The following is a 112,525-nucleotide window of genomic DNA, read 5'->3' as shown; positions in this document are numbered from 1 at the left end:
GATCACCCGGTCGACGCCGGAGAAGTCGCTGATCCGCCCGCTGCACAGCACGGGTGGCCGCAACGCGCACGGCAAGATCACCACCCGGCACAAGGGTGGCGGTCACAAGCGCGCGTACCGGCTGATCGACTTCCGCCGCAACGACAAGGACGGCGTGCCCGCCAAGGTCGCTCACATCGAGTACGACCCGAACCGCACCGCCCGCATCGCGCTGCTGCACTACGCCGACGGCGAGAAGCGCTACATCATCGCGCCGAACAAGCTCAAGCAGGGCGACCCGATTGAGAACGGCCCCCGCGCCGACATCAAGCCGGGCAACAACCTGCCGATGCGCAACATCCCGGTCGGCACCACGATCCACGCGATCGAGCTCCGCCCCGGTGGCGGCGCGAAGATCGCCCGGTCCGCCGGTGCCAGCGTACAGCTCGTGGCGAAGGACGGCCCCTACGCGCAGCTGCGCATGCCGTCCGGCGAGATCCGCAACGTCGACGTGCGCTGCCGCGCCACCGTCGGCGAGGTGGGCAACGCCGAGCACTCCAACATCAACTGGGGCAAGGCCGGTCGCATGCGCTGGAAGGGCAAGCGCCCGACCGTCCGCGGTGTCGCGATGAACCCGGTCGACCACCCGCACGGTGGTGGTGAGGGTAAGACCTCCGGTGGTCGCCACCCGGTGAACCCCAACGGCAAGCCCGAGGGGCGCACGCGCCGCCGCAAGGCTTCCGACAAGTTGATCGTCCGCCGCCGCCGCGCCGGCAAGAAGCGCTGAGCAGGGAGGTAGAAGAAGATGCCACGTAGCCTGAAGAAGGGCCCGTTCGTGGACGACCACCTGCTCAAGAAGGTGGACGCACTCAACGAGTCCGGCAAGAAGACCGTGATCAAGACCTGGTCGCGCCGCTCGACCATCATCCCGGACATGCTGGGTCACACCATCGCTGTCCACGACGGCCGCAAGCACGTCCCGGTCTTCGTCAACGAGTCGATGGTGGGGCACAAGCTGGGCGAGTTCGCCCCGACCCGCACCTTCAAGGGTCACATCAAGGACGACCGCAAGGCCCGCCGCCGCTAGGCGTGAACTACCAGAGCAGAGAAGAAAGCTAAGGGGAAGCAGCGATGAACGCCCGAAACGAAGCTCCGGCGCAGGAGGAATACCCCAGCGCCGTTGCTCGGGCTCGCTACGTCCGCGACACGCCCATGAAGGTGCGTCGCGTCGTCGAGCTCATCAGGGGACGTAGCGCCAGCGATGCCCTGGCCGTGCTCCAGTTCGCGCCATTTGCGGCTTCCGAGCCGGTCGCGAAGGTGCTCGCCAGTGCCATTGCCAACGCAGAGAACAACCTCAGCCTCGACCCGGACACCCTCTGGATCAAGACGGTGTTCGTGGACGAGGGGCCGACGCTGAAGCGTTTCCGGCCGCGGGCCCAGGGCCGCGCGTACCGGATCCGCAAGCGCACGAGCCACATCACGGTCGAGGTCGAGTCCCGGCCGAAGCCTGCCGTCAGGGCCAAGAAGGGTGGTGCCCGCTAATGGGGCAGAAGATCAACCCACACGGCTTCCGGCTCGGGATCACCACCGACTGGCGCTCCCGCTGGTACGCCGACAAGCAGTACGCCGAGTACGTGGCGGAGGACGTCAAGATCCGCCGCCTGCTGTCCAAGGGCATGGAGCGCGCAGGCATCTCCCGCGTGGAGATCGAGCGCACCCGTGACCGCGTGCGGGTGGACATCCACACCGCGCGCCCGGGCATCGTCATCGGCCGCCGCGGCGCCGAGGCCGACCGCATCCGCGGTGAGCTGGAGAAGCTCACCAAGAAGCAGGTGCAGCTCAACATCCTCGAGGTCAAGAACCCCGAGTCGGACGCCCAGCTCGTCGCCCAGGTGACCGCTGAGCAGCTCTCCAACCGCGTGTCCTTCCGGCGCGCGATGCGCAAGGCCATCCAGTCGGCCATGCGCTCGCCGCAGGTCAAGGGCATCCGCGTGCAGTGCGGTGGCCGCCTCGGCGGCGCCGAGATGTCCCGCTCCGAGCACTACCGCGAGGGCCGGGTCCCGCTGCACACGCTGCGCGCCGACATCGACTACGGCTTCTTCGAGGCCCGCACCACCTTCGGCCGCATCGGCGTCAAGGTGTGGATCTACAAGGGTGAGATCGTCGGCGGTCGCCGCGAGGCCGACACCTCCCGCCCGTCCACCCCGGACAACCGCCGCGAGCCGCGGCGCGAGCGCCCCAACCGCGCTCGCCGCTCTGGTGCCCAGGGCACCACCGCAACGAGCACCGAGGCGGGCCGCGCGGCCGCCGAGGCGCCGACCAAGTCCGAGGCCCCGGCCGAGGGCGCTTCCAACGGGGAGGGCTGACCAGTGCTCATCCCGCGCAGGGTCAAGCACCGCAAGCAGCACCACCCGAGCCGGTCCGGTGCTGCCAAGGGCGGCACGAAGGTCACCTTCGGCGAGTTCGGCATCCAGGCGATCGAGCCCGCTTACGTGACCAACAGGCAGATCGAGTCCGCTCGTATCGCCATCAACCGGCACATCCGCCGTGGCGGCAAGGTCTGGATCAACATCTTCCCGGACCGCCCGCTCACCAAGAAGCCCGCCGAGACCCGCATGGGTTCCGGCAAGGGCTCGCCGGAGTACTGGGTGGCCAACGTCAAGCCGGGTCGCGTCGTCTTCGAGATGAGCTTCCCGAACGAGCAGATCGCGCGCGAGGCACTGCGCCGTGCGATCCACAAGCTCCCGATGAAGTGCCGCATCGTCACGCGTGAGGGTGGTGACTTCTGATGGCGGCTGGTATCACCGCGGCGGACGTGCGCGAGCTCAACGACGTGGATCTCGTGCAGCGGCTGCGCGAGGCGAAGGAAGAGCTGTTCAACCTGCGCTTCCAGATGGCGACTGGTCAGCTCGACAACAACCGCAGGTTGCGCACCGTCAAGCACGACATCGCCCGTATCTACACCGTCATGCGCGAGCGCGAGCTCGGGCTTTCGGTGTCCCCGGACGCGTCGAGTGAGGGTGCGGCATGAGTGAGAACACTGTGAACGAGACCGCTGAGGTTTCCACCGAGGTTCGCAACAACCGCAAGGTGCGCGAGGGCCTGGTCGTCTCGGACAAGATGGACAAGACCGTTGTGGTCGCCCTCGAGGACCGCAAGAAGCACCCGCGGTACTCCAAGGTCATCCGCTTCACCACCAAGGTGAAGGCGCACGACGAGGAGAACACCGCGGGCGTGGGCGACCGCGTCCTGCTGATGGAGACCCGGCCGCTGTCCGCGACCAAGCGCTGGCGCCTGGTCGAGGTCCTCGAGAAGGCCAAGTAGTCAGCACAGCAACACCCCTGTTTCTCATAGACAGCTAGGCCGAGCCCGTCAGGTCGGAAATCTGGCGGGCCAAGAATGGTCAGGAGTACCAAGTGATCCAGCAGGAGTCGCGGCTCCGCGTCGCCGACAACACCGGTGCGAAGGAAATCCTTTGCATCCGTGTTCTCGGTGGCTCGGGACGCCGCTACGCCGGCATTGGCGACATCATCGTCGCCACCGTCAAGGACGCGATCCCCGGTGCCGGTGTGAAGAAGGGCGATGTGGTCAAGGCCGTCATCGTCCGCACCGTCAAGGAGCGTCGCCGTCCGGACGGTTCCTACATCCGGTTCGACGAGAACGCCGCCGTCCTCATCAAGAACGAGGGTGAGCCGCGTGGCACGCGCATCTTCGGCCCGGTGGGCCGCGAACTGCGCGACAAGAAGTTCATGAAGATCATCTCGCTGGCGCCGGAGGTGCTCTGACATGGCCAAGCTCAAGGTCAAGAAGGGCGACACCGTCCTGGTGATCGCTGGCAAGGACAAGGGTGCGCGGGGCAAGGTCATCCAGGCCTACCCCGACACCAACAAGGTCCTGGTCGAGGGCGTCAACCGGATCAAGAAGCACACGCGGGTCTCGCAGAACCAGCGTGGCGCTCAGTCCGGCGGCATCGTGACCCAGGAGGCCCCGATCCACATCAGCAACGTGCAGCTGGTGCACGACGGCAAGGCCGTCCGCGTCGGTTACAAGATCGACGACGAGGGCAACAAGGTCCGCGTCGCTCGGGGCAAGAGCGGCAACGGGAAGGAGATCTGATCATGACTACCACTGAGAAGATCATCCCCCGGCTCAAGACGCGCTACCGCGAGGAGATCGCGACCGCGCTGAAGGAGCAGTACGACTACGCCAACGTCATGCAGATCCCGGGCGTGGTGAAGGTCGTCGTCAACATGGGCGTCGGTGACGCCGCGCGTGAGGGCAAGCTCATCGAGGGCGCCATCCGCGACCTGGCCACCATCACCGGCCAGAAGCCCGAGGTCCGCAAGGCCCGCAAGTCCATCGCGCAGTTCAAGCTGCGCGAGGGCATGCCGATCGGTGCGCGCGTCACGCTGCGCGGCGACCGCATGTGGGAGTTCCTGGACCGCCTGCTGACGATCGCGCTGCCCCGCATCCGCGACTTCCGCGGCCTGTCGCCCAAGCAGTTCGACGGCAACGGCAACTACACCTTCGGTCTCAACGAGCAGTCGATGTTCCACGAGATCGACCCCGATTCCATCGACCGCCCCCGCGGCATGGACATCACCATCGTGACCACCGCGACCAACGACGACGAGGGCCGGGCGCTGCTCAAGCACCTGGGCTTCCCGTTCAAGGAGAACTGAAGCCATGGCGAAGAAGGCTCTGGTTGTCAAGGCCGCTCGCAAGCCCAAGTTCGCGGTGCGCGCTTACACCCGTTGCAACCGCTGCGGCCGCCCGCACTCCGTGTTCCGCAAGTTCGGCCTGTGCCGGATCTGCCTGCGCCAGATGGCGCACCGGGGCGAGCTGCCCGGCGTGAGCAAGTCCAGCTGGTAGTCAGGTCAGCGGGCCCGCTCGTCTTCCGGAGACGAGTGGGCCCCTGGGCCGCCACCTGCTTTTCCTCCCAGTTCGCCGCAGGCCCGAGTGGGAACCACGGCGAGAAAGGTTGACAGGTCACCATGACGATGACCGACCCGATCGCAGACTTCTTGACCCGTCTGCGCAACGCAAACTCGGCGTACCACGACGAGGTCGTGCTGCCACACAGCAAGCTCAAGGCGCACATCGCCGAGATCCTCCAGCGCGAGGGCTACATCGCGGGCTTCCGGGACGAGGAGGGCGAGAAGGGCAAGAACCTCGTCGTCGTCCTCAAGTACGGCCCGAACCGCGAGCGCAGCATCGCCGGTCTCCGTCGGGTGTCCAAGCCCGGTCTCCGGGTGTACGCGAAGTCGACCAACCTGCCGAAGGTCCTCGGCGGCCTGGGCGTGGCGATCATCTCCACGTCCGGTGGCCTGCTGACCGACCGCCAGGCGGGCAAGCAAGGCGTGGGCGGCGAAGTCCTCGCCTACGTCTGGTAAGGGAGGGGTAAGCAGCTATGTCCCGCATCGGAAAGCTCCCGATCCCTGTTCCCGCCGGGGTCGACATCACCATCGACGGCCAGGACCTGAGCGTCAAGGGCCCCAAGGGCACCCTCTCGCTGACGGTGTCCGAGCCGATCGTCGTCGAGCGCGGCGAGGACGGGATCCTCGAGGTCAAGCGGCCGGACGACGAGCGTCAGAACCGCGCTCTGCACGGTCTGACCCGCTCGCTGGTCAACAACATCGTCCTGGGTGTCACCCAGGGCTTCGAGAAGAAGCTCGAGATCCACGGCGTCGGCTACCGCGTCCAGGCCAAGGGCTCGGACCTGGAGTTCTCGCTGGGCTTCAGCCACCCGGTGAAGGTCACCGCCCCGCAGGGCATCACCTTCGCGGTCGAGAGCCCGACCAAGTTCTCGGTCTCGGGCATCGACAAGCAGCAGGTCGGTGAGGTCGCCGCCAACATCCGCAAGCTGCGCAAGCCCGACCCGTACAAGGGCAAGGGCGTGCGGTACGCGGACGAGAAGATCCGCCGCAAGGTCGGAAAGACGGGTAAGTGATCATGAGCGAAGCGACTGTCACCAAGCGCAAGCCGGTGGGCAAGGACATCTCGACCTCCCGCCGCATCGCCAAGACCCGCAGGCACTTCCGGCTCCGCAAGAGGATCAGCGGAGACACGCAGCGCCCCCGCCTGGTCGTGCACCGGTCCGCCCGGCACATCACCGCGCAGCTGATCGACGACCTGGCCGGTCACACCCTGGCCTCGGCGTCGTCCCTCGAGGCCGACGTCCGCGCGATCGATGGCGACAAGAAGGCCCGCGCGGCCAAGGTCGGCGAGCTGCTCGCCGCCAGGGCCAAGGACAAGGGCGTCGCCAAGGTCGTGTTCGACCGCGGCGGCAACAAGTACACCGGCCGGATCGCGTCGCTGGCCGACTCGGCCCGCGAGGCGGGGCTGGAGTTCTGATGACGTACAACGATGGAAGGAACGCCTGATGCCGGGACGTACACGGCAGTTCGGCGGCCAGGGCGGCCCCGGCGGCGGTCAGCAGGGCGGCAACGAGCGCGGCGAGCGCCGTGGCGGCCGTGACCGGCGGGACGGCGGCCGCGGCCAGGCCCAGGAGAAGACCCCGCACCTCGAGCGCGTCGTCGCGATCAACCGCGTCGCCAAGGTCGTGAAGGGTGGTCGGCGCTTCAGCTTCACCGCGCTGGTCGTCGTCGGCGACGGCGACGGCATGGTGGGCGTCGGCTACGGCAAGGCCAAGGAGGTGCCCGCCGCGATCGCGAAGGGCGTGGAGGAGGCGAAGAAGAACTTCGTCCGCATCCCGCGCATCGGCGGCACCATCCCGCACCCGATCCAGGGTGAGAAGGCGGCGGGCGTCGTGCTGCTGCGCCCGGCGTCGGCCGGTACCGGCGTCATCGCCGGTGGCCCGGTGCGCGCCGTGCTGGAGTGCGCAGGCATCCAGGACGTGCTGTCCAAGTCCCTGGGCTCGGACAACGCGATCAACATCGTGCACGCCACGATGGCCGCGCTCAAGGGTCTGCAGCGTCCGGAGGAGGTGGCCGCCCGCCGCGGCCTGCCGATCGAGGACGTCGCCCCCGCTGGCATGCTGCGCGCCCGCGCGGCCGCCGCAGCCGGAACGGGGGCCTGACCATGGCACAGCTCAAGGTCACGCAGGTCAAGAGCGTCATCGGCACCAAGCGCAACCACCGTGAGTCGCTGCGCACCCTGGGCCTGCGGAAGATCCGCCAGTCCACCGTGCGTGACGACACCCCCGAGGTGCGCGGCCTGATCCACACCGTCCGCCACCTCGTGCAGGTCGAGGAGGTCTGACACATGGCTATCAAGGTCCACCACCTGCGCCCGGCACCCGGCGCCAAGACCGAGAAGACCCGAGTGGGTCGCGGTGAGGGCTCCAAGGGCAAGACCGCCGGTCGCGGCACCAAGGGCACCAAGGCGCGCAAGAACGTCCCCGCGCGCTTCGAGGGCGGGCAGATGCCCATCCAGATGCGGCTCCCGAAGCTCAAGGGCTTCAAGAACCGCTTCCGCGTCGAGTACCAGGTCGTGAACGTCGGCGACATCGCCACCTCGTTCCCCGACGGCGGCACGGTCGGCATCGCCGACCTCATCGCCGCGGGCCTGGTCCGCAAGAACCAGCTCGTCAAGGTCCTCGGCAACGGCGACCTCAACGGCGTCAAGCTGGACATCACCGCGGACAAGTTCTCCGGCTCCGCCTCGGAGAAGCTGTCGGCGGCGGGTGGCACCGCCACCCTCACCAGCGGCTGACAACGCTGATCAAGACCAGCGAGGCCCGGGAGCGCACGCTCCCGGGCCTCGCTGCCGTTTCACGTGACGGCGCTCTGGGCCGGTGGACAGGACGGGCAGGCCTTCTGACGTCCACAGTGGCTCTGTCCGGAGCGCGGTGCCCAGTTCTGCCTGGCCCGGCCCGCCGGTTCGCGCCCCCGTGCGGTCAACTTCTTGATCACGATCGGCTGATATCCCGGCAGCCCGGTGGGTGCGTCGACGGTGTCGGCAGCGGCAGACCGGGGTTGCCCAGCGTCACGCCGCTGTACCCGATCGCGTCCATGGCCTCGGTCATCGGGTGCTGCTCGCGGGTCTTGATGCTCGTCTCGACCTCGGCGTAGCGGCACGCCAGCGAAATTTGCGTTCCTTTGCCCCATTTCTCCCCAGGGGCTCTGGCGGCGTGCCCCCCAATGGAGCAACGCCCACTCACGCCGAGTGCTCGCGCCCCGTGTTCGCTACCGGCGAGTACCTGGGGGGTGCTGTTGGGGTTCGCAGTCCTGTTACAGTCGGCAGCACGCTGCGGGAGCCCTGTCCCCCGGAGCGTTCCTCGCCTGCCGCGATGGCGGGTGGGGACACGTGTACACGCCGGCATCCCTTGCCGGGACAAGCCGTTCGCCTGCGGTGAGCTGCAGGCGACGCCGAGGAGGTTCCTGCGGTGCTCAGCGCCTTCCGCTCGGCTCTCGCGACGCCGGACCTGCGCCGCAAGATCCTTTTCACCCTGATGATCATCGCGGTCTACCGGGTCGGTGCGGCGGTCCCGTCGCCGGGTGTGTCCTACCCGAACGTGCGCCGGTGCATCGAGAACGTCGACAACCAGGGCGTCGTCTCGCTGCTGAACCTGTTCAGCGGCGGCGCGTTGCTGCAGTTGTCCGTTTTCGCGCTCGGGATCATGCCCTACATCACCGCGAGCATCATCATCCAGCTCCTCACCGTGGTCATCCCGCGGTTCGAGCAGTTGAAGAAGGAAGGCCAGTCGGGTCAGGCCAAGCTGACCCAGTTCACGCGGTACCTCACGATCGCGCTCGCGGTCCTGCAGGCCACCGGCATCGTGGCGATGGCCGACCGCGGCCAGTTGTTCACCAACTGCCCGGACGAGATCATCCCGAACAGCAGCGTCTTCACGCTGATCGTCATCGTGATCACGATGACCGCGGGCACCGCTGTGATCATGTGGTTCGGCGAGCTGATCACCGAGCGCGGCATCGGCAACGGCATGTCGCTGCTGATGTTCATCAACATCGCCGCCCGCATCCCCACCGAGGGCGCCCTGATCCTGGAGAAGGGCCCGATCACCTTCGCGGTCGTCTGCGTGTTCGCGCTGCTGATCATCGCCAGCGTCGTGTTCGTCGAGCAGGGCCAGCGCCGCATCCCGGTGCAGTACGCCAAGCGCATGATCGGTCGCCGCATGTACGGCGGGACCTCGACCTACCTGCCGCTCAAGGTCAACCAGGCAGGCGTCATCCCGGTCATCTTCGCCTCGTCGCTGCTGTTCCTGCCCGACCTGATCTCCCGCCTCGCGGGCGGCGAGGGCACGCCGTGGGGCAACTTCATCGCGAACTACGTCGTGCGCCAGTCCAGCCCGGTGCACATCGCGCTCTACTTCGCGCTGATCATCTTCTTCACGTACTTCTACATCACCATCACGTTCAACGTGAACGAGCGCGCTGACGAGATGAAGAAGTTCGGCGGCTTCATCCCGGGCATCCGCCCCGGGCGCCCCACTTCGGAATACCTGAGCTTCGTCCTGAGCCGGATCACCCTGCCCGGCTCGATCTACCTCGGCACGATCGCGGTGCTGCCGAACTTCTTCCTCGACCTGACCGGCGGGCAGGGGAACAACCAGAACTTCCCCTTCGGCGGCACCGCCGTGCTCATCATGGTCGGCGTGGGCCTGGACACCGTGAAGCAGATCGAGAGCCAGCTCATGCAGCGTAACTACGAAGGGTTCCTGAAGTGACTCGTGTTGTTCTCGTGGGCCCGCCCGGCGCGGGCAAGGGCACCCAGGCCAAGGCCCTCAGCGCGGAGCTCGGCGTTCCGCACATCTCGACCGGGGACCTGTTCCGGGCGCACATCGCGAACAACACCGAACTCGGCCGGCAGGTCAAGGCGATCATCGACAGCGGCGGCCTGGTCCCCGACGAGGTGACCAACGAGATGGTCCGCGTCCGGCTCGCCGAGGCCGACGCCCAGGGCGGCTTCCTGCTCGACGGCTTCCCGCGCAACACCGGCCAGGCCGACTTCCTGCGCGCGGTCCTCGACGCGGCCGCGCTGACGGCCGTCGTCGAGTTCAAGATCGACGAGGACGTGGTGGTCGGGCGGATGCTCGGTCGCGGCCGGGCGGACGACAGCGAGGACGTCATCCGCCACCGGCTGGAGGTCTACCGCAAGGAGACCGCCCCGCTGCTCGACTACTACACGGCGCTGCTGATCAGCATCGACGCGGTCGGCGACGTCGACGAGGTCACCCAGCGCGTGCTCTCGGCGCTGCGCGGGCGGGCATGAGCCGTGGCTTCTCCGGCCTGCGCGCGGCCATCGCGACCTGGAAGTCGCGCATGATCGAGATCAAGTCGCCGGGTGAGCTCGAGGCGATGCGCGCGGCCGGGATCGTGGTCGCGCGGGCGCTGGGCAACGTCCAGGCCGCGGTGAAGGCCGGGGTCAGCACCGCCGAACTCGACGAGATCGCCGAGCAGACCATCCGCGACGCCGGGGCCGTGCCGTCCTTCAAGGGCTACCACGGCTTCCCGGCCAGCATCTGCACCTCGGTCAACGAGCAGATCGTGCACGGCATCCCGGCCGCCACCCAGGTGCTGGCCGACGGCGACATCGTCTCCGTCGACTGCGGCGCCATCCTCGAGGACTGGCACGGCGACTCGGCGATGACCTTCGCCGTCGGCGAGTTCTCCGCCGCCGACGCCGACCTGTCCGCGGCCACCAAGGCCTCGATGGAGGCGGGCATCGCCGCCACCGTGGCCGGGGCGAAGCTCTACGACGTCTCGCACGCCATCGAGACCGCGACGCGAACCGCCGCGAAGGCGCACGGCCGCTCCTACGGCATCGTCCGCGAGTACGGCGGCCACGGCATCGGCTCCTCGATGCACATGGACCCGTTCCTGCCGAACTACGGCAAGCCCGGCCGCGGCCCCCGGCTGCGCCCCGGCATGGCCATCGCCATCGAGCCCATGCTGACCCTCGGCACCGAGGAGACCCTGGAGCTCGAGGACGGCTGGACCGTGGTGACCACTGACGGCTCCCGCGCCTCGCACTGGGAGCACACCGTCGCCATCACCGAGGACGGTCCCTGGGTTCTCACGGCGCCCGAAGGCTCCTGACCTGCGCGTTCACCACTGTCGGGTGAATGATTGACGCAGAAGTAGGCCCCGATTTCTCTCCCTCACCGCCGGTGCGTACACTTGACCGGTGGCGCGGCTAGTGTGCGCCAATTCCGTCGTGTGCTCAGGTCGGTGCAGTTCCTGCTGCCGTGCCCCGCGCAGGCGGAGCACGACAAGCAACAACGCACGGTCCGAAGTCACGCACAAACAACGTCACGAAACGCGGAGGACATGGGCAAGAAGGACGGGGCCATCGAGGTCGAAGGCCGCGTGGTCGAGCCACTCCCCAACGCGATGTTCCGCGTCGAGTTGGAGAACGGCCACAAGGTCCTGGCACACATCAGCGGCAAGATGCGGCAGCACTACATCCGCATCCTGCCGGAGGACCGGGTAGTCGTGGAGCTCTCGCCCTACGACCTGTCCCGCGGCCGCATCGTCTACCGCTACAAGTGACGAACTCCCCGGTCAGCACGACCGGGGATGCCACGGCCGAGAGCTGGAGAAAGCAGACGTGAAGGTCAACCCGAGCGTCAAGAAGATCTGCGACAAGTGCAAGGTGATCCGCCGTCACGGCCGGGTCATGGTGATCTGCGAGAACCTGCGCCACAAGCAGCGCCAGGGCTGATCGCCCGCTCGTCGCGGACTTCGTTGCCGCGAGAAGAGGGCCTCCCCCTACCTGCCGGGTCAGTCGGACCCGGTGCACGCCCGGACCCCAGGCCGGGTCCCGGACCTTGAGTCGGTCCGGGGTGGAGGGGGAGCAAACCCGGGGACTAGTACAAGAGGAGACAACGCCGAATGGCACGACTCGCAGGCGTGGACCTCCCCCGCGAAAAGCGGATGGAGATCGCGCTCACCTACATCTTCGGGATCGGCCGGACCCGCTCCAAGGAGCTGCTGGCCGCGACGAACATCGACCCGGACCTGCGCGCCAAGGACCTCAGCGATGAGGAACTGGTCAAGCTCCGGGAGTACATGGACCAGAACTGGAAGGTCGAGGGTGACCTCCGCCGCGAGGTCCAGGCCGACATCCGTCGCAAGATCGAGATCGGCTGCTACGAGGGCCTGCGGTGGCGTCGCGGTCTGCCGGTGCGCGGTCAGCGCACCAAGACCAACGCCCGTACTCGCAAGGGCCCGAAGAAGACCGTCGCGGGCAAGAAGAAGGCCGGCAAGAAGTGAGCCTCGGCCGTCAGTCCGTCGGGACCATGGCGCCTCAGCGCCGCGGTCGCCGGTCCTTCATGGCGTACACCGTCGCGCCCAAGTGCGCCCGTCCCAAGGCGCTGCGCGAGCTGTACAAGGACGCCGGATCCATCATCCGGGACGCCGGTCCTGAGTTCACCACTTCGCGGCCCGAGTAGGAGATACCCGAAGACATGCCCCCCAAGTCGCGCACCGGCGCCGGAGCCAAGAAGGTCCGGCGCAAGGAAAAGAAGAACGTCGCCTTCGGGCACGCTCACATCAAGAGCACGTTCAACAACACGATCGTCTCCATCACCGACCCGACCGGCGCCGTGATCGCCTGGGCGTCCTCGGGTCACGTCGGCTTCAAGGGATCGCGCAAGTCGACCCCGTTCGCCGCGCAGATGGCCGCCGAGAGCGCTGCCCGCAAGGCCGCCGAGCACGGCATGAAGAAGGTCGACGTCTTCGTCAAGGGCCCGGGCTCCGGTCGCGAGACCGCGATCCGCTCGCTGTCCGCGGCGGGTCTCGAGGTCGGCATCATCCAGGACGTGACCCCGCAGCCCCACAACGGCTGCCGCCCGCCCAAGCGGCGCCGGGTCTGAGGAACGGGGAGGAGTAAGAAAAAATGGCACGTTACACCGGCCCCGCCACGCGCATCTCGCGTCGGCTCAAGGTTGACCTCGTCGGCGGCGACCAGGCCTTCGAGCGCCGCCCTTACCCGCCCGGCCAGCACGGCCGCGGTCGGGTCAAGGAGAGCGAGTACCTGCTTCAGCTCCAGGAGAAGCAGAAGGCCCGCTACAGCTACGGCATCCTCGAGAAGCAGTTCCGCAAGTACTACGAGGAAGCGACCCGTCGCAAGGGCAAGACCGGCGACGTCCTGCTGCAGATCCTCGAGTCGCGCCTGGACAACGTGGTCTACCGCGCGGGCCTCGCCCGCACGCGCCGCCAGGCCCGCCAGTTGGTCTCGCACGGTCACTTCATCGTGAACGGCAAGAAGGTCAACATCCCGTCGTACCAGGTGTCCAAGTTCGACATCATCGACGTCAAGCCCAAGTCGCTGCCGACGCTGCCGTTCGTGGTGGCCAAGGAGTCCTTCGGCGACCGCCCGGTCCCGGGCTGGCTGCAGGTGGTCCCGTCGAACCTGCGCGTCCTCGTGCACCAGCTGCCCGAGCGCGCGCAGATCGACATCCCGGTCCAGGAACAGCTCATCGTCGAGTACTACTCGAAGTGACGACTGGGGGCGGCGGCGCAGGAGCCGCCGCCCCGCTGTCGCGCCCCGGTCCAGCACCGGTCAGCGCGTCGGCATCCCGATCACGCCGGGCGTCAAATAGCGGGCGCCCAAGGGAAGGAAGAACCAAGAAGTGCTCATCTCACAGCGTCCCACCCTGGCCGAAGAGCCGGTCGTCGAGACCCGCTCCCGCTTCGTCATCGAGCCGCTCGAGCCCGGCTTCGGCTACACGCTGGGCAACTCGCTGCGGCGCACGCTGCTGTCCTCGATCCCCGGCGCCTCGGTCACCAGCATCCGCATCGACGGCGTGCTGCACGAGTTCACCACCGTGCCGGGGGTCAAGGAGGACGTCACCGACATCATCCTCAACCTCAAGGAGCTCGTGGTCTCCTCGGAGGAGGACGAGCCGGTGACGATGTACCTGCGCAAGCAGGGCCCCGGTGAGGTCACCGCAGGCGACATCGTGCCCCCTGCGGGCGTCACCGTGCACAACCCCGACCTGCACATCGCCACCCTGAACGGCAAGGGCAAGCTGGAGATCGAGCTCGTGGTCGAGCGCGGTCGCGGCTACGTCCCGGCCGTGCAGAACAAGCAGGCGGGCGCGGAGATCGGCCGCATCCCGGTCGACTCCATCTACTCGCCCGTGCTCAAGGTGACGTACAAGGTCGAGGCGACCCGCGTCGAGCAGCGCACCGACTTCGACAAGCTCATCCTCGACGTCGAGACCAAGCCGTCGATCACCCCGCGCGACGCGGTGGCCTCGGCTGGCAAGACGCTGGTCGAGCTGTTCGGGCTGGCCCGCGAGCTCAACGTGGACGCCGAGGGCATCGAGATCGGCCCCTCGCCGCAGGAGGCGGACACCATCGCCGCCTACGCGATGCCGATCGAGGACCTCGACCTCACCGTGCGCTCCTACAACTGCCTCAAGCGCGAGGGCATCCACACCGTGGGTGAGCTGGTGTCGCGCAGCGAGGCGGACCTGCTGGACATCCGCAACTTCGGCGCCAAGTCCATCGACGAGGTCAAGATGAAGCTCGTCGGCCTGGGCCTCGCGCTCAAGGACAGCCCGCCCGGGTTCGACCCGACCGCCGCCGCCGCGGATTACACGACGGACACGTGGTCGGACGGCGCGGAGACCGGCACCGACGACGGCCAGGACTACGCAGAGACCGAGCAGCTCTAGTCCGCCAGGACGTCTGAGCAGCGGATTTCCCCAAGGAGCAAGCAATGCCCACCCCCACGAAGGGCGCCCGCTTCGGCGGCAGCCCCGCGCACGAACGGCTGCTGCTGGCCAACCTGGCCACGGCGCTGTTCCAGCACGGGCGGATCACCACCACCGAGGCCAAGGCCAAGCGGCTGCGTCCCTACGCGGAGCGGCTGATCACCAAGGCCAAGGTCGGTGACCTGCACAACCGCCGCGAGATCATGAAGGTGATCCGCGACAAGGACGTCGTGCAGCGCCTGATCATCGAGCTCGGCCCGTTCTACGCCGACCGCAAGGGCGGCTACACCCGGATCACCAAGACGATGCCGCGCAAGGGCGACAACGCCCCCATGGCCGTCATCGAGCTGATCCAGGAGAAGACGGTCACGGCTGAGGCGGAGGCCGCTCGCGGCACCAAGTTCGCCAAGGACGAGCCGAAGACCGAGGCGACCCCGGCGGCGGACACCACCGCCGAGGAGACCTCCGTCGACTCCCCGGAGGCTGTGGAGTCTTCGGAGGCTGTGGAGTCCTCGGACGCCAAGGCTGACGACGCCAAGGTCGACGGCGCCGCTCCCGAGGCCCCGGCCGACGAGGCCAAGGACAAGTAGTCCTGGCCGCCCAGAACCACGCGAACGAGCCCGCCGCCCCCGCTGGGGACGGCGGGCTCGTCCGTGTGCGCCTCGACATCGCCTACGACGGCACGGACTTCTCCGGCTGGGCCCGCCAGCCGCAGCGCCGCACGGTCTGCGGGGTCATCGAGGACACGCTGTCGCTCGTGCTGCGCCGCGACGTCCGCTTGACCGTGGCGGGCCGCACCGACGCCGGGGTGCACGCCACCGGCCAGGTGGCCCACCTCGACCTCCCGGCCGAGGTCGACCTGCCCCCCCTGGTGTCCCGGCTTGCCCGCGCCCTGCCCGCCGACGTCCGGGTGTCCTCGGCACGGGTCGTGCCACCCGAGTTCGACGCCCGGTTCGCCGCACTGCGCCGCCACTACCTCTACCGGGTCTGCGACGCCCAGGAGAGCGCCGACCCACTGCGCCGCAACCACGTGGTCACCTGGCCCCGCCCGCTGGCCCTGGACGCCCTCAACGCCGCCTCGTCCCTGCTGCTGGGCGAGCACGACTTCGTCGCCTTCTGCAAGCGCCGCGAGGGCGCCACGACCATCCGCGAACTCCAGCGCCTGGACTGGACCCGCGCACCCGACGGCGTCCTGGAGGCCAGGGTGAGCGCCGACGCCTTCTGCCACTCCATGGTCCGCAGCCTCGTCGGCGCGCTGCTGGCCGTGGGGGAGGGCCGCAAGCCCGTCGACTGGCCCGCGAGCATGCTGACGGCCACCGAACGCCCCAGCCACGTCACTGTGGCCCCCGCGCACGGCCTGGCACTGATCGGTGTGGACTACCCCGCCGACGCCGACCTGGCCCGCCGCGCCGCGATCACGCGGCGAGTACGCACACTGTGACCGGGTCACTCGTTCGATGATGGAGAGTCACCCGTCCGCTGGTTATGTCGAGGCACCCCCGACCGCCAGGCTCTAGCGGTGCTCAGCCTGCGCCTCACCGGCATCGCCGACCTCGAGCCGCTCGGAGACGCCCTCGACCGCCTGCTCCCAGTCCAGGCGGCGCTCGCGGTGCACAAGGCCACCGTCAACGCCGTCATCCTCGGGGGAGCACCGGTCGAGGTGACGCTGTCGGAAGTGGACGGCTGGGTGGACATCCGGGTGCAAGGCACAGGAGCGGGCACAGCCCCCCACCCCTCCCCGGCACGACACGCCAAGCCCGCCGGACGCGGCCTGCTGCTCATCCGCCAGATCCCCGACCCGGAAAAACACACCGACACAACGAAGACGGTGGTCTCCTTCCGCATCCCCACCAACCACAAAACCGCCGAGCTCCTCTAACACCCCGCCCAAAGACCGGTCAGCCCTGGGCCTCGACCCAGTCCTGGCCGCCTGTCCCTTGGAGCTACACACTCCGCGGCTCCAAGGGACAGGCCCTATCTCACCCCACAGGGCCCCAGGGCACGCTCAATCACCCCGACGAACCGGCCCCAGAATCTGCTGCTCCTTAGCCGTGGTCACCAACCGCAGCGGCTTCCAGAGATTGCGCCCCAACGCCACCACCTGATCGTCAGCCAACGAGGTCAACTGCTGCACCATCGGCGGCGGCAGCCGCCAAATGCGTGCCGCCAACTGCGCCTGCCCCACCGGAAGCCGCTGCAACAGCACCAGATCCGCGGCATTGGCCGTGGCCCCGGCCTGCGGGTGCATGTAGGGCAGCACGTACACCGTCGTCTGCCACGGCGTCCGCGGCGGGAACAGCTCCTGCGGCGTCGGCCCACCGTCGTGCACCACCAGCAGCGGAGCGTCCTCAGACGGCCGCGGCAGCTCCACCGGGCTCAGCCTGCGGATCTGCACGAGCTGCTGGCCCTCGCCCGCCGCCTTCTGCAACATCTGCCACGCGCCCGGCCGCCCGGTGGCCACGACCACCCACGCGCCGACCGCCATCGCCCGCAGCGCCACCTGCCGCGCCAGGTACAGCCCGCCGACCAGCACGATCCTGGTCGCCGACGGCCGCAGCGCGGAGATCGTCAACGGCTCGCCCTGCATCCCGGAGCCCAGCACCATGCCGCCGCGGTCGCCCGAGGGGCTCACCGCGTCCAGCATGTCCGGGGTCACCAGGAACTCCGGGGCGATGCTCGCCGCGCTGCCCGTGGTGTCCAGCAGCCTGCTCGACCCGCTCATGCCCGTCCTCCCAGCGGAAGCGTCGCCGCCAACCCGGCCACCTGCAGGCCGCGCAGCGGGGTGAGGGTGATCCCGATTCGGTTCGAGATGCTGGTCAACCGGTCGTCGGCGAGCGCGAGCTCGTCGGGGTTGCGGGCGCTGACCCGCACCAGCCCGCGCAGGCCGACCTGGCCCTCGTCGGAGCCGGGGGAGATCGACATCGCCACCGTCGCCGACAGCGCGCGCACGCCCAGCAGCGCGTTGAGGCTCGTGGCCTGCTTGCCCTGCGGCCAGCCGGTGATGGCGTAGCTGGCGTGGCCGATGCCCGCCGCGGTCACCCCGGTCCACCGCTCGCGCAGGCTCACCTGGGTCTTGGAGCCCGCGACCCCGGTCAGCTCGGCCGAGGAGATCCCGGCGCGCAGCAGCTCGTCCGGGTCCAGCGGCCGGGTGGGCACCCCGCGCGACTCCAGCGCGTTGCGCACGCGCGACAGCGCGCCGATCAGCGCCCGGTGCGCGCCGACGACGCCGCCGCCGCGCTCGCGGACCGCGGCGGGGCAGCGGCGGGGGTCGAGCCGGACCGCGACCCAGGTCGTGCGCCGGGCGGCCGCGGGCAGCGGGCCGAGCACCTCCAGGTACGAGCCGAGGGCGGGGGAGTTCGGCGGCAGCGCCACGCTGCCCGGGTAGCAGTGCCAGATGACCTGGATGGCGTCGAGCACCACGCCCCGGTCCTCCAGGCAGGGCGCCAGCGCGCCCAGCGGCAGGCTCGGGGTCTGCCCGACCGCGCTCACCAGCGCCGGGGCCGGGTCGACCAGCAGGACCGCGGTCCAGGTGCCCTCGTGCCAGGCCAGGCCGACCGGCTTGCGCTCGTGGTCCTGGCTGTGCGCGACGACGAGGTCCGGCACCGCCAGCCGCAGCAGCGCCACCCTGGCGTCGTCCGGCCCGGTCACCGACGGGCCGTCGTCGGCGGCGAGCTGCTCCTCCATCGTCGCGGTGTTCTCGGTGAGCTTCGTCTGCCGCGCGTGCGAGCGGAACGTGTAGCGCGTGGTCAGCCCGATCCACTGGGTGAACCAGCGCCCGCGCCACCGCAGGAACGCCAGCACCAGCGCCACGACCACCACGCCGATGGCGACGTAGACCAGGTCGAGGTCGACCGCCAGCAGCACGAGCCCGATCGCGACGCCGACCTCGAGCACCACCAGGTTCAGCACCGGCAGCGAGCCCAGGCTCGCCCCGCGCGTGCGCCTGCGCGCCGAGACCCGCGCCTTCGGGGCCTCGGGCGTCCCGCCCGGGCGCCCGCCGTCGCCGGACGGCCCGCCGGGGCCCCCAGGACCGTTCGGCCCCTTGCCACCGGGCCCACCGGGCCCACCAGGGCCGCTCGGCCCACCGGGTCCACCGGGCCCGCCAGGGCTGCTCGGCCCACCGGGTCCACCGGGCCCGCCAGGGCCGCTCGGCCCACCAGGCCCGCCGGGTCCGGGACCGGGCCTGCCGGGGCCACCGGGTCCTGGCGGACCACCGGGCCTGCCGCTGGGCCCACCCGGACCACCCGGGCCCGCGGGACCGACAGGTCTGCCCGGCCCGCCGGGTCCGCCCGGCCGCTGCGGTGGTCCAGGTGGGGTCCTGCCGTGTCCCGGCGGAGTGGTCGCCACGGTCATCCGATCGGTCTCTTCCCCTCGCGAAGCTTGCTGGCCTGCGCGAACCCGGGGTTTGTCCACAGGTTGGCGCAAGAGCCGCGTACGGCCGAGGCCATGGGTCTATCCTGCGGAACGGTACCGCGACGGGGAGAGCAGCAGGCCGAGAATGCCATCAACACCAACGACGAAGTCTCAGGTCCAGGCATACCGCTTCGTGCTGCGCCGAATGCAGTCGGCACTGGTGCGCAAGGACGCGGTGATGCTCCACGACCCGATGCGCACCCACTCCAGGGCGACGATCGTGGGCGCCTGCCTGGCGGCGATCGCGTGCATCGGCTTCCTGGTCTGGGGGCTGCTGTCGCCCTCGGGCAAGCTGCCGGACCAGGACAGCATCATTATCGGCAAGCCATCGGGTGCGGTCTACGTCTACTGGAAGGACACGCCCCAGGGTGAGGTGCTCGTCCCGACGTTCAACCTCGCCTCGGCGCGGCTGCTGATGCTCGCCCGCTCCAGCGGCGGCCAGAGCGGTCCCGGCAGCAACACCGACGCGGGCGGCGCCACCACCGCGGTCCAGGGCACGGAGATCGTCGACGACAGCAAGCTCGTCGGCGTCCCCCGCGACCGGCTGACCGGCATCCAGGACGGCCCGCAGTTCCTCCCCGGGGGCGAGGGCGAGCGGATCGGCGCGAACTGGGCGGTGTGCGACACCTACAAGCTCGACCCGTCGCTGAACAACCCGGCCTCGGAGAACGAGATCGAGACGACCGTCCTCGGCGGCGTCCCCGACCTCGGCCGCGAGCTGGCGCGCAACGAGGGGCTGCTGGTCACCGAGCCGGAGTCGAAGAAGACCTACCTCGTCTACCGCACCCCGACCACGGCCAACCTGCCCAACGCCAACACGGTCCGGGCCGAGGTCGACATGACCAACGGCAGCACCAAGTCGGCGTTGAAGATCGACGGCGACGGCCTGAGCCGCCAGATCACCCCCGGCCTGCTCAACGCCATCCCCGCTGTCTCCCCGCTCGCCGCGCCTGACATCCCGAACCGGGGAAAGTCCGTCGAGAACGGCTTCGTCGTGGGCGACGTCGTGGAGGTCCAGCGCGCGGGGACGGGCTACGACTACTTCGCGATCCTCGACGGCGGCGCCCAGCAGGTGAAGCGCAGCACCGCCGACCTGATCCGCTGGGCGGGCGGCAAGCAGGCCGAGATCGAGCGCATCCCGCCGGAGCAGCTCCCCGCCAACCGCAACCTCGACGTCATCGACGACAGCAGCTTCCCCGAGGACCTGGTCGAGGTGCTCACCCCGGAGAACCTCCCGGTCGCCTGCCTGGGCTGGGGCCTGGTCGGCTCGGGTGAGACCGCCGACCAGCAGACCAAGGTGCACGTGGGCACCACGCTGCCGATGCCGCCGAAGGAGGAGGGCAAGCCCGCGCCGCGACCGGTCAAGATCAGCACCACCGGCTCGTCCGGCGTCCGCATCGAGTCCTTCGTGATGCCCGCGGGCAAGGCGGCCGTCGTGCGCGGCTCGACCAATCCGCAGAACTTCCAAACGGGTCCGATCTACCTGGTCTCCGACCGCGGGGTGAAGTACGGCGTCCAGGACGCCCGCACCGCCGCCACACTCGGTCTGGCCAACCAGTTGCCCGCTCCGGACGCGATCATGCAGTTGCTGCCCAACGGCGCCCAGCTCAACACCAGCGACGTCCTGCAGACCTACGACTCGGTGCCGGTCGAGCCGGGCGAGTTCCCGTCGCCGAGCGGGGCCAACGCCGCCCCGGGTGGCGGGGGCTGATCGGCGGTCCCGGGAACCGGCCGATCCCGACTACCGTCACACCGGTGACGACGCCCGTGTGAGCGAGGAGGTGCGGCCGGTGGCCACGATCAGGGTCGACCCGGCCTGGGTCGGTCAGTACGCGTCCAACGTGCACGACGCGGCCGAGGTCCTGGCCGAGGGCGGCCAGGTCATGCGGACCGCGCCGCTGACGGCGGACTCCTTCGGCAGCCTCGGCAAGACCGTTCGCGTGTCCGAGTCGTACCTGCGCGCGGCCGAGGTGCTGCGCGCCCAGTTGACCCGCGGCGTCGAGGCGTTGCAGTCGGCGGCGACCGGCCTGGACGGGGTCGCGAAGCAGTACCAGAGCTCCGACGACGACGGCGTCGCCTCCATCAACCGCAGCGGCCAGGCCTGAGAGGGGCGACCATGCGCACGCGAGAGCCCGCCGACGGCGAGGCGGGCCTGTCCCGCATCAGCGGCTCCCTCGACGGCTGGCCGACCGGGGGGATCGCCTCCGCGCTCGACGGCGACGCGACCGCCCTGGCCCGCGTCGACGCCCGCCCCGCGGTCGCGGACCCGTTGGCCGCCGCCGAACGGGCGGTCGCCGAGCTGGCCGCGGCCGTCAACGGCGTGCCCGTGCCGAGCCCGCGGCCGAGCCAGGCCCAGGGCGGTCCGGACGGCGCGCAGATCCAGTCGCGCATCTCGGCCCACCTGGACCTGCTCAGCAAGCTCGCCGCCGAGCTGGGCATCCCCGACCCGGTGCAGGAGTACTTCTCCCCGGTCGTCGGCCGGTGGAGCGACCTGCACGCCGAGGCCGACCGCTGGCGCTCGGTCGGCGCGGTCGCCGAGGTCGTCACGCAGTACCTCACCCAGCCCCTCGGCGGCCTCGACGCCGCCTGGCAGGGCGCGGACGCCGAGTCGTTCATCGAGTACATGAACCGGATCGGCCTCGCGGGCCACGACATGGCCGACGCCATGATCACCATGGGCGAGGTCCTCGACGTCACCGCGGACGGCCTGCGCCGGATCGTCGACGAGTTGGCCACGGTGATGGTGGAGATGGCCGAGGTCGCCGCGCAGGCCATGTCCGGCGCCGTGCAGGGGGAGGAGCGCACCCGCCAGTACCTCGAGCAGATGCGCCGCCCCACCCGCGAGCTGTTCGAGGCCACCCGCCAGGTCCTCGACGCCTTCGTCCGCATGTGCGAGGGCGTCGACGGCTCCCAGGTCTTCGACAAGATCACCATGGCGCACGCCTTCCCCGAGGACAACTGGTCGTTGTCCGCTCCCGAGGTCTCCGGCGTCGCCGTCCCGGGGGGTTCCGGGGCCGACCTCGACACCGGTGTCTCGCCTGCGGCCTTGGACTCCCCCGGTGGTGGCGCGGGTGCGGGTGGCGGCGGTTTCGGTGGCGGTGGCGCCGGCCTTGGTGGCAGCGCGGGGTCGGGCGCGGCGGCAGCGCCCATGAGCACCGGGGCCACCACCGGCGTGGGCGAAGCGCCGCCCACCAAGGGCGGTGGCTTGCCGACAGGCGGCGCCGCGCCTGCCGCCGCCGCTGGTGGCGCGGGTGGGCGGGGGATGATGGGTGGGATGCCCATGGGCGGGATGATGGGCGGGGCCCAGGGGGCGGGCGGCAACGAGCACAAGGCTCGTACGAAGGTCTCCGGCAACCCGGAGGACATCTTCGGCAAGCCCGCCAAGGCCAGCCCTTCAGTGATCGGTGACGACTGAAGCAGGCCAGGTGGGGCTCGGGGGTGTTCTCGCCACCCCCCGGCGCTTCAGACCGCTTCGCTTCCACGCCGGTTGCGCCGCACCGTGTGCACGACGAACAACGTCAACAGCAACAGCACCACAGCCCCGGCCGACCCGATGATCGCCACCTGCGTGGGCGCCCAGTTCTTGTTGTTCGGCGGCGGCAGCACGGCCTTCACGTTCAGGTTCTCGTCCGCCTTGATGCCCAGTTCGCTCGGGATCGTCGCCGTCAGCGCGGCCATCGGGTTGATCATCCCGTAGCCGATCCGGTTGTCCCGGCCGCCGGGGGCGGCGGGGTGCAGGGCGGTGCTGGTGATGCGGTCCACGACCGCCCTGGCGTCGAGTCCTTTGTGGTAGGACCGGATCAGCGCCGCCAGGCCCGCCACGTACGGGGCGGCGAAGCTGGTGCCCTGGATCTGCTGGGCCTGCTGCTGGCCGGGGAGGAACTGCTGGTTCACCAGCCCGTTCGGGTCGGTGGGGTCCAGCGAGATGATCTCGGTGCCGGGGGCGGCGACGGTCACCCAGGGGCCGGGGATGGAGAACTCGGCCGGGTCGCCGTTGTCCCTGACGGCGGCCACCGAGATGACGTACTCCGAGAACCAGGGGGGCATGACCAGGTGGGACGGGCGCTCGGGGTTGCCGGTGTTGACCCCGGCCGAGCAGTCCTCGCCGTTGTTGCCCGCCGAGGCGACCAGCACCACGTCCTTCTGCTCGAAGGCGTAGCGCAGTGCCGACTGCAGGTTCTTCTCCGCGGGCCTGATCGGCCCGCCCGTGACCGGCCTGCAGTTGTCGACCGACATGTTGATGACCTTGGCGCCCTGCTCGGCGGCTGAGACGACCGCTTGGGCGAGGGTGTCCAGGGTGCCCGCGGGCTCCTCCTGCGTCTGGCCGTTCGGCTGTTGCCGCTGCCCGCTGTAGTTCGCGCTGGACTGGCGGATCGACAGGATCTCCGCGCCGGGGGCGATGCCGATGAACCCGATCCCGCTGTCCTTGGGCGGGTTGGCCGCGATGATGCCCGCGACCTCGGTGCCGTGGCCGTCGCAGTCGAGCATCCCGTTGCGCTCGTCGGTCCTGACGAAGTCGCCGCCGCCGCGGGCGTTGAGCCAGTTGTGCGGGTTGACGCCGGTGTCGATCACGCCGACCAGCACGCCCTCGCCGCGGCTGAAGGTGTGCAGCTCGTCGAACTGCATCTCCAGTTGGCCCCACGGCTTGTTCTTGAGGTCCGTCTGCTTGCCCGGGGCGGCGGTGATGCAGGCGACCTTGCGCTCGTAGGGGATGTCCGGCGCGGTGCCGGTGGGCACCGGGTAGTTCGGCTCCAGCGGCGGCGGTGTGGCCATCGAGTCCGGCTCCTGCTCGCCCGACGGCGTGGGCTGCGACTGCGCCGCGGCCGGGGCCGGGGGCAGGGAGACCGCGATGAGCGCGGCGGCGACCACCGCCCCGAACCGCCTGCCGCGCATCAGAGGTTCACCTGCCGCAGGCTGGTGTAGAGCTCCATCACCGCCAGGGCCAGTGGCAGGACCACGGCGATGCACACCGCCTCGATGATCTCCACGGTGCGCCGCAGCGGCGGGGAGAAGCGCTGTTCGGGGAAGACCACGCCGAGCACCAGCGCCGCCGCCGCCAGCAGCACCAGCGAGCCGAACACCCACAGCAGCCGGTCGAAGGTGTCCGCGCCCATCAGCCAGCCGATGGCGATGCCCACCGCCGACAGCATGCCGGTGGCCAGCAGGGCGATCGCCTGGCTGCCGTTGGCGTAGGTGCGGCCGCGCAGCAGCAGCACCAGCGTGGCCACCACGCCGAGGATGACGCCCCACACCGTCGGGGAGCCCGCGCTGACGATCGCGCCGGTGGCCGCGGCGGCGCCGCAGCCGATGATCATGCCGGTCATGTACTCGTGTGCCAGACCCGCGCGCCGCTCGATGGAGCGGTAGTCCGGGAAGCCGGTGTCCTCCTTGAGGTCCTCGGCCGAGCCCGGCACGTTCGGCAGCGGCAGCCGCGCGAGCTGGATGGTCAGCCGGGGCAGCACCGACAGCGCGGCCAGCGCGACCGCCACGGTGCCCGCGGCGATGCCCGCCGCCGGGTGGTCCACCAGGGTCGCCACGGTGAAGGCCACCACGCCCAGCAGCGCGGCCGACCCGGCCGCCACGAACGTGGTCACCCCCGCGCCGATCAGCATGATCGACGCCGAGGACACGATCAGCACCAGCGCGCTGGCCAGCAGCAGGCTGGGCCTGCCCAGCTCGCCCGGCACGATGTGCAGCCCGCTGACGAAGGCCATCGGCAGCCCGCCAGCCGCGGCGATCAGCACGCCGGTGGTCCGCGCCTGGTAGCTGCGCGCCAGCACCGCGCCCAGCACGACGAACACGATCGCCGCCGCACCGCCGGTGATCGCGGGCGGCAGGTTGCCGCCGCCGCCCAGCGGGCCCGACAGCAGCACGGTGACCGCGGCGAGCACCAGTGTCAGCGTGCCCGCGATGTGGCCGATCCGGTTGGCCGTCTCCTTGGTCCACGGCCGGTAGCTGTCCGGCGACGACTCCGCGATGGCGTCCACCACGTCGTCGAACAGCGGGTCCGGCGGGTTCTCGGCGCGCTTGCGCAGTTGCAGCATGTCGCCGTCGACGACGCCGAGCGAACCCAGCGTGCGCGCCGGGTCCAGCGGCGAGCCGCCGAGCTTGGCCAGGCACCAGCCGCCGTGGCGGGCCCCGCCGTCGGCGCTGACCTCCTTGGCCATCTCCAGCAGCATCGGCAGCAGGTCGGCCACCGAGACGTCCGCCGGGAGGGCCACGTCGATGCGCGTCCTCGGTGCCACCACCGTCACCCGGCTGAACACGGTCGTGCCGCTCGCCACCGCCTGCCCCCTCAGTTGTCCACAGGTAACGCCGGACCGACCTCGGGCCGGCGCGCTTCGGTCCTAGTATGGCCGCACCGGTGCCGCCGAGTCCGGCGGTCCGGATAAGTCGCCGAGCACGGGGGTGGGGCGCATGCCGACACGAGCGGTCTACCGCTTGCTGGGGGTCTTCGCCGTCCTGGCCTCGATCGGGCTCGCGGTGTACCTGTCCTGGGTCACGCGCTCGCCCGGGGCCGCGCTGCCCGCCCTGGTGTACCTGGCCGCCACCGCCGTGCTGGTGTGGAGCCCGAGCGGCCACGCCCTGCCGGACCGGGTCGCCCTCGGCCTGGTCCTGGTCTCGGGCGCGGTCACGGCCATGCTCGTGCTGTCGCTGTCCGGTGATCGCGGCCTGGCCCCGCTGGCGTTCGGGACCGTGTTCCTGCTCGCCGCCGCCGCGCTGCTGGTCGGGTCCGGGGTGACGGCGGGCGGCCTGCCCCGGGTGCAGGCGGTGCTGCCGGTGGTGGCGGTGGCCCTGGCGGGCGTGGTCGCGGTGTGGCGGCTGGTCGCCGAGTCCGGCGACCCGTCCGCGTTGTGGCACGGCTGCCTGCTCCTGCTGGCGGCGGTGGTGTTCTTGGCAGGCCGCCACGCGGCGGGGCCGGGGCGCTTCGCCGTCGGCGCCGCCGTGTGCGCGCTGTCGGTGGCCGTCGTGTACTTCCTCGCGGTGTCCGCGGGCGGGGCCGTGCCCGTGGCGCTGGGCGCGGTGTTCGTCGCGGCGCTGGTCGGGTCGCTCCCGGCCGCCCGTTCCGCCGAACCGGTCGGATCGCCGACCGCGGAGCGGTAGCGTCAACTCCCTAGCAGCAAATCGAGTCGAAGAGGTGTCCGTCCGGTGAGCACGCTGCAGTTCAAGCGTTCGCCCCGCCTAGCCGCGCCGCGGCAGCCCGGCGGCGAGGTCCACCTCGAACCGCCACCCGAGGTACCGCGCGTCATCCCCGGCAGCGTCCTGCTCAAGATGCTCCCGGTGGTCATGATCGTCGCCTCGGTCGGAATGATGATCTTCATGTTCACCACGACCAGGAGCCCCATGTCGCTGATGTTCGGCGGCATGTTCCTGCTGTCGACCGTGGGCATGATGGCGGGCGGCATGGGTGGCCGGGGCGGTGGCCAGAAGAAGGCCGAGATGAACGAGGACCGCAAGGACTACCTGCGCTACCTCGGCCAGATGCGCGACCGCGCCCGCGAGGCCTCGCTGGACCAGCGCGCGTCCCTGGAGTGGACCCACCCCGACCCGCAGGCGCTGTGGTCGATCGCCACCAGCCGCCGGATGTGGGAGCGCCGCCAGGCCGACCCCGACTTCTGCCACCTGCGCGCCGGTCGCGGCTCGCAGCGGCTGGCCACCCGGCTCGTCCCGCCGCAGACCGGCCCGGTCGACGAGCTGGAGCCGATCGCCACGCTGGCGCTGCGCCGGTTCGTCCGCGCGCACTCGATCGTGCCCGAGCTGCCGATCCAGGTCGCCGTCCGCGGGTTCGCCGCCGTGGGCATCACCGGGGACAAGGACCAGGCCCGCGGCCTGGCCCGCGCGCTCATCGCCCAGTTGGTCACCTTCCACACCCCCGACGACGTGCTGGTCGCCGTGGTCACCTCCGGCAAGGCCAAGGCCGAGTGGGAGTGGGCCAAGTGGCTGCCGCACAGCCAGCACCCCACGCTGCTCGACGGCATCGGGCAGCTCCGGATGATGGCCGGGTCGCTGCACCAGATCGAGGAGTGGCTCGACGAGGAGCTGCGCGACCGGCCGCGGTTCACCCGCAACGCCCCGCCGCAGCCCGACCAGCCGCACGTCGTGGTGGTCATCGATGACGGCGAGATCACCCGCGAGGAACAGATCCTGCTGGAAGAGGGTCTGGTCGGGGTCACCCTGCTCGACCTGTCGGAGTCGCTGGGCAACCTCACCGCCCGCCGCGGCCTGCGGCTGGTCGTCGAGGGCGACCGGCTCGGCGCGCGCAGCGCGTCCGGTGTGGAGTGGTTCGCCTCCCCGGACACGCTGTCGGTCGCCGAGGCCGAGGCGCTGGCGCGCAAGCTCGCGCCGTACCGGGTGGGCGCCGCGGCGGCCGACTCCGGCGACGAGGAGCCGCTGCTGTCCAACCCGACGCTGCTGGAGCTGCTGGGCATCCCCGGCGACCCGATGACCTTCGACGTGCAGCAGGCGTGGCGGCCCCGGCCGGTGCGTGACCGCTACCGGGTCCCGTTCGGCGTCGGCGAGTTCGGCCAGGCCGTCGAGCTCGACATCAAGGAAGCGGCCATGGAGGGCATGGGCCCGCACGGCCTGTGCATCGGCGCGACCGGCTCCGGCAAGTCGGAGTTCCTGCGCACCCTGGTGCTGGGGATGCTGGCCACGCACTCGTCGACGACGCTGAACTTCATCCTCGTCGACTTCAAGGGTGGCGCGACCTTCCTCGGCCTCGACAGCGCCCCGCACGTCGCCGCGACGATCACCAACCTGCAGGGCGACCTGACCCTGGTCGACCGCATGAAGGACGCGCTGGCCGGTGAGATGAACCGGCGCCAGGAGGCGCTCAAGAACGGCGGCAACTTCAAGAACGTGTGGGAGTACGAGAAGGCCCGCGAGAACGGCGCCGACCTCGACCCGCTGCCCGCGCTGTTCATCGTCGTCGACGAGTTCTCCGAGCTGCTCTCGGCCAAGCCGGACTTCATCGACCTGTTCGTCGCGATCGGGCGGCTGGGCCGGTCGCTGCAGATGCACATGCTGCTCGCCTCGCAGCGCCTGGAGGAGGGCAAGCTGCGCGGCCTGGACTCGCACCTGTCCTACCGCATCGGCCTCAAGACCTTCTCCGCCGCGGAGTCCCGGGCGGCCATCGGCGTGCCGGACGCGTTCGAGCTGCCCTCGATCCCCGGCTCGGGCTACCTCAAGTTCGACACCTCGACCATGCACCGGTTCAAGGCCGCCTACGTCTCCGGGCCCTACCGCCCGGCGGGCATGCAGGCCGCGGGGCCGGTGGCCGCGGTCAGCGGCGACCGGCGGGCGAAGCTGTTCGTCCCGGACTACGTCGAGATCCCCAAGGAGCCGGAGAAGCCGGTCGCGGCGATCGCCGAGCCGAAGAAGCCCGACCAGCCCACCGAGGCCTCCGAGCTCGACGTGATCGTGCAGCGGCTGATCGGGCAGGGCCCGATGGCGCACGAGGTGTGGCTGCCGCCGCTGGACTACCCCGACACCCTCGACACGATGCTGCCGCCGCTGCAGACCACCGAGGACCGGGGCCTGTCCTCGGTCGGGTTCTTCGGCGCCGGGCGGCTGCAGGTGCCGCTGGGCATCGTCGACAAGCCCTACGAGCAGCGCCGGGACCTGCTCTGGGCCGACTTCTCCGGTGCGGCGGGCCACGGCGCGGTCGTCGGCGGGCCGCAGTCGGGCAAGTCGATGCTGCTGCGCACGCTGGTCATGTCGATGGCGCTGACGCACACCCCCGAGGAGGTCCAGTTCTACTGCCTCGACCTCGGTGGCGGCACGATGGGCCCGATGGAGAAGCTGCCGCACGTCGGCGGTGTCGCGGGCCGCATCGACCCGGACAAGGCGCGCCGGATGGTCGCCGAGGTCTCCGGGCTCGTCGCCGAGCGCGAGCAGCGCTTCCGCGACCTGGGCATCGACTCGATGACCGACTTCCGCGCCCGCAAGCGGCAGGGCGGCTTGCGCGAGGACCCGTTCGGCGACGTGTTCCTGCTCGTCGACGGCTGGTTGAACTTCCGCCAGGAGTTCGAGTCGCTGGAGATGCAGGTCGTCAACCTGGCCGCGCAGGGCCTGTCCTTCGGCATCCACGTGGTGGTGGCGGCCAACCGGTGGGCCGAGATCCGCCCCGCGCTCAAGGACCTGCTCGGCACCCGGTTCGAGCTGCGCCTCGGCGACCCCAGCGAGTCCGATGTGGACCGCCGGGTGGCGGTCAACGTCCCGTCCGGGCGCCCCGGCCGCGGCCTGACCCGCGACAAGCTGCACTTCCTCACCGGCCTGCCGCGCATCGACGGTGCCAACGTCGACAAGGCCGACCGGGTGGAGACGGTGGCCGCGGGCGTGCAGGACGCGGTGGCCAAGATCAACGCGGGCTGGCGCGGCAGGCACGCGCCCAAGGTCCGGCTGCTGCCCGAGGTGCTGCCCTACGAGGACCTCATCGCCCAGGACACCCGCAAGGACAGCAAGCTCATCCCGATCGGCGTCGACGAGAACGACCTGGCCCCGGTCTACCTCGACTTCGAGGCCGAGCCGCACTTCCTGGCGTTCTCCGACGGCGAGTCCGGCAAGACCAACCTGCTGCGCACGATCGTGCGCGGCATCACCGAGCGCTACACGCCCAAGGAAGCCCTGATCATCCTGGTGGACTACCGCCGGACGATGCTCGGCTTCATCGACAGCGGCCACCTGCTCAGCTACGCGGTCTCGTCCAACCAGCTCGGCGACATGATCAAGGACGTCAAGGGGTCGATGACCAAGCGGCTGCCCGGCCCCGACGTCACCCAGGACGAGCTCCGCAACCGCTCCTGGTGGAAGGGCCCGGAGCTGTTCCTCATCGTCGACGACTACGACCTCGTCGCCCCGCAGGGCAACAACCCGCTGCAACCGCTGGCCGAGTTCCTGCCGCAGGCCAAGGACGTCGGCCTGCACGTGGTCGCCGTCCGCCGCACCGGCGGCGCCAGCCGGGCCATGTTCGACCCGGTCCTGGGCAAGCTCCGCGAGATCGCCACCCCCGGCATCGTCGGCTCGGGCAGCCGGGACGAGGGCGCCCTGCTCGGCACGGTCAAGCCCAGCGCGCTGCCGCCGGGCCGAGGCACCCTGGTCAGCCGCAAGACGGGCCAGTCCCTCATGCACATCGCCTGGATCCCGCCGGACTGACCGGCCGGTCCGACCACCCCCGCTGCCCGCCGCTCCCCGCGGCGGGCAGCGGCGTTCCCAGCCCACCCACGGGACCCGCCCGGGCCACCGCCCCCCTCGACGCCGCTGCCGGGGGCCGGTCCGCAGCTTCCCCACGACCGGTGACTGCCGCTCGACGCGGCGCGACCTCGCCCCACCACCGACACGCGCTTGGCTCACGTCACCCGCCCCGGAGATCCTGGACGCCGGCCTGGTGCAAGCGCTGGCCCGCACGCGCGGCCGGTGCCGAGCCCCGCCACCGGGCCAAACGCCCGCTTGCTCGGCGTGGATCGTGTTGGTCCCGCAACGCTCCGGCGGATCGCCCTGCCGTGGGCTGGCCCGCAGCTTCCCCACGGCCGCGGCCAGCGCCCGACCGTGACCGCTGATCCGCCCCGACGACCCCGGGTGGCGGACTGGTTCAGGTGTTGGCCCGCACGCGCGGCAGGGCGGGTTCGCGGCCGAGCCCCACCGCCGGGCTGGGCGGGATCGCGCCAGTCCTCGCTTCCACACGACCGCGTCAAACCCCCGACCGGTGACCGTTGATCCACTCCACCGCTCGCGCCTGGCGCGCACTTGGTTCGCGTCATCCGCCCCGACGACCCCGGGTGGCGGACTGGTTCAGGTGTTGGCCGCACGCGCGGCAAGGCGGGTTCGCGGCCGAGCCTCACCGCCGGGCTGGGCGGGATCGCGCCAGTCCTCGCTTCCACACGACCGCGTCAAACCCCCGACCGCTGATCCGCCCCACCGCCCGGCTGTCCCAGGTGGCGGACGGGTTCGCGTGCTGGCCCACGCGCGCGGCGGGTTCGCGACCTATGCCGGGTGCACCACCGAGGCCGGGCGTGCGCCCGGCCCCGGTGTGGATCGCGTTCCAGTGGTTCGGGCGGTCGGCCTGCAGTGGCTTCCTGCCGCTCGTCGGGCGTGGAAAACACCCGGGTGCGCCACGTCTGAGCTGGGACGGGCTTGCCCGCGGCACGTAGGGTGACCTCCGGAGCCGAGTCGGAGGGTGGGCCGTGGGGCTGCGCGTTGCGGTGGACTTCGGGACCTCGAGCACCTGCGTCGCGATCGCCGTCGACGGCAGGGAGCCGCAGGTCGTGGTGATCGACGGCCAGCCCCTGCTGCGGTCGGCCGTCTACGTGGGCGCTGACGGCACGCTGTTCGTCGGGCAGGAGGCCGAGCGGCAGGCGGCGCTCGACCCTTCGCGCTACGAGCCGCACCCCAAACGGCGCGTCGACGAGGGCGAGCTGCTGCTCGGTGACACCGTGCTGCCGGTCCGGGCGGTGTTCCGGGCCGTGCTCAGCCGGGCGGTGCGGGAGGCGCGGCGGGTCGCGGGCGGGGCGCCGGTCGACCAGCTCGTGCTCACCCACCCCGCCGACTGGGGCGCCGTGCGGACCGCTGTCCTGGCCGAGTCCGCCGCGGGGCTGGGCCAGCGGCTGGTGCTGGTGCCCGAGCCGGTGGCCGCCGCGGTGTTCCACGCCGCCCGGTTCCCGGGGGCGCCGCAACAGGCCCTGGCCGTGCTCGACGTCGGCGGCGGAACGGTGGACGTGAGCATCGTGGCCCCGGCCGGGACCGGGTTCACCGTGCTCGCCGCCAAGGGTGACCCGTCGTTCGGCGGGGCCGACGTCGACCAGTCGCTGATGGACCACATCGGCTCCCGGACCGGGCGCCCCGAGGACTGGCGCGAGCTGGTCGAGGGGCGCGACCTGGCCGAGCGCAGGCGGCGGCGGGTGCTGCGCCAGGACGTGCGCGACGCCAAGGAGACGCTGTCCCGCCACCCCTACACCGACGTGCCGCTGCCCTCGCCGTTCCCCGACGCGCACGTCACCCGCGACGACCTCGAGGCCCTCATCGCCGCCCCGGTCGGCCGCGCGGCCGACCTCGTGGTCGCGGCGCTGGCCGAGGCCGGGCTGGCGGCCACCGACCTCACCGGGCTGTTCCTCGTCGGCGGCGCGAGCCGCATCCCGATGGTGGCCAGGGTCGCCGCCGAGCGCACCGGCGTCGTCCCGGTGACCCTCGACCAACCCGAGACCGTCGTCGCCAGGGGAGCCCTGCTGGCCACCCAGACCCCCGCCCAGCCCCCCACCCAACCCCGCTTCCCCGTCCCGCCCCGAGACCACCCGCGCGGCTCCACCACCCCCTGGCCCACCGCGCCCCCCGGCCGACCCCCCACCCCCGGACCAAGATCATCCGGCCCTGGGGACCCCCGATTTCAACGTTACCCAGGGGCACTGACAAACCAGGCCGACCGAGACGGGGTTGTCCACAGGCGAGCTGACCACCCACAGGCCGACCACCCGCGGGTCCAGCGCCGCTCCCGCACCGGGCCGCTGGTCGCGGGTGGGGCCGTCCTGCTCGCCGCCGCGGTCGTCGTCGGCCTGGTGGTCGTGCTGGGGCGCGGGGGACCGGCGGACCCCGGTCGGGTGATCGCCCAGTACGAGTACCGCTTCGCCCTGCCCGCGGGCTGGACCCAGACCGGCGGCGACCCCGCTCTGCTGCGCACCGAGATCAAGCCCCAGGACGCCCTCGACGGCGAGGACCGGATCCTGGTTGAGGAGAAGCGGCTCAGCTTCGACAGCGGCGCCGACCGGGCCAGGGCGGTGGAGAAGCTGCGCGGCGACTACGAGGCCGCCGAGGGCGCGCTGACCGACTTCGCCGACTCCGGGGCGTTCGCGGGCAAGTCGGTTGTGCGCTACCGCGAACGGCTGGGCGCCTCGGGCGCTACCGTCGACTGGTACGTCCTGTTCGAGGGCAGCACCCAGGTCAGCGTCGGTTGCCAGCACACCGACCCCGGCCGCGACCTGGTCCAGGGCGCCTGCGCGGAGGTGGTCCGGTCGCTGGTCGTCACCGGCTGACCGGACCAGGAGGAGGGGTGGCGATGAGCGCGCCGAACGAGGGGTTCGCCGAGGCGGCCGCCCGGTTCCGGGCCGATGTGTCGGCAGCGGTGACCCGGGCCAGCCGAGCCTCGGCCGAGGCCAGGGACCAGGTGGCGAAGTTCCGCGCGGAGAACAGCGCGCTGGCCGCCCGCGCTCGCGACGGTCAGCTCAAGGTCGGTGCCGACCAGGTCACCGACCCGGCCGCGCGCGAGCGGGCCGCCCAGTGGCGCCGCGATCGCGGCCTGCCCGTCGACGAGTACCCGCCGGCCGCCGCCCTCGTCGCGGCCCCGGCCCCACCGCCGCCCGCGCCGCCGGAGGACGACGAGGAGGAGCGCGAGACCGTCGTCATCGAGCGCGACGAGCCGCGCCCGCAGCCCGCCCCCGAGCCCCCCGCCGCGGAGTCCGCGGAGCCCGAGCCGACCCCGGCCCGGCGCGGCGAGGACGACGACGACTACTTCGCCGACCAGCAGATCCTGCTCGAGGGCGGCTGATTCCCGCGCCGCGTCGCGAACGCACACGGCGACTTCGCAACCGCGAAGTCGCCGTTGTCGACACCGGCTGCCCGCACCGGCTCTGACCTGCTGGTTCCCGACCGTGGCGTTTACGGGAGCAACTGCTTGCGGGTAAGTCGCACAAGGACGGAACCGAACCTGGCAGGGTCATCGTCGTAAGCGGCGTACGAACGAAGAACGCGTACGACCCACTACCAACCAGGGGGTTCTCCCAATGTCCGGTTACGGAATCACGCCCGAAGAGATGGCCAAGGCCGCCCTCGACGTCGACAAGGTCAACGAGGAGTCGCAGGCCGCGCTGAAGACCCTCGGCAGCAACCTCGACCCGCTGCGCGACAACTGGAAGGGCCAGGCCTCCACCGCGTTCAACACCCTGATGGTGCGCTACAACGAGGACGCCAAGAAGCTGCACGACGCGCTGCAGGCGATCTCGGAGCAGCTCAAGGAGTCGAACACCGCGTACGTGCGCCAGGAGGAGGAGTCCTCCTCCTCGATGTCCACCATCGCGAACGCCCTGGGTGGCTGAGTCCAGCTCTCGCTGGCACCGCGCGGCCCGCGCTTCGGCGGGCGGCTGATTTCACTGCTTGAGACCTGACAGACTTAAGACTTAGGGAGAACTCCATGTCCGGCGACATGATCAAGGTCAATTTCGCGGAGGTCGCCAACGCCTCCAACGCCCTGTCCTCCACCTCCTCGCAGCTCGAGGGCCTGCTGGGCGACCTCAAGTCGCGCCTGGCCCCGCTGGCGGCCGGCTACACCGGTTCCGCGTCCGAGGCGTGGAACGCCAAGCAGGCCCAGTGGGACCGCGCCTACGACGAGCTCAAGCAGGTCCTGAGCAGCATCGCCGTCGCGGTGCAGCAGGCGGGCGAGAACTACGAGGCGACCGAGAAGGCCAACGCCAACCGCTGGTCGTGACGCGTGCCGCCTCGTGCGGCGACAGAGCATGAACCCCCCGAACGGGGCCCCGGCGCACCGGGGCCCCGTTCGGGATTTCGGGGGTTGTGGTCCAACTCACCCGAAAGCGTTTGCCGGAGTGCTCCGGAGGGGGCGGTTTTGACCCCCTCAAACCCACCCGGTATCTTCTTACGTTGTTGTGCGGCGCGGGGCGTGAAGCTCGACTGGTCGAATGCGAGTCGAGTGGCGTTGCGCGCCCCTGGTTGGACCAGAACTGTCCAGGGGTGAGGCCCGCACAGGCACCCACACGCATGTTGACGATGAGGTAGACCCGTGCCCACGTACAGCCCTAAGCCTGGCGAGATCGAGCGCGCCTGGCACGTGATCGATGCCGAGGACGTGGTGCTCGGCCGTCTCGCCACCCACGTCGCGACTTTGCTCCGCGGCAAGCACAAGCCGACCTTCGCCCCGCACATGGACAGTGGCGACTTCGTCGTCATCGTCAACGCGGAGAAGGTCGTGCTGACCGGCAACAAGCGGGACCAGGCGTTCGCCTACCGCCACAGCGGTTACCCCGGCGGCCTGCGCAAGCGGTCGTTCGGCGAGCTGCTCGACACCCGCCCCGACCGGCTTCTCGAGAAGGTCGTCAAGGGCATGCTCCCCAAGAACAAGCTCGGCCGCGCGCAGGGCAAGAAGCTCAAGGTCTACGCAGGCCCGGAGCACCCGCACGCCGCCCAGCAGCCCAAGCCGTTCGAGATTGCGAAGGTCGCCAAGTGAGCGAGGACGCCGTGACCACCCCCGAGACCGACGAGGCCACGGCCGCCGTCGAGGTCGACGAGACCCCCGCCGCTGAGGTGCCCGCGGAGGCCGACGCCACCGCGGAGACCGACGCCCCGGCTGAGGCCGAGGCTGACGCCCCGGTCGAGGCGGCTGACGCCCCGGTCGAGTACGACACCGCCGAGGGCGATGTCGACGGTGCTGTCGACGGCGACGTCGAGGCCGCTCCGGCGCTGCCCCGCCTCGGCGCCGAGACCGCGCAGACCGTCGGCCGCCGCAAGCAGGCCATCGTCCGGGTGCGCATCACCCCGGGCAGCGGCCAGTTCACGCTGAACGGCAAGTCGCTCGAGGAGTACTTCCCGAACAAGGTGCACCAGCAGCTCATCCGCGAGCCTCTGGTGATCACCGAGAAGCCGGAGTCGTTCGACATCCGCGCGAACCTGCACGGCGGCGGCATCACCGGCCAGGCCGGTGCGCTGCGCCTGGCGATCGCCCGCGCGCTGATCGAGCTGGACATCGAGGACCGCCCGGTCCTGAAGAAGGCAGGCTTCCTGACCCGTGACCCGCGGGCCAAGGAGCGCAAGAAGTACGGCCTGAAGAAGGCCCGCAAGGCGCCTCAGTACAGCAAGCGCTGACCTGGAGCACGACCCGGAGGGAGCGGTGGGTGTCAACCTGCCGCTCCCTTCGGCGTCTCCTCAACCCCCTTCTACTCGCCCCCAGTCCCCACCGCAGCGGAGGATGCACCCCATGGCACGCCTGTTCGGCACCGACGGAATCCGGGGGCTGGCGAACCGCGAGCTGACCCCCGAGCTCGCGCTGTCGGTCGCCGCCGCCGCTGCCGCCGTGCTGGCCCCGGAGGACGGCGCGCACCGCCCGGTCGCCGTGGTCGGCCGCGATCCGCGCGCCAGCGGCGAGATGCTGCAATCGGCCGTGTGCGCCGGGCTGGCCGCCGCGGGCGCCGACGTCCTGCAGGTCGGCGTGCTGCCCACGCCGGGCGTGGCGTACCTGGTCGGCGCGCTCAACGCCGACCTGGGCGTGATGATCTCGGCCTCGCACAACCCGATGCCCGACAACGGCATCAAGATCTTCGCTGCGGGCGGGCACAAGCTCGACGACGCGGTCGAGGACGCCATCGAAGCGGCCATCGCCGCCCCGGCGCCGCGGCCCACCGGGGCCGGGGTCGGCCGCGTCTACGACATCACCGACGCCCACGACCGCTACGTCGCGCACCTGCTGGCGTCCATCCCCAACCGGCTCGACGGCCTCAAGGTCGTCGTCGACTGCGCCAACGGCGCCGCCTGGGCCGCCGCCCCGCAGGCCTACCGCGAGGCGGGCGCCGAGGTCATCGCCATCAACGCGCTGCCGGACGGCGAGAACATCAACGACGGCTGCGGCTCCACCCACCTCGAGCCGCTGCGCGCCGCCGTCCTGGCCGAGGGCGCCGACCTGGGCATCGCCCACGACGGCGACGCCGACCGCTGCCTGGCCGTCGACGCCGCGGGCGAGGTCATCGACGGCGACCAGATCATGGCCGTGCTGGCGCTGGCCCTGCGCGAGTCCGGCGAACTGGTCGACGACACCCTGGTCATCACCGTCATGAGCAACCTCGGCCTGCACATCGCCATGCGCGAGGCAGGCGTCAAGCTCCGCAGCACCGCCGTGGGCGACCGCTACGTCCTCGAGGAACTGCGCGGCGCGGGCCTGGCCCTGGGCGGCGAGCAGTCCGGCCACGTCGTCCTCCCCGCCTACGCCACCACCGGCGACGGCCTCCTCACCGCCATGCGCCTGATGGCCCGCATCGCCGCCACCGGCAAACCCATCGCCGACCTCGCGGCCGTCATGCGCAAACTCCCCCAGGTCCTGATCAACGTCAAGGTCGCCGACAAGGCCACCGTCGCCGCCTCCCCCGTCGTCGGCGCCGCCGTCACCGAGGTGGAGACCGAACTGGGCGCCACCGGCCGCGTCCTGCTCCGCCCCTCCGGCACCGAACAGCTCGTCCGCGTCATGGTCGAGGCCCAGACCCAGGCCATCGCCCAGTCCTGCGCCGACCGCCTGGCAGCGGTCGTCTCCGCCGCGAGCTGAGCCCAAAGCGACACCCGATCAGGTTAGGGTCGAGGCGTGTCCCTGGGTATCACCGAGATCATCATCGTCCTCGTCCTCGTCGGCGTGCCGGTCCTCGTCGCTGTACTCCTGTCGCGAAGGGGCAAAACCCCGCCACCGGGCCAACAGCACTGGCCGCAGGACCAGTACCCGCAGCAGGGCCAGTACCCGCCTGGCCAGCAGCCGCCGGGTTAGCCTGAACGGGGCTTCGCCTGCGCAAATAGGCCGTTCGGCGGTGGCGCCGTGGTGCGGCTCGGTAGGTTCGGTCCTACTGGGGCGCCCGCGGGGGCCGAGTTTGATCAGGGGGTAAGGGGGAACCATGGCCATCGACGAGACGATGGAGATGGACCACGAGGCCGTGACGGCGATCGGCCGGGATGTCGCCGATCTCGCGGTCTCATTGCAGGAAGTGCAGCGCTACGCGACCGGCGACGGGCTGGCGCAGGAGCACTTCGGGGGCACACCAGACGGCGCCGCGGCGTTCCAGGCGTTCAACGGCGTCGTGCAGCGCCTCGCCGCCTCGGTGGGCAAGGCCCAGCAGTTCTGCGCCGAGGCCGCGCAGCGGATCACTGACTCCGCCAAGTCCACCGACGCGACCGATGTGGACAACGCCTGGGGCGTCACCAAGTCGGGCGGTGCCTGATGACCGGACGCTTCAGCCACGAGATCCAGGACGCGCTCACCACGCCCGCCGACGTGCGGGCCGAGCACCACTCCGAGGCCGTCCTGACCAAGGGCCTCGACTCCTTCACCAAGATGATGGGCCCGGAGAACCTCGGTTTCCTCTACGACAAGTGGCGCAACCACCCGGCCGCCCGGCCCTCGGACAAGTCCAGGTGGCACAGTCAGCCGGTCTACGGCCAGGGCCACCAGGAGAAGACCGAGCCAGGTGGCGGCCTCTACCAGCTCAGGATCATCAACTGGGGCATGCTGGAGGGCGCCAAGGGGCGCTTGGACAATCTGGTCAAGGCCGCTGGCGGCCTCGACGGCTCGGCGGGCGCGGTCGTCGGCAAGCTCCAGGGGGCGTGGACCAGCGGCGCGGGCGACCTCGCCGTCGGCAAGTTCAATGAGCTGCGCTCCGCCTCTCAGGAATACGCCACCCAGCTCAGCCAACTGCGCGACCACATGGCGGGCGCCAGCCAGGCCACCCTGGACGTCGTCCAGAAGCTGGCCAGTTTCCCGTCGCAGAGCGACGTCGGCGGCAAGCCGCTGGTCGACCGCTACACCTCGCTGGGTGGCGGTGAGGGCGGCGGCGCGGAGGTTCGTGGCGACCTCAGCCGCTACATAGATGAGATGGAAATAGCTCTTCGTAATGGTCGACTGACGAACTACTGGCCGTTCGACCATGAAGTCATCCCCGACGGCAGGCACTACGGAGAGGGCCAAACAGTTTCGGTTACCACTGACTCGCTTCGTAAGCCGGGCGAGGTCTACCTCATCGATGGCAACAACCGGTGGGCCAACGAGATCTGCAATGAGCTGGACCAGTTCTGCGAGTGCTACTTCCTCACCATCGGCAACTTCCGCCGCCGGATCGAGGAGGCCGTCAAGTCGGTCACCGAGGCGTGGGACACGCTCAACTCCGCGGCGATGACCATGTCCGCCGACCCGTTCGGCAAGCTCAGCCTGTCCGGCGCGTCCGAGCCCGCGCAGGACGGCGGTGGCGAGAAGAAGCCGGACAGCCGCGGTGGTGGTCGTGACACCGGCGGCCCGACCACCGGGACCGGAGGCGGCGACCAGGCGATGCCCAAGCCGCCCCCCACCCCGGAACCGCCGAAGATGCCCGAGACGCCCGAGCCCCCGGAGATGCCGGAGCCGCCGGAGGCTGCCACCGACCCCGCGGCCGAGCTGGACGGGCTCACCGGTGAGCCCGGTCAGGGCAAGCCCGAGACGGTCACCATCACCGAGGGCGACCGCGAGATCTCCGTGTCCAGCCCGGACGGGCAGGGGCACGTCAAGGTCACCGTGGACGACGGGACCGGCCAGCCCAAGACCTATGACCTGGACTTCGGCACGGCCACCCCCGAGGGGCAGCAGCCCGGCGGGTTCGGCCCGGACGGTAAGCCGATCGACCCGCTCACCGGGGGCGCGCAGACACCCGCGGAGCAGGTCGTGGCGGGTCCGGACGGCAAGGCCGTGATCCAGGACGGCGACACGACGATCACCGCGGAGCGGTCCCCGGACACGCCGGACACCATCAAGGTGACCGTCGACGACGGCACCGGCGCCCCGCAGAGCTACACGATGGACTTCGGCCAGGAGAGCACCGGCCAGCCCGACGCCACGGCTCAGCCCGACGCCACAGCTCAGCAGGCGACGCCCGGCAGCGGCCAGGAGCAAACCCCCACCCGCCGTCCGGAGGCCCAGCCCGCGGCCGCGCAGTGGTCCGGGCCCGAGCAAGGGCAGCAGGCCCAGCCCGCCACGGCCCAGTGGTCCGGTCAGGGAGAGCCCCAGGTCGCCGCCCAGCAGACCTCCGACGAGTACGGCAGCACCCGCCCCTCGAGCGTCTCGACGCCCTTCGACGGCGCGAACGGCCAGGCAGGCGGCTTCCTGCCCGATGACCAGGCGGGCGGGCAGAGCGGCGGCTCCGAGTCTCAGGGCGCCGACCGGGACTCCGGTGACGTGCGCGCTGCGGGGGCCGGTGAAGCCAGGATCGCCACCGCGGGCGGAGCCGCGTCCGCGGACGCGGACGGTCCTGCGGGCAGTGGCATGGGTGGCGGGATGATGGGTGGAATGGGCGGCGCCGGTGGCGGTGGCGGTGGCGGCGAATCTGAGCGCTCCCCGTCCGTGTGGCGCACGGTCGGCAACCTGTTCGACGACGACGACGATGACGTCGTGCTGCGGGCGGGCGACTCGATCGGCGGGGGTCGGTGACCATGACCGAGCCGGACCGTCTCATCCTGGCGCGCTACCAGGACATCTCCGACCGGCACAGCGCCGCCGTGGCCGACATCGGCGAGGAGTTCGCCGCCGAGTTGGCCAGGCAGGACGCTTTGGCGGCCGAGCGCGCGCAGGAGGCCGAGGAGGCCCGCCCCGCCGCCGACGCGGCCAAGGCAGCCACCGCGGCGCCTCACCAGCCGGAGGAGGAGCAGAAGCCCGCCTGGGAGCCCCGCCCCGAGCGGCAGACGCTGATGACCTTCGACGGCGACGAACTGCGCGAGCAGGCGCCGTCGAGCCCCGCGCCCAGCACCACCCCGATCCCGGTGCAGCAGCACCCGTTCCCGCCGCCTGCGCCCGAGCCGCCCCGGCCGGTCGCCCCCGCGCGTTACCTGTCCTTCGGTGGCGAGGACGAGGAGGTCGCCCCGCCCCCGCCCCCGCCCCCGCCCGTGCCAGAGCCGCCCAAACCCCCGCGGCGGGTTGTCCGGGCCGAACAGTCTGGTCCGGACGAGCCGGATGACGATGACCTGTCCGGGCATAGCTGGTTGCGGAGGTGACCGGCTGACGGTCCACACAAGACGCCCCGTTCCGGTCGCGCCGGGCGGGGCGTTTTGCGTCCGTTAAGCATCTTGGGCGGAGCGGAACCCCGGCGCGCCCCCCGGTCGTCGTAGTGCCAGACGCAAGCGGTGACGGAACGGGGCGATCGACGTGGCTGACGGGTACACCACCGGGGGTGAGCTGGCTGGGATCGCCGGGCGCATCAAGGGCCGGGTCGAGCCGATCGGGCAGCAGGCGGACCGGCTCGACGACGGGCAGGTGGCGCCGGGGGACTTCGGGCGCGTGTTCGGTGACCGGGGCAGCGCCTACGCCGAGGCGCTGCGGGGGCGGCTGGTGGCCGGGGTGCGCGCGTACGCCACCGCGACCAGCACCTACGCGGACCGGCTGACCGACACCCACCGCGACTACACCGCCAGCGAGCAGACCAACAGCTCCAACGTGCAGAAAGCGTGGCAGTGATGTCCGAGCGCACCACCTGGGCAGAGCTGAAGCCCATCCTCGACGACCCGTCCGTCTCCGACGACGACAAGGCCCGCCTGCTGCGCGCCTTCGCCGACGTGCACGGCTCCCACGTGTTCAAGGACGACCTGTTCACCCAGCGCGACCCGGAGTTCTGGGACAACGCGGGCGAGATCGCCGCGTACGCCGAGCGCTACGGGGTCAAGGACGAGGTCTTCGACAGCGCGACCCGCACCTTCGTGCCGGACTTCCTGCGCGACCAGGCCCAGGGCACCCTCGACCAGTACCTCGCCCGGTCGCAGTGGGACCAGGCCGTCGACCAGGCGGGGGAGGACCTGGAGGAGGCGTCCGGGCGCACCGTCGAGGCCGGGGGCGCGGGGGTCGGCACGTCCGACGAGCTGCTCGAGCCCGGCTCGCGCGGTCTGGCGTTCTTCCTGCACTTCAGCCCGCCGTACCGGTCGTGGCGGGGGTCCGCGCCGGACCAGCGCACCGAGATCGAGACCGTCTACGACGAGCTCAAGGGCATCAACTTCGGCAAGTTCCGCACCGACGCCGCGACCATGGGCGACGTGCACAACCAGCTCACCGAGGTCACCCTCGACCTGAGCACCGACTCCGGCGACCTGCGCGGGGTCTGGCAGGGCGAGGCCGCCGACGTCGCGGACGCCTACGGCAGGCAGTTCCTCGGGCACGGCCGGGAGGTCGCCGACACCCCGTCCGCCGCGTCGACGCTGATCAGCGAGACCGTCGCGCACGTGGAGACGGCGGTGTCGCAGCGGGCGCAGACCGTGCTCGACCTCTACGCCGACACGGTTGACGGGCTGATCCCGCAGGACATCGAGCGGGTCATCCGGGCGGCCAGGCAGGAGGCCGACCGCGACGACCTCGAGGGGATGCGCGACTGGCCGCCGTTCGGGGGGATGAACCCGTTCCTGTTCTCCAGCTTCGGCTGGCTGTTCTGGGGCGACCAGGTCAAGGAGATCATGGCCGCGGGTGCCCGCAAGTGGCTCGACGGCACGTTCGTGGCGCTGTTCGACGCCAAGAAGCAGGCGTTCGACCAGATCTGCGCGTCGACGAAGGAGACGGTCTCCGAGGGGTGGGCCGCCATCGTCGACGGGCTCAACGCGGTCGAGCCGGACCCGTTCGCCGACCTGGCGGACGGCATCCAGGCCCCGGCCGATCAGCAGGAGGGCGGCCCGTCGGCCACCGGTCCGGGCGAGGTGACCCAGCCCTCCGGCACGGGCAGCCCGGGGACCGGCGGCGGGAGCGGCGGCGGGGGCATGCCGGGGGGCATGCCCGGCGGGAGCTCCGGTGGATCGCCGGGGGGATCGCCCGGCGGTGTCCCGCCGACGCCGTCCGCCGAGGAGCTGCAACAGCTCTTGCAGCCTGCCGACGAGGGCAAGCCGGGCGAGGGCGCGGACGCCATCGAGGGGCTGACCCCGGACGGGCTGCTCACCGGTGGCGGTGACGAGGTCACCATCACCGACGGCGACACCTCGTACACGGTCACCGAACCCGACGCGAACGGCCGCGCCACGCTCACCGTGGACACCGGCGACGGCGAGCCCAAGACCTACCAGCTCGACTTCGGCCCCGGCGCGGCGTCCCCGGACACCGGCTTCGGCCCGATCGGCGCCGACCGCCGGGGCGCGGACGGCGTCCTGACCCCGGGCCCGGACGGCGCGATCAAGGTCTCCGACACCCTCTCGGCCACGCTCACCGACGAGGGCAAGATCGTCCTGACCGACACGACCGACGGCGCCGACAAGTCCTACACGGTCGACTTCGCCGAGTCGGACCGCCCTGAGTTCGGCTCGCCGATGGCGCTTTCCGGCTCGTTCAGCGGTGACACGCTCGCTGGTGGCGGTGGGGGCGGCAGCGGCTCCGGTGGCGGCAGTTTCGGTGGCGGTGGCTACGCGGGCGGTGGAGGCGGTGCTGCCGCGGCGGCCGCTCCGCTGACGCCGGGCGCGGTGGTCGGTTCGAGCCCGGCCGAGGTCCTGTCGTCCGGTGGTGGCGGCGGCGGTGCAGCGGCTCCCGCCGCAGCAGCCACGAGCGGCGGCGGAGGCAGCGGCGGCGCGGGCGTGGGCGGCGGCATGCCGATGATGGGCGGCATGGGCGGCGGCGGTGGGAACAGCGGCGGCCAGGACCGCGAGGGCAACCGCTACCTGCTCGGCTCCGACCTGTTCGACGACGACGCCGAGCGGCACGCGCGCATCAAGAACATGCTCGACCCGGAGTCGGCCAAGTGAACCCGGCCTTCCAAGCGGCCAGGGACCGCATCGCCACCGCGGCCGCGCGCGGCCGGGGCGCCTTCCGATCGATCGAACAGGACCTGGCCGCAGCCAGGTCCGCCGCCGCCGCGAACACCAAGGCGGCCGGTGAGCAGGCGAGCGCCGCGGGCGCGGCCATCGACCGGGCCGAGAAGGAGCGGGCCGAGCGGTACGCCGAGGAGCGGGCCCGCAAGGCCGAGCGGGCCGAGGCCCGGAAGAACGAGTCGAGCGGCGAGAAGCCGGAGAAGAGCGAGAAGCCGGAACGCGTGGTGCCGCCTCGGCCGCAGGCCAGGTCCTACGTGATGGACCTGGGACCGGAAGAGGACTGAGCCACCTGCTCCGCCTGCCGCGGTTGTCCGGGCGGGCGGGCCGTCTTCAAGATCATCTGCCCTTGGGGACCCCCGATTTCAACGCTACTCGGCGGGTCTGACAGAAGCGGCTCGTCGAGGGTGGGTTGTCCACAGGGGGCGGGACGGGTCAGGCGTGTTCGGGGACCTCGGTGTTGTCGAAGGTCACGTCGGCTGACTTGAGGGGGAGATCGAGGACGGGCTCGTAGTCCCGCTGGTCTGCCAGGTGGACCAGGAAGAAGGCGGTGAGCAGGGCGCGCGCTGTCTTCTGCGTCGCGCTCTCGGACTTGCCCGCCACGAGCAGGCCGCTCCAGTGCCTGCCCTCGGCGAAGCCGAGGTGGCTGGCCTTGGGCAGGGTGCGCACCCGGGCGGGGCCTGCCCAGTTCTCCGCGATGAGCTCGGCGTTGGCCACCGGTGGGGCGACGGAGTCGCGGCCCGCGGCCAGGTGGAGGCTGGGGGCGGTGCACTGCCGGGCCGCGTCGGTGGCGAAGGGCCGTGTCTGGCTGGCGGCGAGGGTGGCGACGGCGTTGACGCGGGGGTCGGCGGCGGTGGCCAGGACGGCGCTGCCCGCGCCGGTGGAGTGGCCTGCCAGGCCCAGCTTGCCCGGGTCCACCGAGACCTCGCCGTCGCCCAGGCGGACGCCGGTGCAGACGTCCAGGGCGGTGCGCAGGTCCGCGGCCAGCAGGCGGTGCGAGCCCAGGGGGCCGACGTGGGTGCCGGGGGCGGCCGCGACGACGCCCCAGGACGCCAGGTGGCGCAGCAGGCGGCGGTAGCGGGTCGGCGGTTGCAGCCAGCCGTGGCCGAACGCGACCGCGGGGAGGCTGAGGCCCGAGGCGGGGGTGTACACCACTCCGGGCATGCCCACGAGCGCCAGGTCACCGCGCAGGACCCGGTGCGGGCCGGGGCGGGACAGCTCGTCGAACAGGTGCTTGGCCTTGCGTGCCATGCGCGCAGCCTATCCGGGACCGCGCACGCGGGCCGGCTACCCTGGTCCGGTGTGCGGAATCGTGGGATACGTCGGGCATCGGCCCGCCTTGGACGTGGTGCTCGACGGCCTGCGCAGGCTCGAGTACCGAGGGTACGACTCGGCCGGTGTCGCCGTCCTCGACGGCGGCGGGCTGGCGGTGGAGCGCAAGGCCGGGCGGCTGGCCAACCTCGAGGCCCGGCTGGACGAGGTGGGCCGCGACGGCTTCGCCGGGACCAGCGGCATGGGCCACACCCGGTGGGCCACGCACGGCGCCCCGATCGACCGGAACTCGCACCCGCACCGGGACACGGCCGAGCGGCTCGCGGTGGTGCACAACGGCATCATCGAGAACTTCGCCGCGCTGCGCGCCGAGCTGGAGGCGGCCGGGGTCGAGCTGACCTCCGACACCGACACCGAGACCGTCGCGCACCTGGTCGGCCAGGCCTACGCCGCCGGGGAGACCGCCGGTGACCTGCCCGCCAGCCTGCGCGCGGTGTGCAGGCGGCTCGAAGGCGCGTTCACGCTGGTCGTGACGCACGCCGACGAGCCGGACCAGGTGGTCGCCGCGCGCCGGTCCTCGCCGCTGGTGGTGGGCCTGGGCGAGGGCGAGACCTTCGTCGCCTCGGACGTCTCGGCGTTCATCGAGCACACCCGCGAGGCCGTCGAGCTGGGCCAGGACCAGGTCGTGGTGATCACCCGCGAGGGCTACACCGTCACCGACTTCGACGGCGAGCCCGCCGAGGTCAAGCCGTTCACCGTCGACTGGGACCTGTCGGCCGCCGAGAAGGGCGGCCACGAGTACTTCATGCTCAAGGAGATCGAGGAGCAGCCCACGGCGCTGGCGGACACGCTGCGCGGGCACTTCGCCGACGGCCGGATCACCCTCGACGAGCAGCGCCTGTCCGACCAGGAGCTGCGCGACATCGACAAGGTCTTCGTCGTGGCCTGCGGCTCGGCCTACCACTCCGGCCTGGTCGCCAAGTACGCCATCGAGCACTGGACCCGGCTGCCCGTCGAGGTCGAGCTGGCCAGCGAGTTCCGCTACCGGGACCCGGTGCTCGACCGCGCGACGCTGGTCGTGGCGATCTCCCAGTCCGGCGAGACCGCCGACACCCTGGAGGCCGTGCGGCACGCCCGCGGGCAGAAGGCGCGCGTGCTGGCCGTCTGCAACACCAACGGCGCGCAGATCCCGCGCGAGTCCGACGCGGTGCTCTACACCCACGCCGGTCCGGAGATCGGGGTCGCCTCCACCAAGGCGTTCCTGGCCCAGGTCGCGGCGAACTACCTGGTCGGCTTGGCCCTGGCGCAGGCGCGCGGCACCAAGTACCCCGACGAGGTCGCCCGCGAGTTCCACGCGCTGGCCGCGATGCCCGACGCCGTGCGGACCGTGCTGGAGAGGACCGAGCAGATCAAGGCGCTGGGCCGCGAGCTCTCCGACGCCAAGGCGGTGCTGTTCCTCGGCCGCCACGTGGGCTACCCGGTGGCGCTGGAGGGCGCGCTCAAGCTCAAGGAGTTGGCCTACATGCACGCCGAGGGCTTCGCCGCGGGCGAGCTCAAGCACGGCCCGATCGCGCTGATCGAGGAGGGCCTGCCGGTCGTGGTGGTCATGCCGTCGCCGAAGGGGCGGGCGGTGCTGCACTCCAAGCTGGTGTCCAACATCTCCGAGATCCAGGCCCGCGGCGCGCGCACCATCGTCATCGCCGAGGAGGGCGACGAGACCGTGCGCCCGTTCGCCGACGAGCTGATCGAGGTGCCCGCCGTCCCGACGCTGCTGCAACCGCTGGTCTCGACCGTGCCGCTGCAGATCCTGGCCGCCGAGATCGCCCGGTCCCGCGGCTACGACGTGGACAAGCCGCGCAACCTGGCCAAGTCCGTGACGGTGGAGTAGCCGATGCGGCGAGCCTGGACGACCGACCGGATCCGCGCGGCCGAGGAGCGCGTCCTCGCCCGCACCCCGGACGGCGCGCTGATGCGCCGCGCCGCCTGGGGGCTGGCCAGGCAAGCGCTTGCCATGCTGCGCGCGCGGACGGGGGGCACCGCGGGCCGCCGCGTGCTGCTGCTGGTCGGCGCGGGCAACAACGGCGGCGACGCGCTGTGGGCCGGGGCGTTCCTGCGCCGCCGGTCGGTCGCGGTGAGCGCGCTGCTGCTCGACCCGGAGCGCGCGCACGCCGAGGGCCTGGCCGCCCTGCGCGCGGCGGGCGGGCGGGTCGTCGCCGACGTCGTCCCGGCCGACCTGGCGATCGACGGGATCGTGGGCCTGTCGGCGCGCGGGTCGCTGCGGCCGGACGCGGCGGCGGTGCTCGAGCGGGTGACCGCGCCGGTCCTGGCCGTCGACCTGCCCAGCGGCGTCGACCCGGACACCGGCGCGGTCGACGGCCCGGCCGTCACCGCCGCGGCGACGGTCACCTTCGGCGGCTACAAGCCGGTGCACTTCCTGGCCGCGGGCCGCTGCGGCGACACGACCCTGGTCGACCTCGGCCTGGAGCTGTCGGACCCGGACGTCGAGGTGCTCGACCGGGCCGAGGTGGGCGCGCTGTGGCCGCTGCCGGGACCGGCGGACGACAAGTACACCCAGGGCGTCGTCGGCGTCACCGCGGGCTCGTCGACCTACCCGGGGGCCGCAGTGCTGGCGACGGGCTCGGCGGTGCGGGCCACCTCGGGCATGGTCCGCTACGCCGGGTCGGCCGCCGAGGAGGTCAACCGGCGCTACCCCGAGGTGGTCGTCACCGGCTCGGTCACCGACGCGGGCCGGGTGCAGGCGTGGGTCGCCGGGCCGGGCATGGGCACCAACACCGCCGCCCGCGACGTCCTCGCGCACGTGCTGGAGGCGGGCGTGCCGACGGCGGTCGACGCCGACGGGATCACCCTGCTGGCCAAGCACCCCGAGCTGTGGGACGCCCGCGACCCGGCGGCCCCGGTGCTGCTCACCCCGCACGACCGCGAGTTCGCCCGGATCGCCGAGCCGCACGGCATCGAACTGGGGTCCGACCGGGTCGCCGCGGCGAAGGCGCTGGCCGCCCGGCTCGACGTGACCGTGCTGCTCAAGGGCAGCACGACGGTCGTCGCCGGTCCGGACGGGCGGGTGCTGGTCAACCCGGCGCGCAGCCACTGGCTGGCCACGGCGGGCAGCGGCGACGTCCTGTCCGGTCTGGTCGGCGCGCTGCTCGCGGCGGGCACCGACCCGGTGCTCGCGGGCGGGGCGGCGGCGCACGTGCACGTCCTGGCCGCGCGGCTCGCGGCCCGCGGCGCGCCGGTCTCGGCGTCGCTGGTCGTGGACTCGGTGCGCGACGCCGTGCGGACCGTGGTGGGCGGATGACCTTCCCATGAGCCGTCCTGCCGACCAGGCTGTCCGCGCCGAGGTGGTGGTCGACCTCGACCGCCTGCGGCACAACGTCCGGCTGCTCGCCGACCGGGCGGGCGAGGCGGAGACGATGGCCGTGGTCAAGGCCGACGCCTACGGCCACGGCGCGGTCCCGGTCGCGCGCGCCGCGTTGGAGGCCGGGGCGACCTGGCTCGGCGCGTGCTCGCTCGATGAGGCACTTGCCTTGCGGGAGGCGGGGATCACCGCGCCTGTCCTGTCCTGGTTGGACACCCCGGACACCGATCTGCGGCGCGGGGTCGAGGCCGGGATCGACCTCGGTGTGTCCAGTGTGGAGCAGTTGCGCGGGCTCACCGGGGCCCGGCTGCACCTCAAGGTCGACACCGGGCTCAACCGCAACGGCTGCCCGCCGGACCGCTGGGCCGAGCTGGTCTCGGCGGCGATCGCCTCCGGCAACGAGGTGCACGCGATCTGGTCGCACCTGGCCCGCGCGGACGAGCCCGGCCACCCCTCGGTCGACGAGCAGGCCAAGCGGTTCGCCGAGGCCCACCTGCTGTGCCTGGCCGCCGGGCTGAGCCCGCGCAGGCACCTGGCCAACTCCGCGGCCACGCTCACCCGGCCGGACCTGCACTTCGACCTGGTCCGCGTCGGCATCGCCATGTACGGGCTCAACCCCGTGCCGCAGCAGGCCGAGGACCTGCGGCCGGTGATGTCGTTCCGGTCCAGCGTCGTGCTGCGCAAGGACATCCGGGCGGGCGAGTCGGTGTCCTACGGGCACACCTGGACCGCCGAGGGAGACACGGGCCTGGCGCTGGTGCCGGTCGGGTACGCCGACGGGGTGCCCCGGCTGCTGTCCGGGCGGATGGCGGTCGGCATCGGCGGGAAGCGCTACCCGGTGCGCGGGCGGGTCTGCATGGACCAGCTCGTCGTCGACACCCTCGGCGACGACGTGCCGCTGGGCGCGGAGGTCGTGCTGTTCGGGCCGGGCGGGCCCACCGCGACCGAGTGGGCCGACACCATCGGCACCATCGACTACGAGATCGTCACCGGGATGCGCCGCCCGCGCGTCCGGCGCCGGTACGCCGGGTGAACCGGGCGGGCTGGGCCGGGCTGATCGGCGCGGGTGTCGGCGTGGTCGTCGCCGGTGGGGTGCTGGCCGTGCGGGCCGCGCGCGGGCGGCCCGGCGCCGACGAGCGGTTCGCCGAGGAGGCGTTCGGCGCGCTGCCGCCGTCGCGGGAGAGCAGCGTCTGCGCCGACGACGGGGTGGCCATCTCCGTTGAGGAGGTCGACCCGGAGGACGGCGGCGAGCCCGCGCTGACGGTCGTGCTCGTGCACGGGTTCGCGCTCAGCCGCGCCTGCTGGCACTTCCAGCGCCGCGACCTGGCCGCGCTCACCGGTCCCCGGGTGCGCCAGGTGCTCTACGACCAGCGCAGCCACGGCCGGTCCGGCCGGTCGAGCACCAGGTCGAGCACCATCGAGCAGCTCGCCGCCGACCTGTCGGAGGTGCTGCGCGCGGTCGTGCCGGAGGGGCCGGTCGTGCTGGTCGGGCACTCGATGGGCGGCATGACGATCATGGCGCTGGCCGAGCGGGAGCCGGACCTGTTCGCCGACCGGGTGCGCGGCGTCGCGCTCATCGGCACCTCGGCGGGCGAGATCGGCAAGTCCGGCCTGCCCCGGCCGCTGCTGTCGAAGTACAACCCGACGGCCAGGGTGCTCGGCGGGGTCGCCGACTGGCAGCCCGGCCTGGTCGAGCTGGTCCGGGCCGCGGGCGGGCACGTGACCAGGCGGGCCGTGCGCACCCTGGGCTTCGGCAGCCGCGACGTCAGCCCGCAGGTCGTCGACTTCCTGGTGTCCATGCTCGACGTCACCCCGGTCCGGGTGCTGGCCGACTTCATCGACACCCTGGGCAGCCACAACCGCTACGCCGCCCTCGCGGGCCTCAAGCACTGCCGGGTCCTGGTGCTCAGCGGCGACGAGGACCGGCTCACCCCGTTCGCGCACGCCGAGCGGATCGCCCTGGAGCTACCGGACGCGGTGCTGGTCCGGGCGCGCGGGGCCGGGCACATGGTCATGCTGGAACAACCCGACCTGGTCACCGGGGCCGTCGCGGAGCTGGTCCGCGACTGCGCCGGGGCGGCCGGGCGCACGAGGAGGTGGGAGCGTGGCTGAGCTGGTCCTCCCGACCACGCAGGACACCGAGGCGTTCGGCCGGTCCCTCGGCGCGGTGCTGCGCGCGGGCGACCTGGTGCTGCTGTCCGGACCGCTGGGCGCGGGCAAGACCGCGCTGACCCGGGGCATCGCCGCCGGCCTCGGCGTGCGCGGACGCGTGAGCAGCCCGACCTTCGTCATCGCCCGCCAACACCCCGCGGGCGAGCGCGGCGTCCCCCTCGTGCACGTCGACGCCTACCGCCTCGGCGGCGACCTCGCCGAACTAGACGACCTGGACCTGGACAGCGAGCTGGAGACCTCGGCCGTCGTCGTCGAATGGGGCGAGGGCACCGCCGACCGCCTCAGCGACGACTACCTCCTGGTCCGCCTCACCCGCCACCCCGACGACACCCGGACCGCCGCGCTCCACCCGCACGGCAACTGGGTCGACCGCGCTGTCCCGGTGTCCTAGGCTCGCCACATGCGAGCGGTGATCTTCGACTGGGGCGGCACCCTCACCCCGTGGATGACCATGGACCACCTGGCCGCCTGGCGCGCCTACGCCGACGTGGTGTTCCCCGACAACCCCGAGCGCGCGGCCGCCCTGGCCGCCGCCGCCCTGGCCGCCGAGGACGACTGCTGGCTGCGGGTCCGCGTCGAACACCGCTCCTTCACCCTCACCGACGTCCTCGACCGTGCGGGCGGCCCGGCGGACCCCGCCGCCATGGAGGGGTTCCGCGAGTACTGGGACCACGCCACGCCCACCTCCCCCGAGGTCAAGCCGATGCTGGAGGCGTTGCACGAGCGCGGTTTGCGCACCGGCGTGCTCTCCTCCACGTTCTGGCCCGCGACGTGGCACGAGGCTGTGTTGGCGCGGGACGGTGTCTGGGACCTGTTCCACGGGGCGGTGTGGAGCAGCGATCTGGACTACACCAAGCCGCACCGGGAGGCTTTCCTCGCGGCGATGGCGGCTGTGGGGGAGGAGAACCCCGCCGAGTGCGTGTACGTGGGGGATCGGCCGTATGACGACATCAGCGGGGCGAAGGCGGTGGGGATGAAGGCCGTGTGGGTGCCGCACAGCCAGATCCCGGCGGCGCAGCAGAGTCCGGTGGCCGTGGACCCGGACGCGGTGATCCAGTCCCTGTCGGAGATTCCGTCTCTTGTGGACCGCTGGATGTAAAGAACGGGGGATTTGCGGGCGTTTGCTCGTTGGGGTGGATCGGCTTGCCCGGGGCCCCTACGACGATCATGTGCTGTGGGAGGGGAAAAGGAGGGGCTGAAAAGATGCCCCTCCCACGCAGCCGGCTAAGCACATGATCGCCTCCCCCAGACAAGCCGATCCACCCCAACGAGCAGTGAGCGTTGCCGGGCGGCGGTTGTGTGTGGGCACGCTGCTTCAAGAGCAAGAGAAGACCTCGGGCCCCAACACCCCACCCGATCCAGCACCCCCCAAAAAAACAGCTCAGGTCGCAGCGATCCCCCGAACGATGCCCAGTTCCACCAAGTCCTGTGGCCGCAGCCTGAGCTGGTCCGCCGTAGCGGCCACCTCCTCCGGCGGCCGCTTCAAGATCGCAGTGCTCATCTCCGGCGCGATGACCGAGAAGTAGGCGTTCGGCGCGATCCAAGTCCGCTCCACAGAGGACAAAGCCAACGCCCCGCCGGAGCCACCCTCCCCGATCACCAAGGTGGTGATCGGAACCCGCGCACCGGCCACCACGCCGAACAGCTCCGCGATGGACGGGCCGACCCCCATCCGTTCAGCGGCGGCGTCGTTGAGGGCGCCGGGGGTGTCGACCAGGGTCAGGACCGGCAGGCGGAGGCGGTCAGCCAACCGCACCAGGCGGGCGGCCGTGCGGAAGCCCGCCGGGGTGGTGGCGGTGCCGTTCTGGGCGGCGAAGGCCACGGCGTGGCGGCCGCGCAGGCCGATGCCGCAGAGCATGCCCTCGTCCACCCCGCCCGCGCGGTCGCCCCGGATGAGGCGGTGGGTGTCGAAGTGGTCGGCCAGGTACGCCGCCGCTCGCGGGCGGTCCTTGGACCTGGCCCCGGCCACGGCCGACCAGCCGTCGGCGGGCAGGTCGGGGGAGCCGAGGGCTCGGGGGACCTCGGCGGGGTCCGGGGTGGCCGAGGTGAGCAGCAGGAGCCAGTCGGCGAGGGTGTCGGGCAGGTTCTCCCAGGTGCAGACCTCGTCGACGTGGCCCGCGGCGTGCTGGCCCGCGGCGGTGTAGGCGGGGTCGTCGGCGACGGCGGGTGGGCGGACGCGGCGACCCGCGAAGCCGATCTGGGCGTTCTCGAGGGCGATCACGACGTCGGCGCCCGCGCCCAGGGACGCCCACAGCCCGCCGGTGGTCGGGTCGCGCAGGACCGACACCTGCGGCACGCCCGCCTCGCGCAGCGCCACGGCGTGCCGGGAGATGCGTTGCAGTTGGCGCAGCGACAGCATGCCCTCCTGCATCCGGCTGCCGCCGGTCGCGATCAGCGACACCAGCGGTGTCCCGGTCTCGCGCGCCTCGGTGAACGCGCGCTCGATCCGGTCGCCGGTGGCCGTGCCGACCGAGCCGCCCAGGAAGCGGAAGTCGAAGGCGATGAGCACGGCCTCGACCGCGCCGACCCGGCCGCGCCCGCACACCACCGACTCGCGCTCGCCGGAGCGCTCGGCGGCCCGCGAGCGCGCCTCGGCGTAGCCGGACCACTCCAGCGGGCCGTCGGGCCCGTAGCGGCTCTCGCGGTCGTCGGTGAACTCGGTGAACGTCGCCGCCACCGCCGCCAGCGCCGCGCGGGCGCCGTCGTCAGGCACTGAGGGCTCGCTTGGTGACCTTGCCCATGTCGTTGCGCGGCAAGGAGTCCAGGTACCGCACGACGCGTGGCCGCTTGTGCGGGGAGAGCAGCCGGGCGACGTGGTCGGCCAGTTCCTCGGCGGGCGGCCGCGCCCCCGCGGCCACCACCCAGGCCACGACCCGCTCGCCCAGGTCGTCGTCGGGCTCGCCGGTGACCGCGACCTCGGCGACGCCGGGGTGCTCGAGCAGGGCGTTCTCGATCTCGCCCGCGCCGATCTTGTAGCCGCCGCTCTTGATCAGGTCGGTGGCCTTGCGGCCGACGACGCGCAGGTAGCCGTCCGGCTCGCGCACGGCCATGTCGCCGGTGCGGAACCAGCCGTCGCGCATGGCCGCCGCCGTGGCGTCGGGGCGGTTGAGGTAGCCGAGGAACAGGTTCGGGCCGCGCACCTCGATCTCGCCGATGGCGTCGGGGTCGGCGAGCGGCTCGCCCGCCTCGTCGACGACCCGGACCTCGACCCCGTCCAGCGGCGCCCCGACCGTGCCCGGCCTGCGGTCGCCGAGCAGGGTGGAGGTGTTCATCAGGGTCTCGGTGAGGCCGTAGCGCTCCACCACCTGCTGCCCCGTCGCCTTGGTGATCCGCGCGTGGTCGGCGGCGGGCAGCGCCGCGGACCCGGAGACCAGCAGCCGGGCCCGGCCCACCTGCTCGCCCAGCGCCGGGTCGGCCTCGCAGTCGGCGGCCAGCCGGTGGTACATCGTGGGGACGCCGAACAGCATCGTCGCCGGGCCCGCCAGCTCGGCCGCTACCGCGGCCGAGTCGAACCTGCCCAGGTGGCGCACGCCCCCGCCGTGGCGCAGCGGCCCGAGGACGCCTGCGATGAGCCCGTGCACGTGGAACAGCGGCAGTGCGTGCACCAGCACGTCGTCGGCGGTCCACGCCCAGGCGGCGGCCAGCGCGTCGAGGTTCGCCGCGATGGCCCGGCGCGGCATCAGCACGCCCTTGGGCGGCCCGGTCGTGCCGGAGGTGTAGACGATGAACGCGGGCTCCTCGGCGTCCGGCTCCGCGGGCAGCGCGCCCGCCACCCGCTGGGCCGGGTCGACGTCGACCCGCCCCAGGGCCGCCAGCGGGGCGGGCAGCACGTCGCCGGGGGCGGCCAGGACCAGCTCGGGGGCGGAGTCGGCGAGGATGTGCGCCAGCTCCCGCTCGCCGATCTTCGGGTTCACCGGCACCACGGCCGCGCCGCCGACCAGCGCCCCCACCACGCCCAGGCAGGTGCGCAGCGACGGCGTCGCCCACACCGCCACCCGCCGCGCCCCGCCGAGGCGCCCGGCCACGGCTCGGGCGGCGTCGGCCAGCTCGCGGAAGGTCAGGACCTCGGCGCCGAACCGGACCGCCTCGCGCGCGGTCGGCTCGGCCAGCGTGGGCAGCAGCACGAACGGGACTGTAGTGCCGCGCGCCGTCCCGGGCAGTTGCCACGGTCACGGTGACGGGCGGGCCCGGAGCCAGCTAAGCGACGCCTGCTCGTACTCTTGACAACCGTGCTTGTCCTCGCTGTCGACACCGCAACCCCCTCGGTCACCGCCGGGGTCGTCGAACTGCCGGAAGACGGCGCGCCCGTGTTGCTGGCCGAACGGGTGACCGTCGACGCCAAAGCCCATGGCGAGCTGCTGAGCCCGCACGTGCGCGACGCGCTCGCCGCCGCGGGGAAAACGCTTGCGGACGTGGACGCCCTGGTCTGCGGGGTCGGTCCCGGCCCGTTCACCGGGCTGCGGGCGGGGATCGTCACCGCCGCCGCGCTCGGGCACGCCCTGGATCGGCCGGTGCACCCGGTGTGCTCGCTGGACGGGATCGCCGCCCAGGCCGTGGGCGAGCCGCTGCTGGTGGTGACCGACGCGCGCCGCCGTGAGGTCTACTGGGCCGCGTACGCCGCCGACGGGGCCAGGGTCGCCGGGCCGGAGGTCCTCGCTCCGGCCGCGCTGGCGGAGCGGGTCGCGGAGCTGGGTGTGACCAGGGTCGCGGGGGGTGAGCTGGGCGACTTCGGGCTGGTCCGGGTTGGCGCCTGGGCCCCGACGCCGGTCGGGCTGGTCGCCGCGGCGGCCTCCGCGCTGCGGGCGGGGGGTGTGGCGGGGGAGTTGACGCCGTTGTACCTGCGTCGGCCGGATGCGGTGGAGCCGGGTGCGCGGAAGCGGGTGACTCCGGCATGAGCTGCTGCGGGGTGTCGCTGGGGGCTTGTCCCACTGGGCCGCGGGGGTTTGGCGAGTTGGCTTCGCTGTGCGTGCGAGAGGGGGTGGGGTGGCGTGACCGCGGCTGACACCGATGTCCGGCTGGCTCCGCTGCGGCGTCGTGACCTGCGGCGCTGTGCGGAGTTGGAGGCGGTGATCTTCGCGGGCGACGACCCGTGGAGTGAGCAGGCCTTCGCCGCCGAGTTGGACTGGGGGCACTACTACCTGGGTGCGTTCCTGGGCGAGGAGCTGGTCGGGTACGCCGGGTTGTCGTTGGCGGGGCGGCCCGGTGACATGGAGGGGAGTGTGCACACCATCGCCGTTGACCCGGCCCAGCACCGTCGCGGTATCGGCCGGGCCCTGCTGCGCGCGCTGCTCGCCCGTGCCGACGCGGCGGCCGCTGAGGTCTTCCTCGAGGTCCGCACGGACAACGAGGGCGCGATCGAGCTCTACCGCGCGCACGGGTTCACCACCATCGGCCTGCGCAAGCGCTACTACCAGCCCTCCGGGGCCGACGCCTTCACCATGGCCAGGCAGGCGCGCCCGCTGACCCAGGAGCCCACCCCGTGACGATCATCCTCGGCATCGAGAGCTCCTGCGACGAGACCGGCGTCGGCCTGTCCCGGCTCGACGCGGCGGGGGGGATCACGCTGCTCGCCGACGAGGTCGCCTCCAGCGTCGAGCAGCACGCCCGCTTCGGCGGCGTGGTGCCCGAGGTGGCCAGCCGGGCGCACCTGGAGTCGCTGGTGCCCGCGATGCGCCGCGCCTTCGACACCGCCGGGCTGAGGCTGTCCGATGTGGACGCCATCGCGGTCACCAGCGGGCCGGGCCTGGCAGGCGCGCTGCTCGTCGGCGTCTCCGCGGCCAAGGCCTACGCGCTGGCCCTCGACGTGCCGCTCTACGGCGCCAACCACCTCGCCGGGCACGTCGCCGCCGACACCCTGGAGCACGGCCCGCTGCCCTCGCCGTGCCTGGCCCTGCTCGTCTCCGGCGGCCACACGCAGCTACTGCGGGTGGACGACCTGGCCACGTCCATCACCGAACTCGGCTCCACCATCGACGACGCCGCGGGCGAGGCCTACGACAAGGTCGCCCGCATCCTCGACCTGCCCTACCCCGGCGGCCCGCCGATCGACGCGGCCGCCCGCCGCGGCAGCCCGTCGATCCACTTCCCGCGCGGGCTCACGGGCCCGCGCGACGCCGCCTACGACTTCTCCTTCTCCGGTCTCAAGACCGCCGTCGCGCGGTGGGTGGAGAACGAGGAGCGCGCGGGCCGCCCGATCCCCGTCGACGACGTCGCGGCCTCGTTCCAGGAGGCGGTCGCCGACGTCCTGACCGCGAAGGCCGTCAGGGCGGCCGAGGCCGAGGGCGTCGACACCATGATCATCTCCGGCGGGGTGGCGGCCAACTCCCGGATCAAGGAGCTGGCCCGCGAGCGCTGCGCCGCCGCGGGGATCACCCTGCGCGTGCCCAAGCCCCGGCTGTGCACGGACAACGGCGCCATGATCGCCGCCCTCGGCGCCCACCTGGTCAAGGCGGGCGTCGCCCCCTCGGCGCTGGACCTGTCGTCGAACCCCGGGCTGCCGGTGGACGTCATCAGCGTTTAACCCGTTGCGGGTCCACGACTCCGGGGGCATAGTTCTCCGTGGCGGCGACCGTACGTCCATGTGGAACGGTCACCAGCCCTTGTGGTCCAGCGGACACGACACCGGTCTACGGAACCGGAGACCCAGGTTCGACTCCTGGCAGGGGTACCTCAGCGCGTCAGCCGGACGTCGGCCGCGCGCACGAACGCCACCCGGTGGCCGTACTGGATCTGCAGGTACGGCTCACCGCGCACGACCTCGTGCGTCGACGGGTCGAACGTGGTCGCCCAGTAGTACTCGGACTGGCCCGCCCAGCCCACGGTGTAGGACTGCCCCGGCGGCAGCGCGTACTGCAACGGAACCACGGACTGCGGCGTGATCCCGGGTGGGTACGCCGCCGCCTCCGGGTACGCGCGGCCGTAGACCGGCACCGGCGTGCCCCCCTTGGCCGTCACCCTCGCGGCCTTGGCGGGCACCACGTCCCTGGACTTGAGCCAGCCCTTCTGCCCCAGGTACCAGACCGCCGTCCACGCGCCCTTGCGCTCGGCGACCGCATAGCGCTGTCCGGTGTCCACGCGGCTGCCGATGTCCGAGACGCCCATGGTCGACGGGGAGCCGTCCGGCCGCAGGCCGAGGTCGGCCAGCAGGGGAGCGGTGTCCGAGGGGGCCGACCGCAGGACCACCGAGCTGGACGGCAGCGACGGGCACGACCCGTCCGGCAGGCAGCCGGTGAAGGCGGGCCGGTTGGTGGGGAAGTCCGGGCGGACCATGACCACGTCGCGGCCGTGGCCCTGGGCCTTGAGCGGTGCGCCGAGCAGGTCGAAGTAGTGCGCCCAGTCGTAGAAGGGGCCCGGGTCCCAGTGCATGCCCGCGACCGTGGCCGGGGTGGTGCCGGGGACGTTGTCGTGGCCGATGACGTGCTGGCGGTCCAGCGGGATCTTGTGCTTGGCGGCCAGGTAGCGGACCAGCTTGGCCGAGCTGCGGTACATCGCCTCGGTGAACCAGGTGCCCTGCGCGGCGAAGCCCTCGTGCTCCAGGCCGATCGACTTGGCGTTGACGTACCAGTTGCCCGCGTGCCAGCCGACGTCCTTGGTCGGCAGGTGCTGGGCGATGTGGCCGTCGGAGCTGCGCAGCGAGTAGTGCCAGCTCACGTACGTCGGGTCCCGCACCAGGTCGAGGGTGGTGTCCCAGGTCGCCTCGGTGTCGTGGATGACGATGTACTCGACCTTCTGGCTCTGCGGCCGGTCGGCCTTGTCGTGGTTGCCGTAGGTGTCGTCGAACTCCTCGTACGGCGCGGGGATCGATTCGCAGCCCAGGCCGCGCGGGCACTCCACGCCCGCGCGCGGGGCGCTCCGGGCCAGGGGGACGTCGGTGGCGGGCAGGGTCACGCGCTGGCCGTCGTCGGTGGTCCGGGTCATGCCGGTGCGCAGGACGGAGAAGACCTCGTCGGCGAAGGCGGTCGCGGTGGCCGGGTCGGTGGCGCCGCTGTGGCGGGCGACGGCGGCGTGCCAGCGGGCCGGGTCGGTCGACGGCGGGCCGACGGTCCGCTGGTGGTCGGCGAGCAGGGCCGCGCCGCCGCGGATGTTGGCCGCCGGGTCGGAGCGCAGCGCCGCCGGGTCGAGGCCGGTCAGCTCGGCGGCGCGCTCGACCGTGCGCAGGGACGCCGCCGAGGTGTCGGAGGGGTGGTGCGCGGGCGCCAGCGGGAGGCGGGCCGAGTCGCCCCGGGGGTCCTCGGTGCCGTCCGAGTGGTGCGGGGCGCCCTGGTTGGCGGTGACGACGTCGGTCAGGTGCATCGGGCCGTACCCGGCCGCCGTGCTGGGCTGCCCGGCGTGGCTGTCCCAGCGCGATTGCAGGTAGGACACCGCCAGCAGCACCGGCTCCGGCACGCCGGACTCCGCTGCCGCCGCGGCGAAGTCCCCCTGGCGGCCGGGCGGTGGCGCGGCGGACGCGCTGGGCACGGCGGCCCCGGCGACGGTGAGCGCGACGGCTGTCATGACCGCAAGCGGGTATCGGCGCACGGCACGGCCTCCCGGCAGGGGACAGGGTGGGGAAACTGTCTCCCCGGAAGGCCGCGCCGTCAATCTTTCGCCCGATCTGCGCCCGATCGGTCTAGGCCGTGTTTCGGAAGCCGCTGTTCGCGATAGCCGCGCCGAAACACGGCCTGGCGCTCACACCCGGTTGAGCAGCGGCACCCTGTCCTCGACGACGAAGCTGGCGTCGGTCCGCACCGGGGCGCCCGGGGCCCGCACGTAGTCCACCGTGCGGAAGTCCGCGCGCAGCTCCGAGCCGGTGAACTTGGTGCGCACGTAACCGCGGCGGTTCTTGTAGTACTTCAGGTGCGGGTTCTCGGCGAGCACAGCGGCGTTGGTGCTCTCGTCGCCGTCCCCGGACGAGGTGATCGACGTGGTGACCAGCTCGGTCGCCACCCCTGCGGAGTCGGGCCGGTCGTAGCTCTCCTTGACCTCGCCCGCCCAGTGCCGGTGCACGTCGCCGGTCAGCACCACGCCGTTGCGCACCCCGCCCAGCGCCGCGGCCACGGTGTCGCGGCTGGCCTTGTACCCGTCCCAGGCGTCCATGCTGAACCCCTGCTTCTCGCCGACGGTGTTGTCCCGCTGGGCGAAGAAGACCTGCTGGCCCAGCACGTCCCAGCGGGCGCGCGAGGAGCGCAGGCCCTCGAGCAGCCAGCGCTGCTGCCCGGCCCCGGTGATCGAGCGGGTCGGGTCGAGGCGCTCGGCGCAGTCGATCTTCGTGCCGTCGCCGCAGGCCTGGTCGTCGCGGTACTGGCGGGTGTCGAGCATGTGGAAGGTCGCCAGCGAGCCCCACCGCGCCCGGCGGAAGAGCTGCATCCGCCCCTCGCGCGGGCGGCTGGTCCGGCGCAGCGGCATGTTCTCGTAGTAGGCCTGGAACGCGGCGGCCCGGCGCGCGGCGAACCGCGGGTCCGGCGCCTCGGGCACGTCGTCGGCCCAGTTGTTCTCGATCTCGTGGTCGTCGAAGACCACCAGCCAGGGGGCGGCCAGGTGCGCCCGTTGCAGGTCGGCGTCGGACTTGTACTGGGCGTGGCGCAGCCGGTAGTCGGCCAGCGTGCGCGTCTCCGGACCCGCGACCGGGCGCGCGTCGGCGGCCTTGGCGGCGTACTCGTACTGGTAGTCGCCCAGGTGCAGCACCAGGTCGGGCTCGTCGTCGGCGAGGTGCTTGTAGGCGGTGAAGTAGCCCTCGCCGTAGTGCGAGCAGGACGCGAAGCACATGGTCAGCGCCTGCCCGAGCGCGCCCGCGGCCGGGGCGGTGCGGGTGCGGCCGGTCGGGGAGAGGTGGCCGTCGACGCGGAAGCGGTAGAAGAACTCCGCGCCCGGCCGCAGCCCGGCCAGTTCCACGTGCACGCTGTGCGCCTGCTCGGGCCGGGCGAACTCGACGCCCGCGCGCACGACCCTGGTGAACCGCTCGTCCGCGGCGACCTGCCACTGCACGGGCACCACCCGGTTGGGCATCCCGCCGTGGCCGTCGGGGGCCAGCGGGTCGAGCGCGAGGCGCGTCCACAGCACGACACCGTCGGCGGACGGCTCGCCGGAGGCGACACCCAGGGTGAACGGGTCACCCAACCGGGGTGAGGCGGAGGCTTGGAGCGCGGACAGCCCGACAGCGCTCAGACCGACGGCGGCGGCGCCACCGAACAGCACGGATCGACGAGTGGGGAACATGGTGGCGGGGACCTCCGGCAGCAGCGGGTGTTACCGGTTCGCCATCGTCGCCTGCGCTCGGTGACTTCCGACCCACTTCCGGGTGAGGTCTTGGTGGCCCTTCGGCGTCGTCTAGGTCATGTTCCGGGAGTCCGTTCGATGGGAGTCGTGATCGGTGAGGTCCGGTGCCTTCGCCCCGCACCGCCAGGGGCCGCTCCGGCGCGGCTATCGCGGACAGCGTCTTTCGAACATGGCCTAGGTTCAGGTCCGTGCACCAGGTCAAAGCCCTCCTCGACGCCCGCCGCGCCACGGGATCGCGCGCCGACGGCCACCGCATCGCCCTGGCCATCGAGGGCGGGGGCAGCCGGGGTGCCTTCTCCGGCGGGATGGTGGTGGCGCTGCAGGAACTCGGCCACTCGGCCAGCTTCGACGCCGTCTACGGCTCGTCGGCGGGAGCGCTCAACGGAGCGTGGTTCCTCGCCGGGCAAGCCGATCCGTCGATCATGGCCTGGGACGACCCGGAGGTCATCCGCCGCACCACCAACCCCTGGCGGGCCCTGCGCCTCGGCCGCGTCGTCGACACCGAGCACCTGGTCCAGACCGTCTACGAGGCCATCCCCATGGACTTCGCCGCGATCCTGGCCAACCCCACCACCTTCCACCCCCTGGCCACCTCCACCACCACCGGCGCGCCCGTGGACCTGCACCCCCACCTGGCCGACCAGCGCACCGTCCAACTGGCCCTGCGCGCCAGCACCGGCCTTCCCCTGCTGTCCGGCCCCCCGGTCCCCCTGGGCGGCGACACCTTCATCGACGCGGGCCTGGCCGAGGCCATCCCGTTCCGCACGCCCCTGGCCGCGGCCGCCACCCACGTGCTGGTCCTGCGCACCCGCCAGACCGGCTGGACCTCCGGCCCGCCCTCCCCGCTGGAGGGCAAGATCGTCTCCGCCTACCTCAACCGGGCCGCCCCCGGCGCCCTGTCCTCCTGGGAGGGCCGCGAACAACGGGCCGCCGCCGACGACCACGACCTGGCCACCGACCCCCGCGTCCTCGAGATCCGGCCCGCCGCCGACGCCCCGGAGGTCGGCAGGCTCGCCCGGGACACGGCCCTGCTGGCCCAGGCCGTGGAGTTCGGCAGGCAGGCCGTCCTCAGCGCGCTGGCCTGAGCATGCAGACGCGCTTGGCCGGGTCCAGGCCCAGCGTGGCCTCGTGGGCGACCACCGCTGCCAACTCCCCGGTCGGCTCGATCTCCACGAACCCCAGCCGCCGGTACAGCGGGGCGTTCCACGGCACGTCGCGGAACGTCGTCAGCGTCACCCCGCCGCCGTCGTCGACGTGGTCGACCAGGGCCGCGCCGATCCCCCGCCCCCGGAACGCCGGGTCGACGCTCACCTGGGCCACGTGCACCCGGCCGTCGACCACCTCCGCCAGCAGGTAGCCGGCCACGGCGCCGTCGACCTCGGCGACCCAGGCGCGGCCCGCCGCCGTGAACTCCGCGAGCAGGCCGAGCGGTGGTGGGTCGTCGTCGGCGATCTCGGGTAGCCCCACCTCGCGGAACGCGGCGCCCGCCAGGACCTCGATCTCCTGGAGTCTGGGGAAATCCGCAGGTGAAGCCGGTCTTGTGGGATACATGGCGTCCTCTCTGGAGTGCTGGTCGGGTGGTGTTCCGAGGCCCCGTTGCGGCATTAGCAGTCGCATGGGTAGAGTGCTAGATGCACGGCACCGATACCGCCCCGGCACCCGCGACGGCGGGGTGGCAGGAGCCGTTAGATAGGTACCTGCCAACGCTTTCGACGACCTGTGGAGGTCACAGCGGTGAGCGTGAAAATCAAGCCGCTCGAGGACAAGATCGTCGTCCAGGCGAGCGAGGCCGAGGCGACCACTGCCTCCGGCCTGGTCATCCCGGACACCGCCAAGGAGAAGCCCCAGGAGGGCAAGGTCCTGGCTGTGGGTCCGGGTCGTATCGACGACAAGGGCAACCGCGTCCCCGTGGACGTGGCTGAGGGCGACGTCGTCATCTACTCCAAGTACGGCGGCACCGAGGTGAAGTACAACGGCGAGGAGTACTTGATCCTCTCCGCCCGCGACGTGCTGGCCGTCATCAACTAAGACGTACCCACACGCTGAGCGCCCCGGCGGCCCCGTTCCGGGGCCTCCCCGGGGCGTTTCGCGTGTCAGGAGAGGGAGCAATGCCCAAGCAGATCAGTTTCGACGAGGACGCTCGTCGGGCGCTCGAGCGCGGCGTGAACAAGCTCGCGGACGCGGTCAAGGTCACCCTCGGCCCGCGCGGGCGGCACGTCGTGCTCGCCAAGAAGTTCGGTGGCCCCACCGTCACCAACGACGGCGTGACCATCGCCCGCGAGATCGAGCTCGAGGACTCCTTCGAGAACCTCGGCGCGCAGCTCGCGAAGAACGTCGCCACCAAGACCAACGACGTCGCCGGTGACGGCACCACCACCGCGACCGTGCTCGCCCAGGCGCTCGTGCGCGTGGGCCTGCGCAACGTCGCCGCGGGCGCCAACCCGACCGCCATCGGCAAGGGCATCCAGGCCGCCGCCGACAAGGTCGTCGAGGTGCTCAAGGCCAAGGCCACCCCGGTCAAGGGCCGCGACAACATCGCCCAGGTCGGCACCGTGTCCTCCCGTGACGCCTCGATCGGCGCGCTGCTCGGCGAGGCCATCGAGAAGGTCGGCGAGAACGGTGTGATCACCGTGGAGGAGTCCTCCACGCTGGCCACCGAGCTCGTCGTCACCGAGGGCGTGCAGTTCGACAAGGGCTACGTCTCGGCGCACTTCGCCACCGACCTCGAGGCGCAGGAGACCGTCTTCGAGGACGCCTACGTCCTGCTGCACCGCGAGAAGATCTCGGCCCTGGCCGACCTGCTGCCGGTGCTGGAGAAGGTCGTCGAGTCCGGCAAGCCGCTGGTCATCATCGCCGAGGACGTCGACGGCGAGGCGCTGTCGACCCTGGTGGTCAACGCCCTGCGCAAGACCATCAAGGCCGTCGCGGTCAAGGCGCCGTACTTCGGCGACCGCCGCAAGGCGTTCCTGGACGACCTCGCCGTGGTCACCGGCGCCCAGGTCGTCTCCGCCGAGATCGGTCTCAAGCTCTCCGAGGCGACCCTCGACTCGCTGGGCTCGGCCCGCCGCATCGTGGTCACCAAGGACGACACGACCATCATCGACGGCGCGGGCACCAAGGCCGACCTGGCGGGCCGCGTCGAGCAGCTCCGCAAGGAGATCGAGGCCAGCGACTCCGACTGGGACCGCGAGAAGCTCCAGGAGCGCCTCGCCAAGCTCTCCGGCGGCATCGCCGTGGTCAAGGTCGGCGCGCCGACCGAGACCGAGCTGGCCGAGCGCAAGCACCGCATCGAGGACGCGGTCGCCGCGACCAAGGCCGCGGTCGAGGAGGGCATCGTCCCCGGTGGCGGCACCGCGCTGGTGCAGGCCGCCAAGGAGCTCGCGGGCGGCCTGGGCCTGACCGGCGACGAGGCCACCGGCGTGGCGATCGTGCGCGAGGCGCTCAACGCCCCGCTGTTCTGGATCGCCACCAACGGCGGCCAGGAAGGCGCTGTCGTCGTCAACAAGGTCGCCGAGCTGCCGTGGGGGCAGGGCTTCAACGCCGCCACCCTCACCTACGGCGACCTGCTGGCCGACGGCATCGTCGACCCGGTCAAGGTGACCCGGTCCGCGGTGTCGAACGCCGCTTCCATCGCGCGGATGGTGCTCACGACCGAGAGCGCGGTCGTGGAGAAGAAGCAGGACGAGCCGGAGGCCGGGCACGGCCACGGCCACGGGCACGGCCACTGATCGGTTCTCGTAGCAAAAGGCCCCGGCGGTTGCCGGGGCCTTTCGCTTTGATGTTGGGTTCTTCGCGTGGCTCGGGAAAGCCGCCACCTCGGTGGGGCCTTGGTCAGGTGCTGGCGACGGCGAAGGGGCGCTTGTCGGTTTTGATGATCGCCTCCCGCTCGGCCTCGGAGAGGCCGCCCCAGATGCCGTAGGGCTCGTGGACCGCCAAGGCGTGGCTGCGGCACAGCGACAGCACCGGGCAGGCGTGACAGATCGCCTTCGCCTTGGCCTCGCGACGCGCTCTTGCCGGGCCTCGTTCGCCGTCTGGGTGGAAGAAGAAGGCGCTGTCCATGCCCCGGCAGGAGCCGTCCAGTTGCCAGTCCCACACGTCGGCGTTGGGGCCGGGGAGCCTGCGAGTATCCGCCATTGCCGCTGCCTCCTGAGATGGTTGTCGCGGGAAATCCGAGTTCGGAGGCCGTCCCTTGTGGATGCACTACTCCATTTGGTTCAGCGCTCTACACGCTAGAACCGCGTCATTCCTTGTTCAAGGGTGATCGACTTATCGGAGGGGTTGTTCATACGTTCGGCATCACCCGGTTGACGCAGCGTGTTCATCCGTCCGGTTGCCGCTCGGCTGGCATCACCCGACGATGGGGGTGTGCCGTCTGAAACCACGGCCGACGGTCCCGGAGAGTCGAGGCCTGTCGCGCCGCCGCCGACCGGGCCCGGCCTGGAGCCGACGCTGCCGGTCGCCGCGGTGGCCCGCAGGCTGGGGATCGCCCCCGCGACGCTGCGCACCTGGGACCGCCGCTACGGCCTCGGCCCGACCGGGCACACCACCGGCAGGCACCGCCGCTACGCGACCGCCGACCTCGCCCGCCTGGAGCTGATGCGCCGCGCCCTGCTCAAGGGCGCCGCCCCCGCCGAGGCCGCCGACTACGCCCTGCGCGTCTCCGCCGACCCGACCGCGCTGGCGGACCTGGAGCTGCCCGACCCGCACGCCATCCCGGCCCAGGCCCGCGCGGGCGGCCCGCCGCGGCCCGTCCCGCCCGACGCCGCCCCGCAGGTGCGCGCCCTGGCGCGGGCCGTCCTCGCCATGGACGACCCCGCCGTCTCCGCCGCGCTGTCCGGTGCGCTGGCCGAGCACGGGGTGGTCTGGGTGTGGGACGAACTGGTGGTGCCGGTCCTCGCCGCCGTCGGCGTTGGCTGGACGAGCCCGGCCGCGGCCGGGTCCGAGGTCGCCCACCTGCTGGCCGAGTGCGTGCTCACCGAGGTCATGCGGGCCACGCCGCCGGTGCGGGGGGAGCCGCGGGTGCTGCTGTGCGGCGCCCCGGGCGAGCCCTACGCCCTCCCGCTCTACGTCGCGCGCGCCGCCCTGGCCCAGCGCGGTGTGCCGGTCCGGATGCTCGGCGCCGCGCTGCCGGTCGCCGCCCTGGCCAACGCCGCCCGCCGCACCGGCCCGGCCGTCGTCGCGGTCTGGGCTCAGGCCACCGCGCACGCCGAGCCCAAGGCGCTGCGCGCGGTGCCCACGACACGCCCCCGGGTGCGGGTGCTGGCCTGCGGGCCCGGTTGGGCGACAGCCGGTCTGTCTCCGACCGTTGAACACCTGCCCGGTGTGGGTGACACCGTTGAACGCGTGGACGCGCTGTCGCCGCGTGCAGCACACTCGCCTGGTGAGTGACGCCTATCAGTGGGATGATCGACTCTGGTCGGCAGCGTTCGGCGATCACCCCGGCGCCACCGACCTGACCTCCACCACCCCGCACGACGCGTGGCTGGCCGGGGTCGCCCTCGGCGGCCAGGGCCACTACGCCGCCGCCCGCGCCCGGCTCGACCCGCTGCTGACCGGCGAGCCCGCGCTGGCCGCCCTGGCCTGGGCGACGCTGGCCTCGCACCGCAGGCAGCTCGGCGGGCACGCCGCCGCCCGCGCTCTCGACGGCCGGGGCGCCGCCGCGTTGGCCGCCATCCCCGCCGGGCACCCGCTGCTGCCCGCCGCCCGCTCCGACGTCCTCCTCGGCCTCGCCGCCGACGCCATCGGCGTGGGCAGGCCCGCCCTCGCCCGGACCCTGCTGGCCCGCGCGCAGGACGGCCCGGACCCGGGCTGGCGCGGTCAGGTCCGGTTCGACTGGGTCAGCGCTGAGGTGGACCTCGTCAGCGGCGAGGCGGCCTCGGCCCACCGGCACGCCGCAGCCGCCTGCGCACGCCCGGTGCCCTCCGCGCGGCACCGGGCGAAGTCGCTGCTGGTGCTCGCCGCCGCCACCGCCCCCGGCCGGGAACGGGCCCGGCTGGTCGACGAGGTGCTCGAGCTGACCGCGGCGCACCGGCTCGCGCCGCTGCGCTGGCCCGCCCTCGCCATCGCCGCCGAGGCGTCTCCCGGTGGTTACGGAGCGGAATTGGGGGCTGCGCTTGATAGTGTTCTGCGTCACACCGACCCGAGAGGGCGAGAACTCGCTCGAGCCTCGGCATGGGTCCCGACCTCGACTTTTGTCGTTGCTCCGAACAGGTGACAAAGACTGACCGACGAGTAGGTGGATTCGTTGACAGATTTACCACCTCATCGTGTCAAGGTTGCGGTCCCCGCGTCCGATAGGGGATATGGAACGTCACTCGGCTGCAGGAAGGAGTCCCCGTGACTACGGTCTTGATCTGCGACGACCGGCGCAGCGTGCGCGAGGGATTGACTCGTGTCATGTCCGCTGTCCCCGGGGTTAGTCGCATCGATTGCGTAGCGCACGGTGACGAGCTGCTCGCCCGCTTCTCCCGCCAGCCGGTCGACGTCGTGCTCGTGGGCACGCAGCGCGCCGTGCCCACCGGTGTGGAGGCGACCAGGCGGCTCGTCTCGGCAAACCCCCAGGCCAACGTCATCGTGTTCGGCGCCCCGGACGACGCGGGCAGCATCGCCGCGGCGATCGCGGGCGGCGCGCGCGGCTACCTGCGCTGGGACGCCTCGCGCCCCGAGCTGGTCGCCGCGCTGGCCCACACCCTCGCGAGCACCTCGGTGCCCGCGCCGCGCCAGCCGTCGGACCCCGGGGTCCAGCTCACCGACCGCGAGCTGCAGGTGCTGCGCGGCATGAGCCAGGGCAAGAGCAACGGCCAGATCGGCCGCGAGCTCTACCTGTCGGAGGACACGGTCAAGACGCACGCGCGTCGGCTGTTCCGCAAGCTCGGCGTGCGCGACCGCGCGCAGGCCGTGGCGCATGGTTTCCGGCGCGGGCTGGTCTCCTGAGACTGAACCGCTGTCGGCGGCGAGCCGTGCGTGCCTGAGGGGAGTCGGGCGCGCACGGCTCGTCGTGCGCTCGCCCCCGTCGCGGCCCCCGCGCGGCAGCCGGTGTGCTCTCGGTCATGTCGTCCCGCCGGTGGCAGGCGACCCTACCGTCCTGGGGCCGTCCGGCCAGGACGGTACGGTGGACCACGGGCGGGGCTGTGGCCCCGCTCGCACCTCCTGTTGACCGATCGAGTAACACCAAGGCTGCGCACTGCGATGACCACATTGGGGGACGGACTGGACGCGTCAGTGAGCGCCGCCGTCGAGGGCGATCCTCGTGCGATCGAGCGCGTGCTCGCGTCCGTGCGGCCCCTGGTGGTGCGGTACTGCCGCGCCCGTGTCGGAAGGCAGGAACGCTCGTTCGCCTCGGCGGACGACGTGGCGCAGGAGGTGTGTCTCGCGGTGTTGACGGCATTGCCGGGCTACCGCGACCAAGGCCGCCCTTTCTTGGCGTTCGTCTACGGGATCGCCGCGCACAAGGTCGCCGACGCCCACCGGGCCGCGTCGCGTAACCGATCGGAGCCCGTTCCCGATGTCCCTGATGGGCCGGAGAGCGACGCCGGTCCTGAACAGCGCGCCATGCAGAGCGAGTTGAGCAGGCGCATGAGCGACCTGCTGCAGGTCCTGCCCGAGAAGCAGCGCGAGATCGTGGTGCTGCGCGTGGTGGTGGGCCTGTCAGCGGAGGAGACGGCCGAGGCGGTCGGCTCCACGCCCGGAGCGGTTCGGGTGGCCCAACACCGGGCACTTGCCCGGCTGAGGAAGACTTTGTCCGCGGAGGAGGTGGTCTGAGATGCCCGACCAGGGTGATCGCGACGAGCGTGGGAAGGCGGACGGGACCGCGTCCCGTCCCGAGGGTGGACCGGTGGCGAACGTGACCCCGGTGACCTTCGGCGTCAAGGGCGCGGCCGGTCTCGGCAACGCCGACCCCGATGACTTCACCGACGACGACAGCGCCGTGGACATCTCGCTGGTGCACGCCGACGACGCGTTCCTCGACGCGCTCGGCTCGGCGCTGCGCGAGGGCGACGGCGACCTCGAGGGCACTGAGTTCGCCGACGACGAGCTGGCCGCGCTGCTGAGCTCCTGGCGCGCGGAGGTCGACGGCGAGCCGATCGGCGAGCTCGTCGACACCCGGCAGGCCCAGGTGACCCTGCTGCAGGCCAAGCAGCGCAAGCGCGCCCGCCGCCCGCGGCTGCTGGTGCCGGTGGCCGCCGCGGCCGCCGTGCTGGCCATCGCCTTCACCGGCGCGGGCCTCGCCGCCCGCGACGCCCAGCCGGGCGAGGCGCTGTGGAGCCTGACCAAGGTCCTCTACGCCGACCACGCCCGCTCCGTCGAGGCCGCCGCCGCGGTCCGCGAGGACCTGCAGATCGCCCAGGCCGCGATCAACGCGGGCAAGGTCGCCGAGGCCAAGGGCAAGCTCGCCGAGGCGCGCGACACCCTCCCCGAGATCAGCACCGAGGACGGCCACGCCGACCTGGCCCTGCAGCACGAGAACCTGATGCGGCTGATCGGCAGCCCGGTCGACCCGGCCACCCCGCCGCCGCTGCCCGCCCCCTCGACGAACCCGACGACGCCCTCGGTCCCGTCGACGTCGAACCCGCCGTCGAAGCCGTCGACCACCCCGAGCACGCCGCCGCCCAGCTCCGTCCCGACGACGCCGCCGTCGACCGCGCCGGAGACGCCTCCGACCACGACCAGCGAGACCACCCCGACCCCGGAGGTCCCGCGCATCGACCCGGGCGACACGCCCGTCAGCGGCAACGGCAGCACCACCGGCAGCACCGAGAGCGCCGACCAGGCGCCGAACGCCGCCACGCCCTAGCCAGGCACACGACTGAGGCCCCCACCGCCGGTTCCCGGGGTGGGGGCCTCAGCCTTGCGGTCAGCGCGCGGTCTCGCTGGCGGTGACGCCGTCGGCGTAGCCGCGGCAGTACTCCCAGGTGGCGTAGTGGTCGGGGTCCGGGTCGAACGCGGGCTCGTGCGGGCGCATCCGGCCGTCGTCGAGCAACTGGCGCAGGCTGGCCGCCAGCAGCTCCCAGTCGTGGTAGTGGGGTTCGTCGCACTCGCCGCAGTCGACCACGATGCCGCGCAGCCCCCTGGGCTCCAGCAGCGCCTGGTACACGGCGAGGTCTGCGAGGTCGCCGACGAGGTCCTCGCGCTCTTGCGCGCTCATCGGCCGGTCGTCGTCGTGCTCCGGTTCGTCCAGCTCACGGGCCGGGTCGGCCGGGTCGCCGTCGAACGGGTCCGGGGGCAGGCCGCCGCCGGAGAACGGGCTGGGGGGAACAGCGTCATGCGGCACGAGCACGCACGGTACCCGCCGAGTGGTCCAGTGTCCCCCGGATACGATGGGGCGACCGTGCCGCGGGACCTGTTCCCGCGGGTGCACGGCGGGGTGCGTCGCCCGGGGCCCCTCCCGGGACCACCTGACCCGCCAGCCATGCAGGAAGGTCCGCGACCCACCATGACCAGCGAAGTGAACGCCGACGGCGTCCCGCCCAAGTTCGCCCCCCTCGGCCTGACCTTCGACGACGTGCTGCTGCAGCCCGCCCAGTCCGATGTGATCCCGAGCACCGTGGACACCTCGACCAGGGTCTCGCGCAACGTGACGCTGCGGGTCCCGATCCTGTCCGCCGCGATGGACACCGTCACCGAGGCGCGGATGGCGATCGCCATGGCCCGCCAGGGCGGCATCGGCATCCTGCAGCGCAACCTGTCGATCGAGGAGCAGGCGCGGCAGGCCGAGACGGTCAAGCGCTCCGAGGCCGGGATGGTGACCGACCCGGTCACCTGCTCGCCGACCGACACCCTGGCCGAGGTCGACTCGATGTGCGGCCGCTACCGCATCTCCGGCCTCCCGGTGACCGACGCCGGGGGCACCCTGGTCGGCATCATCACCAACCGGGACATGCGCTTCGAGGTCGACCACTCCCGCCCGGTGTCCGAGGTCATGACCAAGGCCCCGCTGATCACCGCCCAGGTGGGCGTCTCCGCCGAGGCCGCGCTGGGCCTGCTGCGCCGCCACAAGGTGGAGAAGCTGCCGCTGGTCGACGGCGAGGGCAAGCTGCGCGGGCTGATCACGGTCAAGGACTTCGTCAAGACCGAGCAGTTCCCCAACGCCACCAAGGACCCGGACGGCCGCCTGGTCTGCGGCGCCGCGGTCGGCGTCGGCGACGAGGGCTACAAGCGCGCCATGCTGCTGTTCGACGCGGGCGTCGACGTGCTGATGGTCGACACCGCGCACGGCCACTCCCGCGCGGTCCTCGACATCGTCGCCAGGCTCAAGAAGGAGCTGGGCGACCAGGTCGACGTCGTCGGCGGCAACGTGGCCACCAGGGCGGGCGCGCAGGCGCTGGTCGACGCGGGCGCCGACGGCGTCAAGGTCGGCGTCGGCCCCGGTTCGATCTGCACCACCCGCGTGGTCGCGGGCGTCGGCATGCCGCAGATCACCGCCATCCACGAGGCGTGGCAGGCCTGCGCCCCCGCGGGCGTCCCGGTGATCGGCGACGGCGGCATCCAGTACTCCGGCGACATCGCCAAGGCCATCGCCGCGGGCGCCAGCTCGGTGATGCTCGGCAGCCTGCTCGCGGGCACCGCCGAGGCGCCCGGCGAGCTGGTCCTGGTCAACGGCAAGCAGTTCAAGAGCTACCGCGGCATGGGCTCGCTGGCCGCCATGCAGTCGCGCGGCGAGGCCAGGAGCTACTCCAAGGACCGCTACGCCCAGGACGACGTGCTCTCCGACGACAAGCTGGTGCCGCAGGGCATCGAGGGCCGGGTGCCCTTCCGCGGCCCGCTGGCCCAGGTCATCCACCAGCTCGTCGGCGGCCTGGCCGCGGGCATGGGCTTCACCGGCTCGCGGACCATCCCGGACCTGCAGCGCGCCCAGCTCATCCGGATCACCGCCGCGGGCCTCAAGGAGAGCCACCCGCACGACATCACGATGACCGTCGAGGCGCCGAACTACACCACCCGCTGAGCAACCAGCGGGCCCTGAAAGGAAGCACCACGTGCGGGATCTAGTCGACATCGGCATGGGGCGGACCGCCCGGCGAGCCTTCGGCCTCGACGAGGTGGAGATCGTGCCCTCGCGGCGCACGCGTTCGTCCTCGGACGTCGCGACCACCTGGCAGATCGACGCCTACCGGTTCGACATCCCGCTGGTCACCCACCCGACCGACGCGATCGTCTCCCCGGCGGCCGCGGTGGCGGTCGGCAAGCTCGGCGGACTCGGCGTGCTCAACGCCGAGGGCCTGTGGGCCAGGCACAGCGACCCGGAGAAGGCGCTGTCGCGGCTGGTCGACGCCGCCGACGCCGGGGAGGACCCGGCGGCGCTGGTGGGCATCCTGCAGGAGCTGCACGCCGCGCCGATCCAGGAGGACCTGGTCACCGAGGCGCTGCGGCAGGTGCGCGACTCCGGGGTGACGGTGGCGGCGCGGGTGAGCCCGCAGAACGCGGCCGCCCTCGCCCCCGCCCTCATCGGCGCGGGCCTGGAGGTCCTGGTCGTGCAGGGCACGATCGTCTCCGCCGAGCACGTGGCCAAGGGCGACGGTGAGCCGCTCAACCTCAAGAGCTTCATCGGCACCCTGGACATCCCGGTCATCGCGGGTGGCGCGCACGACTACCGCACCGCCATGCACCTGATGCGCACCGGCGCGGCGGGCGTCATCGTCGGCTACGGCCACTGCGACGGCGTCACCTCCACCGACTCCGCGCTGGGCATCGGCGTGCCGATGGCCACCGCGATCGTTGACGCGGCGGCTGCTCGTCGGGACTACCTGGACGAGACCGGTGGGCGGTACGTCCACGTTCTCGCTGATGGTGGGGTGCACACGAGTGGGGACATCGCGAAGTCGATCGCCTGCGGGGCGGACGCGGTGATGTTGGGGGCGCCGCTGGCCGCCGCGGCTGAGGCGCCGGGGAAGGGGCTGTACTGGACCTCGGCGGCGGCGCACCCGTCGTTGCCGCGCAGCCGGGTGCTGCCGGTGGCGGACGAGGTGGGGATCGAGCTGTCCACGTTGCTGTTCGGGCCGTCCTCGGACGCTGAGGGGCTGGTGAACCTGTTCGGGGCGTTGCGGCGGGCGATGGCGAAGACCGGGTACTCGGACCTGAAGGAGTTCCAGAAGGTCGGGTTGACTGTGCGCGGGTGAGGCTGGTTTTGGGGCCTGCCCCGGTGGCCGCGAGTGTTTAACGTTCTGGGCCCGGTATCAAGGGCGCTGCGCGTCGGCTTCGCCGATGGCCTGCGGCCACCCTTGACACCGGGCCCAGAACGTTGAGGGCGGCCGGGAGTGGGTCCAGGCCGGGGACTGGTTGGCCCCGGGGGTGGTTCGGGAGGGATGGGGCTGTGGATCGCGAGTTGTTGCGTGTCGATGGGGACCTGGCTTTGGCTGTGGGGGTTTTGTCGGATGCGGTTGCGTTGGCTGAGGGGGAGGGGCTTGATCCGTATGAGCCCGATCCTGGGCCTGAGCCGGGGTATCGGCCGCACAACCTGACTCGGGCGACCGTGGTTGACGGGGGTGGCCGGGTGCTGGGGCAAGTGAGTTGGCACCAGGTGGGTTATGGGCGCACGCGGGCCAGTGGGGCTTGGAACATCGGGATTCGGCTGGTGCCTGCCGCTCGTGGGCGGGGGGTTGCGGCGCCGTTGTTGCGGTTGGTGGCCGCGCACTTGTTCGCCACCACCGATCTCGACCGGGTTGAGGCGGCCACGGCGGTTGACAACGTGGCTGCCCGGCGGGCGTTCGAGCGGGCGGGGTTCCAGGAGGAGGGCACCGTTCGCGGGGCGCAGGTGCGCGGGGGCGTGCGCCGGGACATGACCCTCTACGGGTTGTTGCGCGGCGACTAGTAATCAGGTTCGTGTGACTCCAAGTTACATAAAAGTGGCCGCCGCCTCTAGCCGGAGTGTGACCGGACGCCTAATCTCGCGGTATGGCTGCGCAACTCACCGGTAACAAGACGGACTACGACGTCGTGGTGGTGGGCTCCGGGTTCGGCGGCAGCGTCGCGGCGCTGCGGCTGACCGAGAAGGGCTACCGGGTCGCGGTCGTGGAGGCCGGGCGGCGGTTCGCCGACGAGGAGTTCGCCAAGACCTCGTGGGACCTGCGCAAGTACCTCTGGGCTCCCGCGCTCGGCTGCTTCGGCATCCAGCGCATCCACATGCTCAAGGACGTCATGATCCTGGCGGGGGCCGGCGTCGGCGGTGGCTCGCTGGTCTACGCGAACACCCTGTACCGGCCGCTCAAGCCGTTCTACAACGACAAGCAGTGGTCGCACATCACCGACTGGGAGTCGGAGCTGGCGCCGCACTACGACCAGGCCTCGCGGATGCTGGGCGTGGTGACCAACCCGTCGATCACCCCCGCCGACGAGGTCATGCAGAAGGTCGCCGCCGACATGGGCGTGTCCGACAGCTACCGGCCGACCCCGGTCGGGGTGTACTTCGACAAGCCGGGCGAGAAGGTCGCCGACCCGTACTTCGGCGGCGCGGGCCCCGAGCGCACCGGCTGCACCGAGTGCGGCTCGTGCATGACCGGCTGCCGCGTGGGCGCCAAGAACACCCTGGTCAAGAACTACCTGTACCTGGCGGAGCAGGGCGGGGCGAAGGTCATCCCGCTGACCACCGTGACCGCCGTGCGCGAGGCGGCCGACGGCACCTACCAGGTCGACCTGCGCAAGACCGGGACCCGGTCGAAGCAGTTCCAGACCAGCATCACCGCGGGCCAGGTCGTGCTGGCCGCGGGCACCTGGGGCACGCAGAACCTGCTGCACAAGATGCGGGACTCGGGCGCGCTGCCCAAGCTCTCGACCAAGGTCGGCGAGCTGACCAGGACCAACTCCGAGGCCATCATCGGCTCCGGCCGCACCAGCGTCGACCCGAACGCCAACTACAGCGAGGGCGTGGCGATCACCTCCTCGATCCACCCCAACGAGAACACCCACATCGAGCCCTGCCGCTACGGCGCGGGCAGCAACGCGATGGGCCTGCTGCAGACGCTGGCCTCGGACGGCGACTCCTCGACGCCGCGGTTCGTGCAGGTCTTCAAGGCCCTGGTGAAGAAGCCCAGCTCGATCCGGCTGCTGATCGGCAGGCGCTGGTCGGAGCGGACGATGATCCTGCTGGTCATGCAGTCGCTGGACAACTCGATCACCACCTACACCAAAAAGGGCCTGTTCGGCCGCCGCCGCTACACCTCCAAGCAGGGCCACGGCGAGCCCAACCCGACCTTCATCCGCGCCGGTTACGAGGCCAACCAGCACGTCGCCAAGCACATCGGCGGTGTCGCGGGCGGCACCTGGAACGAGATGGCGAACATCCCGCTCACCGCCCACTTCCTCGGCGGCGCGGCCATCTCCGAGACCGAGGCCACCGGGGTCATCGACCCGTACCACCGCGTGCACAACTACCCGGGCATCTCCGTCGTCGACGGCGCCGCGGTCACCGCCAACCTGGGCGTCAACCCGTCGCTGACGATCACCGCCCAGGCCGAGCGCGCGTTCTCCCTGTGGCCCAACAAGGGCGAGGCCGACACCCGCCCCGCCCAGGGCCGCGGCTACCACCGCCTCGACCCGGTCCCCCCGGTCCGCCCCGCGGTCCCCGCGGACGCACCCGGCGCGCTGCGGCTGCCGATCGTGGACATCACCAGCGCTGGCGAGTCGACGCTGAAGAAGAAGGCCGCGAAGCACTGATACTGCGGGTGCACACCAGCATCGTCGGGGCGGCGCCACCCATCTGGCGCCGCCTCGAACTGCCGTCGGGCATGGTCCTGTCCGAGGTCAACGCCACCCTGCTCGCCGCCTACGAGTGGTCAGGCGACCGCCAGCACGTCTTCACGACCCCCTACGGGCTGGTGGCCGACCTCGACGCGGGCCTGCCCGCCGCCGACGAGCGCACGGTGACCCTCGCCGAGGCCCTGTCCCGCCGCACCTTCCAGTACCGCTACGACCTCGGCGACGCCTGGGACGTCCTGGTCCGCCTGGAGAAGACCCACCACCCCGACCCCACCCAGGCCTACCCCCGGTGCACCGACGGCGCCCGCGCCGCCCCACCCGAACACATCCTCGGCGGCATCCACGGCTACTCGTCGGTGCTGTCCGTGCTCGGCCACCCGAACCACCCGGACCACGCCCAGCTCACCGAGTTCCTGGACGAGGACTTCGACCCCGAGCTGTTCGCCCTGTCCGAAGTAGACGCCGCACTGCGCGACTAGACCGCCACCCGCCGTCAGCGCGCCGCCGCCTCGTGCGCCCAGACCGCGGCCACCACCTCGGCCCCGCCGTCGGTCGGGAAGAACCACTGCCTCCCCAACCGCGCCGAAACCTCCTCCGACGACCCGAAGTCGATCCGCACCGCAACCCCCGCCCCCGAAGCGCCTGCCACCGATCGGCCCGCCCGGGGGCTCGACGGGAGTCCGCAACCCGTGGGCGCCCTGGCAGACGAGGACGACGCCCAAGACGAGCAAGAGCAGGTAGGTGTCAAAGAACTCCTTGCTCGCCAACGCCACCAGCGTCAGCAGGGCACACTCGTGAGCCCCGCGATACTCGATGGCGGGGCTCAGCGCTCGTGGCGCTTTCCGCTGAACGAGTGCTTGAGCAGGGACCGCTGTCTGCGCTCCACGGCTTCCACCACGGCCGCCGGGTCATCGGCGGGGAAGAACCACTGGCGGCCCAGCAACCGCGCGACCTCCGGGGTCGCGCTGAAGTCGAAGCGGACGGCGGGACCGGGGAGAGCGGTCACGACGTCGGCGGCACCGAGGGGTCTGCGCTCCCACGGGTGGGTCAGGTGGACCACCGCCACCCGTTCCACGGCCAGGGCAGGCAGCAAAGCCGTGCCCCAGAGGACGTTGACCCCCTCCAGCACCAAGGCGGGCACGTTCCCCCGGCCCTCGAACACCCTCCGCTTGCCCCGGGCGGTGAGGCGCAGGTTGTACCGGGTCGGCCCCGTCCACACGACCGCCGCGAAGTGCAAACAGAAGCCGGACACACCCGGGACCGCCGCCGCGAGCACCAAGACGTCCACGGCAGCAAGCCGCACCGCCCCGAGGAGCACGACCGCGACAACCGCGACGGGCGCGGCGACGGCCCCAGCGATCATGACCACCGTGACGACATAGCGCGTGATCCACCCAGTGCTGACCATCGGCAGCGGTGACACGGGCTCCTTGCGCAGCAACCCGATGACCCCGTACCCGAGCCCGATGACCCCGAGCACCAACCCCAGCGGCGCACTCCAGCCCCCACCGACCAACGCGAGCGCCAGCGTCAGCCCACCGGAAGCGGCCTGCAGCCCGAACCGGCGCCGCAGGAACCCCTCGACCACCGGCATGGACGTCTCCCGCAGGTCCAACTCCCTCACGCGTTCGCCGCCATCCTGCCCTGGATCAGGCGCGCGAGGTGTTCGCCCCGATCGGTGGTGAAGATCCAATCCCGTTCCGGCCTGCCGAACCCGATTCGCAGCGCCGTCCCCGGCCCAACCGCGACCGGCCACCTGTCGCTGCCGTCGAACAGGACGCTGCGCCGCTGCTCGACCGGGCCCAGCCGCAGCACCTCGACCACCTCGAGCGGCATCGTCGCGTGCGGGTAGATGGAGGAGCTGCTGGCGAAGTAGCCCGCGTTGAGCGGGGCGAACAGCAACAAGGGCAACGGCCCGCCGACGTAGGTAACCATCACGCCGCCCCCGGCTGCCGAGTTCGGCCACACCTGGGGGTTCAGCCGGTGCCTGATGAACCTGACCATCCACGCCACCGGGAGGAGCATCAACAGCGACCCCTGCAAGAACTCGCCGACCCCGGGCGCCACAGCCGCCCACATCGCGAGCGTCGCGCTCACCGGCACGCCGGGCAGCAACCAGCGCGCAAGGACGACGTCGCGGAGTCGTCGATCGATCTCCTTCGGGATTGGCTTGCGCGCGGCAGTGTTCTTCATGGTCCCCCCGATGCTGCGAAAGTGGCCCGCCAGCGCCACACCATATGGCACGCCGAGGATCGAATGAGGCGCTTTCGACTTGGGGAACGTCGTACAAGACCTAGACCAGAAGACCGCCGAGGGCATGGTCGACAGTGTCAGGGTCGCACGCTTTCGCCGCCGTGCTGACGTGCTCCACGCGACTCCGCACGTCGTGCGGCCATTCGACCTTGGATGAGTCGCGCGATCTGCTCGCCCTGGTCGGTGCGGAAGATCCAGTCCCTGCCCGGGGCGCGGCCGAAACCGATGCGCAGCGCCATTCCCGGGCGGACGCGGATGGGCCACTTGTCGCTGCCCGCGAACAGTTCGTGGCGCTCTTCCTCGACCGGTCCCACGCGCAAGACCTGGACCGCGCGCAGCGGCATCGACGCGTTCGGGAAGGTGTTGCTCTGGTTGTTGACAAGGTGCCTGCGCTTGAACGAGATCTCCGTCGTTGTCACCGTCAACTTGAGTCTGTGGTCGCCCGCTGCTCGGTAGGTGAGCGGGAAAGGAGCGTCGATGAGCGCGGCCGGGTCGGCGTTGAGCACATGGGAGCTCATGGCCTTCGCGATGGCCCACAACGAACCGCCCAGAGCGACTGGTCCGACAAGCAGTGTCGCGACGAAGTAGCCGGTGTTGGCAGGCGCGAACAACTGCAGGGCCTGTGGCCCGCCGATGTAGGTGACGAGCACACCGCCCCAAGCCGCCGAGCCCGGCCACACCTGCGGGTTCAGCCGGTGCCTGATGAACCTGACCATCCACACCACCGGGACGAGCGAAATCGCCCAGGTCGCCAAGTGCCCGTCTTCCCCCAGGTTCTTGTAGGTCGCCAGTGCCAGCACCGCGCCCACCGGCAGTCCCGGCAACAACCAGCGGGCGACAGCAACTCGGCGAAGACGCCGCTCGACCTGCTCCGGTAGTCGCTGGCGCGTGGCGCCGTCCTTCGTGGCTGTGGTTTCCATGGTTCCCCCAGGTGCGATCGCGGCCAAACGGTTGCCAACCCTAGGGCAGGGCGCGGCAACGGTGTTCTTCGTGCGAAACCAGCCCACCGGCGGGCGTCATATGGCACGCTGAGGACCGAATGAGGCGCTTTCGACTTGGGGGAAGTCGTGCAAGATCCAGACCAGTTGATCGATGACATCGAGCGTGACCTCGCTGACACCGTGCGGAACGCGCAGGTCATGCAGGCCGAGATGGCCACCGTGACCGCCCGCGTGTCCGAGGACGGGGTCTCGGTCGAGGTGAACCACATGGGCAACCTCACCCACCTCGACCTCACCAACTCCGCGCGCGAGGAACCGACCCTGGCCGCCCGCATCCTGCGGCTGGTCGCCGAGGCCCAGGCCAAGCTGCCGGACGCCATGCGCGCGGGGGTTCCCTCCGCCCAGGGCACCGCCACCCTCGACGTCATCGTCGACCAGACCCGGGCCATGTTCCCGGAACCCGAACCGGACGAGTACGTCCGCGGCGGCGGCCCGGTCCGCTCCGACGACGAGCCCGACGACGACTTCTACTCGCGCGGCGGCTTGTTCCGCTGATCCCTGGGGGAGATCATGCCCAACGGTTTCGACGTAAGCCCAGACGAGATCGACGCCCACGCCAAGGCCGTCGACTCGACCGTCAGCATGCTCGGTCACGCGGGTGGGGCGGCCGCGTCCCGCCTCGGGTTCGAGGACTTCGGGGTGATCGGTCAGTCCTTCGCTGGTTACTGCAATGCCTACATGGAGTATGTGACGTCAGTCCTCAAGGAGGCGCACACCGCAGCGGACAAGCACGCTGAGGCGGTGCGCGCCTGGGCGGAGACCAACCGGGTCAACGAGGACTCGATCACCTCGGCGTTCGGGGGCGGGGGGTGACCAACTCGGACAACCCCATCCTCAGCGAGGCGGCCAAGGGCACCGCGGCCAACAAGACCCCCCTCAAACACGCCTTGGAGGGGGCGGGCTTCGTACAGGACATCGCAGGGGGCATCGAGACCTTCTGCAAGGGCGATCACGCAGCGGCGGCGGGCGACCTCGCCGTCGGCATGTATGACGTCTTCCAGTTCGCGAAGGACTTCAAAACTGAGAATCCCCTCACGACGGTCATGTCGATGGGGTTCGGCTGGCTGATCGAGCACGTCGGGCCGATCAAGGATCTGCTCGACATGCTCACCGGCAACCAGGACGCGCTCGACATGACGGTGCAGACCTGGACCAAGATCAGTGAGGAGGTGCAGAAGACCGCGGCGTCGATGGTCGAGAGCGTGAACCGCAACTGCGCGTCCTGGTCGGGTCCGGCTGTGGATACCTATCGCGCCTGGGCTCAGGACCAGGCGAACACCTACGTTGCCATCTCCAACAGCGCCACCGCGGTGGCAGGCGCGGTCGACCTCGCCAAGTCGATGCTCAACGGCGTGCGCGGCTTCATCCGGGGCCTGTTGGCGGATCTGCTCGCGGAGCTTGTCTGGATCCTGTTGCGCTATGTCCCGCCCACCTACCCGGTCGCGCTCGCGGTCGAGGGCGTGCCGCTGATCGTTTCCAGCACGACGCGGGCGATGAAGGTCGTCCGGGCGTTCGTGGAGGGGATGAAAGAACTCGGCGCCCGGCTGACCCGGTTGGCTGGCACCGTCGCGGACCTCACCAGGTACATCGCCAAGAGCGTCCCCGACGCGGCCAGGGCGGCGGCGCAGGACGGGGTCATGCCCATGCTCCGCGAGGAGATGATCAAGGAGATGGGGGTGAAGTACACCGCACCCAAGATCATCAAAGAGACGGTCGCCGAGGTGTCGGGGAGCACTGACGCCGACGATCAGACTGAGTGGGGCGACAGCGTTTCAAAGGAGGTGCACGACTACAAGGAGACGCGGGTCGAGCGGACTCCCACGGGGGGGACTCGGGAGACCGGGTCGTTGTGGTGAGGTTGGGCTGCGGGGGCTTCTGGTTGGTGGTGAGATCCGTTCAGGAGGTCTGAATGGATCGGAGGACCCTGCTGCGCGCCACCCTCGCGGGCGCCGCAGCGTGGACGGCGACGGCCTGCACGGGAACGCCCAACCAGAAGCCGACCACCACCACGACACCCCCGCCGCCGGCCACGACGACAACGCCCGCGCCACCCGACTGGAACGCGCTCAAACGATCCCTCGACGGCGCCCTCGCCCTCCCCGCCGACGCGGACTTCACCACCGCCTTCCGGCTCTACAACCCGGCCTTCGACAAACGCGCCCCCGCCGCCGTCGCCCGTCCCGCGAGCGCCGGGCACGTCCAAGCCTGCGTCCGCACCGCCCGCGACTCCCAGACGCCCATCACCGCGCGCAGCGGCGGCCACAGCTTCGCCGGGTACTCCGCCCAGGACAACGCCCTGATCGTCGACGTCCGGGGCCTCAACGCCATCACGGTCAGCCAAGACGGCACCGCCACCATCGGGGCGGGCGCCCGGCTGATCGACGTCTACACCGCCCTCGCCGCGCGTGGGCGCGCGCTTCCCGGAGGCACCTGCCCGTCAGTCGGCATCGCCGGGCTCACGCTCGGCGGCGGGCTCGGTGTGCTGGGGCGGAAGTACGGCCTGACCTGCGACAGCCTCATCGCGGCCCAGGTGGTCACCGCTGATGGGCGGCTCAGGACGGCCTCGGCGGACAGCGAGCCCGACCTGTTCTGGGCGTTGCGCGGTGGGGGTGGCGGGAACTTCGGCATCACCACCGAGTTCACCTTCCGGACCCACCCCGCGCCGCCCGTGCTGACGACCTTCGACCACACGACCTCGAACGCCGTCGACCTGCTGGCCACCTGGCAGGACTGGGTGCCGGGGAACCCGCCCGAGCTGTGGTCGAACATCGTGCTCAGCTCCGGGCCCGCTGCCCGCGTCGGCGGCTGCTTCGTCGGGGGCGGGGCGGACCTGGCTCCGCTGATCCGCGACCTCACCGGCGGCCGGGGAACCCGGACCAGCCGCGACTACCTCGCCACCATGCGCCACTTCGCGGGGTGCACCGCCTGCGAGGACGTCACCCGGCGGACCTTCACGGCCTCCTCGCGCGTGCTCGCCCGCCCGCTCCCCGACCCGACCGCCGCGGTGGCCCTGCTCGACGGGACCACCGACCTCGACATCCTCATCGACAGCCTCGGCGGCGCGGTGGCCGAGACCGCCCCCGCCGACACCGCCTTCCCGCACCGGCAAGCCCTTGCCTCCGCGCAGATCTACCAGAAGGGCGGCAACACCAACTCGGTCGCCAAGGTCCGCGACGGCCTGGCCGCCCTCGGTGCGAGCGGCGCCTACGTCAACTACATCGATGCCGCCATGCCCGACTGGCTCACCGCCTACTACGGCGACAACGCGCCCCGGCTCCGGGCCGTGGCCCAGCGGTACGACCCGGACGGGGTCTTCGCGTTCGAGCAGGGAATCCGGGCCTAGGACACGCCCTAGAGCTCCAACCCCGTCAACACCATCGTCTGCTCCTCGGTGTAGTCGTCCATCGCGGACCGGATGCCCTCCCGGCCCGTCCCGGAACCCTTCACCCCGCCGTAGGGCATCTGGTCCGCCCGGAACGACGGCACGTCGCCGACGATCAACCCGCCCACCTCGATCTCGGCGGCGGCGCGGAAGGCCAGGTGCACGTCCCGGGTGAAGATCCCGGCCTGCAACCCGTACTCGGTCGAGTTGGCCAGCTCGAACGCCTCGTCCACCGAGTCCACCGTGGACACGACGAGCACCGGGCCGAAGACCTCCTCGCACGACACCTTGGCGTCGGCGGGCACGTCGGTCAGGACGGTGGGGGCGACGGTGGCGCCGTCGCGGGTGCCGCCGGTGAGGATCTTGGCGCCCGCGGTCTGGGCCTCGGTGATCCAGGTGGCGACGCGCTCGGCGTTGTCCTCGTCGATCAGGGGGCCGACCTCGACGTCGGGGTCGTGCGGGTTGCCGGTGCGCAGGGCCTCGACGGCGGCGACCAGTTTGGGCACGAAGGCATCGGCGACGTCGCGGTGGACGATGACGCGCTGGACGGCGATGCAGGACTGGCCCGCCTGGTAGTTGCCGAAGGTGGCGATGCGCGCGGCGGCGGTGTCCAGGTTCGGCCAGTCCGGGCAGACGATGGCGGCGCTGTTGCTGCCCAACTCCATCACCACGTGCTTGCGCGGCGCGGAGTCCATGATGCCCCAGCCGACCCCGGTGGAGCCGGTGAACGAGATGACCGGCAACCTCGGGTCCTCGACCAGGGACGACATCTGCGAGCCGCGCACCGGCAGCACCGAGAACGCGCCGTCGGGCAGGTCGGTCTCGGCCAGGATCTCGCCGAGCAGCAGCGCCGAGAGCGGGGTGGCCGACGCGGGCTTGACGATCACTGGTGCGCCCACGGCCAGGGCGGGGGCGACCTTGTGCGCCACCAGGTTCAACGGGAAGTTGAACGGCGCCACGGCCAGCACCGGCCCGCGCGGACGACGCCGGATCAGGCCGAGCCTGCCCTCGCCGCCGGGATCGGTGTCGAGCCGCTGCAACTCGCCGACGTGGCGGCGGGCCTCCTCGGCGGCGAACCGGAACGTCGACACCGCCCGGTGCACCTCGACCTCGGCCCACTTGAGCGGCTTGCCGTTCTCCGCCGTGATGGTCTCGGCGACCTCGTCGAGCCGCTCGGCCAACGCCGTCGACACGTGCTCGAGGGCCGAGGCGCGCACGTGCGCCGGACTGGACCGAAACGCCTTGGCCACGCCAGCCGCAGCAGCGACAGCACGCTCCACCTGATCGGGCGAGGGCACCGACACGGTGGCCACCTCAGTCCCGTCGTACGGGTGACGCACGACCAGGGTCTCCTCCCCGGTCTCCGGCCTCCCAGCCACCCAGAACGGACGCGGCTTAGGCGCAACAGCGGTGTCCTCAACGCTCATACCCCCACCGTAAGCCGCCCAGCCCCCCAAGGCTCGCCACGCCCCACGTCCACTCCCCGCCCCGGCACCCACATCCACCCCACCCAGCTCTCCACCATTCCCCCCACCCCACGCAGCTTCCACACCTGCCGCGCCCCCAGCCCACCTCACCCAACGCCCACCACCACACCCCACAAAAGCTCTGCTATCCCTGGGCCCCTGGGACAGGCCCTACCCAGCCCCGGGCGGCCCAGTACCCGGGCAAGTTATGCTCGGCCAAGCTGACCGATGATGGTGACTAGGGTTCCGCCGCCCCCCGGGCGGGTCTGGTTCGAGCGTCACGGAAAACCAGCGCGGACACCAGCGCTGGCAGGCATCTCCGGGAGAGAAACCCAGGGAGGGACCGGTCGGCACACGACGCTGCCCCTGCGGGTCGCTGTGTGCCGGCACGAGTTGCCCGTACTTGGCTTCCCCGTTGAGATAGGAGACACATGGCTGACGAGAAGCCGGTCCTCGTCGTCGACTACGGCGCGCAGTACGCGCAGCTCATCGCCCGCCGGGTGCGGGAGGCGCAGGTCTACTCCGAGGTCGTCCCGCACACCGCGCCGGTCGAGGAGCTGCTCGCCAAGGACCCCGCCGCGATCGTGCTGTCCGGCGGCCCGTCGAGCGTCTACGCCGAGGGCGCCCCCGCGGTCGACCCGGCGCTGTTCACCGCGGGAGTCCCGGTCTTCGGCATCTGCTACGGCTTCCAGGCCATGGCGGGCGCCCTCGGCGGCACCGTCGAGCACACCGGCACCCGCGAGTACGGCCGCACCGACCTGGCCGCGGACGGGGGCGTGCTGCACGACGACCTGCCCGCCCGGCACCCGGTGTGGATGAGCCACGGCGACTGCGTCACCAAGGCCCCCGAGGGCTTCACCGTCACCGCGTCCTCCAGCGGCGCGCCCGTGGCGGCCTTCGAGGACGCCGAGCGCCGGTTCGCGGGCGTGCAGTACCACCCCGAGGTCGGGCACTCCCCGCACGGCCAGGAGGTGCTGCGCCGGTTCCTGCACGACATCGCCGGGGTCAAGCCGCGCTGGACCACCGCTTCGATCGTCGACGAGCAGGTCGAGCGCATCCGCGCCCAGGTCGGCGACGGCAAGGCGATCTGCGGCCTGTCCGGCGGGGTGGACTCCGCGGTGGCGGCCGCGCTGGTGCACAAGGCCATCGGCGACCGGCTGACCTGCGTGTTCGTCGACCACGGCCTGCTGCGCGCGGGCGAGCGGGCCCAGGTCGAGCGCGACTACGTCTCCGCGACCGGCGTCCGCCTGGTCACCGTGGACGCGCGCGAGCGGTTCATGGACGCGTTGGCCGGGGTCACCGACCCGGAGGAGAAGCGCAAGATCATCGGTCGCGAGTTCATCCGCGTCTTCGAGCAGGCCGAGCTGGACCTGCAGGCCGAGGCGGGCGGCGACAAGTACCGCTACCTGGTCCAGGGCACCCTCTACCCGGACGTCGTCGAGTCCGGCGGCGGCACCGGCGCGGCCAACATCAAGAGCCACCACAACGTCGGCGGCCTGCCCGACGACCTGGACTTCGAGCTGGTCGAGCCGCTGCGCGCGCTGTTCAAGGACGAGGTGCGCCGGGTCGGTCTGGAGCTGGGCCTGCCGGAGACGATCGTGCACCGCCAGCCCTTCCCCGGCCCCGGCCTGGGCATCCGCATCATCGGCGAGGTCACCGCCGAGCGGCTCGACATCCTGCGTGCCGCCGACGCGATCGCCCGCGAGGAGCTGACCGCTGCCGGTCTGGACCGCGACATCTGGCAGTGCCCGGTGGTGCTGCTCGCCGACGTCCGCAGCGTCGGCGTGCAGGGCGACGGGCGCACCTACGGCCACCCGGTCGTGCTGCGCCCGGTGTCCAGCGAGGACGCCATGACCGCGGACTGGACGCGCCTGCCCTACGACGTGCTCGAGCGCGTCTCCACCCGGATCACCAACGAGGTGGCCGAGGTCAACCGGGTCGTGCTCGACGTGACGAGCAAGCCGCCGGGCACCATCGAGTGGGAATGAGCCCCTGAGCAAGCGGGAAGGCCCGGTCGTCCGTGACGACCGGGCCTTCCCGTGAGTGGCCCCCCTGTCGACCAGTCCCGCTAGCTCCTCTTCTGCCGCGAGTTCGCCAGCAGACCCAGCCCCACCACCACGCTCAGCGCGGCCAGCAGCCACCGGCCGTCCAAGCCCGGGATCCAGAACCCCCCGTCGGTGAGGACGGACGCCGCCGCCCACATCGTCAGCAGGCCCAGGACCAGCAGCAGCCAGTCGGGACGGGTGCGTTGCCTCTGCTCAGCCACGGCGGACCTCCACGCTGCCCGGACCGCTCACCGCTGCGGTCAGGTTGATCTTCAATCCGCCCTCGCCGTCGTCGCCGAGGTCGGTCTGGTCGCGGACAGCGGCGCCGGGGCCGCTCTCCTGCGAGCCGAGGCAGGCCACGTCGCCGACCCCGGTCGTGCAGCTCACGCGGACGTCGGCGGTGCGCGGCACGGTCACCACGACGGTGCCCACGTCGGCGCCGACCGAGGTCGTGACCTCGCCGTCGGCGGGCAGACCGGTCAGGTCGACGTTCACCTCCCCGACGGACTTGCGGTACTCGGACTGCACCTGCTCCAGCGACGTCGGCCGGGTGTGGATCTCGCCGAAGCCGTTGAAGCGCGCTTGGTCCGGCAGCGCGGTCGTCGCGATCCCCAGCGCGGCCAGCGGCACCGCCAGCCAGATCAGCCCCCGGCCGCCGCCGCGCAGGGCGCCGAGCACCATGCCCGCGCCCAGCACGGCGAGCAGCACCCCGATCATGGGCCGGGCGCCGCCGTCCGCCCAGCTCAGGCCGAACACCGCCGTCGCCACGCAGGCCACCAGCATGGCGACCAGGGTCAGCGCGCCCACCCGGGACTTGCGCTTGGGGCTCGGCTCCGGCTCGTCGTCCTGCTGGGCGTGCCCCGGCTCGGGCAGGTCCCAGGCGAACGGCGCGGCGCCCAGCGGGTCCCAGGCGGGCGGCTGCCGCGGCTGGTCGGACTGGTCCACCCCGGCCTGCTGCTCGCCGGTGGCCGGGCGCCGGGCGGGCTGCGGGTGGTTGTCGGTCGCGGTCGGCTCGTAGGTGCGCACCGGTCCCAGGTGCCCGCGGTTGCGGTGCAGCAGGAACAGCAGCCCCAGCGCCGCCGCCGCGCCGACGAACCCGGTGAAGTCCCGGTCCAGGAACCAGCTCACCGCCGGGATCAGCGCGATGGCCAGCACGACGGCCAGGTGCGTCGACACCGAGCTGCGGCCCTTGCCCAGCAGCGCCTCGCCCGCGGAGGCCTCGTCGCCCTCTTCGGCGAAGAACAGCCAACCCAGCAGGTAGAGCGCGACGCCCGCCCCGCCGAAGAAGGCGCTCACGGCGAACGCCACCCGGACGATGACCGGATCAATGCGGTAGCGGTCTCCGATCGCCGCCGCGACGCCCGCGACCTTGCGCCCCCTGCGGGGCCGCCTCGGCCGGGTCGCCCAGAAGTCCTTCAGCGTGTCTTCCACGCCCTGCGTCTGTGTCCCACTCACGGTGACCACTCTGTCCGCCCGCCCGCCCCGGCACATCCGGGAGCGACCCTGAACTGAGTCTCAGGGTTGAACCCCGATGTGGCGCGGGCGCGCGCGTGTGAGCATCCTTGGGTGAGCACCCAACTCCTGCACGCCCCGGAGGCGGAGATCGACCGCATCGAGCGCGCGGCCACCGAGGTGGCGGAACCGGAGGACCTGCGGTTCTACCGGCGCAGGGAGGGGCGCGCCGTGGCCGGGGTCGCGGGCGGCCTCGCCGACCACCTGGACGTGCGCGTGCTCTGGGTGCGCATCGCGTTCGCCCTGCTCGCCGCCCTGGGCGGGGCGGGCGTCGCCGCCTACGGCCTGCTCTGGGCCTTCGGCCAGCAGGCCCCCTCCGACCGGCCCGCGCCCGAGGTCGGCGCGCGGGAGCGGCAGCAGGCGTTCGGCCTGGTGGCCGTGGGCGCCGGGCTGTCGGTGGGGATGGGCACGCTCTCCGGGATGGTCAACGCCTGGGTGGCGGGCGGCATCGGGGTGGCCCTGGTGGGCACGGCCCTGGTGTGGTGGGAGGCCGACCAGGCGCAGCGGCGCAAGGTCAAGGGCGCCCTGCTCGGCGGGGGCCGCGCGGCCGGGCTGCGGGTGGGCGCGGGCGCGCTGCTGGTCGTCGCCGGAATCGTGATCTTCCTGCTCCGCAGCATCGGCCTGGACCAGGTCCAGTTCGCGCTGCTGGCGGTGTTCGCCGCCCTGATCGGGGTCGGCCTGCTGTCCGTGCCGTGGTGGCTGCGGCTGGTCCGCGACCTGGGCGAGGAGCGCACCGCGCGCATCCGCACCGAGGAGCGCGCCGAGATCGCCGCGCACCTGCACGACTCGGTGCTGCAGACGCTCGCGCTGATCCAGAAGCAGTCCGAGGCCCCGCGCGAGGTGCTGCGGCTGGCCCGCGGCCAGGAGCGCCAGTTGCGGAGCTGGTTGTACGGGCCCGCGGGCTACGGCGCCCGGCCCGGGGTCCCCGAGGACACCCTGTCCGAGGCGGTCAACCGGATCGCGGGCGAGGTCGAGGACACCTTCGCCATCAAGGTCTCCCCGGTGCTCGTCGGCGACTGCCCCCTCGACGACCGGCTGCGCCCGGTCGTGCTGGCCACCAGGGAGGCCATCGTCAACGCCGCCAAGCACGCCGAGGTCGCCGAGGTGTCGGTGTACGCCGAGGTCGAGGAGGACAAGATCACGGTGTTCATCCGCGACCGGGGCAAGGGGTTCGACCCCGAGACCGTCCCGGGAGACCGGCATGGCCTCGCCGACTCCATCCACGGGAGGATGGAGCGGCACGGCGGTGCGGTCCGGCTGCGCACAGCGGCGGGGGAGGGCACCGAGGTGCAGCTCCACATGCCGCGGACGAAAGTGAGCCCATGAGCGCCGAAACCCCCGCAGGCAAGCCCCGGGTCCGGGTCTTCCTGGTTGACGACCACAGCATGTTCCGCGCGGGCGTCAAGGCCGAGCTGGACACCATCACCGACGCCGTGCAGGTCGTCGGCGAGGCGGGCGGCGTCGGCGAGGCCGTCGCGGGCATCGCCCGCCACCGCCCGGACGTCGTCCTGCTCGACGTGCACATGCCCGACGGCGGCGGCGCCGAGGTCCTGCGCCGCGTCCGGGCCACCGACACCGACGTGGTGTTCCTGGCCCTGTCGGTCTCCGACGCCGCCGAGGACGTCATCGCCGTCATCCGCGCGGGCGCCCGCGGCTACGTCACCAAGACCATCTCCAGCGCCGAACTCGTCACCGCCGTCCTGCGCGTGGCCGACGGCGACGCCGTGTTCTCCCCCCGCCTGGCCGGTTTCGTCCTCGACGCCTTCGCCAACCGCCCCGGCGCCGCCCCGATCAACGACCCCGAGCTGGACCTGCTGACCCCGCGCGAGCGCGACGTGCTGCGGCTGCTGGCGCGCGGGTACGCCTACAAGGAGATCGCCTCGGAGCTGTTCATCTCGGTCAAGACGGTCGAGACCCACGTGTCGAGCGTGCTGCGCAAGACGCAGATGTCCAACCGCTACGAGCTGTCGCGCTGGGCCTCAGACCGCAGGCTGGTGTAGCGCCGGGTCGACGGGGGCCACCGGCTTGGGCCGGTTGGTGACCCTGGTCATCGCCACGCCCACCAGCACCACCGCCATGCCCGCGACCACGCGCAGCGTCAGCGCCTCGTCCAGGAACACCGCGCCGAGCAGCACCGAGACCACCGGCAGCAGGTAGCCCACGGTCGTGGCCTGGGTGGCGCCCTCGTCGGCGATGAGGCGGTAGTTGATGGCGAAGGCGACGCCGGTGCCCAGGACGCCCAGGACCGCGATGGCGATGAGGACGGTCGGGGTGATGTCCAGGGCCGTGGTGTCGCCGAAGGGCAGGGTGAACACGCCCAGGCCCGCGGCGGCGGCGAGCTGCGCGCCGGACAGGGCGATGGGGGTGGTGCCCCGGTTGGACAGGTGGCGGGCGACGTAGGCGTAGGCGACCGCGTACGAGGCCGAGCCCGCGAGGATGGCCACCGCGCCCAAGCTGGTCAGACCGGACACGTGCCACGGGGCGAAGATCAGCACCACCCCGGCGAAGCCGACCAGCAGGCCGCCGAGGCGGATGGGGGACAGGCCGCGGTCGGTGCCGATGAGCAGGCCGATCACCAGCGCCCACAGCGGGGTGGTGGCGTTGAGCACGCCGGTCACCCCCGAGTCCACGGTCTGCTCGCCGATGGCGAAGAGCAGGAAGGGCACGGCGCTGCCGAAGAACGCCGCCACGGTCAGGTGGCCCCACGCGCGGGCGGTGCCGGGCAGCTTGTGCCTGCCCCACGCGCACATGCCGAGCACCACCAGCGCGCCGAGCACGCAGCGCCCGGTCGAGATCCAGGTGGGCGGCAGGCCCCGCAGGGCGAGCTTGATCCACAGGAAGCTTGAGCCCCACAGCAGCGCGAGCACGCCCATCCGCACCAGAGTGCCGCGTCCGCCGGTCACCGCAACCTCCACCGTGGTCCGTTGTCTGGCGCCCACGTTGCCGCAGCGATCATCAACAGGACAAGTGAATAAATTGTGCGGCAACGCTTAAGCTCTGCTACATGCTCGACGTCCGCCGGCTGCAGGTCCTGCGCGCGGTGGTGACCAGCGGCTCGGTCACCGCGGCGGCGGCGAACCTCGGCCGCACGCCCTCGGCCATCAGCCAGCAGATCGCCACCCTGGAGAAGGAGGCCGGGCTGCCGCTGCTCGAACGCGTCGGCCGCGGCGTGCGGCCCACGGCGGCGGGCAGGCTGCTCACCGAGCACGCCGCCGTCCTCGGCCGCCAGCTCGCCGAGACCGAGACGGCGTTGGCCGACCTGCGCGCGGGGCGCACCGGGAACCTGTCGCTGCGCTTCTTCGCCTCGGCGGGTGCGGCGCTGGTCCCGCCCGCGCTGGCCAAGCTGCGCGCCGAGCACCCGGGTGTCCGCGTCGACCTCAAGCTGGTCGATGCGCGAGACCCGCTGCCGGAGGTGGTGGACGGTCGCGCGGACCTGGCCATCAGCGTCCACAGCCACCCGGCCCCGCCGCGCGGTGTCGAGTTCGTGCCGTTGCTGGACGACCCGTATCGGGCGGTGTTGCCGCGTGGTCATCGGCTGGCGGGCAAGCGCGTCATCGACCTCGCCGAGCTGGCTGAGGAGCAGTGGATCGACGCTGAGTGCTCGCCGGGGCCGTGTCGGCGGATCGTTCTCGACGCTTGCGCCAGTGCGGGCTTCACTCCCGACTTCGCGGTCGACGGGGCGGACTTCGCCACTACTCAGGGCTTCGTCGCTGCGGGGTTGGGGGTGGCTCTTATTCCCCGGATGGGGTTGGGGGCTGTGCATCCAGGGGTGGTGGTTCGTCGGATTGCCAAGCCGGAGCCGGTTCGGGGCATTTATGCGGCTGTTCGAGAGGCTTCTCGGGATCAGCCCGCGATGGTGTCGCTTATCGAGGCGTTGCGGGGGGCTTAGGCGCGCGGGAGCTACGGCCGGCCAGGACTGGGGCGAGGCTCAGGGATAACCGGTCTTTTGAGTGGGATGTGGTGCTGGTGGGAGACGGTTAGTCGTCGTCTTCCTTGGCGGGGGGCCTGGAGCGGCCGGAGAAGTCGTCGATTTTCAAGGTGCCGTCTTCGTCTATCAGGGAGTAGACGTAGGGCTCGATGGAGGGTTTGCCGTCTTTGGGGGTGAATTTGACCTTGGCGGCTACCTTGGTGCCGGAGGCGCGTATGTTCACCAGCTCCACGGACTCGAGGCTGTCGTAGAACTTCTTGAAGCCCTCGTAGTTCTTGGACTTCTTGCGCGCCTTGTCGGTCAGCAGCTTCCAGGCGTCTTCGGTGTTGTCCGGGAGCAGGTCGTAGTAGGCCCGGACGGCTGTTTCGTAGTCCGCAGAGGGCGTGGTTGAGCTTGGCGGGGTGGTGGACGAGGGTGTGGTCGTCGACGACGAGGTCGTGGTGGTCGTCGAGCGGGTGGTGGTTGTTTCCTCCGGCTGCGGGGACGAGGTGGTCGACGGGGCGGGGAGGCCCGCGGGGGGCTGTTGGGCGGCGTCCTTGCCGCCGCCGAGCAGGGTCGCGCCCAGGATGCCGACCAGGATCGCGGCGATGATCGCCAGGACCGTCAGCACGACCGCGCGCGTGTCGCGCTTGGTGTGGGGTTTGGCGGGTGGGGCTGCCACCCGCTGTCCGCCCGGGGGCGTCACGGGAGGGCGCGGGGGGCGTTGTTGCTGCGGTGGCCGCTGCTGGGCCTGGGGGGCGCGCACCGCCGCCATCGGGCCGGAGGGGGCGGACTCGGCGAACGGGTGGACGTCCAGGCGCGTGCCGGGGTGGCCGTGTGGTGGCGTGCCCGGCGCGACCACGGCCGTTCTCGGCGCTGCCGGGCGCGGGGGTGGGCCTGCGGGCTTCGCGTACGGCTCGGTGCGCTGGTTGGCCAGCGCGGGCAGCGGTCGACCGGCGGCCACGGCCGTCAGCGCGTCCTTGGCCTCGGTCATCGTCGGGCGCTCGGTCGGGTCCGCGCGCAGGAGCTGCATCAGCAGCGCCGTCAGCGGACCTGCCTGGCGCGGCGGGGTGACCTTGCCCGCCGCCACCGCGTAGAGCAGCGCGAGCGTGTTGTCGCTGAGCCCGAACGGCGAGTGCCCCTCGACCGCGGTGTAGAGCGTCGAGCCCAGGGAGAACACGTCGGCGGCCGAGGTGGGCTGCTCGCCCTTGGCGACCTCCGGGGCCAGGTAGGCCGGGGTGCCCGCGAGCATGCCCGTCGCGGTCACGGTGACGTCGCCGGTGGCCCGGGAGATGCCGAAGTCGGTGATCTTGACCGAGGTGCCGTCCTCGCCGAGCAGCACGTTCGCGGGCTTGACGTCGCGGTGCACGATCCCGGCCGCGTGCGCGGCGACCAGGGCGGCGGCGACCTGGGCGCCGATCCGCGCCGCCTCCGAGGGGGGCAGCGTCTCCCGCTCGTTGAGCACCGTCGCCAGGCTCTTGGACGGCAGGTACTCCATGACCAGCCACGGCTCGCCGTCGTGCTCGACCACGTCGTAGACGGTGATCGCGTTCGGGTGCGCCAGCCGCGCGGCGATCCGGCCCTCGCGCATCGCGCGCAGCCGGGCCTCCTCGTTGAGCTCCTCGCTGACGCCGGGCTGGGCCAAGAGCTGCTTCACCGCCACGGTGCGGTGCAGCCGGGTGTCGCGCGCCTGCCAGACCACACCCATCGCGCCCGCGCCGATGCGCGTCCCGAGCTGGTAGCGCCCGGCGACCAAGATCTGCTCGCTGGTCATTCAGGCTCCTGGCTCAGGGGGACTGGGGGTTGGCCACGTTGTTGGCATTGCCGCTGCCCGTGCCACTGCCTGAGCCGCTGCCCGTGCCGCCGTCCCCGCCGCCGCCCGGGTTGGTGGGCGGCGGGGTCGTGGGCGGCGGGGTCGTCTCCGGCGCGCTGGGCTCGGTCGTCGGCTTGCTCGGCGGCGTCGTCGGCTTGCTGGACGCGGTGCTCGGCGGCGGTGGGGGCGTCGAGGTGGGGGTCGAGGTGGGGGTGGGGGTGGATGTCGGGGTGTCCTCGGGGATCGGCCGCGGTCGGGTCGTCGTCGACGTCGTCGTCGTGGTGGGCGCGGTCGTCACGACGGGCACCTGGTTGGGGTTCGTCGGCGAGGTCGGGGTGTCGGCGGCGTCGTCCTGGGAGTTGATCATCACCCAGGCGCCGACGGCCAGGATCGCGGCCACGGCGGCGCTGGCGAACACCAGCGGTCGCGCCGACTTGGCCGCGGTGGGCGGCGGGGCCGCGGCGATGGTGCCCGGCCTGCTGCGGGTCGCCGGGGAGTCGAGCCTGCCGGTGGCGCCGCCCGCCCCGACCAGCCTGGTGGCGTCGTCGTCCGGCGCGGGTGCGGCCAGTGGCGGCGGCACGGTGGGGCGCTCGCCCCTGGCCACGGCGGCCAGCAGGTCGCGGGCCTTGGCCGCGGTCGGCCGGTCGGCGGTCTCGGGGGCCAGCAGCGCGATCAGCACGTCGGTCAGCGCACCGGACTGGACCGGGTCGTTGATCTTGCCCGAGGCCACCGCGTGCAGCAGGCCCAGGGTGTTCTCGCTCAGGCCGAAGGGCGGCTCGCCCTCGACCGCGGCGTAGAGGGTCGAGCCGAGCGAGTAGACGTCGGAGGCCGCGGCGGGCTCCCGGCCGATGGCGACCTCGGGGGCCAGGTAGGCCGGGGTGCCCGCGATCAGGCCGGTCTTGGTGACGGTGACGTCGTCGGTGGCCCGGGAGATGCCGAAGTCGGTGATCTTGACGGTGTGCCCGTCGTCGCCGAGCAGGATGTTGCCCGGCTTGATGTCGCGGTGCACGATCCCGGCGGCGTGCGCGGCGGCCAGCGCGGCGGCCACCTGGGTGCCGATCCTGGCCACCTCGGTCACCTCGAGCGGGCCGCGCTCGTTCAGCGCGATCGCCAGGCTCTCCGACGGCAGGTACTCCATGACCAGGCACGGCACGCCGTCGTCGTCGACCACGTCGAACACCGCGATGGCGTTCGGGTGGTGCAGCCGCGCGGCGATGCGGCCCTCGCGCATGCACCGGGCCACCGCCTCGTCGGCCTCTTCCTCGGGCAGGCCGGGCGGCAGCAGCAGCAGCTTGACCGCCACCGCGCGGTTGAGGCGCTCGTCGTGCCCCTGCCAGACCACGCCCATCGCACCGCTGCCGATGCGCCGATCCAGCCGGTAGCGCCCGGCGATCAGCCGGCGTTCCTCGCTCATCCCGACCGGAACCTCCCTCGCCCGCGCGACGCTCGGGCCCTACGACACATGGTCCGGACTCCCGGCGCGCCATGGTCGGCGCACGCCGGGCGCGCCGCCGTCCGACGGGGTGTCCGACTGGTCCAGGTTAGGCCCTCACGCACCGCGCACGAACGCAGTCCCGAACGCGCCGGGCAGGTGGACCAACGGCTACATGTTGTCACAATGGCCCCGCGGCGGAGGACGCGACAGGTGATCAGCTCGACTGCGCGGCCACCAGCTCGACGCCGGTGATCTGTTGCGGGACGCCGGGACTGACGGTGAGTAGCTGGCGGATGCGCAGGTGCGTCCCGTCCGCCGACGTGATGGTCAGCACGGCCAGCACCCCGCGGTCGGTCAGCTCGGCGGATTCCAGGCGCACGACCACCGACCGGAACGCCGCGTCGAACTCCTCCGGCCCGGTGCCCAGCCGGTCGCCCGCGAGCAGCTCGTAGGCGGCGGCCGGGTCGGTGCGGACCAGGCCGTAGAACTCGCGCACCAGGTCGTCCGGGCGGACCACGGGCCGGGGCGTCGCGCTCGACCGCGCCGGGTCGGTGCCCGGGTCGGTCGCCGCGACGGACGGCCTGTCACCGGTCGCGGCCGGTGGCGGGCTGGTCCCGGCCAGGGCGGCGCTGAGCTGGTCGGGCAGCAGCGCCCGCTCCCCGGTGATCCGCGAGGCCGGGGGCGGGGGCCCGTCGGAGCCCGCGCGCTGGTCGGCCACGATCGCGGCGGCGGTCACCGCGCCCGCCAGCGCGACCACGGCGATCCCGAGCACGGAGGCCTGGGCGACCCGGCTCGCGCGTGAGGACCGCCTGACCGGCGCCGCTTGCGCCGCCTGCGCGTCGACGACCCTGGTGAACTGCTCGGTGGCCTGCTCGTCGACGGCGGGGTGCGGGTGGCCGAGGACGCCAGCGAGATCGATCACCGCGGGCTGGGTGGCGGTCGGCTGCTCGCGCGGGTCGACCGACCGGGGATCGCCACCCGCGCCCGCCCGCGGGCGCACACCGATGAGCTCCGTTGCCCGGACCGCCCCGGTGCGCGGTCTGCGCCGCCCCGGGCTGCCGGTCTTCGGACGGTCCACTGCCAGTCGCCCTCCGCTGTCGGTGTCAGGCATCACGTCTTGATGAGCGTCACTCGTACCGGGATGGTGGCCGCTACACCAGTCTTTCTTGACGGTTCACCTGATCGGGGAGATAACTGACGGTCAAATTCACTCCAACAGAGCAAGGATGACTCTCCGCGATCATTTCTATCCTGCCAGTCGCGACCGCGGGTCAACTTCCGGGTCGCTCGGAGGTGATCTTCGGGTCCGCGCCGCTGGTGAAGGTGAGCCGCCGGTCGACGGTGGACACGCTGCCGTCCTCGCCGGTGACCCGCAGCGTCGCCGTGGTGGTGCCGCGGGCCGGGTCGATGACCATGCTCTGCACGTCGACCCGCTCCACGGCGGCGTACCTGGCCTCGATGGCCTGCGGCCCGGCCCGGCGCATCGACCCGGAGGTCAGCTCGTAGGCCGCGGCGGGGTTCTCGGCCACCTGGCGGAAGTACTGCTCGGTGCGGTCGCCCATGGCCTGCGCGTCGGTTTCCTGGGCCAGCAGGACGGGGCTGTGGACGGTCGTGCGCGTGGGCGCGGCTGGGCGCGCGGACGTCGTGGCGGTGGGGCCCGCGGAGCCGGTTGGGGCGGTGGGGTCGGCGGGGCGGGAGCCGGTGGGGACCGGGGCGCCGTCGGCGGTCCCGCTCGGGCTGGGCGCGGGGGGCGCGCTCGCCTGCCCGGTGGTGCTCGGCGCGGTCGACCGCTCGGAGCGGGGCCGCGAGATCTGCCCGGGCGGGTTCGTGGTGTTGGGGACGACCAGCGGCACGCCGCTGGGCAGGCCGGGCAGCGCGTCCACCCGGCCGGGCTCGCGCGGCGCGCTCATCAGCGCCACCGCCGCCCACGCCATGCCCGCGACCACCAGCGCGGAGGCGCCGACCGAGAACCAGGCGGCCCGCCGCCACGAGCGCGGCGCGGTGACCGAGGCGGGGACGTGGCCGAGGTCGAACTTGGCCAAGCCGGTCGGCGTGCGCCGCCCGGCCGGCTCGTCGGGGACCAGCAGCACGGGCGTCGGCAGCACCAGCGTGTCCGCGAACGGGTTGACCCCGTCCCACCCGGGGTCGGGGTCCACCGCGGGGAAGGCGGCTGCGGGGTAGGGGTCGTCCAGGCCCGCGCTGTCCGGATCGTGCTCCGGGAAGCGCGGTGGCGCCTCGGTCAGCCGGTGCCTGCCGGGTCTCGCCCTGCGCTCAGGCATGCGGGCAGCGTCGGTCATTTGCCTGCCGATCGCACGTCCGGCGGCTCGGTCCGGCCCTAGATCACACCTTCGTGTGAATTAGCGGGTCAGTTCTGGTTGCCGTAGCGCCTGCGCACCTTCGACAGCGAGTTGGAGGCCACCACCGCCGACGCACCGCCGATGATGACCGCCAGCACGTCCAGGAACGTGCCGCCCGCCGAGAACAGCCACGCGACCAGCGTGCCCGCCGCCGCGGCGCCCGCCACCGGCCACTGCGCCTTGACGTCCCGGGACACCGCCGACCCGCTGGCGCCCTTCTTGTTCGCCGCGGACCCCAGCAGTGCCAGGTAGCCCACGTTCCCGACCACCGCGATGGCGGCGATGATGACCACGATCAGCGCAATCAGACCCATGTCCGACAGTCTGCCGGACCAGCGGGCGCGGGGAACGGGGGAAACCCCGAAATCGACCCTGAATTCGCGCGGCGGCCGCCGGGCGGGTGGGCGGACCCGGTTTCCCGGGCCCCGTCCGACCCGGTCAGCGGCCCATCCGGCCGCGGCCCATGTCCAGCAGGGCCATCGCCAGGGTGCGGCCCGCCGGGCCCAGGTCGCGGTACCGGGCGAGCACGTCCATCTCCCGGTTCACCACGATCCGCGGCCCGCCCGCGGCCATCCTCGCCATCCCGATGGTCTGCGAGACCTCGGCGCGGCGCTTGACCAGCCGCAGGATCTCCTGGTCGAGGAAGTCGATCTCGTCGCGCAGCGCCGCGACCTCCTCGGGCTGCGGCAACTCCACCTTGGTGGTGTCGGGCACGGCGGCCTGCTGCTTGGGCGTGTTGTCGGTCATCGGGCTCATCGCGGTCCTCGGCATCTGTCGCGGGAGGGACGGCCCCGGGGGACGGAAAAAGCCCCGGGTCCGCGGACTCCGGGGCTTCATCGTGTTTGGTGCCGCCTACGCCAACACGGGAGCCGGAGTCCGGGTCCCGTAGAAAAAATCGATGTGGGGCAGCACCCCGCCATCGTCGCACACGCCCACCGCTGTCGTCGACCGCGCTTCCCGATCCGTGGGAACACCCGTGCGACCACTTGTCGAGGTCTGTCAGTCCCCCCGGGTACCGTGGTCGGACGATGGAAGCCCTCTTCGACCTCCCCGCCGAGCCCCACGCCGCGCCGCGCCCCGCCACCGGGCCGGACGCGCTCCTGGAGGGCCTCAACGACCAGCAGCGCCGCGCCGTCGAGCACACCGGCAGCCCGCTGCTGGTCGTCGCGGGCGCCGGGTCGGGCAAGACCCGGGTGCTGACCCGCCGCATCGCCTACCTGCTGGGGGCGCGGCACGTGCACCCCGGCCAGGTGCTGGCGATCACCTTCACCAACAAGGCCGCCGCGGAGATGAAGGAGCGGGTGGCCGAGCTGGTGGGCCGCCGGGCCAACGCCATGTGGGTGTCGACCTTCCACTCCATGTGCGTGCGGGTGCTGCGCCGCGAGGCCAAGACCCTCGGCATGACCTCGAGCTTCTCCATCTACGACTCCGACGACTCCAAGCGGCTGATCACGCTCGTGGCCCGCGACCTCGACCTGGACCCCAAGCGGTACGCGGCCCGGTCGCTGGCGGTGCACATCTCCAACCTCAAGAACGAGCTGATCGACCCGGAGACCGCGGCGGGCAACGCCACCAACGACCTGGAGCGCCGGGTCGCCGAGGTCTACGTCGAGTACCAGCGCAGGCTGCGCGAGGCCAACGCGATGGACTTCGACGACCTGATCATGCGCACGGTCGAGCTGCTGCAGGGGTTCCCGGACGTCGCCGAGTACTACCACCGGCGGTTCCGGCACGTGCTGGTCGACGAGTACCAGGACACCAACCACGCGCAGTACACCCTCGTGCGCGAGCTGGTCGGCTCCGGTGGCGGGGACGACCCGAACACCGTGCCGCCCGCCGAGCTGTGCGTCGTCGGCGACGCCGACCAGTCGATCTACGCCTTCCGCGGCGCGACCATCCGCAACATCGTCGAGTTCGAGCGCGACTACCCCGACGCCACCACGGTGCTGCTGGAGCAGAACTACCGCTCCACCCAGAACATCCTCGCCGCGGCCAACGCCGTCATCTCCCGCAACACCGACCGCCGCGACAAGCGGCTGTGGACCGCGCTCGGCGACGGCGAGAAGATCGTCGGCTACGTCGGCGACAACGAGCACGACGAGGCCAACTTCATCGCGGGCGAGATCGACCGGCTGGTGGACGCGGGCGCGGCGAGCAACGCCGACATCGCCGTGTTCTACCGGACCAACAACCAGTCGCGGGTGTTCGAGGACATCTTCATCCGCCTCGGCCTGCCCTACAAGGTCGTCGGCGGCGTGCGCTTCTACGAGCGCCGCGAGATCCGCGACGCCGTGGCCTACCTGCGCGTGCTGGCCAACCCGGACGACACGGTGAGCCTGCGCCGCATCCTCAACGTGCCCAAGCGCGGCATCGGCGAGCGCGCCGAGGCCTGCGTGGCCCTGCACGCCGAGCGCGAGCGCGTCTCGTTCAACGACGCCCTGCGCGCGGCGACCGAGGGCAAGGTCGCCATGCTCAACCCCCGCTCGCAGCGGGCGATCTCCGGGTTCGTCGAGCTGGTGGACGGGTTGCGGCGGTTCGTCGACGACGGCCAGGACGTGGCCGAGGTCCTCGACGCCGTGCTGGACCAGACCGGGTACCGCGCCGAGCTGGAGGCCAGCGACGACCCGCAGGACGCCTCCCGCCTGGAGAACCTCACCGAGCTGCTCACCGTCGCCCGCGAGTTCGCCGACCTGCCCGACGCCCCGGAGGACGACGCCCCCGAGGGCTCGGCCCCCATCGAGACCACCGGGCCCGCCGCTGGGACGTTGGCGGCGTTCTTGGAGCGGGTGTCGCTGGTCGCCGACGCCGACCAGATCCCGGATGACGAGGAGGGCGGTGGGGTGGTCACGCTGATGACCCTGCACACCGCCAAGGGCCTGGAGTACCCGGTCGTGTTCAGCACCGGGTGGGAGGACGGGATCTTCCCGCACATGCGGGCGCTGAGCGACCCGGTGGAACTGGCTGAGGAGCGGCGGCTGGCGTACGTCGGCATCACGCGGGCTCGGCAGCGGCTGTACTTGTCGCGGGCGCTGGTGCGGTCCGCGTGGGGGCAGCCCATGCAGAATCCGGCCTCGCGGTTCTTCGACGAGATCCCGGACGAGTTGATGGACTGGCGGCGGGTGGGGCCGGAGCGGTCTTCGCCGGTGCGGGCCACGACGTTCGGTGGCGGGTCGCGGTCGGCTTTCGGGTCTCGGGGATCGCGTTCCCAGGCGACCGCGGGGTGGAAGGACGCCCCGGCGCTGGTGCTCGAGGTCGGGGACCGGGTCAACCACGACAAGTACGGGTTGGGGACTGTGGTCGCGACCGACGGGGTGGGGCCTCGGGCTACCGCGACCATTGATTTCGGGACCACGGGGACCATTCGGTTGATGCTGATCGGCAGCGTGCCGTTGGTGAAGTTGTGACGTGGGACTGACACGCTTTGGCTAGTGGCAAAGCAAAGGCCCCCGGGGTGTCCCCGGGGGCCTTTGCCTTGGTTCTAGTGGGCGAAGTGCCTGGTGCCGGTGAGGTAGACCGTCACACCTGCTGCCTCTGCGGCCGCTAGGACCTCTTTGTCCCGTACCGAGCCGCCGGGCTGGACGATGGCCCTGACGCCTGCCTTGGCCAGGACCTCCAGGCCGTCTGGGAAGGGGAAGAAGGCGTCTGAGGCCGCTACCGCGCCCTGGACTCGGTCGCCAGCTCGGGTCACTGCCAGTTTGGCGGCGTCCACTCGGTTCACCTGGCCCATGCCGCAGCCGACCGTGGCGCCGTTCGCGGCGATGACGATGGCGTTGGACTTGACCGCTCGGCAGGTGCGCCAGGCGAACTCGAGGTCGGCGAGGGTCTGGTCGTCCGCCGCCTGGCCGGTGGCGAGTGTCCACTTGGCTGGGTCGTCGCCCTCGGCGTTGATGGCGTCGGACTGCTGGACCAGGAGGCCGCCGGAGATGGGGCGGGTCTCGAGGCCGCCGGGGCGGGGGGGTTCGGCGGTGAGGACGCGGATGTTCTTCTTGCGGGTCAGGACCTCGATCGCGCCGTCGGCGTAGGCGGGGGCGAGGATGACCTCGGTGAAGATCTCCGCGACCTGCTCGGCCATCGCCACGCTGACCTCGCGGTTGGCCGCGATGACGCCGCCGAAGGCGCTCAGGGGGTCGCAGGCGTGCGCGTTGCGGTGCGCCTCCGCGATGTCCACATCGGACACCGCGATGCCGCACGGGTTGGCGTGCTTGATGATCGCCACGCAGGCGGCGGTGTGGTCGTGGGCGGCGCGCCAGGCGGCGTCGGCGTCGACGTAGTTGTTGTACGACATCTCCTTGCCGTGCACCTGCGTCGCGGTGGCCAGGCCCGTCGCGCCGTCGCCGCGGGTGTACAGCGCCGCCTTCTGGTGCGGGTTCTCGCCGTAGCGCAGCACCGAGCGGCGGTCGTGGGTCGCGCCGACCCAGCCGGGGAAGCCGGAGCCCTCGTCGTCCGACGCGAGCGCCGAGCCGATCCAGGACGCCACGGCCACGTCGTAGGAGGCGGTGTGCCGGTACGCCGCGGCGGCCAGCGCCTGCCGGTCGGCCAGGGTGAACCCGCCACCGGCGACCTGCTCCAGCACCCACCCGTACCGGGTCGGGTCGACCACGACGGCCACCGACGCGTGGTTCTTCGCCGCCGCGCGGACCATCGCGGGCCCGCCGATGTCGATCTGCTCCACGCACTCGTCCGGCGACGCGCCGGAGGCGACCGTCTTCACGAACGGGTACAGGTTGACCACCAGCAGGTCGAACGGCTCGATGCCCAGCTCGCCCAACTGCGCGACGTGCTCGGGGTTGCGCGTGTCGGCCAGCAGACCGGCGTGCACGCCGGGGTGCAGCGTCTTCACCCGGCCGTCGAGCGACTCGGGGAAGCCGGTGACCCGCTCGACCGGGGTGACCGGCACGCCCGCGTCGGCGATCGCCTTCGCCGTCCCGCCGGTGGAGACGACCTCCACCCCGGCAGCGTGCAGCCCGGAGGCCAACTCCACCAGCCCTGCCTTGTCCGACACGCCGATCAGCGCGCGGCGCACCGGCCTGCGGGAATCCGTCACGGGATGCTCACCTTTCGTCCGTCCACGGTGTAGCCGTTCCTGGCCATGCCTGCGACCACCTCGACCAGCAGCCGCCGCTCCACCGCCTTGATCCGTTCGTGCAGGCCCGCCTCGTCGTCACCGGGCAGCACCGGGACGGGCTCCTGGGCGATGATCGGGCCGGTGTCGACGCCCCCGTCGACCAGGTGCACCGTGCTGCCGGTGTAGCGGACGCCGTGCGCGAGGGTGTCGGCGACGGCGTGCGCGCCGGGGAACGACGGCAGCAGGGCGGGGTGGGTGTTGATGATCCGGCCGCCGAAGCGCTCGAGGAACACCGGGCCGAGGATCTTCATGAACCCGGCCGAGACCACCAGGTCCGGCTCGTGCGCCGCGACGGCCTCGGTCAGCGCCCGGTCCCACGCGGCGCGGTCCGGGCTGTCGGCGACGCGCACGCGGAAGGCGGGCACGCCCGCCCGCTCGGCGCGCGCCAGGCCCTCGGCCTTGGCCCGGTCGGAGCCGACGGCGACGACGCGGGCGGGGAAGTCCTCGTGCGCCGCCTCGTCCAGCAGCGCCTGCATCAGCGTGCCCGCCCCGGAGATCAGGACGACGAGCCTGGCCGGGGCTGCGGGCTGGTAATGGGCGCTCAGCGGGGCTCCTCGGGGCAGGGGCGGGTGCCGCACCAGCCTAAGCGGTGCCCTGTTGACCTTGGTCAGCGGCCCGAGGCGGTGTCGCGCCCGTCGTCGGTGTCGTCGGTCTTCTCGTCCTTGGGGTGCGCGGTGTCCGCGGTGTCCCCGTCGTCGACGTCGCCCGCGTCCTCGTCCGCGGACTGGTCGTCCGTTGTGGAATCCTCTGTGTCCTCGTCGTCCGCGCGGGCAGCGTCGTCCTCGGAGGTGTTGGAGTCTTCGGAGTCCTCGACCTCGTCGGGTTCGTCCTCGGTGTCGAGCGCGGGCTCGGCGACCGTCACCACCGCGGGCACGGCGCGCGGACCCGCCGTCCACGCCATGACCGCCCCGGGGATGCCGACCCAGCACACCAGCGCCAGCGACAGCCACGCCGCGCGCAGGTCGAGCGGGTGGAACGGCCCGCCGCCCAGCGACCCGCCCGCGGCGCCGCCCAGCACCGCGAACGCCATCGCCACGACCACCGCGGCCACCGCCACCGCGCGCAGCCGGGTCGTGGGCGCCACCGCGACAGCGCGCAGCGACCAGCCGATGAACACCCCCACCAGCGCGGGCAGCACGCACAGCGCCAGCCACCAGGTCGCCCCGTCCTCCGGCAGCGCGCCCAGCAGCGGCAGCCCGGGGATCGGCCCGCCGTGGAAGTCCAGGGCGCTGACCACCACCTCGCCCATGCTGAACCCGGGACCGGCGGTGAACCCGGTCGCGGCCACCACGGCGTTGGGCAGGTAGCCCAGTGACAGCAGCAGCATCCCCAGCCCGCCACCCGTGTCCTGGAGGCCGAACAGGTAGCGCACCGTCCCGAACGACCCCAGCAGCGCCACCACGACCAGCCCCGCGCCCACGGCCAGCAGCGCGGCCACGGCGATCAGCCCGGCGCGCAGACCACTGCGCGCCAACGGGTCCACGCTCTCGCGCGCCAGGTCCAGCAGCCCCGAGCGGGGCAGCACGCCGACGACGGCGGCCGCCCCGGAGACCAGCGCCGGGTAGTACAACCCCGCCAACGGGTCCACCTGGGCCGGCGAGGACGACGAGAGCAGCGCCAGCGCCAGCCCGAGTCCCGCGTGCGCGCCCGCGATGACGCCGACGATCCAGCCCGCCGTGCGCGGGCCGTCGACGCCGAGGCGCTCAGCGGCGGCGGCGGCGGTGCGCCAGACCAGCAGCGCGGCCAGCGCGGTCGGCAGCAGCGGCAACGCGCCCAGCTCACGCCCCTCGATCACCAGCGGCACCTGGTGGGCGGCCAGCCAGCCGGGGACGGCGGCGGCCAGCACCCCGCTGGTGCTGAACCCGGCCCCCGCGGCGGACGCGGTGACCACCGCCAGCACCGCGGCCACGGCGGCGTAGCCGGTCAGCAGGGGGGCGAGCGCGGCGACGGCGAGCACGCGGACCAGGGTGGGAGCGGGCGTGTCGTCCCGGGTCCGGCCGGGACGGGGACCCGGGTGCAGCAACGCCATGCCCCCACTGTGGCACCGCCGCGCGCGCCCACCTCGGAGGCACGCCGGGGCCGGACAACGGAAAAGGCGGGCCCGGGGGCCCGCCTTCACCGATCAGGAACGCTTACTGCTGGGGCTGCTGCGGGTACCCGCCCGGCGGGGTGCCCGGGGGCGTCCCGAACTGGCCCTGCTGCGGGGCGAAGGTGGTCTGCTGGCCCGGCGGCGGCTGGCCGTAGGGGCTCTGGAACTGGCCGGACGGCGGGTTGAAGCCGCCGGGCTGGCCCGGCTGCGGCGGGAACGGGTTGCTCTGCGGGTACTGCGGCACCTGCGGCTTGGGGGCCGGGGGCTTGATGACCCCGAGCTCGAACAGGTACGCGCCGACCACGACCACGAGCTGGATCAGGCCGAAGATCAGGATGAGCACCGAGCCGGTGCCCAGGCTGCCGTCGATGGCGAACACCGTGAACAGGAAGCTCAGCGCACCGCCCGCGGTCACGACCGAGGGGGCCAGGCCCAGCTTCTTGTCCCCCGGCAGGATCGCGGCCAGGTTCAGCGCGCCGCCGATGAACAGCAGCGCGGGGATCCAGCCGACCACGTTGCCGTAGAACCCGGAGCCGCCGGACCCGACCGGGGCGAAGCCCAGGAACAGGTTCAACAGGCCAAGGCCCGCGCCGACCAGCGCGAGGATCTGCGCCAGCGACAGCTTCACCCCGGGGCCTGTCGGCTGCGCCGGGGCGAAGGCGGGCTGTTGCTGCTGGCCCGGCCCGGGGTAGCCACCCGGTGCGCCGCCGCCTGGATAGGTCATCGCGTGCTCTCCTCGACTCGCTCGCCGCGTTCCGGGCGCCTTCGGTGGTCTCATCGACAGTCCGCCCGGCGTTCGGACGATTCCCGGGGTACCCCGGTTCCACCCAACGCGAAACGAATCCGTGCCGGACGGTACACCACCGCCGGCCCAGGTGATCACCCCTGCGACAGCGCGGCGGGGGCCGGGCGCCCGGCCCCCGCCGGTGTGACTGGACGCGCTACTTGGCGTTGAACAGCTCACGAGCCAGCGCCGCGGTCTCCGACGGCGTCTTGCCGACCTTGACCCCGGCGGCCTCGAGGGCCTCCTTCTTGGCCTGCGCGGTGCCCGCCGAGCCGGAGACGATGGCGCCCGCGTGGCCCATCGTCTTGCCCTCGGGGGCGGTGAAGCCCGCCACGTAGCCGACGACCGGCTTGGTGACGTTGTCCTTGATGTAGGCCGCCGCGCGCTCCTCGGCGTCGCCGCCGATCTCGCCGATCATGACGATGAGCTCGGTCTCCGGGTCCGCCTCGAACGCGGCCAGGGCGTCGATGTGCGTGGTCCCGATGATCGGGTCGCCGCCGATGCCCACGGCCGAGGAGAAGCCGATGTCGTTGAGCTCGTACATCATCTGGTAGGTCAGCGTGCCCGACTTGGACACCAGGCCGATCTTGCCGGGGCCGGTGATGTTCGCCGGGATGATGCCCGCGTTGGACTTCCCGGGGGAGATCAGGCCGGGGCAGTTCGGGCCGATGATCCGGGTCTTGTTGCCCGTGGCCACCGCGTGCGCCCAGAAGTACGCCGAGTCGTGCACCGGGATGCCCTCGGTGATGACCACGGCCAGGCCGATGCCCGCGTCGATCGCCTCGATGACGGCGTCCTTGGCGAACTTCGGCGGCACGAAGATGACGGTGACGTCGGCGCCGGTGGCCTCCATGGCCTCGGCGACGGTGGCGAACACCGGCAGCGCCTGGCCCTCGATCTCGACCTTGGTGCCCGCCTTGCGCGGGTTCACCCCGCCGACGATGGTCGTGCCGGACTTGAGCATCCGGGTCGTGTGCTTGGTGCCCTCGGACCCGGTGATGCCCTGGACGATGACCTTGGAGTTCTCAGTGAGGAAGATTGCCATCTCAGGTCACGCCCCAGCCGCGAGCTCGGCGGCCTTGTCGGCCGCGTTGTCCATGGTGTCCACAACGGTCACCAAGGGGTGGTTGGCCTCAGCCAGGATGCGGCGGCCCTCCTCGACGTTGTTGCCGTCGAGGCGGACGACCAGCGGCTTGGTGGCCTTGTCGCCCAGGATGTCCAGGGCGGAGACGATGCCGTTGGCCACCGCGTCGCAGGAGGTGATGCCGCCGAATACGTTGACGAAGACCGACTTGACGTCGGTGTCGCCCAGGATGATGTTGAGCCCGTTGGCCATCACCTCGGCCGAGGCGCCGCCGCCGATGTCGAGGAAGTTCGCGGGCTTGACGCCCTTGTGCTTCTCGCCCGCGTAGGCCACCACGTCGAGGGTGGACATGACCAGACCGGCGCCGTTGCCGATGATGCCGACCTCGCCGTCGAGCTTGACGTAGTTGAGGTCCTTGGCCTTGGCCGCGGCCTCCAGCGGGTCCTCCGCCTCCTGGTCGACCAGGTCGGCGTGGGCCGGGTGCCGGAAGCCCGCGTTCTCGTCCAGGGTGACCTTGCCGTCGAGGGCGATGACCTTGTCCTGGGGGTCGCGCACCAGCGGGTTGACCTCGACGAGGGTCGCGTCCTCGCTGACGAAGGTCTCCCACAGCTTGACGACGACCTCGGCGGCCTGGTCGGCGATGGCCTCGGGGAACTTGCCCGCGGCCACGATCTCCTTGGCCTTGGCCAGGTCGACGCCGGTGATGGCGTCGATCGCGATCTTGGCCAGCGCCTCGGGGCGCTCGACGGCCAGCTGCTCGATCTCCACGCCGCCCTCGGCCGAGGCCATGGCGAGGAAGGTCCGGTTGGTGCGGTCGAGCAGGAAGGAGAAGTAGTACTCCTCCGCGATGTCGGACGCCACGGTCACGAGCACCTTGCGGGTGATGTGACCCTTGATGTCCAGGCCGAGGATGGCCTCGGCCTTGGTCTGCGCGTCGGCCGGGTCGTCGGCGAGCTTCACGCCGCCCGCCTTGCCCCGACCACCGGTCTTGACCTGCGACTTGATGACAACGGTCTGCCCGAGCTTCTCCGCGATGGCGCGGGCTTCCTCGGGCGTGCTCGCCACGTCGCCCGGGAGGACCGGGACCCCGTGGGCGGCGAAGAGGTCCTTCGCCTGGTACTCGTACAGGTCCACTCGACAGTCTCCTGACTACGGTGTCGACGTGCTGCTGTCGGACGTCAAGAGACCCTAGCGAGGTGGGATTTCCGTTGACACGCCGCACCTGGTGAGGTAGGTCACGGGGGGTCGTGAGTTCCATCACCGGGCGTGGCGGTGCTCACCCCGGGGTGGTGTTCGCCCAGTTCAGGACCTCGTCGAGGGGGAGGGCGACAACGTCGTCCGCGTCCGCCCCGGCGAGCAGCCCGCGCACCTCGTCGACCCGCTCGCCGACAGCGACGGCGTCGGCGTCCTCCTGGAGGGCGGTGGCCACGACCTGCGCCGGTTCGGCGACCGGTCCGGTGTAGATGACCTCGACGCCCGCGTCGCGCAGCTCCCTGGCCACGGCGTGCACCTCGGCCGGGCCCAGTTCCGCGACGACGACCCGCAGCCTCACCGGCGCGCACCGCCCCTGGCCGTGCCCGTGATGAAGGCGCCGACCAGCAGCGCCGCCAGGCAGGCCAGCGCGACCCACAGGCCCGGCCCCGGGCTCGCGTCGGCGGCCCGGCCGGAGGTCAGCGGGTACTCCAGCGCCCGCACGGCCACCACCGCGGCGGCGCCCGAGAGCAGCCCGGCCGCGCGCTGCGGGCGCGACCACGGCGCCAGCGCCGCGACGGCCAGGACGACGACGAGGGCCAGCAGCAGCCCCCAGGAGGTCAGCCGGAACTGCGACCAGACGCCCGCGGGCACCAGCTCGGGCGCCCGCGTCGTCGGCGTGCCGAAGGCGCCGATGGCGAACAGCGCCGCCGCCGCGACCGGCCCGGCGACGCCGAGGTTGGCGGTGCGCTGGGTCAGGTCGACGTCGTCGCGCTCGGCCCCGCCCGCCAGCCCGGCGACCACGGCGCACGCCGCGGCCAGCAGCAGCGCGGCGATCGCGAACCACACGCCCGCCCCCGCGGTGATCTCCGCGCTCACGCCGGTGGCGGTGAACGCCGAGTCGAGGGTGGCCGCCGCGACGAGCGGCACGCCCGCCAGCGACACGGCCAGCGCGGGCCGCACGGTGGCCGAGGCCGAGGGCACGAGCACCAGCGCGGCCAGCACCAGCACGACGACCCCGGCGGGCACGAACAGCCGCTCCGCCACCGTCTCCGGCATCTCGATGCCCTCGCCGACGACCAGCTGCGCGCTGGCGGCGGCGGCCAGGCAGGCCACGCCGGTCAGCACGCCGAGGACCCCGGCGACGACGCCCAGCCTGCCCGCGGACAGGTCGACGGCGGTCTCGTCCGGGCCGCTGTCGGCGGTGTCGGCGCGGGCGGTGGCGAACACGTACAGGCACAGCAGCAGCACCGCGCCCAGGCCCAGGTACGGGCCGGGGGCCGGGTCTAGGCGCTCGACGGTGAGCCCGGCGGCGATCTGCGGCACGGTCACGGCGGCGACGCCCAGGGCCAGGCCGAGCGGCACACCCCTGGCGACCGCGGGCCGGGCCGAGCCCGCGCCGAACACGCAGGCGAAGGCGGTGACGGCGGCGAGCACGAGCATGCCCGCGCCCGCCGGGAACGGGCTGTCGACCACGTTCGCGGCCAGTTGGTAGGCGTCGGTCGAGGTGAACGGCGACAGCAGCAGGCCGACGGCGGCGACCGCGGCGGCGGCCAGCGCCACCAGCAGCGCGCGCCCTCGGGCCCGGCCGGAGCGCTCGGCGGACTCGTCGTCGAACTCGGCGGAGAACGCCGACCCCGGCACCGCGCCCGCGCGGCCCGCGGCCAGCGCGCCCGCGACGACGAGCAGCACGTGGCCCGCGACCAGCAGCCACAGCCCGGTGGCCGGTTCGAGCGGGCTCAGGCTGGTCGGCACCGCGAGCTCCGGCCGCGAGGCGCGCAGCGGGTCGACCGCCAGTTGCAGGTCCAGCAGCGCCCGGCCGGGGGCGGTCAGCGCCGCGCCGAGCAGCACGCCGCCCGCGACCACCGCGCGGCCCGCGGCGATGAAGGCGGCCGCGGCCACCGGCGGCGCGACGGCCAGCAGGACGAGCAGCGGGAAGGCGGCGAACCCGGGGGCGGGCTGGTCGCGCAGCAGACCGGCGGCGGGGCCTGCGACCTGCAGCGCGGCGGCCGCGGCCGCGAGGCCGAGGCCCGCCCACAGCCGGGTGGGGACCTCGGCGGCGGCGATGCGCTCGCCCGCCACCGCCACCGGCCGGGTCCGCGCGTCCGCCCCGGCCGGGCTCGGTGGTGTTCGGGTCCGCGAGTTCATCGACGCCAAGGTAGCAATGGTGATCGCCCGCGCGCCCCGTCAGCGCTTGCCGCGGCGGGGAATGTCCAAGTCGCCCCTCAGCTTCACACGCTTGGGTGAGTGACGTGAGCCACTTTGTCGCGCACTCTCGAACTGGTGGGTCGAAATCTGTTTGACCGGCACACGAGGATGGGTAGTAGAGAGTTGAACCTCCGGCGCGCGGAGTGGCAAGATCACTTCTGCGCGAACGGCTGTTCCAAGACGCGTGATCGCGGGCCTGGTTGCCTCCGTGAGGGCGTTTGACACGTGATGCGCGTCACAATTGCGCTGTGACTGTCGTCTTACTTTGCGTAGTAGCCGCTGGCTGTCGTGTTTTTGCCGATTCAGGCCATGTGTGGTCTTATCCGCTGCTGTTGCCCCGCTCGCCACCCCCCCGTTACTGTCCCCGGGTCCGTTGTCACAGTCCGGTCACGAACGGGATCGGGGTAGGCAGCACCACCGCCGACCCGGCCAGGTCCCCCGCCTGGTGGTCCCCGCCGCGAAGCTCGTCCCCCGCGAGCGCGGCGCACCCAGCCGGTCCCCCGAAGGCGGAAGGCTAGATCTTGTCTCGACATCGCTCCACCGGCGGTGAACAGGAGTTCACCGCACTCGACGAGGCGCTCGAACGACCCTCGAACCGCATCCGCGGCGCCCACCGGATCGCCCCGCCCTCGTCCGCCCTGCGCGGCCGGGTGGTCGTCGCCGCTGTCGCGCTCGGCGCCTTCGCCGCCGCCGCCGCGGGCCAGACCCTCCAATCAGCCGCCGCCGCGGGTGACGCGTCCGCCTCTGATGAGGTTGTCCCGTTGGCCGGTGTTCGAAACGCGACTTCCGCGATTGGCATGGGCGGCGACGCCAAGCCCCGGATCGCGGCGGGCACCACCCCCGAGCTGCTGCAGACCGACGAGGCGACCGACGCCTTCGTCGAGGCCGAGAAGATGGCCGCCACCGAGCGCGTCATCGAGGCCCGTGACCAGCGCGCCGCCGCCCGCAAGGCCGCCGAGGAAGAGGCCAAGCGGCCCAAGCTCGTCTCCCCGGCCCAGGGCACCTTCACCTCCGGCTTCGGCGCCCGCTGGGGCGTCACGCACTACGGCGTGGACATCGCCAACCGGATCGGTACCCCGATCGTGTCCATCGCCGACGGCGTGGTGGCCGAGGTCGGCCCCGCCTCCGGCTTCGGCCTCTGGGTCCGCGTCCAGCACAACGACGGCACCGTCGCGGTGTACGGCCACGTCAACGACTACGTGGTCCGCGAGGGCCAGAAGGTCAAGGCGGGCCAGTTGATCGCCCACATCGGCAACCGCGGCCAGTCGACCGGCCCGCACCTGCACCTGGAGATCTGGGACGCCAGCGGCCGCAAGATGAACCCGGTGCCGTGGCTGGCGGCCCGCGGGGTGCGCCTCTGATCTCATGCGGTCAGTCAACCGCAGGGGTCTGACAATTCCGGTTCCGCGCAGGTGGGCGTAGGTTGCCCGCATGTTCTCGGCACCCCGGCTCGACCGCTGGCGAACCCGGCTCGCGCGCACCGCCGTCCCCCTGGTCGCGGCCGTGGACCGCGCGGGCGAGACCCACGTGACCTGCACTGGCGGGCTCACCCGGGACTCGATCTTCCGCATCTCGTCCATGACCAAGCCGGTCACCGCCGTCGCGGCCCTGTGCCTGGTCGAGGACACCGTTCTGCGCCTCGACGACCCGGTCGACCCCTGGCTCCCCGAGCTGGCGGGCGTCCCGGTCCTGCGCTCGCTGTCCGGACTGGACACCGAGCCCCTGGCCCGCCCCATCACGGTCCGCGACCTGATGAACTCCACCTTCGGCCACGGCCAACTCCTCGACGGCCCGGACGTCTACCCCGTGCAGGCCCTGCTGGCGGACGCGGGCTTCCCGGTCGGCCCCCCGCGCCCCGACGAGACGCACGCCCCCGACGAGTACATGGCGCGACTGGGCTCGGTGCCGCTGATGGCGCAGCCGGGCTCCCGGTGGTTCTACAACACCGCCTACGACGTGCTGGGCATCCTGGTCCAGCGGGCCGCGGGCGCCTCCCTCGGCGCGTTCATGCGCGAGCGCGTCTTCGACCCGCTCGGGATGGTCGACACCGGTTTCTCCGTCGACCAGGCGGACCTCCCCCGCCTGAGCACCAGCTACCTGGGCGACGACGTCTTCGACCCGCCCGGGGGCGCGTGGTCGCGGCCTCCGGCCCTGGAGTCGGGCGCGGGCGGCCTGGTGTCCACGGTGGACGACTACCTGCGCTTCGGCCGAATGCTGCTCGCGGGCGGCGGGGACGTGCTGTCACCCGCGTCGGTCGCCCTGATGACCTCGGACCAGTTGACCGACGAGCAGAAGGTCGACACGGGCTTCCTGGACTTCACGGCGTTCACCTGGGGCTTCGGCGTGTCGGTGGTCCTGCGCCGCACCGACGTGTTCATGTCGCCGGGCCGCTTCGGCTGGGACGGTGGCCTGGGGACTTCGTCCAGGATGGACCCGGAGCTCGACGTGACCACAGTCCTGCTCACCCAACACCTCTGGACCTCCCCGGCGGGCCCCAGACTGGCCCACGACGCCGACGTCCTCGCCTACGGGGCTCTCGCCTAGATGAGTGATTCCGTGAAGTTGGTGTTAGTGGTCGTAGGTGGTCAGTGATCGTTTGCTGGTCAGGCCGGTGTTCCAGTTGTGCCAGATGGCGGTGGCCATGGCGAGCAGGCGTTGGGCGATGCGGGTGAACACCCCTGCGGGGGTGCGTCCGCCGTGTGCTTCGAGGTCGAGTTGGCCTTTGAGGGTCTGGTTGACCGATTCGATGCGTTGGCGGATGCCGCCGAGGTTGCCGTTGCGGTAGGTCTCGTCCTTGCGGTCGGGGCGCAGCAGGTCAAGCCCCATGGCTTCGGTCGGGTTCTTGAAGGCTTTCCCGGCGAATCCTTTGTCCGCCAGCAGGATTTGGCCTTCGCGGATGAGGTGGTGGTCGCGTTCGAGCAGGGCGGCGAGGACTTCGCGTTCGCCGAGTTTCGGGGTGGCCAGGCACCACATGATCGGCATCCCGTCGCCGGCGCAGACGAGGTAGAGCTTGAGGCCCCAGTACCACCGGGAGTGTGACGCGCAGTAGCCGTAGCCGGCGTGTCCGGCCAGGTCGGAGCGTTTCACCGTTTCCCGGGACATGCCGCAGGGCACGGGGGTGGCGTCGGTGATCCACAGGTCGTCGAACCACGACGGGCAGCACGCGGCCAGGGTCATGATCGCCTTGCACAGCAATGGTTGCGCTGTTTTCAGGCGTTTGTGGTAGCCGGACTGGGTGAGCATCGCGGGGAACATCTCCCGCCATGCGGGGTTGGTCCGGATGTGGCGGATCCAGCGGCGTTCACTGTGGTGACGTTGCAGCACCTGGGCCACGGCCAGGGTGATCAGCTCACTGTCGGTCAACACTGGTCGGCGGCCACGCCCGGTGCGGGGCGGCACGACATGGTCATCGATGAGCACGTAGAGTGCGGTCAGGAGGGTGTTCAGTTCTTTCGTCACACATTGATCTTGAACACCCTCCTCCCACGCGGTGACACCGACCCGCCTCACACCACCTTCACGGAATCACTCATCTAGG

The 112,525-nt window shown here is 72.1% G+C and carries 116 protein-coding genes and 1 tRNA gene (1 of these 117 cut by a window edge); 82 read left to right on the top strand and 35 right to left on the bottom strand.

The annotated features are described in order from the left end of the window. From rplB to GCL84_RS24520, 29 genes are all read left to right on the top strand, one after another. Positions 1 to 766 carry the 3' portion of a 50S ribosomal protein L2 gene (gene rplB, locus GCL84_RS24660; protein ID WP_156757930.1) on the top strand. The gene continues 68 nt to the left of window position 1, outside the view, so the window shows 766 of its 834 coding nt (coding positions 69–834); the start codon falls outside the window, past its left edge; it ends in the stop codon at positions 764 to 766. 18 nt (positions 767 to 784) lie between these two features. Continuing rightward, a complete protein-coding gene (gene rpsS, locus GCL84_RS24655; RefSeq protein ID WP_156757929.1) occupies positions 785 to 1,066 on the top strand; it encodes a 30S ribosomal protein S19 in 282 nt (93 codons plus the stop codon). 44 nt (positions 1,067 to 1,110) lie between these two features. Next, entirely contained in the window at positions 1,111 to 1,521 is a 411-nt protein-coding gene (gene rplV, locus GCL84_RS24650) for a 50S ribosomal protein L22 (RefSeq protein WP_156757928.1), read from the top strand. Continuing rightward, positions 1,521 to 2,345 carry a 30S ribosomal protein S3 gene (rpsC, locus tag GCL84_RS24645; RefSeq protein ID WP_156757927.1) on the top strand — a complete coding sequence of 275 codons (825 nt, stop codon included), beginning with the start codon at positions 1,521 to 1,523 and terminating at the stop codon, positions 2,343 to 2,345. Before rplV ends, rpsC begins: the two co-directional genes overlap by 1 nt. Before the next feature lie 3 nt (positions 2,346 to 2,348). Then, a complete protein-coding gene (gene rplP / locus GCL84_RS24640; RefSeq protein ID WP_156757926.1) occupies positions 2,349 to 2,768 on the top strand; it encodes a 50S ribosomal protein L16 in 420 nt (139 codons plus the stop codon). Then, positions 2,768 to 3,010, top strand: a complete 243-nt coding sequence (gene rpmC, locus GCL84_RS24635) for a 50S ribosomal protein L29 (RefSeq protein ID WP_156757925.1) — start codon at positions 2,768 to 2,770, stop codon at positions 3,008 to 3,010. The genes rplP and rpmC overlap by 1 nt, the downstream gene beginning before the upstream one ends. Beyond that, a complete protein-coding gene (rpsQ, locus tag GCL84_RS24630) occupies positions 3,007 to 3,303 on the top strand; it encodes a 30S ribosomal protein S17 (protein WP_156757924.1) in 297 nt (98 codons plus the stop codon). Before rpmC ends, rpsQ begins: the two co-directional genes overlap by 4 nt. A 92-nt stretch (positions 3,304 to 3,395) precedes the next feature. Further along, on the top strand, positions 3,396 to 3,764 hold the full coding sequence (rplN, locus tag GCL84_RS24625; RefSeq protein ID WP_018682823.1) for a 50S ribosomal protein L14: 369 nt from the start codon (positions 3,396 to 3,398) through the stop codon (positions 3,762 to 3,764). A 1-nt stretch (position 3,765) separates the two neighbouring features. Beyond that, a complete protein-coding gene (rplX, locus tag GCL84_RS24620) occupies positions 3,766 to 4,095 on the top strand; it encodes a 50S ribosomal protein L24 (protein WP_156757923.1) in 330 nt (109 codons plus the stop codon). A gap of 2 nt (positions 4,096 to 4,097) precedes the next feature. Continuing rightward, positions 4,098 to 4,661 (top strand): 50S ribosomal protein L5, encoded by a 564-nt coding sequence (rplE, locus tag GCL84_RS24615; protein ID WP_156757922.1) that lies wholly within the window; start codon positions 4,098 to 4,100, stop codon positions 4,659 to 4,661. Positions 4,662 to 4,665: 4 nt separating this feature from the next. After that, positions 4,666 to 4,851 carry a type Z 30S ribosomal protein S14 gene (locus GCL84_RS24610; RefSeq protein ID WP_156757921.1) on the top strand — a complete coding sequence of 62 codons (186 nt, stop codon included), beginning with the start codon at positions 4,666 to 4,668 and terminating at the stop codon, positions 4,849 to 4,851. A gap of 122 nt (positions 4,852 to 4,973) precedes the next feature. Next, entirely contained in the window at positions 4,974 to 5,372 is a 399-nt protein-coding gene (rpsH, locus tag GCL84_RS24605) for a 30S ribosomal protein S8 (RefSeq protein ID WP_156757920.1), read from the top strand. Positions 5,373 to 5,389: 17 nt separating this feature from the next. Then, positions 5,390 to 5,929, top strand: a complete 540-nt coding sequence (gene rplF, locus GCL84_RS24600) for a 50S ribosomal protein L6 (RefSeq protein WP_156757919.1) — start codon at positions 5,390 to 5,392, stop codon at positions 5,927 to 5,929. A 2-nt stretch (positions 5,930 to 5,931) separates the two neighbouring features. Next, on the top strand, positions 5,932 to 6,333 hold the full coding sequence (gene rplR / locus GCL84_RS24595) for a 50S ribosomal protein L18 (protein WP_197523491.1): 402 nt from the start codon (positions 5,932 to 5,934) through the stop codon (positions 6,331 to 6,333). A 28-nt stretch (positions 6,334 to 6,361) separates the two neighbouring features. Next, on the top strand, positions 6,362 to 7,018 hold the full coding sequence (gene rpsE / locus GCL84_RS24590; protein ID WP_156757917.1) for a 30S ribosomal protein S5: 657 nt from the start codon (positions 6,362 to 6,364) through the stop codon (positions 7,016 to 7,018). A gap of 2 nt (positions 7,019 to 7,020) precedes the next feature. Further along, positions 7,021 to 7,200 (top strand): 50S ribosomal protein L30, encoded by a 180-nt coding sequence (gene rpmD, locus GCL84_RS24585; protein WP_156757916.1) that lies wholly within the window; start codon positions 7,021 to 7,023, stop codon positions 7,198 to 7,200. Between the two features lie 3 nt (positions 7,201 to 7,203). Further along, entirely contained in the window at positions 7,204 to 7,653 is a 450-nt protein-coding gene (gene rplO, locus GCL84_RS24580) for a 50S ribosomal protein L15 (RefSeq protein ID WP_156757915.1), read from the top strand. A gap of 673 nt (positions 7,654 to 8,326) precedes the next feature. After that, complete coding sequence (secY, locus tag GCL84_RS24575; RefSeq protein ID WP_156757914.1) at positions 8,327 to 9,628, top strand: preprotein translocase subunit SecY; 1,302 nt, start codon at positions 8,327 to 8,329, stop codon at positions 9,626 to 9,628. Further along, entirely contained in the window at positions 9,625 to 10,173 is a 549-nt protein-coding gene (locus tag GCL84_RS24570) for an adenylate kinase (RefSeq protein WP_156757913.1), read from the top strand. Before secY ends, GCL84_RS24570 begins: the two co-directional genes overlap by 4 nt. Positions 10,174 to 10,223: 50 nt before the next feature. Continuing rightward, the gene (gene map, locus GCL84_RS24565) at positions 10,224 to 11,000 is read left to right on the top strand and encodes a type I methionyl aminopeptidase (RefSeq protein WP_156758111.1); all 777 of its coding nucleotides are present in this window, start codon (positions 10,224 to 10,226) and stop codon (positions 10,998 to 11,000) included. Between the two features lie 231 nt (positions 11,001 to 11,231). Then, positions 11,232 to 11,453, top strand: coding sequence for a translation initiation factor IF-1 (infA, locus tag GCL84_RS24560; RefSeq protein WP_005166804.1), 222 nt, complete (start codon positions 11,232 to 11,234; stop codon positions 11,451 to 11,453). Positions 11,454 to 11,511: 58 nt separating this feature from the next. Continuing rightward, complete coding sequence (gene rpmJ / locus GCL84_RS24555; RefSeq protein WP_018682809.1) at positions 11,512 to 11,625, top strand: 50S ribosomal protein L36; 114 nt, start codon at positions 11,512 to 11,514, stop codon at positions 11,623 to 11,625. Between the two features lie 170 nt (positions 11,626 to 11,795). Then, positions 11,796 to 12,176 carry a 30S ribosomal protein S13 gene (gene rpsM / locus GCL84_RS24550; protein WP_156757912.1) on the top strand — a complete coding sequence of 127 codons (381 nt, stop codon included), beginning with the start codon at positions 11,796 to 11,798 and terminating at the stop codon, positions 12,174 to 12,176. 194 nt (positions 12,177 to 12,370) lie between these two features. Then, positions 12,371 to 12,778, top strand: a complete 408-nt coding sequence (gene rpsK, locus GCL84_RS24545) for a 30S ribosomal protein S11 (protein WP_156757911.1) — start codon at positions 12,371 to 12,373, stop codon at positions 12,776 to 12,778. A 23-nt stretch (positions 12,779 to 12,801) separates the two neighbouring features. Further along, complete coding sequence (rpsD, locus tag GCL84_RS24540; protein ID WP_156757910.1) at positions 12,802 to 13,407, top strand: 30S ribosomal protein S4; 606 nt, start codon at positions 12,802 to 12,804, stop codon at positions 13,405 to 13,407. 130 nt (positions 13,408 to 13,537) lie between these two features. Then, complete coding sequence (locus tag GCL84_RS24535; protein ID WP_156757909.1) at positions 13,538 to 14,587, top strand: DNA-directed RNA polymerase subunit alpha; 1,050 nt, start codon at positions 13,538 to 13,540, stop codon at positions 14,585 to 14,587. Positions 14,588 to 14,631: 44 nt separating this feature from the next. Then, a complete protein-coding gene (rplQ, locus tag GCL84_RS24530) occupies positions 14,632 to 15,216 on the top strand; it encodes a 50S ribosomal protein L17 (protein ID WP_156757908.1) in 585 nt (194 codons plus the stop codon). 65 nt (positions 15,217 to 15,281) lie between these two features. Next, positions 15,282 to 16,067 carry a tRNA pseudouridine(38-40) synthase TruA gene (truA, locus tag GCL84_RS24525; protein WP_197523490.1) on the top strand — a complete coding sequence of 262 codons (786 nt, stop codon included), beginning with the start codon at positions 15,282 to 15,284 and terminating at the stop codon, positions 16,065 to 16,067. Positions 16,068 to 16,145: 78 nt separating this feature from the next. After that, positions 16,146 to 16,505, top strand: coding sequence for an ATP-binding protein (locus tag GCL84_RS24520; protein ID WP_156757906.1), 360 nt, complete (start codon positions 16,146 to 16,148; stop codon positions 16,503 to 16,505). 126 nt (positions 16,506 to 16,631) lie between these two features. Here GCL84_RS24520 and GCL84_RS24515 read toward each other — a convergent pair whose 3' ends face one another. Beyond that, the gene (locus tag GCL84_RS24515) at positions 16,632 to 17,348 is read right to left on the bottom strand and encodes a hypothetical protein (protein WP_156757905.1); all 717 of its coding nucleotides are present in this window, start codon (positions 17,346 to 17,348) and stop codon (positions 16,632 to 16,634) included. Beyond that, entirely contained in the window at positions 17,345 to 18,535 is a 1,191-nt protein-coding gene (gene eccE / locus GCL84_RS24510) for a type VII secretion protein EccE (RefSeq protein ID WP_197523489.1), read from the bottom strand. The genes GCL84_RS24515 and eccE overlap by 4 nt, the downstream gene beginning before the upstream one ends. Before the next feature lie 589 nt (positions 18,536 to 19,124). Here eccE and eccB point away from each other — a divergent pair. From eccB to GCL84_RS24490, 3 genes are all read left to right on the top strand, one after another. Next, on the top strand, positions 19,125 to 20,750 hold the full coding sequence (eccB, locus tag GCL84_RS24500; protein WP_156757904.1) for a type VII secretion protein EccB: 1,626 nt from the start codon (positions 19,125 to 19,127) through the stop codon (positions 20,748 to 20,750). Between the two features lie 79 nt (positions 20,751 to 20,829). Beyond that, complete coding sequence (locus GCL84_RS24495; protein WP_156757903.1) at positions 20,830 to 21,144, top strand: hypothetical protein; 315 nt, start codon at positions 20,830 to 20,832, stop codon at positions 21,142 to 21,144. Positions 21,145 to 21,155: 11 nt separating this feature from the next. Beyond that, positions 21,156 to 22,454, top strand: a complete 1,299-nt coding sequence (locus GCL84_RS24490) for a WXG100 family type VII secretion target (protein ID WP_235926670.1) — start codon at positions 21,156 to 21,158, stop codon at positions 22,452 to 22,454. A 47-nt stretch (positions 22,455 to 22,501) separates the two neighbouring features. Here the strand turns inward: GCL84_RS24490 and mycP are convergent, their stop codons facing one another. Together mycP and eccD are read right to left on the bottom strand one after the other, a co-directional pair. Then, positions 22,502 to 23,932 (bottom strand): type VII secretion-associated serine protease mycosin, encoded by a 1,431-nt coding sequence (gene mycP / locus GCL84_RS24485; protein WP_156757902.1) that lies wholly within the window; start codon positions 23,930 to 23,932, stop codon positions 22,502 to 22,504. Then, the gene (eccD, locus tag GCL84_RS24480; protein ID WP_156757901.1) at positions 23,932 to 25,323 is read right to left on the bottom strand and encodes a type VII secretion integral membrane protein EccD; all 1,392 of its coding nucleotides are present in this window, start codon (positions 25,321 to 25,323) and stop codon (positions 23,932 to 23,934) included. The genes mycP and eccD overlap by 1 nt, the downstream gene beginning before the upstream one ends. A gap of 133 nt (positions 25,324 to 25,456) precedes the next feature. Between eccD and GCL84_RS24475 the strand changes: the two genes are divergently transcribed. The 16 genes from GCL84_RS24475 (at position 25,457) to GCL84_RS24400 (ending at position 43,857) form a co-directional block, all read left to right on the top strand. Beyond that, positions 25,457 to 26,143, top strand: a complete 687-nt coding sequence (locus GCL84_RS24475) for a hypothetical protein (protein ID WP_156757900.1) — start codon at positions 25,457 to 25,459, stop codon at positions 26,141 to 26,143. Between the two features lie 45 nt (positions 26,144 to 26,188). Continuing rightward, entirely contained in the window at positions 26,189 to 30,193 is a 4,005-nt protein-coding gene (eccCa, locus tag GCL84_RS24470) for a type VII secretion protein EccCa (RefSeq protein WP_156757899.1), read from the top strand. Between the two features lie 1,028 nt (positions 30,194 to 31,221). Continuing rightward, positions 31,222 to 33,060: a type VII secretion-associated protein gene (locus GCL84_RS24465; RefSeq protein ID WP_156757898.1), complete on the top strand. Its 1,839-nt coding sequence runs from the start codon at positions 31,222 to 31,224 to the stop codon at positions 33,058 to 33,060. Positions 33,061 to 33,083: 23 nt separating this feature from the next. Beyond that, a complete protein-coding gene (locus GCL84_RS24460) occupies positions 33,084 to 33,572 on the top strand; it encodes a hypothetical protein (protein ID WP_156757897.1) in 489 nt (162 codons plus the stop codon). Positions 33,573 to 33,807: 235 nt separating this feature from the next. Continuing rightward, complete coding sequence (locus GCL84_RS24455; protein WP_156757896.1) at positions 33,808 to 34,119, top strand: WXG100 family type VII secretion target; 312 nt, start codon at positions 33,808 to 33,810, stop codon at positions 34,117 to 34,119. Positions 34,120 to 34,214: 95 nt separating this feature from the next. After that, positions 34,215 to 34,508: a WXG100 family type VII secretion target gene (locus GCL84_RS24450; protein ID WP_156757895.1), complete on the top strand. Its 294-nt coding sequence runs from the start codon at positions 34,215 to 34,217 to the stop codon at positions 34,506 to 34,508. A 312-nt stretch (positions 34,509 to 34,820) separates the two neighbouring features. Further along, positions 34,821 to 35,264: a 50S ribosomal protein L13 gene (gene rplM / locus GCL84_RS24445; RefSeq protein WP_156757894.1), complete on the top strand. Its 444-nt coding sequence runs from the start codon at positions 34,821 to 34,823 to the stop codon at positions 35,262 to 35,264. A gap of 11 nt (positions 35,265 to 35,275) precedes the next feature. Next, a complete protein-coding gene (gene rpsI / locus GCL84_RS24440) occupies positions 35,276 to 35,899 on the top strand; it encodes a 30S ribosomal protein S9 (RefSeq protein WP_407924432.1) in 624 nt (207 codons plus the stop codon). Between the two features lie 112 nt (positions 35,900 to 36,011). Next, complete coding sequence (gene glmM, locus GCL84_RS24435; protein WP_156757893.1) at positions 36,012 to 37,346, top strand: phosphoglucosamine mutase; 1,335 nt, start codon at positions 36,012 to 36,014, stop codon at positions 37,344 to 37,346. Between the two features lie 36 nt (positions 37,347 to 37,382). Beyond that, positions 37,383 to 37,559, top strand: a complete 177-nt coding sequence (locus GCL84_RS24430) for a hypothetical protein (RefSeq protein ID WP_156757892.1) — start codon at positions 37,383 to 37,385, stop codon at positions 37,557 to 37,559. Positions 37,560 to 37,683: 124 nt separating this feature from the next. Continuing rightward, a complete protein-coding gene (locus tag GCL84_RS24425) occupies positions 37,684 to 38,007 on the top strand; it encodes a hypothetical protein (protein ID WP_156757891.1) in 324 nt (107 codons plus the stop codon). After that, positions 38,007 to 40,238 carry a hypothetical protein gene (locus GCL84_RS24420; RefSeq protein WP_156757890.1) on the top strand — a complete coding sequence of 744 codons (2,232 nt, stop codon included), beginning with the start codon at positions 38,007 to 38,009 and terminating at the stop codon, positions 40,236 to 40,238. Before GCL84_RS24425 ends, GCL84_RS24420 begins: the two co-directional genes overlap by 1 nt. 2 nt (positions 40,239 to 40,240) lie before the next feature. Then, positions 40,241 to 40,798: a hypothetical protein gene (locus tag GCL84_RS24415; RefSeq protein ID WP_156757889.1), complete on the top strand. Its 558-nt coding sequence runs from the start codon at positions 40,241 to 40,243 to the stop codon at positions 40,796 to 40,798. A gap of 151 nt (positions 40,799 to 40,949) precedes the next feature. Continuing rightward, positions 40,950 to 41,258, top strand: coding sequence for a hypothetical protein (locus GCL84_RS24410; protein ID WP_156757888.1), 309 nt, complete (start codon positions 40,950 to 40,952; stop codon positions 41,256 to 41,258). Further along, positions 41,258 to 43,507 carry a WXG100 family type VII secretion target gene (locus tag GCL84_RS24405; RefSeq protein WP_156757887.1) on the top strand — a complete coding sequence of 750 codons (2,250 nt, stop codon included), beginning with the start codon at positions 41,258 to 41,260 and terminating at the stop codon, positions 43,505 to 43,507. The genes GCL84_RS24410 and GCL84_RS24405 overlap by 1 nt, the downstream gene beginning before the upstream one ends. After that, the gene (locus tag GCL84_RS24400) at positions 43,504 to 43,857 is read left to right on the top strand and encodes a hypothetical protein (RefSeq protein WP_156757886.1); all 354 of its coding nucleotides are present in this window, start codon (positions 43,504 to 43,506) and stop codon (positions 43,855 to 43,857) included. Before GCL84_RS24405 ends, GCL84_RS24400 begins: the two co-directional genes overlap by 4 nt. Positions 43,858 to 44,005: 148 nt before the next feature. Here GCL84_RS24400 and GCL84_RS24395 read toward each other — a convergent pair whose 3' ends face one another. Then, on the bottom strand, positions 44,006 to 44,821 hold the full coding sequence (locus GCL84_RS24395; protein ID WP_156757885.1) for a dienelactone hydrolase family protein: 816 nt from the start codon (positions 44,819 to 44,821) through the stop codon (positions 44,006 to 44,008). A gap of 49 nt (positions 44,822 to 44,870) precedes the next feature. Between GCL84_RS24395 and glmS the strand changes: the two genes are divergently transcribed. The 6 genes from glmS to GCL84_RS24365 are packed head-to-tail and all read left to right on the top strand — an operon-like array spanning position 44,871 to position 51,489. After that, a complete protein-coding gene (gene glmS, locus GCL84_RS24390) occupies positions 44,871 to 46,730 on the top strand; it encodes a glutamine--fructose-6-phosphate transaminase (isomerizing) (RefSeq protein WP_156757884.1) in 1,860 nt (619 codons plus the stop codon). 3 nt (positions 46,731 to 46,733) lie between these two features. Beyond that, positions 46,734 to 48,158 carry an NAD(P)H-hydrate dehydratase gene (locus tag GCL84_RS24385; RefSeq protein ID WP_156757883.1) on the top strand — a complete coding sequence of 475 codons (1,425 nt, stop codon included), beginning with the start codon at positions 46,734 to 46,736 and terminating at the stop codon, positions 48,156 to 48,158. A 7-nt stretch (positions 48,159 to 48,165) separates the two neighbouring features. Then, on the top strand, positions 48,166 to 49,251 hold the full coding sequence (gene alr / locus GCL84_RS24380; protein WP_156757882.1) for an alanine racemase: 1,086 nt from the start codon (positions 48,166 to 48,168) through the stop codon (positions 49,249 to 49,251). Further along, on the top strand, positions 49,248 to 50,330 hold the full coding sequence (locus GCL84_RS24375; protein WP_235926669.1) for an alpha/beta fold hydrolase: 1,083 nt from the start codon (positions 49,248 to 49,250) through the stop codon (positions 50,328 to 50,330). Before alr ends, GCL84_RS24375 begins: the two co-directional genes overlap by 4 nt. Continuing rightward, positions 50,323 to 50,781 carry a tRNA (adenosine(37)-N6)-threonylcarbamoyltransferase complex ATPase subunit type 1 TsaE gene (tsaE, locus tag GCL84_RS24370; RefSeq protein ID WP_156757880.1) on the top strand — a complete coding sequence of 153 codons (459 nt, stop codon included), beginning with the start codon at positions 50,323 to 50,325 and terminating at the stop codon, positions 50,779 to 50,781. The genes GCL84_RS24375 and tsaE overlap by 8 nt, the downstream gene beginning before the upstream one ends. Before the next feature lie 9 nt (positions 50,782 to 50,790). Beyond that, on the top strand, positions 50,791 to 51,489 hold the full coding sequence (locus tag GCL84_RS24365) for an HAD family hydrolase (RefSeq protein WP_156757879.1): 699 nt from the start codon (positions 50,791 to 50,793) through the stop codon (positions 51,487 to 51,489). Positions 51,490 to 51,771: 282 nt separating this feature from the next. On the opposite strand, the gene GCL84_RS24360 is transcribed toward GCL84_RS24365, so the two are convergent. Both GCL84_RS24360 and GCL84_RS24355 read right to left on the bottom strand, forming a co-directional pair. Then, positions 51,772 to 53,103, bottom strand: a complete 1,332-nt coding sequence (locus tag GCL84_RS24360; RefSeq protein WP_156757878.1) for a carboxyl transferase domain-containing protein — start codon at positions 53,101 to 53,103, stop codon at positions 51,772 to 51,774. Beyond that, a complete protein-coding gene (locus GCL84_RS24355; protein ID WP_156757877.1) occupies positions 53,096 to 54,514 on the bottom strand; it encodes an AMP-binding protein in 1,419 nt (472 codons plus the stop codon). The genes GCL84_RS24360 and GCL84_RS24355 overlap by 8 nt, the downstream gene beginning before the upstream one ends. A gap of 105 nt (positions 54,515 to 54,619) precedes the next feature. Between GCL84_RS24355 and tsaB the strand changes: the two genes are divergently transcribed. From tsaB to GCL84_RS24335, 4 genes are all read left to right on the top strand, one after another. Continuing rightward, complete coding sequence (gene tsaB / locus GCL84_RS24350; RefSeq protein WP_156757876.1) at positions 54,620 to 55,285, top strand: tRNA (adenosine(37)-N6)-threonylcarbamoyltransferase complex dimerization subunit type 1 TsaB; 666 nt, start codon at positions 54,620 to 54,622, stop codon at positions 55,283 to 55,285. Positions 55,286 to 55,378: 93 nt separating this feature from the next. Beyond that, positions 55,379 to 55,873 carry a ribosomal protein S18-alanine N-acetyltransferase gene (gene rimI, locus GCL84_RS24345; RefSeq protein WP_156757875.1) on the top strand — a complete coding sequence of 165 codons (495 nt, stop codon included), beginning with the start codon at positions 55,379 to 55,381 and terminating at the stop codon, positions 55,871 to 55,873. Then, a complete protein-coding gene (gene tsaD / locus GCL84_RS24340) occupies positions 55,870 to 56,910 on the top strand; it encodes a tRNA (adenosine(37)-N6)-threonylcarbamoyltransferase complex transferase subunit TsaD (RefSeq protein WP_156757874.1) in 1,041 nt (346 codons plus the stop codon). Before rimI ends, tsaD begins: the two co-directional genes overlap by 4 nt. 75 nt (positions 56,911 to 56,985) lie before the next feature. Then, positions 56,986 to 57,057: transfer RNA gene (locus GCL84_RS24335), tRNA-Arg, on the top strand. Between the two features lie 2 nt (positions 57,058 to 57,059). Here the strand turns inward: GCL84_RS24335 and GCL84_RS24330 are convergent. Both GCL84_RS24330 and GCL84_RS24325 read right to left on the bottom strand, forming a co-directional pair. Continuing rightward, positions 57,060 to 58,883 (bottom strand): N-acetylmuramoyl-L-alanine amidase, encoded by a 1,824-nt coding sequence (locus GCL84_RS24330; RefSeq protein WP_156757873.1) that lies wholly within the window; start codon positions 58,881 to 58,883, stop codon positions 57,060 to 57,062. A gap of 174 nt (positions 58,884 to 59,057) precedes the next feature. Further along, positions 59,058 to 60,584 (bottom strand): alkaline phosphatase D family protein, encoded by a 1,527-nt coding sequence (locus GCL84_RS24325; RefSeq protein ID WP_156757872.1) that lies wholly within the window; start codon positions 60,582 to 60,584, stop codon positions 59,058 to 59,060. 248 nt (positions 60,585 to 60,832) lie between these two features. On the opposite strand from GCL84_RS24325, the gene GCL84_RS30745 reads away from it, so the two are divergent. After that, positions 60,833 to 61,729, top strand: a complete 897-nt coding sequence (locus tag GCL84_RS30745; RefSeq protein ID WP_156757871.1) for a patatin-like phospholipase family protein — start codon at positions 60,833 to 60,835, stop codon at positions 61,727 to 61,729. Here the strand turns inward: GCL84_RS30745 and GCL84_RS24315 are convergent. Next, positions 61,713 to 62,195, bottom strand: coding sequence for a GNAT family N-acetyltransferase (locus GCL84_RS24315; protein WP_156757870.1), 483 nt, complete (start codon positions 62,193 to 62,195; stop codon positions 61,713 to 61,715). The genes GCL84_RS30745 and GCL84_RS24315 overlap by 17 nt on opposite strands. Before the next feature lie 183 nt (positions 62,196 to 62,378). Between GCL84_RS24315 and groES the strand changes: the two genes are divergently transcribed. Then, positions 62,379 to 62,672 (top strand): co-chaperone GroES, encoded by a 294-nt coding sequence (gene groES / locus GCL84_RS24310; protein ID WP_156757869.1) that lies wholly within the window; start codon positions 62,379 to 62,381, stop codon positions 62,670 to 62,672. 80 nt (positions 62,673 to 62,752) lie between these two features. Continuing rightward, positions 62,753 to 64,372, top strand: a complete 1,620-nt coding sequence (gene groL / locus GCL84_RS24305) for a chaperonin GroEL (RefSeq protein WP_156757868.1) — start codon at positions 62,753 to 62,755, stop codon at positions 64,370 to 64,372. A 103-nt stretch (positions 64,373 to 64,475) separates the two neighbouring features. On the opposite strand, the gene GCL84_RS24300 is transcribed toward groL, so the two are convergent. Continuing rightward, the gene (locus GCL84_RS24300; protein WP_156757867.1) at positions 64,476 to 64,778 is read right to left on the bottom strand and encodes a WhiB family transcriptional regulator; all 303 of its coding nucleotides are present in this window, start codon (positions 64,776 to 64,778) and stop codon (positions 64,476 to 64,478) included. Positions 64,779 to 65,009: 231 nt separating this feature from the next. Between GCL84_RS24300 and GCL84_RS24295 the strand changes: the two genes are divergently transcribed. The 5 genes from GCL84_RS24295 (at position 65,010) to GCL84_RS24275 (ending at position 69,438) form a co-directional block, all read left to right on the top strand. Continuing rightward, positions 65,010 to 66,032, top strand: a complete 1,023-nt coding sequence (locus tag GCL84_RS24295; protein WP_235926667.1) for a MerR family transcriptional regulator — start codon at positions 65,010 to 65,012, stop codon at positions 66,030 to 66,032. Continuing rightward, entirely contained in the window at positions 66,025 to 66,858 is an 834-nt protein-coding gene (locus tag GCL84_RS24290; protein WP_156757866.1) for a hypothetical protein, read from the top strand. The genes GCL84_RS24295 and GCL84_RS24290 overlap by 8 nt, the downstream gene beginning before the upstream one ends. 122 nt (positions 66,859 to 66,980) lie before the next feature. Further along, positions 66,981 to 67,577, top strand: coding sequence for a response regulator transcription factor (locus tag GCL84_RS24285; RefSeq protein ID WP_018682728.1), 597 nt, complete (start codon positions 66,981 to 66,983; stop codon positions 67,575 to 67,577). Between the two features lie 255 nt (positions 67,578 to 67,832). Then, positions 67,833 to 68,405 carry a sigma-70 family RNA polymerase sigma factor gene (locus GCL84_RS24280; protein WP_156757865.1) on the top strand — a complete coding sequence of 191 codons (573 nt, stop codon included), beginning with the start codon at positions 67,833 to 67,835 and terminating at the stop codon, positions 68,403 to 68,405. A gap of 73 nt (positions 68,406 to 68,478) precedes the next feature. After that, entirely contained in the window at positions 68,479 to 69,438 is a 960-nt protein-coding gene (locus GCL84_RS24275) for an anti-sigma-D factor RsdA (protein WP_197523488.1), read from the top strand. Positions 69,439 to 69,498: 60 nt separating this feature from the next. On the opposite strand, the gene GCL84_RS24270 is transcribed toward GCL84_RS24275, so the two are convergent. After that, positions 69,499 to 69,921 (bottom strand): DUF5319 domain-containing protein, encoded by a 423-nt coding sequence (locus GCL84_RS24270; protein ID WP_235926666.1) that lies wholly within the window; start codon positions 69,919 to 69,921, stop codon positions 69,499 to 69,501. 156 nt (positions 69,922 to 70,077) lie between these two features. On the opposite strand from GCL84_RS24270, the gene guaB reads away from it, so the two are divergent. The 5 genes from guaB to GCL84_RS24245 all read left to right on the top strand — a co-directional run bounded on the left by guaB (position 70,078) and on the right by GCL84_RS24245 (position 75,814). Next, positions 70,078 to 71,589, top strand: coding sequence for an IMP dehydrogenase (guaB, locus tag GCL84_RS24265; protein ID WP_156757863.1), 1,512 nt, complete (start codon positions 70,078 to 70,080; stop codon positions 71,587 to 71,589). A gap of 31 nt (positions 71,590 to 71,620) precedes the next feature. Then, positions 71,621 to 72,760, top strand: coding sequence for a GuaB3 family IMP dehydrogenase-related protein (locus GCL84_RS24260; protein ID WP_156757862.1), 1,140 nt, complete (start codon positions 71,621 to 71,623; stop codon positions 72,758 to 72,760). Between the two features lie 194 nt (positions 72,761 to 72,954). Beyond that, the gene (locus GCL84_RS29490; protein ID WP_328618789.1) at positions 72,955 to 73,452 is read left to right on the top strand and encodes a GNAT family N-acetyltransferase; all 498 of its coding nucleotides are present in this window, start codon (positions 72,955 to 72,957) and stop codon (positions 73,450 to 73,452) included. Between the two features lie 83 nt (positions 73,453 to 73,535). Then, positions 73,536 to 75,293 (top strand): GMC family oxidoreductase, encoded by a 1,758-nt coding sequence (locus tag GCL84_RS24250; protein ID WP_156757860.1) that lies wholly within the window; start codon positions 73,536 to 73,538, stop codon positions 75,291 to 75,293. Between the two features lie 8 nt (positions 75,294 to 75,301). Next, positions 75,302 to 75,814, top strand: coding sequence for a plasmid pRiA4b ORF-3 family protein (locus tag GCL84_RS24245; protein WP_197523486.1), 513 nt, complete (start codon positions 75,302 to 75,304; stop codon positions 75,812 to 75,814). A gap of 14 nt (positions 75,815 to 75,828) precedes the next feature. Here the strand turns inward: GCL84_RS24245 and GCL84_RS30740 are convergent, their stop codons facing one another. The 4 genes from GCL84_RS30740 to GCL84_RS24230 all read right to left on the bottom strand — a co-directional run bounded on the left by GCL84_RS30740 (position 75,829) and on the right by GCL84_RS24230 (position 78,508). Further along, positions 75,829 to 75,954: a hypothetical protein gene (locus tag GCL84_RS30740; RefSeq protein WP_268891408.1), complete on the bottom strand. Its 126-nt coding sequence runs from the start codon at positions 75,952 to 75,954 to the stop codon at positions 75,829 to 75,831. A 204-nt stretch (positions 75,955 to 76,158) separates the two neighbouring features. After that, positions 76,159 to 76,959: a hypothetical protein gene (locus tag GCL84_RS24240; RefSeq protein WP_156757858.1), complete on the bottom strand. Its 801-nt coding sequence runs from the start codon at positions 76,957 to 76,959 to the stop codon at positions 76,159 to 76,161. Further along, positions 76,956 to 77,654, bottom strand: a complete 699-nt coding sequence (locus GCL84_RS24235; RefSeq protein ID WP_156757857.1) for a hypothetical protein — start codon at positions 77,652 to 77,654, stop codon at positions 76,956 to 76,958. The genes GCL84_RS24240 and GCL84_RS24235 overlap by 4 nt, the downstream gene beginning before the upstream one ends. Positions 77,655 to 77,665: 11 nt before the next feature. Continuing rightward, complete coding sequence (locus GCL84_RS24230; RefSeq protein ID WP_156757856.1) at positions 77,666 to 78,508, bottom strand: hypothetical protein; 843 nt, start codon at positions 78,506 to 78,508, stop codon at positions 77,666 to 77,668. Between the two features lie 147 nt (positions 78,509 to 78,655). Between GCL84_RS24230 and GCL84_RS24225 the strand changes: the two genes are divergently transcribed. The 4 genes from GCL84_RS24225 to GCL84_RS24210 are packed head-to-tail and all read left to right on the top strand — an operon-like array spanning position 78,656 to position 81,932. Next, on the top strand, positions 78,656 to 79,084 hold the full coding sequence (locus tag GCL84_RS24225) for a YbaB/EbfC family nucleoid-associated protein (protein ID WP_156757855.1): 429 nt from the start codon (positions 78,656 to 78,658) through the stop codon (positions 79,082 to 79,084). Between the two features lie 15 nt (positions 79,085 to 79,099). Continuing rightward, a complete protein-coding gene (locus tag GCL84_RS24220; protein ID WP_156757854.1) occupies positions 79,100 to 79,402 on the top strand; it encodes a hypothetical protein in 303 nt (100 codons plus the stop codon). Then, on the top strand, positions 79,399 to 80,445 hold the full coding sequence (locus tag GCL84_RS24215) for a hypothetical protein (RefSeq protein ID WP_156757853.1): 1,047 nt from the start codon (positions 79,399 to 79,401) through the stop codon (positions 80,443 to 80,445). The genes GCL84_RS24220 and GCL84_RS24215 overlap by 4 nt, the downstream gene beginning before the upstream one ends. Before the next feature lie 53 nt (positions 80,446 to 80,498). Further along, positions 80,499 to 81,932, top strand: coding sequence for an FAD-binding oxidoreductase (locus GCL84_RS24210; protein WP_156757852.1), 1,434 nt, complete (start codon positions 80,499 to 80,501; stop codon positions 81,930 to 81,932). Between the two features lie 8 nt (positions 81,933 to 81,940). Here the strand turns inward: GCL84_RS24210 and GCL84_RS24205 are convergent, their stop codons facing one another. Next, positions 81,941 to 83,398 carry an aldehyde dehydrogenase family protein gene (locus GCL84_RS24205; protein WP_156757851.1) on the bottom strand — a complete coding sequence of 486 codons (1,458 nt, stop codon included), beginning with the start codon at positions 83,396 to 83,398 and terminating at the stop codon, positions 81,941 to 81,943. Between the two features lie 470 nt (positions 83,399 to 83,868). Between GCL84_RS24205 and guaA the strand changes: the two genes are divergently transcribed. Next, entirely contained in the window at positions 83,869 to 85,425 is a 1,557-nt protein-coding gene (guaA, locus tag GCL84_RS24200) for a glutamine-hydrolyzing GMP synthase (RefSeq protein ID WP_156757850.1), read from the top strand. 80 nt (positions 85,426 to 85,505) lie between these two features. On the opposite strand, the gene GCL84_RS24195 is transcribed toward guaA, so the two are convergent. After that, positions 85,506 to 85,703: a hypothetical protein gene (locus GCL84_RS24195; protein ID WP_156757849.1), complete on the bottom strand. Its 198-nt coding sequence runs from the start codon at positions 85,701 to 85,703 to the stop codon at positions 85,506 to 85,508. Then, a complete protein-coding gene (locus GCL84_RS24190; protein ID WP_235926664.1) occupies positions 85,696 to 86,913 on the bottom strand; it encodes a PspC domain-containing protein in 1,218 nt (405 codons plus the stop codon). Before GCL84_RS24190 ends, GCL84_RS24195 begins: the two co-directional genes overlap by 8 nt. A 135-nt stretch (positions 86,914 to 87,048) precedes the next feature. On the opposite strand from GCL84_RS24190, the gene GCL84_RS24185 reads away from it, so the two are divergent. Continuing rightward, entirely contained in the window at positions 87,049 to 88,320 is a 1,272-nt protein-coding gene (locus GCL84_RS24185) for a PspC domain-containing protein (RefSeq protein ID WP_407924430.1), read from the top strand. Next, a complete protein-coding gene (locus GCL84_RS24180; RefSeq protein ID WP_156757847.1) occupies positions 88,317 to 88,994 on the top strand; it encodes a response regulator in 678 nt (225 codons plus the stop codon). Before GCL84_RS24185 ends, GCL84_RS24180 begins: the two co-directional genes overlap by 4 nt. Here the strand turns inward: GCL84_RS24180 and GCL84_RS24175 are convergent. Further along, complete coding sequence (locus tag GCL84_RS24175) at positions 88,974 to 89,867, bottom strand: DMT family transporter (RefSeq protein WP_156758104.1); 894 nt, start codon at positions 89,865 to 89,867, stop codon at positions 88,974 to 88,976. The genes GCL84_RS24180 and GCL84_RS24175 overlap by 21 nt on opposite strands. A 131-nt stretch (positions 89,868 to 89,998) precedes the next feature. Between GCL84_RS24175 and GCL84_RS24170 the strand changes: the two genes are divergently transcribed. Beyond that, positions 89,999 to 90,883, top strand: coding sequence for a LysR family transcriptional regulator (locus GCL84_RS24170; RefSeq protein WP_156757846.1), 885 nt, complete (start codon positions 89,999 to 90,001; stop codon positions 90,881 to 90,883). 88 nt (positions 90,884 to 90,971) lie between these two features. Here the strand turns inward: GCL84_RS24170 and GCL84_RS24165 are convergent, their stop codons facing one another. The 6 genes from GCL84_RS24165 to GCL84_RS24140 form a co-directional block, all read right to left on the bottom strand. Continuing rightward, a complete protein-coding gene (locus tag GCL84_RS24165; RefSeq protein WP_156757845.1) occupies positions 90,972 to 92,675 on the bottom strand; it encodes a serine/threonine-protein kinase in 1,704 nt (567 codons plus the stop codon). Positions 92,676 to 92,688: 13 nt separating this feature from the next. Beyond that, on the bottom strand, positions 92,689 to 94,128 hold the full coding sequence (locus GCL84_RS24160; RefSeq protein WP_156757844.1) for a serine/threonine-protein kinase: 1,440 nt from the start codon (positions 94,126 to 94,128) through the stop codon (positions 92,689 to 92,691). A gap of 235 nt (positions 94,129 to 94,363) precedes the next feature. Further along, positions 94,364 to 95,227: a hypothetical protein gene (locus GCL84_RS24155; protein WP_156757843.1), complete on the bottom strand. Its 864-nt coding sequence runs from the start codon at positions 95,225 to 95,227 to the stop codon at positions 94,364 to 94,366. Positions 95,228 to 95,420: 193 nt separating this feature from the next. Next, positions 95,421 to 96,428, bottom strand: coding sequence for a hypothetical protein (locus GCL84_RS24150; RefSeq protein ID WP_156757842.1), 1,008 nt, complete (start codon positions 96,426 to 96,428; stop codon positions 95,421 to 95,423). A gap of 86 nt (positions 96,429 to 96,514) precedes the next feature. Then, positions 96,515 to 96,820, bottom strand: a complete 306-nt coding sequence (locus GCL84_RS24145) for a hypothetical protein (protein ID WP_156757841.1) — start codon at positions 96,818 to 96,820, stop codon at positions 96,515 to 96,517. A 124-nt stretch (positions 96,821 to 96,944) separates the two neighbouring features. Further along, complete coding sequence (locus tag GCL84_RS24140; RefSeq protein WP_407924429.1) at positions 96,945 to 97,253, bottom strand: chorismate mutase; 309 nt, start codon at positions 97,251 to 97,253, stop codon at positions 96,945 to 96,947. Between the two features lie 281 nt (positions 97,254 to 97,534). Here GCL84_RS24140 and pcrA point away from each other — a divergent pair, with 281 nt between their 5' ends. Beyond that, the gene (gene pcrA, locus GCL84_RS24135; protein ID WP_156757839.1) at positions 97,535 to 99,910 is read left to right on the top strand and encodes a DNA helicase PcrA; all 2,376 of its coding nucleotides are present in this window, start codon (positions 97,535 to 97,537) and stop codon (positions 99,908 to 99,910) included. A 74-nt stretch (positions 99,911 to 99,984) separates the two neighbouring features. On the opposite strand, the gene purH is transcribed toward pcrA, so the two are convergent. From purH to GCL84_RS24095, 8 genes are all read right to left on the bottom strand, one after another. Beyond that, complete coding sequence (gene purH, locus GCL84_RS24130) at positions 99,985 to 101,550, bottom strand: bifunctional phosphoribosylaminoimidazolecarboxamide formyltransferase/IMP cyclohydrolase (RefSeq protein ID WP_156757838.1); 1,566 nt, start codon at positions 101,548 to 101,550, stop codon at positions 99,985 to 99,987. Continuing rightward, positions 101,547 to 102,176, bottom strand: coding sequence for a phosphoribosylglycinamide formyltransferase (gene purN / locus GCL84_RS24125; RefSeq protein WP_156758103.1), 630 nt, complete (start codon positions 102,174 to 102,176; stop codon positions 101,547 to 101,549). Before purN ends, purH begins: the two co-directional genes overlap by 4 nt. A 62-nt stretch (positions 102,177 to 102,238) precedes the next feature. After that, complete coding sequence (locus GCL84_RS24120; RefSeq protein WP_156757837.1) at positions 102,239 to 103,660, bottom strand: cell division protein PerM; 1,422 nt, start codon at positions 103,658 to 103,660, stop codon at positions 102,239 to 102,241. Positions 103,661 to 103,763: 103 nt separating this feature from the next. Further along, positions 103,764 to 104,444 carry a DUF5336 domain-containing protein gene (locus tag GCL84_RS24115; protein ID WP_156757836.1) on the bottom strand — a complete coding sequence of 227 codons (681 nt, stop codon included), beginning with the start codon at positions 104,442 to 104,444 and terminating at the stop codon, positions 103,764 to 103,766. Between the two features lie 217 nt (positions 104,445 to 104,661). Continuing rightward, positions 104,662 to 105,549, bottom strand: a complete 888-nt coding sequence (gene sucD / locus GCL84_RS24110) for a succinate--CoA ligase subunit alpha (protein WP_156757835.1) — start codon at positions 105,547 to 105,549, stop codon at positions 104,662 to 104,664. A gap of 6 nt (positions 105,550 to 105,555) precedes the next feature. Next, positions 105,556 to 106,722 carry an ADP-forming succinate--CoA ligase subunit beta gene (sucC, locus tag GCL84_RS24105; RefSeq protein ID WP_156757834.1) on the bottom strand — a complete coding sequence of 389 codons (1,167 nt, stop codon included), beginning with the start codon at positions 106,720 to 106,722 and terminating at the stop codon, positions 105,556 to 105,558. Between the two features lie 142 nt (positions 106,723 to 106,864). Beyond that, positions 106,865 to 107,140: a hypothetical protein gene (locus GCL84_RS30340; RefSeq protein WP_156757833.1), complete on the bottom strand. Its 276-nt coding sequence runs from the start codon at positions 107,138 to 107,140 to the stop codon at positions 106,865 to 106,867. Continuing rightward, on the bottom strand, positions 107,137 to 108,927 hold the full coding sequence (locus GCL84_RS24095; protein WP_156757832.1) for a hypothetical protein: 1,791 nt from the start codon (positions 108,925 to 108,927) through the stop codon (positions 107,137 to 107,139). Before GCL84_RS24095 ends, GCL84_RS30340 begins: the two co-directional genes overlap by 4 nt. A gap of 581 nt (positions 108,928 to 109,508) precedes the next feature. Between GCL84_RS24095 and GCL84_RS24090 the strand changes: the two genes are divergently transcribed. Together GCL84_RS24090 and GCL84_RS24085 are read left to right on the top strand one after the other, a co-directional pair. Then, positions 109,509 to 110,348, top strand: a complete 840-nt coding sequence (locus tag GCL84_RS24090; RefSeq protein ID WP_197523485.1) for a M23 family metallopeptidase — start codon at positions 109,509 to 109,511, stop codon at positions 110,346 to 110,348. A gap of 70 nt (positions 110,349 to 110,418) precedes the next feature. After that, entirely contained in the window at positions 110,419 to 111,531 is a 1,113-nt protein-coding gene (locus GCL84_RS24085; protein WP_156757831.1) for a serine hydrolase domain-containing protein, read from the top strand. A 24-nt stretch (positions 111,532 to 111,555) separates the two neighbouring features. Here the strand turns inward: GCL84_RS24085 and GCL84_RS24080 are convergent, their stop codons facing one another. Next, the gene (locus GCL84_RS24080; protein ID WP_156755756.1) at positions 111,556 to 112,446 is read right to left on the bottom strand and encodes an IS982 family transposase; all 891 of its coding nucleotides are present in this window, start codon (positions 112,444 to 112,446) and stop codon (positions 111,556 to 111,558) included. Positions 112,447 to 112,525: the final 79 nt, after the last annotated feature.

The sequence above is a fragment of the Actinokineospora pegani genome (assembly GCF_009745975.1).
Taxonomy (GTDB): domain Bacteria; phylum Actinomycetota; class Actinomycetes; order Mycobacteriales; family Pseudonocardiaceae; genus Actinokineospora; species Actinokineospora pegani.
This window is presented reverse-complemented; position numbering and strand designations above follow the sequence as displayed.

What these genes read in the sequence shown, in the direction of transcription:
- mycP (WP_156757902.1), bottom strand. Translation starts at nt 23,932, where the DNA reads ATGCGCGGCAGGCGGTTCGGGGCGGTGGTCGCCGCCGCGCTCATCGCG.
- eccB (WP_156757904.1), top strand. Translation starts at nt 19,125, where the DNA reads ATGCCATCAACACCAACGACGAAGTCTCAGGTCCAGGCATACCGCTTC.
- rplE (WP_156757922.1), top strand. Translation starts at nt 4,098, where the DNA reads ATGACTACCACTGAGAAGATCATCCCCCGGCTCAAGACGCGCTACCGC.
- GCL84_RS24280 (WP_156757865.1), top strand. Translation starts at nt 67,833, where the DNA reads ATGACCACATTGGGGGACGGACTGGACGCGTCAGTGAGCGCCGCCGTC.
- rplR (WP_197523491.1), top strand. Translation starts at nt 5,932, where the DNA reads ATGAGCGAAGCGACTGTCACCAAGCGCAAGCCGGTGGGCAAGGACATC.
- alr (WP_156757882.1), top strand. Translation starts at nt 48,166, where the DNA reads ATGAGCCGTCCTGCCGACCAGGCTGTCCGCGCCGAGGTGGTGGTCGAC.
- GCL84_RS24205 (WP_156757851.1), bottom strand. Translation starts at nt 83,398, where the DNA reads ATGAGCGTTGAGGACACCGCTGTTGCGCCTAAGCCGCGTCCGTTCTGG.
- GCL84_RS24515 (WP_156757905.1), bottom strand. Translation starts at nt 17,348, where the DNA reads ATGAGCGGGTCGAGCAGGCTGCTGGACACCACGGGCAGCGCGGCGAGC.
- GCL84_RS24325 (WP_156757872.1), bottom strand. Translation starts at nt 60,584, where the DNA reads ATGTTCCCCACTCGTCGATCCGTGCTGTTCGGTGGCGCCGCCGCCGTC.
- guaA (WP_156757850.1), top strand. Translation starts at nt 83,869, where the DNA reads ATGGCTGACGAGAAGCCGGTCCTCGTCGTCGACTACGGCGCGCAGTAC.
- GCL84_RS24405 (WP_156757887.1), top strand. Translation starts at nt 41,258, where the DNA reads ATGTCCGAGCGCACCACCTGGGCAGAGCTGAAGCCCATCCTCGACGAC.
- rpsQ (WP_156757924.1), top strand. Translation starts at nt 3,007, where the DNA reads ATGAGTGAGAACACTGTGAACGAGACCGCTGAGGTTTCCACCGAGGTT.
- GCL84_RS24330 (WP_156757873.1), bottom strand. Translation starts at nt 58,883, where the DNA reads ATGACAGCCGTCGCGCTCACCGTCGCCGGGGCCGCCGTGCCCAGCGCG.
- GCL84_RS24145 (WP_156757841.1), bottom strand. Translation starts at nt 96,820, where the DNA reads ATGGGTCTGATTGCGCTGATCGTGGTCATCATCGCCGCCATCGCGGTG.
- sucD (WP_156757835.1), bottom strand. Translation starts at nt 105,549, where the DNA reads ATGGCAATCTTCCTCACTGAGAACTCCAAGGTCATCGTCCAGGGCATC.
- GCL84_RS24385 (WP_156757883.1), top strand. Translation starts at nt 46,734, where the DNA reads ATGCGGCGAGCCTGGACGACCGACCGGATCCGCGCGGCCGAGGAGCGC.
- GCL84_RS24425 (WP_156757891.1), top strand. Translation starts at nt 37,684, where the DNA reads ATGGCCATCGACGAGACGATGGAGATGGACCACGAGGCCGTGACGGCG.
- GCL84_RS24475 (WP_156757900.1), top strand. Translation starts at nt 25,457, where the DNA reads ATGCCGACACGAGCGGTCTACCGCTTGCTGGGGGTCTTCGCCGTCCTG.
- GCL84_RS24150 (WP_156757842.1), bottom strand. Translation starts at nt 96,428, where the DNA reads ATGCCTGAGCGCAGGGCGAGACCCGGCAGGCACCGGCTGACCGAGGCG.
- GCL84_RS24415 (WP_156757889.1), top strand. Translation starts at nt 40,241, where the DNA reads ATGACCGAGCCGGACCGTCTCATCCTGGCGCGCTACCAGGACATCTCC.
- GCL84_RS24120 (WP_156757837.1), bottom strand. Translation starts at nt 103,660, where the DNA reads ATGGCGTTGCTGCACCCGGGTCCCCGTCCCGGCCGGACCCGGGACGAC.
- GCL84_RS24365 (WP_156757879.1), top strand. Translation starts at nt 50,791, where the DNA reads ATGCGAGCGGTGATCTTCGACTGGGGCGGCACCCTCACCCCGTGGATG.
- GCL84_RS24095 (WP_156757832.1), bottom strand. Translation starts at nt 108,927, where the DNA reads ATGAACTCGCGGACCCGAACACCACCGAGCCCGGCCGGGGCGGACGCG.
- rplF (WP_156757919.1), top strand. Translation starts at nt 5,390, where the DNA reads ATGTCCCGCATCGGAAAGCTCCCGATCCCTGTTCCCGCCGGGGTCGAC.
- rpsK (WP_156757911.1), top strand. Translation starts at nt 12,371, where the DNA reads ATGCCCCCCAAGTCGCGCACCGGCGCCGGAGCCAAGAAGGTCCGGCGC.
- rplX (WP_156757923.1), top strand. Translation starts at nt 3,766, where the DNA reads ATGGCCAAGCTCAAGGTCAAGAAGGGCGACACCGTCCTGGTGATCGCT.
- rpsH (WP_156757920.1), top strand. Translation starts at nt 4,974, where the DNA reads ATGACGATGACCGACCCGATCGCAGACTTCTTGACCCGTCTGCGCAAC.
- GCL84_RS24455 (WP_156757896.1), top strand. Translation starts at nt 33,808, where the DNA reads ATGTCCGGTTACGGAATCACGCCCGAAGAGATGGCCAAGGCCGCCCTC.
- guaB (WP_156757863.1), top strand. Translation starts at nt 70,078, where the DNA reads ATGACCAGCGAAGTGAACGCCGACGGCGTCCCGCCCAAGTTCGCCCCC.
- GCL84_RS24115 (WP_156757836.1), bottom strand. Translation starts at nt 104,444, where the DNA reads ATGACCTATCCAGGCGGCGGCGCACCGGGTGGCTACCCCGGGCCGGGC.
- rpmC (WP_156757925.1), top strand. Translation starts at nt 2,768, where the DNA reads ATGGCGGCTGGTATCACCGCGGCGGACGTGCGCGAGCTCAACGACGTG.
- rpsE (WP_156757917.1), top strand. Translation starts at nt 6,362, where the DNA reads ATGCCGGGACGTACACGGCAGTTCGGCGGCCAGGGCGGCCCCGGCGGC.
- rpsD (WP_156757910.1), top strand. Translation starts at nt 12,802, where the DNA reads ATGGCACGTTACACCGGCCCCGCCACGCGCATCTCGCGTCGGCTCAAG.
- GCL84_RS24315 (WP_156757870.1), bottom strand. Translation starts at nt 62,195, where the DNA reads ATGTATCCCACAAGACCGGCTTCACCTGCGGATTTCCCCAGACTCCAG.
- GCL84_RS24220 (WP_156757854.1), top strand. Translation starts at nt 79,100, where the DNA reads ATGCCCAACGGTTTCGACGTAAGCCCAGACGAGATCGACGCCCACGCC.
- GCL84_RS24490 (WP_235926670.1), top strand. Translation starts at nt 21,156, where the DNA reads ATGCGCACGCGAGAGCCCGCCGACGGCGAGGCGGGCCTGTCCCGCATC.
- groL (WP_156757868.1), top strand. Translation starts at nt 62,753, where the DNA reads ATGCCCAAGCAGATCAGTTTCGACGAGGACGCTCGTCGGGCGCTCGAG.
- glmM (WP_156757893.1), top strand. Translation starts at nt 36,012, where the DNA reads ATGGCACGCCTGTTCGGCACCGACGGAATCCGGGGGCTGGCGAACCGC.
- rplO (WP_156757915.1), top strand. Translation starts at nt 7,204, where the DNA reads ATGGCTATCAAGGTCCACCACCTGCGCCCGGCACCCGGCGCCAAGACC.
- GCL84_RS24160 (WP_156757844.1), bottom strand. Translation starts at nt 94,128, where the DNA reads ATGAGCGAGGAACGCCGGCTGATCGCCGGGCGCTACCGGCTGGATCGG.
- GCL84_RS24180 (WP_156757847.1), top strand. Translation starts at nt 88,317, where the DNA reads ATGAGCGCCGAAACCCCCGCAGGCAAGCCCCGGGTCCGGGTCTTCCTG.
- rpsM (WP_156757912.1), top strand. Translation starts at nt 11,796, where the DNA reads ATGGCACGACTCGCAGGCGTGGACCTCCCCCGCGAAAAGCGGATGGAG.
- GCL84_RS24140 (WP_407924429.1), bottom strand. Translation starts at nt 97,253, where the DNA reads ATGACCGACAACACGCCCAAGCAGCAGGCCGCCGTGCCCGACACCACC.
- GCL84_RS24175 (WP_156758104.1), bottom strand. Translation starts at nt 89,867, where the DNA reads ATGGGCGTGCTCGCGCTGCTGTGGGGCTCAAGCTTCCTGTGGATCAAG.
- rpsS (WP_156757929.1), top strand. Translation starts at nt 785, where the DNA reads ATGCCACGTAGCCTGAAGAAGGGCCCGTTCGTGGACGACCACCTGCTC.
- GCL84_RS24210 (WP_156757852.1), top strand. Translation starts at nt 80,499, where the DNA reads ATGGATCGGAGGACCCTGCTGCGCGCCACCCTCGCGGGCGCCGCAGCG.
- GCL84_RS24450 (WP_156757895.1), top strand. Translation starts at nt 34,215, where the DNA reads ATGTCCGGCGACATGATCAAGGTCAATTTCGCGGAGGTCGCCAACGCC.
- map (WP_156758111.1), top strand. Translation starts at nt 10,224, where the DNA reads ATGATCGAGATCAAGTCGCCGGGTGAGCTCGAGGCGATGCGCGCGGCC.
- GCL84_RS24230 (WP_156757856.1), bottom strand. Translation starts at nt 78,508, where the DNA reads ATGGAAACCACAGCCACGAAGGACGGCGCCACGCGCCAGCGACTACCG.
- GCL84_RS24235 (WP_156757857.1), bottom strand. Translation starts at nt 77,654, where the DNA reads ATGCCCTCGGCGGTCTTCTGGTCTAGGTCTTGTACGACGTTCCCCAAG.
- GCL84_RS24460 (WP_156757897.1), top strand. Translation starts at nt 33,084, where the DNA reads ATGAGCGCGCCGAACGAGGGGTTCGCCGAGGCGGCCGCCCGGTTCCGG.
- rplQ (WP_156757908.1), top strand. Translation starts at nt 14,632, where the DNA reads ATGCCCACCCCCACGAAGGGCGCCCGCTTCGGCGGCAGCCCCGCGCAC.
- GCL84_RS24085 (WP_156757831.1), top strand. Translation starts at nt 110,419, where the DNA reads ATGTTCTCGGCACCCCGGCTCGACCGCTGGCGAACCCGGCTCGCGCGC.
- GCL84_RS24300 (WP_156757867.1), bottom strand. Translation starts at nt 64,778, where the DNA reads ATGGCGGATACTCGCAGGCTCCCCGGCCCCAACGCCGACGTGTGGGAC.
- GCL84_RS24250 (WP_156757860.1), top strand. Translation starts at nt 73,536, where the DNA reads ATGGCTGCGCAACTCACCGGTAACAAGACGGACTACGACGTCGTGGTG.
- rplV (WP_156757928.1), top strand. Translation starts at nt 1,111, where the DNA reads ATGAACGCCCGAAACGAAGCTCCGGCGCAGGAGGAATACCCCAGCGCC.
- GCL84_RS24420 (WP_156757890.1), top strand. Translation starts at nt 38,007, where the DNA reads ATGACCGGACGCTTCAGCCACGAGATCCAGGACGCGCTCACCACGCCC.
- rpsC (WP_156757927.1), top strand. Translation starts at nt 1,521, where the DNA reads ATGGGGCAGAAGATCAACCCACACGGCTTCCGGCTCGGGATCACCACC.
- GCL84_RS24610 (WP_156757921.1), top strand. Translation starts at nt 4,666, where the DNA reads ATGGCGAAGAAGGCTCTGGTTGTCAAGGCCGCTCGCAAGCCCAAGTTC.
- pcrA (WP_156757839.1), top strand. Translation starts at nt 97,535, where the DNA reads ATGGAAGCCCTCTTCGACCTCCCCGCCGAGCCCCACGCCGCGCCGCGC.
- GCL84_RS24165 (WP_156757845.1), bottom strand. Translation starts at nt 92,675, where the DNA reads ATGACCAGCGAGCAGATCTTGGTCGCCGGGCGCTACCAGCTCGGGACG.
- rpmD (WP_156757916.1), top strand. Translation starts at nt 7,021, where the DNA reads ATGGCACAGCTCAAGGTCACGCAGGTCAAGAGCGTCATCGGCACCAAG.
- GCL84_RS24170 (WP_156757846.1), top strand. Translation starts at nt 89,999, where the DNA reads ATGCTCGACGTCCGCCGGCTGCAGGTCCTGCGCGCGGTGGTGACCAGC.
- infA (WP_005166804.1), top strand. Translation starts at nt 11,232, where the DNA reads ATGGGCAAGAAGGACGGGGCCATCGAGGTCGAAGGCCGCGTGGTCGAG.
- GCL84_RS24395 (WP_156757885.1), bottom strand. Translation starts at nt 44,821, where the DNA reads ATGGCACGCAAGGCCAAGCACCTGTTCGACGAGCTGTCCCGCCCCGGC.